The sequence below is a fragment of the Opitutia bacterium ISCC 52 genome (assembly GCA_014529675.2).
In the GTDB taxonomy this organism is placed as follows: Bacteria; Verrucomicrobiota; Verrucomicrobiia; order Opitutales; family UBA2995; genus UBA2995.
Genome location: CP076040.1, coordinates 3,748,644 through 3,863,986, shown reverse-complemented (window position 1 = coordinate 3,863,986; position 115,343 = coordinate 3,748,644). Strand labels below are relative to the sequence as shown.

97 protein-coding genes and 1 tRNA gene (2 of these 98 cut by a window edge) are annotated in these 115,343 nt (G+C 49.5%); 49 read left to right on the top strand and 49 right to left on the bottom strand.

The window, feature by feature from the left end; translation table 11 throughout:
* From GA003_16400 to GA003_16390, 3 genes are all read right to left on the bottom strand, one after another.
* Positions 1 to 381, bottom strand: partial view of a tripartite tricarboxylate transporter permease gene (locus GA003_16400; GenBank protein ID QXD27578.1) — the 5' end (the start) only. 1,104 nt of this gene lie to the left of the window's left edge; only the first 381 of its 1,485 coding nucleotides appear in the window; the start codon lies at positions 379 to 381; its stop codon lies beyond the left edge, outside the window.
* Positions 382 to 543: 162 nt separating this feature from the next.
* On the bottom strand, positions 544 to 1,020 hold the full coding sequence (locus GA003_16395; GenBank protein QXD27577.1) for a tripartite tricarboxylate transporter TctB family protein: 477 nt from the start codon (positions 1,018 to 1,020) through the stop codon (positions 544 to 546).
* Between the two features lie 23 nt (positions 1,021 to 1,043).
* On the bottom strand, positions 1,044 to 2,000 hold the full coding sequence (locus GA003_16390; GenBank protein ID QXD27576.1) for a tripartite tricarboxylate transporter substrate binding protein: 957 nt from the start codon (positions 1,998 to 2,000) through the stop codon (positions 1,044 to 1,046).
* A gap of 182 nt (positions 2,001 to 2,182) precedes the next feature.
* Between GA003_16390 and GA003_16385 the strand changes: the two genes are divergently transcribed.
* Entirely contained in the window at positions 2,183 to 3,094 is a 912-nt protein-coding gene (locus GA003_16385) for a YceI family protein (protein ID QXD27575.1), read from the top strand.
* Between the two features lie 14 nt (positions 3,095 to 3,108).
* Here GA003_16385 and GA003_16380 read toward each other — a convergent pair whose 3' ends face one another.
* Positions 3,109 to 3,267: a hypothetical protein gene (locus GA003_16380; GenBank protein QXD27574.1), complete on the bottom strand. Its 159-nt coding sequence runs from the start codon at positions 3,265 to 3,267 to the stop codon at positions 3,109 to 3,111.
* 36 nt (positions 3,268 to 3,303) lie between these two features.
* Here GA003_16380 and GA003_16375 point away from each other — a divergent pair, with 36 nt between their 5' ends.
* The 8 genes from GA003_16375 to GA003_16340 all read left to right on the top strand — a co-directional run bounded on the left by GA003_16375 (position 3,304) and on the right by GA003_16340 (position 8,886).
* Positions 3,304 to 3,828: a MarR family transcriptional regulator gene (locus tag GA003_16375; protein QXD27573.1), complete on the top strand. Its 525-nt coding sequence runs from the start codon at positions 3,304 to 3,306 to the stop codon at positions 3,826 to 3,828.
* A 37-nt stretch (positions 3,829 to 3,865) separates the two neighbouring features.
* Positions 3,866 to 4,240, top strand: a complete 375-nt coding sequence (locus tag GA003_16370; protein QXD27572.1) for a DUF393 domain-containing protein — start codon at positions 3,866 to 3,868, stop codon at positions 4,238 to 4,240.
* A gap of 2 nt (positions 4,241 to 4,242) precedes the next feature.
* Positions 4,243 to 5,031 carry a DUF2071 domain-containing protein gene (locus GA003_16365; GenBank protein ID QXD27571.1) on the top strand — a complete coding sequence of 263 codons (789 nt, stop codon included), beginning with the start codon at positions 4,243 to 4,245 and terminating at the stop codon, positions 5,029 to 5,031.
* 252 nt (positions 5,032 to 5,283) lie between these two features.
* Positions 5,284 to 5,532: a hypothetical protein gene (locus GA003_16360; GenBank protein ID QXD27570.1), complete on the top strand. Its 249-nt coding sequence runs from the start codon at positions 5,284 to 5,286 to the stop codon at positions 5,530 to 5,532.
* A gap of 186 nt (positions 5,533 to 5,718) precedes the next feature.
* Positions 5,719 to 6,828, top strand: a complete 1,110-nt coding sequence (locus GA003_16355) for a Zn-dependent alcohol dehydrogenase (GenBank protein QXD27569.1) — start codon at positions 5,719 to 5,721, stop codon at positions 6,826 to 6,828.
* Between the two features lie 175 nt (positions 6,829 to 7,003).
* Positions 7,004 to 7,555, top strand: a complete 552-nt coding sequence (locus GA003_16350) for a DJ-1/PfpI family protein (GenBank protein ID QXD27568.1) — start codon at positions 7,004 to 7,006, stop codon at positions 7,553 to 7,555.
* 14 nt (positions 7,556 to 7,569) lie between these two features.
* The gene (locus tag GA003_16345) at positions 7,570 to 8,400 is read left to right on the top strand and encodes an alpha/beta hydrolase (GenBank protein ID QXD27567.1); all 831 of its coding nucleotides are present in this window, start codon (positions 7,570 to 7,572) and stop codon (positions 8,398 to 8,400) included.
* A gap of 18 nt (positions 8,401 to 8,418) precedes the next feature.
* The gene (locus GA003_16340) at positions 8,419 to 8,886 is read left to right on the top strand and encodes a hypothetical protein (GenBank protein QXD27566.1); all 468 of its coding nucleotides are present in this window, start codon (positions 8,419 to 8,421) and stop codon (positions 8,884 to 8,886) included.
* Positions 8,887 to 8,921: 35 nt separating this feature from the next.
* On the opposite strand, the gene GA003_16335 is transcribed toward GA003_16340, so the two are convergent.
* A complete protein-coding gene (locus GA003_16335) occupies positions 8,922 to 10,478 on the bottom strand; it encodes a sulfatase-like hydrolase/transferase (protein QXD27565.1) in 1,557 nt (518 codons plus the stop codon).
* 109 nt (positions 10,479 to 10,587) lie between these two features.
* Positions 10,588 to 11,310, bottom strand: coding sequence for a DUF1080 domain-containing protein (locus tag GA003_16330; GenBank protein ID QXD27564.1), 723 nt, complete (start codon positions 11,308 to 11,310; stop codon positions 10,588 to 10,590).
* Positions 11,311 to 11,799: 489 nt separating this feature from the next.
* Between GA003_16330 and GA003_16325 the strand changes: the two genes are divergently transcribed.
* The 3 genes from GA003_16325 (at position 11,800) to GA003_16315 (ending at position 15,150) form a co-directional block, all read left to right on the top strand.
* A complete protein-coding gene (locus GA003_16325; GenBank protein QXD27563.1) occupies positions 11,800 to 12,693 on the top strand; it encodes a cupin domain-containing protein in 894 nt (297 codons plus the stop codon).
* 188 nt (positions 12,694 to 12,881) lie between these two features.
* On the top strand, positions 12,882 to 14,198 hold the full coding sequence (locus GA003_16320; GenBank protein ID QXD27562.1) for a mandelate racemase/muconate lactonizing enzyme family protein: 1,317 nt from the start codon (positions 12,882 to 12,884) through the stop codon (positions 14,196 to 14,198).
* Between the two features lie 28 nt (positions 14,199 to 14,226).
* On the top strand, positions 14,227 to 15,150 hold the full coding sequence (locus GA003_16315; GenBank protein ID QXD27561.1) for an RraA family protein: 924 nt from the start codon (positions 14,227 to 14,229) through the stop codon (positions 15,148 to 15,150).
* A 145-nt stretch (positions 15,151 to 15,295) separates the two neighbouring features.
* On the opposite strand, the gene GA003_16310 is transcribed toward GA003_16315, so the two are convergent.
* Genes GA003_16310 through GA003_16295 form a run of 4 tightly spaced genes read right to left on the bottom strand, consistent with a single transcriptional unit; the run spans position 15,296 to position 18,789 of the window.
* Positions 15,296 to 15,676: a YdbL family protein gene (locus tag GA003_16310; protein QXD27560.1), complete on the bottom strand. Its 381-nt coding sequence runs from the start codon at positions 15,674 to 15,676 to the stop codon at positions 15,296 to 15,298.
* A 15-nt stretch (positions 15,677 to 15,691) separates the two neighbouring features.
* Entirely contained in the window at positions 15,692 to 15,907 is a 216-nt protein-coding gene (locus tag GA003_16305) for a hypothetical protein (GenBank protein ID QXD27559.1), read from the bottom strand.
* Positions 15,908 to 15,950: 43 nt separating this feature from the next.
* Positions 15,951 to 17,999 (bottom strand): YdbH domain-containing protein, encoded by a 2,049-nt coding sequence (locus tag GA003_16300; GenBank protein ID QXD27558.1) that lies wholly within the window; start codon positions 17,997 to 17,999, stop codon positions 15,951 to 15,953.
* A gap of 28 nt (positions 18,000 to 18,027) precedes the next feature.
* A complete protein-coding gene (locus GA003_16295) occupies positions 18,028 to 18,789 on the bottom strand; it encodes a TIM barrel protein (protein QXD30466.1) in 762 nt (253 codons plus the stop codon).
* Between the two features lie 336 nt (positions 18,790 to 19,125).
* On the opposite strand from GA003_16295, the gene GA003_16290 reads away from it, so the two are divergent.
* Positions 19,126 to 19,692: an SCO family protein gene (locus GA003_16290; GenBank protein QXD27557.1), complete on the top strand. Its 567-nt coding sequence runs from the start codon at positions 19,126 to 19,128 to the stop codon at positions 19,690 to 19,692.
* A 169-nt stretch (positions 19,693 to 19,861) separates the two neighbouring features.
* On the opposite strand, the gene GA003_16285 is transcribed toward GA003_16290, so the two are convergent.
* Positions 19,862 to 20,713: an SCO family protein gene (locus GA003_16285; GenBank protein ID QXD27556.1), complete on the bottom strand. Its 852-nt coding sequence runs from the start codon at positions 20,711 to 20,713 to the stop codon at positions 19,862 to 19,864.
* A gap of 216 nt (positions 20,714 to 20,929) precedes the next feature.
* On the opposite strand from GA003_16285, the gene GA003_16280 reads away from it, so the two are divergent.
* Positions 20,930 to 21,445: a hypothetical protein gene (locus GA003_16280; GenBank protein ID QXD30495.1), complete on the top strand. Its 516-nt coding sequence runs from the start codon at positions 20,930 to 20,932 to the stop codon at positions 21,443 to 21,445.
* Positions 21,399 to 21,593 (top strand): prolyl oligopeptidase family serine peptidase, encoded by a 195-nt coding sequence (locus GA003_16275; protein QXD27555.1) that lies wholly within the window; start codon positions 21,399 to 21,401, stop codon positions 21,591 to 21,593. The genes GA003_16280 and GA003_16275 overlap by 47 nt, the downstream gene beginning before the upstream one ends.
* 142 nt (positions 21,594 to 21,735) lie before the next feature.
* Here GA003_16275 and GA003_16270 read toward each other — a convergent pair whose 3' ends face one another.
* Both GA003_16270 and GA003_16265 read right to left on the bottom strand, forming a co-directional pair.
* Entirely contained in the window at positions 21,736 to 22,611 is an 876-nt protein-coding gene (locus GA003_16270) for a cyanophycinase (GenBank protein ID QXD27554.1), read from the bottom strand.
* A 57-nt stretch (positions 22,612 to 22,668) separates the two neighbouring features.
* Complete coding sequence (locus GA003_16265; protein QXD27553.1) at positions 22,669 to 23,019, bottom strand: protein tyrosine phosphatase; 351 nt, start codon at positions 23,017 to 23,019, stop codon at positions 22,669 to 22,671.
* Positions 23,020 to 23,123: 104 nt separating this feature from the next.
* Here GA003_16265 and GA003_16260 point away from each other — a divergent pair, with 104 nt between their 5' ends.
* The 3 genes from GA003_16260 (at position 23,124) to GA003_16250 (ending at position 25,609) form a co-directional block, all read left to right on the top strand.
* Positions 23,124 to 24,086, top strand: a complete 963-nt coding sequence (locus GA003_16260) for a DUF2235 domain-containing protein (protein QXD27552.1) — start codon at positions 23,124 to 23,126, stop codon at positions 24,084 to 24,086.
* Between the two features lie 176 nt (positions 24,087 to 24,262).
* Positions 24,263 to 24,853 carry a peptidylprolyl isomerase gene (locus GA003_16255; protein QXD27551.1) on the top strand — a complete coding sequence of 197 codons (591 nt, stop codon included), beginning with the start codon at positions 24,263 to 24,265 and terminating at the stop codon, positions 24,851 to 24,853.
* A 36-nt stretch (positions 24,854 to 24,889) separates the two neighbouring features.
* Positions 24,890 to 25,609 (top strand): RNA pseudouridine synthase, encoded by a 720-nt coding sequence (locus GA003_16250; GenBank protein ID QXD27550.1) that lies wholly within the window; start codon positions 24,890 to 24,892, stop codon positions 25,607 to 25,609.
* Positions 25,610 to 25,664: 55 nt separating this feature from the next.
* Here GA003_16250 and GA003_16245 read toward each other — a convergent pair whose 3' ends face one another.
* Positions 25,665 to 26,627 carry an ABC transporter substrate-binding protein gene (locus GA003_16245; GenBank protein ID QXD27549.1) on the bottom strand — a complete coding sequence of 321 codons (963 nt, stop codon included), beginning with the start codon at positions 26,625 to 26,627 and terminating at the stop codon, positions 25,665 to 25,667.
* Positions 26,628 to 26,727: 100 nt separating this feature from the next.
* On the opposite strand from GA003_16245, the gene GA003_16240 reads away from it, so the two are divergent.
* From GA003_16240 to GA003_16230, 3 genes are all read left to right on the top strand, one after another.
* Positions 26,728 to 28,176: a Gfo/Idh/MocA family oxidoreductase gene (locus tag GA003_16240; protein QXD27548.1), complete on the top strand. Its 1,449-nt coding sequence runs from the start codon at positions 26,728 to 26,730 to the stop codon at positions 28,174 to 28,176.
* A gap of 296 nt (positions 28,177 to 28,472) precedes the next feature.
* Positions 28,473 to 29,621, top strand: coding sequence for an MFS transporter (locus tag GA003_16235; GenBank protein ID QXD27547.1), 1,149 nt, complete (start codon positions 28,473 to 28,475; stop codon positions 29,619 to 29,621).
* Between the two features lie 10 nt (positions 29,622 to 29,631).
* Complete coding sequence (locus tag GA003_16230; GenBank protein QXD27546.1) at positions 29,632 to 31,389, top strand: arylsulfatase; 1,758 nt, start codon at positions 29,632 to 29,634, stop codon at positions 31,387 to 31,389.
* A gap of 29 nt (positions 31,390 to 31,418) precedes the next feature.
* On the opposite strand, the gene GA003_16225 is transcribed toward GA003_16230, so the two are convergent.
* The 4 genes from GA003_16225 to GA003_16210 form a co-directional block, all read right to left on the bottom strand.
* Complete coding sequence (locus GA003_16225) at positions 31,419 to 31,889, bottom strand: hypothetical protein (GenBank protein ID QXD27545.1); 471 nt, start codon at positions 31,887 to 31,889, stop codon at positions 31,419 to 31,421.
* An 86-nt stretch (positions 31,890 to 31,975) separates the two neighbouring features.
* Complete coding sequence (locus GA003_16220; protein QXD27544.1) at positions 31,976 to 33,478, bottom strand: sulfatase-like hydrolase/transferase; 1,503 nt, start codon at positions 33,476 to 33,478, stop codon at positions 31,976 to 31,978.
* A 253-nt stretch (positions 33,479 to 33,731) separates the two neighbouring features.
* Positions 33,732 to 35,102, bottom strand: coding sequence for an MFS transporter (locus tag GA003_16215; protein ID QXD27543.1), 1,371 nt, complete (start codon positions 35,100 to 35,102; stop codon positions 33,732 to 33,734).
* A gap of 2 nt (positions 35,103 to 35,104) precedes the next feature.
* A complete protein-coding gene (locus GA003_16210) occupies positions 35,105 to 36,718 on the bottom strand; it encodes a hypothetical protein (protein QXD27542.1) in 1,614 nt (537 codons plus the stop codon).
* A 176-nt stretch (positions 36,719 to 36,894) separates the two neighbouring features.
* Between GA003_16210 and GA003_16205 the strand changes: the two genes are divergently transcribed.
* Both GA003_16205 and GA003_16200 read left to right on the top strand, forming a co-directional pair.
* Entirely contained in the window at positions 36,895 to 38,061 is a 1,167-nt protein-coding gene (locus tag GA003_16205; GenBank protein ID QXD27541.1) for a hypothetical protein, read from the top strand.
* A 180-nt stretch (positions 38,062 to 38,241) separates the two neighbouring features.
* Complete coding sequence (locus GA003_16200; GenBank protein ID QXD27540.1) at positions 38,242 to 38,982, top strand: hypothetical protein; 741 nt, start codon at positions 38,242 to 38,244, stop codon at positions 38,980 to 38,982.
* A 123-nt stretch (positions 38,983 to 39,105) separates the two neighbouring features.
* Here the strand turns inward: GA003_16200 and GA003_16195 are convergent, their stop codons facing one another.
* From GA003_16195 to GA003_16160, 8 genes are all read right to left on the bottom strand, one after another.
* On the bottom strand, positions 39,106 to 40,389 hold the full coding sequence (locus GA003_16195) for a right-handed parallel beta-helix repeat-containing protein (GenBank protein ID QXD27539.1): 1,284 nt from the start codon (positions 40,387 to 40,389) through the stop codon (positions 39,106 to 39,108).
* A gap of 57 nt (positions 40,390 to 40,446) precedes the next feature.
* A complete protein-coding gene (locus GA003_16190) occupies positions 40,447 to 41,898 on the bottom strand; it encodes a DUF1501 domain-containing protein (GenBank protein ID QXD27538.1) in 1,452 nt (483 codons plus the stop codon).
* A gap of 13 nt (positions 41,899 to 41,911) precedes the next feature.
* Positions 41,912 to 44,020, bottom strand: coding sequence for a DUF1549 and DUF1553 domain-containing protein (locus tag GA003_16185; protein QXD27537.1), 2,109 nt, complete (start codon positions 44,018 to 44,020; stop codon positions 41,912 to 41,914).
* A 131-nt stretch (positions 44,021 to 44,151) separates the two neighbouring features.
* The gene (locus GA003_16180) at positions 44,152 to 45,030 is read right to left on the bottom strand and encodes an SMP-30/gluconolactonase/LRE family protein (protein ID QXD27536.1); all 879 of its coding nucleotides are present in this window, start codon (positions 45,028 to 45,030) and stop codon (positions 44,152 to 44,154) included.
* A gap of 155 nt (positions 45,031 to 45,185) precedes the next feature.
* Positions 45,186 to 46,139, bottom strand: a complete 954-nt coding sequence (locus tag GA003_16175; GenBank protein ID QXD27535.1) for a sugar phosphate isomerase/epimerase — start codon at positions 46,137 to 46,139, stop codon at positions 45,186 to 45,188.
* 233 nt (positions 46,140 to 46,372) lie between these two features.
* Positions 46,373 to 47,662, bottom strand: a complete 1,290-nt coding sequence (locus tag GA003_16170) for a Gfo/Idh/MocA family oxidoreductase (protein QXD27534.1) — start codon at positions 47,660 to 47,662, stop codon at positions 46,373 to 46,375.
* Between the two features lie 124 nt (positions 47,663 to 47,786).
* The gene (locus tag GA003_16165; GenBank protein QXD27533.1) at positions 47,787 to 48,860 is read right to left on the bottom strand and encodes a hypothetical protein; all 1,074 of its coding nucleotides are present in this window, start codon (positions 48,858 to 48,860) and stop codon (positions 47,787 to 47,789) included.
* A gap of 46 nt (positions 48,861 to 48,906) precedes the next feature.
* Positions 48,907 to 51,819 (bottom strand): hypothetical protein, encoded by a 2,913-nt coding sequence (locus GA003_16160; protein ID QXD27532.1) that lies wholly within the window; start codon positions 51,817 to 51,819, stop codon positions 48,907 to 48,909.
* A 186-nt stretch (positions 51,820 to 52,005) separates the two neighbouring features.
* Between GA003_16160 and GA003_16155 the strand changes: the two genes are divergently transcribed.
* On the top strand, positions 52,006 to 54,501 hold the full coding sequence (locus GA003_16155) for a DEAD/DEAH box helicase (protein QXD27531.1): 2,496 nt from the start codon (positions 52,006 to 52,008) through the stop codon (positions 54,499 to 54,501).
* Positions 54,502 to 54,503: 2 nt separating this feature from the next.
* Here GA003_16155 and GA003_16150 read toward each other — a convergent pair whose 3' ends face one another.
* The 5 genes from GA003_16150 to GA003_16130 form a co-directional block, all read right to left on the bottom strand.
* Entirely contained in the window at positions 54,504 to 54,785 is a 282-nt protein-coding gene (locus tag GA003_16150; protein QXD27530.1) for a hypothetical protein, read from the bottom strand.
* Positions 54,786 to 54,964: 179 nt separating this feature from the next.
* Positions 54,965 to 55,480: a hypothetical protein gene (locus tag GA003_16145; protein ID QXD27529.1), complete on the bottom strand. Its 516-nt coding sequence runs from the start codon at positions 55,478 to 55,480 to the stop codon at positions 54,965 to 54,967.
* A gap of 56 nt (positions 55,481 to 55,536) precedes the next feature.
* Positions 55,537 to 56,166 carry a hypothetical protein gene (locus GA003_16140; GenBank protein QXD27528.1) on the bottom strand — a complete coding sequence of 210 codons (630 nt, stop codon included), beginning with the start codon at positions 56,164 to 56,166 and terminating at the stop codon, positions 55,537 to 55,539.
* Positions 56,166 to 57,047 carry a hypothetical protein gene (locus GA003_16135; GenBank protein QXD27527.1) on the bottom strand — a complete coding sequence of 294 codons (882 nt, stop codon included), beginning with the start codon at positions 57,045 to 57,047 and terminating at the stop codon, positions 56,166 to 56,168. The genes GA003_16140 and GA003_16135 overlap by 1 nt, the downstream gene beginning before the upstream one ends.
* Positions 57,048 to 57,111: 64 nt before the next feature.
* Positions 57,112 to 57,954, bottom strand: coding sequence for a hypothetical protein (locus GA003_16130; GenBank protein QXD27526.1), 843 nt, complete (start codon positions 57,952 to 57,954; stop codon positions 57,112 to 57,114).
* Between the two features lie 140 nt (positions 57,955 to 58,094).
* Between GA003_16130 and GA003_16125 the strand changes: the two genes are divergently transcribed.
* Complete coding sequence (locus GA003_16125) at positions 58,095 to 59,591, top strand: PLP-dependent transferase (GenBank protein ID QXD27525.1); 1,497 nt, start codon at positions 58,095 to 58,097, stop codon at positions 59,589 to 59,591.
* 14 nt (positions 59,592 to 59,605) lie between these two features.
* Here the strand turns inward: GA003_16125 and GA003_16120 are convergent, their stop codons facing one another.
* Positions 59,606 to 60,361, bottom strand: a complete 756-nt coding sequence (locus GA003_16120; GenBank protein ID QXD27524.1) for an SDR family oxidoreductase — start codon at positions 60,359 to 60,361, stop codon at positions 59,606 to 59,608.
* Positions 60,362 to 60,497: 136 nt separating this feature from the next.
* Here GA003_16120 and GA003_16115 point away from each other — a divergent pair, with 136 nt between their 5' ends.
* From GA003_16115 to GA003_16085, 7 genes are all read left to right on the top strand, one after another.
* Positions 60,498 to 61,844 carry a Gfo/Idh/MocA family oxidoreductase gene (locus GA003_16115; GenBank protein QXD27523.1) on the top strand — a complete coding sequence of 449 codons (1,347 nt, stop codon included), beginning with the start codon at positions 60,498 to 60,500 and terminating at the stop codon, positions 61,842 to 61,844.
* 64 nt (positions 61,845 to 61,908) lie between these two features.
* On the top strand, positions 61,909 to 62,745 hold the full coding sequence (locus GA003_16110) for a pectate lyase (protein QXD27522.1): 837 nt from the start codon (positions 61,909 to 61,911) through the stop codon (positions 62,743 to 62,745).
* The gene (locus GA003_16105; protein ID QXD27521.1) at positions 62,724 to 62,909 is read left to right on the top strand and encodes a hypothetical protein; all 186 of its coding nucleotides are present in this window, start codon (positions 62,724 to 62,726) and stop codon (positions 62,907 to 62,909) included. The genes GA003_16110 and GA003_16105 overlap by 22 nt, the downstream gene beginning before the upstream one ends.
* Positions 62,881 to 63,279, top strand: coding sequence for a hypothetical protein (locus GA003_16100; protein ID QXD27520.1), 399 nt, complete (start codon positions 62,881 to 62,883; stop codon positions 63,277 to 63,279). Before GA003_16105 ends, GA003_16100 begins: the two co-directional genes overlap by 29 nt.
* 180 nt (positions 63,280 to 63,459) lie before the next feature.
* Positions 63,460 to 65,172 (top strand): hypothetical protein, encoded by a 1,713-nt coding sequence (locus GA003_16095; GenBank protein QXD30465.1) that lies wholly within the window; start codon positions 63,460 to 63,462, stop codon positions 65,170 to 65,172.
* Positions 65,173 to 65,276: 104 nt separating this feature from the next.
* Positions 65,277 to 66,845, top strand: a complete 1,569-nt coding sequence (locus GA003_16090; GenBank protein ID QXD27519.1) for an arylsulfatase — start codon at positions 65,277 to 65,279, stop codon at positions 66,843 to 66,845.
* 387 nt (positions 66,846 to 67,232) lie between these two features.
* Positions 67,233 to 68,105 (top strand): hypothetical protein, encoded by an 873-nt coding sequence (locus GA003_16085; protein QXD30464.1) that lies wholly within the window; start codon positions 67,233 to 67,235, stop codon positions 68,103 to 68,105.
* Positions 68,106 to 68,529: 424 nt separating this feature from the next.
* Here the strand turns inward: GA003_16085 and GA003_16080 are convergent, their stop codons facing one another.
* Positions 68,530 to 71,349 carry an insulinase family protein gene (locus GA003_16080; GenBank protein ID QXD27518.1) on the bottom strand — a complete coding sequence of 940 codons (2,820 nt, stop codon included), beginning with the start codon at positions 71,347 to 71,349 and terminating at the stop codon, positions 68,530 to 68,532.
* 139 nt (positions 71,350 to 71,488) lie between these two features.
* Here GA003_16080 and GA003_16075 point away from each other — a divergent pair, with 139 nt between their 5' ends.
* The gene (locus tag GA003_16075; protein QXD27517.1) at positions 71,489 to 74,368 is read left to right on the top strand and encodes a c-type cytochrome; all 2,880 of its coding nucleotides are present in this window, start codon (positions 71,489 to 71,491) and stop codon (positions 74,366 to 74,368) included.
* 383 nt (positions 74,369 to 74,751) lie between these two features.
* Here GA003_16075 and GA003_16070 read toward each other — a convergent pair whose 3' ends face one another.
* Both GA003_16070 and GA003_16065 read right to left on the bottom strand, forming a co-directional pair.
* The gene (locus tag GA003_16070) at positions 74,752 to 75,207 is read right to left on the bottom strand and encodes a DUF5069 domain-containing protein (protein QXD27516.1); all 456 of its coding nucleotides are present in this window, start codon (positions 75,205 to 75,207) and stop codon (positions 74,752 to 74,754) included.
* Between the two features lie 33 nt (positions 75,208 to 75,240).
* A complete protein-coding gene (locus GA003_16065) occupies positions 75,241 to 77,067 on the bottom strand; it encodes a DUF5060 domain-containing protein (protein ID QXD27515.1) in 1,827 nt (608 codons plus the stop codon).
* Positions 77,068 to 77,222: 155 nt separating this feature from the next.
* Here GA003_16065 and GA003_16060 point away from each other — a divergent pair, with 155 nt between their 5' ends.
* The 3 genes from GA003_16060 (at position 77,223) to GA003_16050 (ending at position 85,180) form a co-directional block, all read left to right on the top strand.
* Positions 77,223 to 80,561, top strand: coding sequence for a PD40 domain-containing protein (locus tag GA003_16060; GenBank protein QXD30463.1), 3,339 nt, complete (start codon positions 77,223 to 77,225; stop codon positions 80,559 to 80,561).
* Positions 80,558 to 82,705 (top strand): PQQ-binding-like beta-propeller repeat protein, encoded by a 2,148-nt coding sequence (locus tag GA003_16055; GenBank protein ID QXD27514.1) that lies wholly within the window; start codon positions 80,558 to 80,560, stop codon positions 82,703 to 82,705. The genes GA003_16060 and GA003_16055 overlap by 4 nt, the downstream gene beginning before the upstream one ends.
* 765 nt (positions 82,706 to 83,470) lie before the next feature.
* Entirely contained in the window at positions 83,471 to 85,180 is a 1,710-nt protein-coding gene (locus GA003_16050) for an NAD-binding protein (GenBank protein QXD27513.1), read from the top strand.
* On the opposite strand, the gene GA003_16045 is transcribed toward GA003_16050, so the two are convergent.
* Together GA003_16045 and GA003_16040 are read right to left on the bottom strand one after the other, a co-directional pair.
* On the bottom strand, positions 85,177 to 87,660 hold the full coding sequence (locus GA003_16045) for a TonB-dependent receptor (protein QXD27512.1): 2,484 nt from the start codon (positions 87,658 to 87,660) through the stop codon (positions 85,177 to 85,179). The two genes, GA003_16050 and GA003_16045, sit on opposite strands and share 4 nt — an antisense overlap.
* Before the next feature lie 248 nt (positions 87,661 to 87,908).
* Positions 87,909 to 90,059 (bottom strand): PQQ-binding-like beta-propeller repeat protein, encoded by a 2,151-nt coding sequence (locus GA003_16040; protein ID QXD27511.1) that lies wholly within the window; start codon positions 90,057 to 90,059, stop codon positions 87,909 to 87,911.
* Between the two features lie 114 nt (positions 90,060 to 90,173).
* Here GA003_16040 and GA003_16035 point away from each other — a divergent pair, with 114 nt between their 5' ends.
* The 5 genes from GA003_16035 (at position 90,174) to arsB (ending at position 95,650) form a co-directional block, all read left to right on the top strand.
* Positions 90,174 to 91,049, top strand: coding sequence for an SMP-30/gluconolactonase/LRE family protein (locus GA003_16035; protein ID QXD27510.1), 876 nt, complete (start codon positions 90,174 to 90,176; stop codon positions 91,047 to 91,049).
* Between the two features lie 388 nt (positions 91,050 to 91,437).
* Positions 91,438 to 92,454, top strand: a complete 1,017-nt coding sequence (locus GA003_16030; protein ID QXD27509.1) for a zinc-binding dehydrogenase — start codon at positions 91,438 to 91,440, stop codon at positions 92,452 to 92,454.
* A 262-nt stretch (positions 92,455 to 92,716) separates the two neighbouring features.
* Positions 92,717 to 93,334, top strand: coding sequence for a hypothetical protein (locus GA003_16025; protein ID QXD27508.1), 618 nt, complete (start codon positions 92,717 to 92,719; stop codon positions 93,332 to 93,334).
* A gap of 21 nt (positions 93,335 to 93,355) precedes the next feature.
* Positions 93,356 to 94,315 (top strand): hypothetical protein, encoded by a 960-nt coding sequence (locus GA003_16020; protein QXD30462.1) that lies wholly within the window; start codon positions 93,356 to 93,358, stop codon positions 94,313 to 94,315.
* A 243-nt stretch (positions 94,316 to 94,558) separates the two neighbouring features.
* On the top strand, positions 94,559 to 95,650 hold the full coding sequence (arsB, locus tag GA003_16015; GenBank protein QXD27507.1) for an ACR3 family arsenite efflux transporter: 1,092 nt from the start codon (positions 94,559 to 94,561) through the stop codon (positions 95,648 to 95,650).
* 178 nt (positions 95,651 to 95,828) lie between these two features.
* Here arsB and GA003_16010 read toward each other — a convergent pair whose 3' ends face one another.
* The 3 genes from GA003_16010 to GA003_16000 all read right to left on the bottom strand — a co-directional run bounded on the left by GA003_16010 (position 95,829) and on the right by GA003_16000 (position 99,191).
* Positions 95,829 to 96,221 carry a MerC domain-containing protein gene (locus GA003_16010; protein QXD27506.1) on the bottom strand — a complete coding sequence of 131 codons (393 nt, stop codon included), beginning with the start codon at positions 96,219 to 96,221 and terminating at the stop codon, positions 95,829 to 95,831.
* 180 nt (positions 96,222 to 96,401) lie between these two features.
* Entirely contained in the window at positions 96,402 to 98,666 is a 2,265-nt protein-coding gene (locus tag GA003_16005; protein ID QXD27505.1) for a TonB-dependent receptor, read from the bottom strand.
* A gap of 126 nt (positions 98,667 to 98,792) precedes the next feature.
* Complete coding sequence (locus tag GA003_16000) at positions 98,793 to 99,191, bottom strand: hypothetical protein (GenBank protein ID QXD27504.1); 399 nt, start codon at positions 99,189 to 99,191, stop codon at positions 98,793 to 98,795.
* A gap of 156 nt (positions 99,192 to 99,347) precedes the next feature.
* Between GA003_16000 and GA003_15995 the strand changes: the two genes are divergently transcribed.
* Positions 99,348 to 100,892 (top strand): PQQ-like beta-propeller repeat protein, encoded by a 1,545-nt coding sequence (locus GA003_15995; protein ID QXD27503.1) that lies wholly within the window; start codon positions 99,348 to 99,350, stop codon positions 100,890 to 100,892.
* Between the two features lie 159 nt (positions 100,893 to 101,051).
* On the opposite strand, the gene GA003_15990 is transcribed toward GA003_15995, so the two are convergent.
* The 4 genes from GA003_15990 to GA003_15975 all read right to left on the bottom strand — a co-directional run bounded on the left by GA003_15990 (position 101,052) and on the right by GA003_15975 (position 105,854).
* Positions 101,052 to 102,227 (bottom strand): PQQ-dependent sugar dehydrogenase, encoded by a 1,176-nt coding sequence (locus GA003_15990; GenBank protein ID QXD27502.1) that lies wholly within the window; start codon positions 102,225 to 102,227, stop codon positions 101,052 to 101,054.
* 391 nt (positions 102,228 to 102,618) lie between these two features.
* Positions 102,619 to 104,532 carry a sulfatase-like hydrolase/transferase gene (locus GA003_15985; GenBank protein QXD27501.1) on the bottom strand — a complete coding sequence of 638 codons (1,914 nt, stop codon included), beginning with the start codon at positions 104,530 to 104,532 and terminating at the stop codon, positions 102,619 to 102,621.
* A 35-nt stretch (positions 104,533 to 104,567) separates the two neighbouring features.
* A complete protein-coding gene (cysE, locus tag GA003_15980; protein QXD27500.1) occupies positions 104,568 to 105,362 on the bottom strand; it encodes a serine O-acetyltransferase in 795 nt (264 codons plus the stop codon).
* Positions 105,363 to 105,419: 57 nt separating this feature from the next.
* Entirely contained in the window at positions 105,420 to 105,854 is a 435-nt protein-coding gene (locus tag GA003_15975; GenBank protein ID QXD27499.1) for an arsenate reductase ArsC, read from the bottom strand.
* A 143-nt stretch (positions 105,855 to 105,997) separates the two neighbouring features.
* On the opposite strand from GA003_15975, the gene GA003_15970 reads away from it, so the two are divergent.
* Positions 105,998 to 106,432, top strand: a complete 435-nt coding sequence (locus tag GA003_15970) for a transcriptional repressor (GenBank protein ID QXD27498.1) — start codon at positions 105,998 to 106,000, stop codon at positions 106,430 to 106,432.
* Positions 106,433 to 106,531: 99 nt separating this feature from the next.
* Positions 106,532 to 108,733 (top strand): catalase/peroxidase HPI, encoded by a 2,202-nt coding sequence (katG, locus tag GA003_15965; protein ID QXD27497.1) that lies wholly within the window; start codon positions 106,532 to 106,534, stop codon positions 108,731 to 108,733.
* 66 nt (positions 108,734 to 108,799) lie between these two features.
* Here the strand turns inward: katG and GA003_15960 are convergent, their stop codons facing one another.
* On the bottom strand, positions 108,800 to 109,141 hold the full coding sequence (locus GA003_15960) for a PhzF family phenazine biosynthesis protein (protein QXD27496.1): 342 nt from the start codon (positions 109,139 to 109,141) through the stop codon (positions 108,800 to 108,802).
* A gap of 32 nt (positions 109,142 to 109,173) precedes the next feature.
* On the opposite strand from GA003_15960, the gene GA003_15955 reads away from it, so the two are divergent.
* Both GA003_15955 and GA003_15950 read left to right on the top strand, forming a co-directional pair.
* Entirely contained in the window at positions 109,174 to 109,317 is a 144-nt protein-coding gene (locus GA003_15955; GenBank protein QXD27495.1) for a hypothetical protein, read from the top strand.
* A 120-nt stretch (positions 109,318 to 109,437) separates the two neighbouring features.
* Positions 109,438 to 110,112 (top strand): hypothetical protein, encoded by a 675-nt coding sequence (locus GA003_15950; protein QXD27494.1) that lies wholly within the window; start codon positions 109,438 to 109,440, stop codon positions 110,110 to 110,112.
* Here GA003_15950 and larA read toward each other — a convergent pair.
* Positions 110,109 to 111,380, bottom strand: a complete 1,272-nt coding sequence (gene larA, locus GA003_15945) for a nickel-dependent lactate racemase (GenBank protein QXD27493.1) — start codon at positions 111,378 to 111,380, stop codon at positions 110,109 to 110,111. The genes GA003_15950 and larA overlap by 4 nt on opposite strands.
* A gap of 133 nt (positions 111,381 to 111,513) precedes the next feature.
* Positions 111,514 to 111,590: transfer RNA gene (locus tag GA003_15940), tRNA-Asp, on the bottom strand.
* Between the two features lie 141 nt (positions 111,591 to 111,731).
* On the opposite strand from GA003_15940, the gene GA003_15935 reads away from it, so the two are divergent.
* The gene (locus GA003_15935; GenBank protein ID QXD27492.1) at positions 111,732 to 112,751 is read left to right on the top strand and encodes a hypothetical protein; all 1,020 of its coding nucleotides are present in this window, start codon (positions 111,732 to 111,734) and stop codon (positions 112,749 to 112,751) included.
* Here GA003_15935 and GA003_15930 read toward each other — a convergent pair.
* Positions 112,748 to 113,284, bottom strand: a complete 537-nt coding sequence (locus tag GA003_15930; protein QXD27491.1) for a hypothetical protein — start codon at positions 113,282 to 113,284, stop codon at positions 112,748 to 112,750. The two genes, GA003_15935 and GA003_15930, sit on opposite strands and share 4 nt — an antisense overlap.
* Positions 113,285 to 113,400: 116 nt before the next feature.
* The gene (locus GA003_15925) at positions 113,401 to 113,802 is read right to left on the bottom strand and encodes a hypothetical protein (protein QXD27490.1); all 402 of its coding nucleotides are present in this window, start codon (positions 113,800 to 113,802) and stop codon (positions 113,401 to 113,403) included.
* Positions 113,803 to 114,370: 568 nt separating this feature from the next.
* Here GA003_15925 and GA003_15920 point away from each other — a divergent pair.
* Complete coding sequence (locus GA003_15920; protein ID QXD27489.1) at positions 114,371 to 114,943, top strand: RNA polymerase sigma factor; 573 nt, start codon at positions 114,371 to 114,373, stop codon at positions 114,941 to 114,943.
* Positions 114,927 to 115,343 carry the 5' portion of a hypothetical protein gene (locus tag GA003_15915; protein ID QXD27488.1) on the top strand. It continues 51 nt past the right edge of the window, so 417 of the gene's 468 nt are visible here — the first part of the coding sequence; it begins with the start codon at positions 114,927 to 114,929; its stop codon lies beyond the right edge, outside the window. The genes GA003_15920 and GA003_15915 overlap by 17 nt, the downstream gene beginning before the upstream one ends.

Here is a 115,343-nt window from a genome sequence, read left to right as displayed (position 1 = left end):
CAGGATGATCAGAAAAATCGCTGAGATGAGCCCTCCCAGAAATGAGGCTCCAATCCCTAGGCTCAACGCCAGGCCCGGTTTTCCTTTTTGAGCCATGGGGTAACCATCAAAGGTCGTCATCATGGCCGAGGGTGTCCCCGGCATCTTCAATAGAGTTGCACTGATCAGCCCTCCTGAGACCGATCCTACGTGCATGCCCATGAGGAGCAATACCGCATGGGTGGAATCCATGGAGAATGTCAGAGGTACGGTGAGTACCATAAGCATGCCCCCGCCGAGTCCTGGAATGGCGCCCACAAAGATACCACTAGCCACCCCAATCAAGAGCCACATCATGGGCTCGGGGGTCATTAGGTATTGTAGTGCTTGTAGTAGATCCATGGGTACGGGTCTGGTAAGTTGTTTGCTAGATTAAACGAATTCCTGATGAAAAGCGGCACTGCGAGGACGCAGTAGCCCTACCTTCTTTTGCAAATCCGGGTAGGGCAATCGCGTCCTCGCGATGCCGAAATGTGTTGAAAATTATCATTCGGTAGATGTGATCTAGGGTAGGTCGATGTAGAATATTTCACTAAAGAGGTACGAGCCACCTAGCCCAAATAGGAGCCCCAGTGCCAGGCTGATCATCATTGCAGGTTTATTGCCTTTCGCGAGGAGGGCGCCGGTGATCGTGATATAGAGTATGGTGCCCCAACGGAATCCCAGGAAGCCAGTTCCCATGCCGAGTGTGTAGAGTATTGACAATCCCACTACGCCAATGGCCCGTAAAGGTTCCAACTGATAGCCTTCATCGGCAACCCCAGCTCCCGGCGAGGTTTTATTTTGAAAGAACCTCCGGATCGCAATGCCTGCCGCCAGGGCAATTAAGATATAAGCGACCGCCTTGGGCACGGCGGCTGATCCCAAGGGATCGAAAAAGGGTGGAGGAATGTCGCGAGCTCCCCAAAGCACCAAGCCTGCCAATACAATGGTAAAGGCGCTGATGATGTAATCCTGGACGGAGTGGTAGAGCTGTCGCATGTTAAACCTGTGAAGAAATCGAGTTATGGACCCATGTTACGGGCTTTCCCCACCAAGGGCGCCACTTTTTGGAGCAGGACATCGAGCATGGGTTGAGCGACTTCTTCGCCTCCAAACTTGGGAACGACACCCAGCTTTTTCATTTCACCGGAAATCTCTGGATCCTGCATGACGGTTTGAATGGCGGTGCGAATGGTGTTCAGTATTGGTTCCGGTGTTCCTTTCGGTGCGAGCCAGACACGGATTTCGACTAACTCTACATCTACGCCAATTTCTTTGGCGGTTGGCACGTTGGGGAACAAGGGATCCCTCTCTCCGGAAAAGGTGACCAGGGGTTTTAATCCTGATTCACGAAAGTTTATGAACGCCATGGTGGATAACATGGTCATATCGCTGTGACCTCCGAGCAACGAGGTGAGTCGCGGTGCTCCTCCACCGCTTTGGATGAAGCGAAATTCAACTCCAGCCTCCTCGGCAAATAAGAGTGGGATGAGGTGTACGGGGAGGCCAATATTGGTGGAGACTTTGACGGAACGGGGTTCGGCGCGGGCAACATCCAGTAATCCTTCGATGGACTTGAATTGGGATTTTTCCGTCACTCCAAGTAATAACTCCGTGTAGCCCGACATACAGATCAGCTCAAAGTCGTTGTGATCGAAATCGACAATTCCCATGGCTTTGGAGGTAACGATGCCCGAATGCCAGAGGCCGATAGTATAGCCGTCGGGTTTGGCTTGTTTTATTTTGCGTGTTCCCAGGGTGCCGCCTGCTCCGGGCAAATTTACAATGACCATTTTCTCGGACAACAGTTGCTTTTCGGCGATCCCGCGTTGAAGCAATCGAACCAGCCCGTCCGTTTCGCCTCCCGCATTGGTCGGAAGAATGACCTTGATGGGTTTTTCAGGAAATGCGGCCGTGAGTGAAGTGAGCACCGATAGGCTGAAGGCGGAAAGCAGGGCAAGGCGACTGAGAATACGCATAAATGGACTGGGGAAAACGGGAATCGGTCAATACGGAGGAAGCCGATGAATCTACGAATGAGCTAAAGAAGGGTATTATGCTAGAAGGTCAGCTTTTGGAACAACCCTATTTTCAAGTAACAATTCTGTAACGGTGAACCATTTGTTTTGCCTGATATGTGGAGGATTCAGATGATCGGTTCATGTCATCATCTACTATAAGTCCGGCCCAGTTGAAGGATTTGCTCCAAGGATCTGAGCCGCCGCATCTAATTCACGTATTGTCCGATGAAGCCTTTGCTGAAATGCGGATACCAAGTTCGAAGCATGCCTGTGTCTACGAGATTGCTTTTATCGACGGCGTTGAGGCTCTTGGAGTTCAGAAGAATGATTCGATCGTTGTCTACGGGAAAAATGATTGGTTTGGGGGTGCTGGACTTGCTGCCGATAGACTTGGAAGCGCTGGTTACACCCAAGTCCTGGCTTTAGAAGGTGGATTGGATGCCTGGGTCTCAGCCGGATTCTCAGTAGAAGGTGAGGGTGAAGCTTCCTCGCGCGTTCCGGATGGTCGTTACCAGATCGATCTTGAAAAGAGCGTCTTTCGCTGGACCGGTCGCAATCTGTTTAATCAACACAACGGTCGCATCGCTTTGTCCGAAGGCTTTCTTGAGACGCAGCATGGGCATTTATCGGGCGGGTCTGTCACCTTGGACATGACGAAGATGTCCTGTTCCGACATTAAAGATGAAAAGATGGCGGGTTATCTTATCCATCACCTCGAGTCCGATGATTTTTTCAGTGTAGGTGATCATCCCACCGCCGGTTTTGAATTAAGCGATGTTCAACCCCTGGATGTAATCGGCCCCGGAGATTCGAATCTCATTGTTCTTGGGTCCATGCACCTTCGGGGAAAAAAGAAAGCCCTCGAGTTTAAAGCTCAGGAAGTCTTTCTTGGCGGACAATACGGTCTGCAAGGCCGTTTCAAAATTAACCGCACTCGATTCGGCTCTGTTTATGGCAGTGGGAAGTTTTTCGAAAAACTGGGCCAGCATGTGGTCAACGATAAGGTCACGGTGAGCTTTCAGCTGATCTGTCAGGTAACCGGTAATCAGTAATCGGTGATCAGTAATTAGTGATTGGAAATTGGTAACCGGTTGAGGTTGGTTTCGTTTTCCACTGACCACTGACCACTGACCACTGACCACTGACCACTGACCACTGACCACTGACCACTGACCACTGACCACTGACCACTGGCCATTTTTCCCATTCCCGGCTTGCTATTCATTAATTTCTGTTTATACAGAAATAGAAGAATATAGTAATGGAACTCACTGAGATACAAAAGAAATACGTCCTGCACTGGGGCGAGATGGGTATGAAGTGGGGCATCAATCGCACGGTGGCCCAAATTCATGCACTCATCTATGTATCTCCGAATCCGCTCAATGCGGAGGAAATCACCGAGACTTTGGCTGTGGCGCGCTCCAACGTGAGCAACAGCCTCAAGGAGCTGCAAGGCTGGGGGATTGTCCGGGTCGTTCATGTGTTGGGTGATCGTCGTGACCACTTTGAAACTATTACGGATGTGTGGGAGCTCTTCCGAATCATTGGCAATGAGCGCAAGCGGAGGGAGTATGATCCAACCATAGCATTTCTCAAAGATTGCGTGGCTGAGTCGGAAGCGGATGGGAGTGATGCTTACACGCGAGATCGGCTCAAGGAGCTATACGAGTTTATGAACACCACCACCAAATTGTACGAGCTGTTTCACAACTGGCCGGCTAAAACCATTATCAAGTTTGTGAATATGGGAAACAAAGTGCGTCAGCTCCTCAAATTGAGCTAGTCACTTTTTTTAACGCTTAATTTCTCTATATACAGAAATGACAGAATATAAGAAAAATTGGATATTATACGATGGTGCCTGCCGCGTTTGCTTGCGCATGAAGGGGCTCTTGGCGCCGATGTTTGAAAAGTGCGGATTTCATTGGGAAGCCTTGCAAGCGGAGTGGGTGGGACCTGCGACGGGTCTCAGTCCTGCTGAGCTGATGGAAGAAATGAAAGTACTCACCGATGAAGGAAAGGTGATTGGGGGTGTGGATGCCTGGATCTATCTGGCGCGCTTTGTCTGGTGGATGTATCCCTTCTACTTGTTGGGAAGTCTTCCCGTCTTCAATACGGCGTTTGAGTATTTCTACCGGGCGTTTGCCGCGAACCGTTATTGTGTAGGTGGAACCTGCCGAATCGGAGGTGACTAACGATGACCCTTCTCGAGCGGCCAGGATACGACCATGAGCGAAAACTACGATTTGCTCGATGGCGGTTCCACTCTTATGAAAAGGCTCCGCTCTTCAAAGCCGACTGGACGGACTTGGTCTTTCATCACTTCGAGGTAGATCCAGCCGTACTCGAGCCCTTTGTACCCTTCGAGTTGGATCTCTTTGAAGGGAAGGCCTACGTCACGCTGGTTGGCTTCAGGACGTCACGGATGTATGTGAATCGCTTGGGTGAGTGGACGCGTTGGTTTCACTATCCGATCAGTCATCACAGCTTTCTAAATGTCCGGACCTATGTGAAGCATCGCGGTGAGCCGGGCATCTATTTCATCAAAGAATATGTGAACAGCTTGCCGGCCGTTCCAGCGGGGCGAATGACTTATGGGCTCCCTTACCGCTATGCTCACATTGGATTTGATCACAAAGATCCTGCCGATGGTTTATGGGGTGCAGTAGAAGTAGAACCGTCCCAAAGACTTCGTTACACTTGTGAATCCGTTCCTGACCTAGAGGCTTCCCACTGCGAACTCGATACCGTCGAAGAATTTCTCTGTGAGCGGTATAGTGCCTTCACTGATTGGGGAGGCATCAAGCGCGTCTTTCGCATCCTGCATGATCCTTGGGAGGTAATGCCTCTTGAAACGACCTGGGAGGATACCAGCCTTTTAGAAAACGACTTCACTTGGTCTAAAGAAGCAGTGCATGCTGGAAGCTACTGGACGCGCGGAGCTTATGATGTGGCGATCAGCCGGCCGAGGAGAATTCTAAATTAGCTAGCTTGGTGCTCCTACAGTTTTCATATAATTTTTGCGGTAGTCCCGCGTCTCAAAACACGAATTTCAAAAAAAGATAAAGATTCTTTTCTCTCTGGTGATGAATGAGGCCTAAATGGTGGGCTAGCGGAAATGCCTCAACTTGACATAGACATTGTATTTCGTGCCAAAGAGACCTTGATGGGTGATGCCGTTCAACGTTTGGCGGATGCCGCGGGGAAAGTATTTGATACGCCGCCTGGTAAAACCTGAGTGAAGATCAACCCCAGACCTCAGCATTATTGGGCGGAGAATAAGACGACCCTGGATAGCTACATCGGTCCGGTAATGGTTTCAGTGCTCAAACGCACGCGTCCTGCGCCCGATCTTTTAGAGGCGGAAGCCTTGAAGCTGACAAAGGTGTTTGCAGGGGTCCTCGATCGACCAGAGGAGAATGTGCACATCAAATACGAGTCTGATGCAGTAGGCCGCGTGATGTATGGTTGTAAGATGGTTAATTAAAGTTCTGTAGAGGAACATTCATCAGGAAAGCCTGTTGCTCTTAGCATTTGCGAGGAATGTGAATTTGAGGTCGTCAGTGCGTAAGGGAAATCCCATTACGTGGGATATGGTGGATAAATTGGCCCCTTCCAAGCTTCTGGAGTTGCGTCATGAATAAGATGCTCTACTTTTGGGGAAAAGTATTTTATGAAAACGAAAGCAGCTGTCGTATACCGATTCAATGAGCCCGTCGTCGTCGAAGAAATAGAGCTTCGACCGCCCCAGAAGAGTGAATTGCTCATCAAGATTGCAGCGAGTGGTATTTGTCATAGCGACTATTCTGTAATGACCGGCACGATTCCGCATGATCTTCCAGAAGTGCTGGGGCACGAAGGTGCAGGGACGGTGGTAGAAGTAGGCCCAGAAACAGATGGTTATAAAGTAGGCGACCGAGTGATGCTTCCCTTTGTGTCCTCCTGCGGCGAGTGTCATCGCTGTAAGACAGGTCACCCGACTCTGTGTGAGGTTCACTTCAGTGGGAAGCGGGGCACTCTGATTGATGGCACTCTTCGTTTCCATAAGGGTGATCAGGATATCTACCAGTTTTCCCGTATTGGGACGCTTTCTGAGTATACGGTGGTACATACCAATTCCGTGCTTCCTTTACCTCCTGGATATACCTTTGAGCATGCAGCGCTTCTTGGTTGCGGGGTTACCACCGGTGTTGGAGCGGTAACCAGAACGGCAAAAGTCCCGGCCGGATCCACGGTAGCTGTCATCGGTTGCGGAGGCGTTGGGCTCAATGTCATTCAAGGAGCTAAGCTAGCCGGTGCTTCGAAGATTATCGCGGTCGATCAAGTGTCCTCAAAACTAGATCAGGCCCGCTTCTTCGGTGCGACCGATTGCATAAACTCAAAGGATGTCGATGGGGTTGAAGAAGTGAAGCGACTGACGGACGGAAATGGAGTTAATTTCTCATTCGAAGCCATAGGACTGCCGGCTACTATTGAAATGGCCTATAACATGTTAGGGGTCGGTGGAAACGCCGTGATTATTGGAATCACCAGTCCCAAGCAGACAATTACTATTCCCGCCGTGTTTATACCGGTCTGGGAAAAAAAGATCACGGGGTCCTTTTTTGGCTCCTGTCTGCCCAGTGAAGATATGCCTTACCTGTTGGATCTCTATCGTCAGAAGAAGCTGAAACTCGATGAATTGGTTACCAAATACTATGAGCTCGAGGAGATCAATCAGGCCTTTTCTGATATGGAAACGGGAGAGAACATCCGAGGCATGGTGCTTTTTGAGAAAGAATGAATGAGGCGGCACTCCTTAAATGGGTAATTCCAAAGCAATCGCGGCATAAAGCCGCTCCTACAGTTGAGTCATGATGGTGTTGTTGGAGGCAATTTTAGCGTACCATTCTTTCGGTGGTTGACCCTTGGCCTGAATCGAATTCATCTAAGGTTTTGATAACCCCCTGAGTTTTTTTATGAGTAATAAATTATTGATTGTAACCGGTGACGGAGGTGAAAGCTACGAAGTGCTCTATGCGCTTCATCGATTCCAGGAGGCTAACTGGGAGGTTGATATTGCTGCCCCGAGCGTGCGCACACTGAACTTGGTTCGCCATGACTTTATGCCCGGTTGGGATACTTATTTTGAAGGACCTGGATATGGTGCCGAGTCGACCGTTTCGTTTGCGGATGTAAATGTGGATGATTATAAGGCCGTCCTCCTTATCGGGGGTAGGGCGCCGGAGTATTTGCGTAATGATTCTGTTGTTATTCAGATCGTAAAGGATTTTCATGCGCAAGATAAGTGGATCTATAGTATTTGTCACGGTATCCAGATTCTTGCGACAGCGGGGCTTTGCCAGGATAAGAAAATTACTTGTTACGAGCACTGTAAGTTTGAGGCTGAATCTCAGGGAGGTACCTGGATGAGTGACGAAGCCTATATGGATGGTAAGATGATTTGTGGTCAGACCTGGCTTTCCCATCCTGACTTTTACCGGCTTATTTTTGATAATCTGCCATCTTGAACCAGGGATTTGTTATGAGAAAGCTGGTCGCCTGGAAGGGAGGAACGCCATTACTTGTTGACGACTCGGGCAGTGGGAGCGGACTCATTTGTTTACACGGCATTGGGGGTGGCAGCTACTTCTTTACCGGGCTTTCGCAGTCCTTGATCGAATCACGCCGGATTGTGTCCTTTGATATGCCGGGTACCGGCTTCAATGTGAACACAGTGGATCGGTTTTCGATCGAAGCCGCAGTTGAAGCGACCGTTGAGCTGATTGATCTGGTGTCACCTGAGCCGTCCGTTCTTTTAGGCCATTCCATGGGGACGATTGTTGCCTTAAAGGCCTACGCCGAGCGACCAGATGCGGTCGCCGGGCTTGTTTTTCTGGGTGGATTGCCTGAGCCCGTTTCCTCGATTAAAGAAAAGCTGACTACACGGATTTCCCGCATCGAGCAAGTAGGCATGAATGGGATTGGTGAGGAGGCCATGCCTGGAATATTTGCTGAAGGAACTTTGAGGGAAAGACGGCAATTGGTGGGTATGTTTCAGCGCCTTCTTGAACTAAATGCTGAGGATAGCTATGTGCAATCGATTGAGGCCTTGATCAGTGCTTCTGCTGTTGAGAATGCTCAGAACGTTCAAGTTCCTTGTTTAGCTATCACAGGAACGGAGGACCTTTATGCGGCACCGCCGGACGTCCAATCATTCGCTGACTCAATTCCGGGCGAGGTAGATGTGCAGTTTTTCGAAAACTGTGGCCATATGGTCTTTTACGAAGATCCCGGTCGTTTCAATGAGAGTGTAAATACCTTTCTTCAATCGCTCGATAGCGATTGGGCTTTTACTTATGGAGATGACAGCTAAGTCTTCACCTGAAAAGAAATGGCAGAAGTAACAGATGATTTTGCGGACAGCCTTAGAGCCGTCCGGGGAGAGTTTCAAAATACCAAAGGGGGAAGAATTGGGAATCGTGTCCTGGCTCACGTCTTTTCGACTTTTTTCCCCATACTACTCATGGTTTGTCTGGTTTTGGTATCCGAACTCAGCTGGCCGCTAAAGAGTGACGCGTGGCTGTTTATCGGCTTTGCTATCCTCACCTTGGGCGTTGGGATTATTCTGCAGCGTGCAATCAATTGTCGCTATGTATTCGATGACGAAGGCATCAGTGCGTATCGCTCAAATGGTCAAATCAAAGAGTCGATCCGTTGGACTGAGCTTACGAAGATTAACTACTTTGAAAGTCGAGGCATTCGCAGCTTCGTTCTCATCACCAACGATAGTTCGATGCAGTTGGAATTTTATAAGAGCCTCAGTGAAGCGATTTCCGATATAGAAAAATCAAAGGGCTAGGGCAAGTTATCTGTAACTTGCCTTTCCACTTTTCTCTAATCCGGCATATTCTGATCCTGCCAAGCTTCGCCAAAGGCTTCTTCTGCGCTTTTTGCAACGACTGTCGGGTTATAGACAACGTCTTCCCCGTTAATAATTCGACCGTCCTTAAAATGATAAAGGTTATTTTGGGTCGGCCCAATGCGATGTGGAAAACGCTTTTCTAAATCTTCGGTGCCCTCCAGACGTTCTTTCTCCGTAGCTTCGAAATCGATGGTATCAGATACCACTGCTCTGAGTTTTTCTAGCATGGCTGAAGTTTCTGGATCAGGGTCGCCCTTTGAAAGGTCCGTTTGTTCAAGCGGGTCATTGACGAGATTGAATAAAAACTCTGAGCCGCCACGGAATCCTACGTATTTGAAATCTCCATACCTCACCATGCGATACTCCGATCCTTCACCCCACCTGGGTTTTAAGTTGTCACTGAAAATGGGGATGAGCTCCGGCTCTTCACTCTGCGTTAATGACTGACTCAGGTCGCGTCCTTCTGCTTCGGAAAAATCTGCTCCGGCAAAGGAACACAGAGTGGGGTAGAGGTCGATGAGCGAGACGGGCGTTTCAACCTGAGTGGCTGCCTTGCTTCCCGAACGATGTTCAGGAAGCGAAATGATCATGGGGACACGAGTACTTGCTTCGTGATAGGTGTGCTTCCACCAACTGCCATGTTCGCCAGCCATCTCACCGTGGTCTGAAGCGTAAATGATGATGGTGTTTTCTAAATCGCCGGAGAGCTCAAGTCGGTTGAGCAAATCCCCAATGATTTCATCAAAGTAGCTGACGCAGGCAAAGTATCCAGCCCGCATCTTTTGTTGGTCTTCATAGGAGAGGCCTTCTACGCGGAACCCTTCTCGCATCGTTTGATTTACCGGGTGATCAAAGGTATCTCCGGATGCAGGTGCCTTCGGATCGGTTACCTGGTCGACAGGATATTTATCCGTCCAGCGTTTAGGTGCAGTGAGTGGGAAATGCGGTCTGCTAAAAGAGGCCAGGGCGAACCATGGTTTCTCAGGTTGCTCATGCCGGTGCTCACGGATCCAGGCAACGGTCTCTTGGGCAGTGATCTGTTCTTGAAGGGCACTTTCCGGATACTCGAGCTTGCCCGCTCCATCGAAGCGCCAGGTAAATTTATCACCTTCATACCATGCGGGTGGCTCCTGTCCCTGGTGTCCGGTCCCGCCGGTCAGATCTCCATAGGGGCGGTGTTGAAAGCCTACAAATTGTCGACTACCTCCCAGGTGCATCTTACCGATCAGACTGGTTTCGTAACCTGCCTTGCGCAGGGTGGCGGGCAATGTGACCAGATCTGGCGAAAGGGTAGAGTCGTTATTCCAGGCACCCGCACCACGTGCATGTTTGCCAGACAGCAGGCAAAGACGAGAGGGTGTGCATAAGGCCATCTGGCAGTAAGTATGGTTGAACTTTACCGCTTGATCCTTGAGTGCATCCAGATGGGGAGTTTCAACAGGCTCTCCTCCTTTCTCTTCACTCAGGTGTGAGAAAAATCGAAAGCTGTGCTCATCGCTGAGCAGGAAAAGAATATTGGGTTGGCTCATGTAGGTTGGTCGAAAGAGAGCGATTGGAAGTTAGCTTACGAATGTACTGAAACACTCACAGTGCTGTAAAGTGTTACTAGTAACATCTTCACCAGGAACGGGCTTTTTTCTAAAGTTCTTTGAGCTTCAGGTTTCGAAATGAAATCTGGTCCCCATGATCCTGAAGAATCAGGTGCCCTCGATCGATCTTTCCATATTCTGGCCACTCGGCGTATTTGCTTTTGGAAATAAGCTCCTTCCATTCACTGGATCCAATCGTGAAGGAGACGGCAAGATTGCCATTCATCCATTGTTCGACGTCATTTCCTTTACGAACGATACGCGACTGGTTCCATTCGCCGGCAGGAAGGGTAGTTTCTTTATTCGATTCAATGAGGTCGTAGAGGTCGCCACTGCGATGGGTTTTTATTTGCCCTTCTTCGTGTCCGCCATTGTCGAGCAATTGCATCTCCAATCCCGTGTGCCAGGGCTTGGTGTATTGGGGGTCATCATTGACCATGTAGAAGATGCCACCGTTTCCTCCGGGTGAGATGTTCCATTCGAATGAAAACTCAAAGTCACCGAGAGGTTCCGAAGTGATGATTAAATCAAGCTTACTTTTCGAGCCTTCTGCTCTTGCGGCCAGGCTGAGCACCCCGTCCTCTGCTGTCCAACGATCGGAGTTTGCATCGGGAAAGGCAAAGATGCGGTAGCTACTCAAATCAGAACCATCGAATAAGCGAATCCAATCGCTGCCGCTTGAAGCTTTTGAGCTAGAATCTTGAGCGGATCCACAACCTTGGAACAGGAGTAAAATCGATGCGAGAGCTAGCAGAATAGCAATACTGCGCAAAAGGTTGATCAGGAATGAATTATGAAGTCGGAATTGGTGAGTGTGCATCATTGATCAGGTAGAAGAATAGGTTTATTGGATAGCTTTCATTAAGCACGAGGATCTTCTAACTCATTATTCTGTAACAGTTACAGGGCTCCATCGGATTTGCCAAGGATGGTTTGCCATGTGTCTTAAGGGGCTCCTGCTCTTAACGTAATTTCTAATCTGCTGCTGTCGGCGGCATTAATGGTTCATTGCCAGAGTTTTATGGCATCATATAATCTCCAGGTGTAACGGTTACATAGGGTGTGTTCCTAGTGCCTATATTTTAGAGATGTTTACTGTTAAACTTCAGTTAGCGTTTAAACGAATCTTCTACTTTGATTCGCTACTGATAATACCCTCTTAAATTGCGAAATTCTATTGGACCCGCATTCATTGCTGGGTTTAGGTATTAATTGCTTTGGCCCCATATTTCGAAGCGAACTTCAAATTCTTCAAAATATCATGTATAAATCTACCTCTAAGTTCTTGGCCCTGCTTCTATTGCCAGTGGCCGCGCTCTGCTTGCAGAGCCCTTTATTTGCTCACGAACAGCAGCTGTATCTTTCGCGCTATGTTCCTAATCTGAAATACAGTGAGTCCGATCTGACCAAGGATACGGATACGGCCACCTACAAGGCGATCTTCGGAGAGGGTGACAAGGATGAGCAACATCTGAATGCCATTACGCGTATGGGGGAGCTCACGGTTCAACCAGGCGGAGCCAGTGCGATTGTGAAACGTGCCATGGAAGAATATGTTTTGTATGTAACTTCAGGAAAAGGAACTCTGATCTATGATCGTGAGGAAGCACCTTTGAGAGAAAACGATTTTCTATATGTGCCTGCTGGTGTGCGGCATGGCATAACAAATGACAGCAGTGAGCCGATCAAAGTACTCTTTATGGGATATAAGATTCCGAAAGGAGTGGACTACCAACCCAAGAAGAATCTTGAAATCGCCAATGCGGATGAAGTGGAGCTGCAAGTGCTTGGAAGCCATGGTCCGACGACTCAGTATAAACTCCTGATGGGTGACACAACCAGCACACGTGATCGTCTCGCTTCAGCATCTCAAATGAAGAGCTTATTCATCATGGATTTTGCGCCGCGTGGGACCAACAACCCGCATCGTCACCCCACTCAGGAAGAAGTTTACTTTGTTCTCCAAGGAAGTGGTTACATGGTCGCGGGTCTTGATCAATATGGCAATGTAGAGCGGCATCCAAGCCAGGAAGGAGATGCCTTCTATTGGGCTGCTGGAACGGAAGTTGGATTCTATAGCCTGAATTCTGAAGGTGAGGAGCACTCCATTATCTTGGCCATAAGGTCCGACGATCCTACCAAGACGAAAAAGTAATCTGAAATTTCCACCGGGTGGCTTTTGTAAGTGAACCTCTAGATATGCTATTTATTGATTGGAATTGTAGACGCATAGTGCGGCGGAGCGAGACGCTCTCACACTACCATTTACAGATTACCGAATATGGTAGGGCCATTGCGTCCCCGCAATGCCGGTCTAGTAATTAGCAACCCCCATCTTTCTTTATGAAGAAACCGTTTGATTACTCCACAAATCGTAGAAACTTTCTTAAAAAATCCGTATTGGGTGGAGCCGCTTTAGGAGGCTTGTTTCATCTGCCGATGGATCAAGTAGCTGCCGCTGCTACGTCGGGTCTAAACCGTGCTTCGAGCCCTTCGAATTTGAAGATAACGGACATGCGCTATGTCACCGTGGAGCACATGGGGCGTAAGTGCTCTATTATTCGCCTGGATACGAATCAGGATATCTACGGATACGGAGAAGTCAGAGACGGTGGCGAGGTAAAGCATGCGCTCATGTTGAAGCACCTGCTTCTAGGAAAGAATCCGTGCAATGTGGAAAAACTGTTTCGCATAGTAAAACCGTTTGGAGGACACAACCGTTTGGGAGGTGGAGTGAGTGCCGTCGATATGGCACTGTGGGATTTGACCGGGAAAGCTTATGGCGTACCCGTATGGCAACTACTCGGAGGAAAGTATCGGGATCGTGTCCGATTATACGGTGATACCTTTTCGGATAAAGACCACGAATTGATTCGCTCCAAAGTGCTGGCTCGGGTCGAGCAGGGGTTCACCTGGCTCAAAATGCTTCGAGTGTTTCGACTGCTTGAAGATGTCCCAGGAACACAAAATGAATACAAGGAAGGTATGCTCACGGACAAGGGAATCGCTTTGATTGCGGATTACCTGCAAATGGTTCGTGAAGCGGTCGGTGATGACATGCCGATTTCTGCGGATCACTTTGTGGGACGTAATCTCGATAACATGACCCGCCAAGCCAAAGCGCTTGAGAAAACCAATTTGGCTTGGATTGAGGAACCTATCAATTGGGCTCAGACTCAGGATCTAAAAGCACTTAGGGGTCGGATTGATACTCCGATTGCGACGGGCGAATCGATGTTTGCCCGCGAAAGCTTTAAAATACTGTGCGATAATCAGGCGGTAGATTATGTGCATCCTGACCTGGCGACTGCTGGAGGTATTCTTGAAACCAAACTCATTGGAGACTATGCCGAAGACAATGGTATTAAACTTGTGATGCACTACGCTGGGACTCCCGTGTCCTTTAGAGCCAATGTCCACAGCGCTGCCGCCACAAACAATCACCGTGCGCTTGAATTCCATCCAGATGGAGAAGGGTATTCCAGGTGGGCAAATATGGTTCAAACGACCAGCGATCACTCGTTGACGGATCGCGGGTTTGCGCCGGTGTCCGATGCTCCTGGCCTAGGCATCGAGTTGAACATGGATCATATTATGAACGTGCTACATCCTGATGATATGAGCGTATTTGCTTCCACCGAGAAGTGGAACTCTCTGTAATCATTATCAAAATACCAAACTAGATTTTATGAAACGACTATTCACTCTTCTGCTGTTTCTGGGCCTTTCCCTGGGGATCTTCTTAAATGCCCAAACCATATCTCGCGATGAAATGGTTTTCCTCACCTCCGAGTGGAAAGGGGAGCGCTTTGAAGACGGACGTCCAAGAATACCGGATGCATTGATCGAGCGAGCCGCGAAGATTGGTATCGAGGAAGCCTGGGTGGTGCTCTACAATGCGGGTTACAAAAACCAGTTCGAAGGGAATTGGAAGATGATCCATGAGGATGTGCCAGTGATTGGTCGTGCACTTACGGCACACTATATGCCGAGTCGTCCGGATGTTTTAAAAAATATCATGGAGCGTGGGCATGCTGAGGGACGTTCCGGGAATCACAATTCCTGGCCCATTCAGGAACTGCAAAAAGGGGATGTCTACGTGGCTGATAGTTTTGGAAAAATTGCCCAGGGCACATTGATTGGCGACAGTTTGGGAACGGCCATTTATAACAAAACGGGAACAGGCGTTGTTTTCGATGGGTCCGCTCGAGATCGTTCAGGGATGGCGGAGATTGAAGGCTTCAACGCCTTTGTTCGGGACTTCGATCCCACTTTTCTAGAGGAGGTAGTTCTGATGGGGCTCAACACGCCCATCCGAATTGGGAAGGCGATTGTGCTTCCAGGAGACCTGGTAATTTCAGAACCCACAGGCGTTCTCTTTATCCCTGCCCACATGGCAGAGGAGGTGATCCTGACAGCCGAGTTCATTGGTGTTCGCGATGCCTTCGGTTACGAAATGCTCAAAGCAGGAACCTACGACACCGGCCAAATGGACAACGCATGGACGGATGCGATCAAGGAACACTTTCTCCGTTGGCTAGACGAGAATCCGGATCAGCTGCCCATGAGCCGCAAGGACCTGGACGCGTTTATGTCCAAACGGACATGGTAGTGTTTGGTGTCAGGTGTCGGGTTTCAGTGTTCAGGTACCGTTCTTCTCTTAGTCTTGGTCTTTCTCTTCCTCCAAAATAAAAACTCCAGAACCTAGGGAAATTGTAGGAGGAGCTTTTGCTCAAAGATCGATAAACAGTCCTATGCTACTTCTGTTTGTACCACTTGCCCTTGTCGTCCTGGAGCCAAACTCCGGATGCTGATTTCTTGCGCAACTCTTCGGCACGGCCTTGGCCTACCACTTTGAGGCTCAGCTTCAGGCGCTTGGCCAATATGGAGTAGAGTGCTTTGCGGTCTTTGTTTTCCGCATTCATCAGGGAGGTCTCCTCGCTCGAAAGTGCTCCGCGTTGGGCGAGCAAGCCAACGTTATTTTCGCCGACCTTGCCGGCCAGTTTAATGCTATCGACCGAAGACACGCGTTGCATGATGGCCTGTTTCAATGCGGCCTCGTCTTGTGCGAAGGTGTGAACGCTTGAAAACAAGAAGGTGCTAATTAGAAGGGAAATAAATAGTGTAAGTTTTTTCATCGCGATAGTCGGTTGTTATTCTTCGTCAATGGCTTCAGATGCCGCATCGATGTCCGCAAATACATTGTCTAGCTCCTGTTGCAGCTGAACCTTAAGATTCACATCCAAGGTCATGTAAATCGGCTCAATCGTGCTGTGCGTTTTTACATTGATGCAGCCGGTGAGTGCTGCGATCGCGCCAGCGGCAATACTGGAGAGCAGCAAAGGGGTTGTTTGTTTTGGCAAAGGCATGATGAATGATAAGACTCCAAAAACTGGAATAAGTTACAACTATTTACTGGAGCGAGGGAGTTCCCAAGGAGTGGATCTGAAGAAGAAACTGCAGGAGCTCGTCGGTGGTGCCGTTGATGTTCGTGTTCAGAACCAGGGGTACGACAGTCGCTCCGGTTATTCCTTCGCCGGCCAGATGGATTCTGGCGGGGGTGTTCGGGCTATTCTCAGGCAGCAGATCGATACGTAGCTCATGAATGGTCAGATCACTCAGCGCATCCTCGACTACGTTTTCCGGGGCCAACTTTAGCTTTTCCAGGATTTTATCCCCTATGGATGAGAGGAAGCCTTTTTCCTCCTCCTCTTCTTCTTCTTCTTTCGGAGTAAACATTCCCTCCGTATTGTAATTCAATCGAGCTGGAATCCCTTCGGTTAATTCGAGATAACCAGCGTTCGTTTCAAAGTGGCCATTCTTGAACCGGATCGGCAGATGTCCACTGACGGCGCCTTCCATAGTCCCATCAAAGAGATCCATGCCATCGACAATCGCCTTTAGTGAGAGGTGTTCGAATGCTATGGATGTATCTATCTGCGTCGGGTTTAGTTTAACGGTTGCAGGTGCTAGCTTTAAAGTACCCTCGAAGAGGTCCGTACTTCCATCCGTTAAGGTAAAGGTTTTGGAGTCCAGCAAATCGAAAAGAAACTGGGTATTTTGGAACGACAAGTCACCGAGATGGATTTGATCAATGGTTATCTCAGATGCTCCCTTGCTGCTCTGGAGGTTTTTTAAAGACGCGATATTAAGGGTCGATTCAATGCCCGTGACTTCCAGCTTATTTTTGGGGATGGAGATTGAACTGTCTGATAGGTTCAAGATGGCGGTGGCATCCATTAATGCATCCGAAAACATGTATTCACCATTAGCCGTCACCGATCCGTTGAAAATCATATCCTCAAATCCTGGGATGAAGCGACCTGGCAGGTCAGAGTATTCAAGCACAAGTGGAGAAGCGCTGTATTCGCCATTCAATGACATCTCCTTGTCCAGATCGTGGGAGGTGTGACTGAAGTCTATTTTGGCTTCCGTGCCTTCGAAGAGGAATTGTAGGATTCCCTGCGTCCTCATGTCGCTCATGTTTCCCCGGTTCTCCAGTTGGAGGCTGGTTTGTTCGAGAGTTTGTCCTGCCAATGCCACAGTGCCCGCATTCAGAGACAGTATGGAATTGGATTCCGTCGCCTGTTGCCCCGGGCTGATTCCAAGGGAACCGGATATCCATTGGGCGGAAAGGCTATTGAACACAAATTCATTGAGAGTGCAGTTGGCTTCTCCGTCGGCTTTTGCCAGGAGTGCTGGGATGAGAAGCGAGCTATTTGTGAGGGGAGTTTCTCCCAATTCGAGATCATTGAAATGGATGTCTCCTGAGGAGGATCCCTCGGTTAATTGCCACTCGGGTGCCACAACATTTAGACTGGGGAGTTGCCAGTTTAACGATAGGCTGGTTCCATCCATTGCCAAGTCGATTTGAAGGAGTCCTTCAGGGTTCTCAATGGGTTGTACTTCTAGCGTGGAATTTTCGTCGCTGTTGACCGCCTGGACTTCCAGGCGACTAAGATTCAGTGACAGTATGTTTTTCTCAGTGCGTTTTAAGGAACCACTCCACAGAATTTGGAGTTGGCTCTTTGGAAACTCCACGTTCAATTGGCCGTTGTGTACCCGTGTTTCTCTTACGGGTATAAGTTGGAGCGCATTCAAGGTGAGGGGTTCGTCGCTGGAGGGGAGTTCTTCCGGTTTAACATGAATCAGTAGTGTATCGATGTTCGCCTGATGGGCTTCTTTATTCTGAATGAGTTCGCTTAGCGAGTAGTCCAGTTTGGCTGAAGTCATTTCCACCGACCACCCAGGGCTCTGGATAGTCGCTGCTCGAATCTCAAGCTGGCTGGGGCCTGCTGACTCAAAAGTTATGGTGGAGTCCTCAAAGCCCTGCTTCTTCAACTGCTGGTTAACTAAAAGATTAAGCACATCAGGCAGACGCCACCAAGTGATGAGACAAGCTCCAATGAAGAGGAGGCCCAGGAGGGTTCCGACTTTAAGCAGTCTGTTCTTGCCAGCCATGTGCGACGGCTAGGTGTTTTTCACACTCCTAAGTGTAATAGGAGAGCTGAGCCGCTTGTTGAAGCGTGGCGACCGCATCATCCCAGGTCGGGATAAACTCGTGGGCAATGAATCCCTCGTAGCCGGTTTCAAGGATGGCTTCAAAAATGGGTGGGTAGTGGATTTCTTGAGAACCGTCGATTTCGCCACGTCCTGGATTCCCGGCCGTGTGGTAGTGGCCAATGTAGTCTTTGTATTGATGAATGCGGCGGATGATGTCTCCATTCATTACTGAGACATGGTAAATATCGAAGAGTAACTTAAAATTCTCCGAACCCACTTGTTTGATCAGGTCGATGCAGAAGTCGACGTCGTCACCAAAGTATCCGGGATGTCCCTTCATCGGGTGGGTATCGTCGCGTGAGTTGAGGTGTTCCAGAACCAGCGTGATGCCATTCTTCTCGGCTTTTCCGATCACTTCCTTCCAGGTATCGACACAGCGTTGGGCTGCTTTTTCCTCATCCATGCCGTCGAAGCGCATCCCGGTGAAGGTGATCACATTCTTACAGCCAACTTCCTTGGCCAGATCGATGGCGCCCGAGAGTCCGTCCACAACCAGGTCATGGTATTCTGGATTGCAGGGTCCTTTGGCAAATCCATGGGCTCCGGAAACGAGAGAGATATCCATGCCCAGTTCCTTTACCATGGGGTAATGATCCGAAGAGATGCCTTCCATGGCTACCAGGCCAATTTTTTGGCAGTGTTTGGCCAGTGTCGGGACGTCCATGCGGTCTCTAAAGCACCAGCCCATCACGGACTGACGAATACGACCATCGGCAACCGATTTGTGAGTCGGAACGATTTGACCTTGAGAAACGCTGCTTCCAGCTAGGAGGCCTACGGTTCCAACCGCACCGGTCTTTATCAATTCACGACGAGAAAGCGTTGTGTCGGAAGATTCCGATTCTTGGGGTGTGACTTTCTTTTGCATATGAGAACTCAAACAGAATCGATAACTCAAGAAAACACAAAAGGATCTCTGCCGATTTTGGTAGCTTTTCGGATCAGGATTTCTATGTGTGTTGGGATGAAAGCTATAGTGGTTGGAATAATTGCCATGTTTTTTTTGGTTTTGGGCCTGGTTTTGATGCCCTCCAAAAAGGAGGACGAGCCTTGGGAGCGTGAGAATAAGATCGATACCTATTGGGAAATCGGAGACTTCGAGTTGACCGATCAGTATGGGAACCCGTTTTCCTCTGAGGAGTTGGAAGGCAAAATCTGGCTGGCCAATTTTGTGTTCACCTCCTGCGCGGCCGAATGCCCATTGCTAACCCAGCAAATGACTCTGGTGCGACGCAACTTGGGTGACAGGCCAGACATTGCATTTGTATCCTTCAGTGTAGATCCTCAGACCGACACGCCGCAGCGGCTGCTCGATTACTCCAAGCCCTACGGTGAAGATGAGCGATGGAGTTTGTTAACCGGGGACATTGAAAAAGTGACAGAGTTGGTGACCAAGAAATTCCTGGTGCCTCTGACTCATGATGAGGACCTGGCTCACAGTTCCGAACGTGCCATTTCGCATAGCGACAAGATGCTTGTGATCGATGGTAAGGGCGTGGTGCGCTATTTCTGCGATGGTCTGAATCAGCGGACGGTTGAATCGTTGACCGATGTATTTCAGGTCCTGATCCAGGAATCGGGAGTGTATTGAGAAGGTTGAAGGCTGAGTGGTAGTATTCTTCGCGTTCTTTCTCTCCATCTATCAAAGTAGAACAGGCGTCTCGCCTGTTTATTGTTAAAGGCGTCTACCGAATTCATGTATACTTGAAACATGGGTGAAGATGGGTCTTTTCCGAATACACACAGGCAAGATGCCTGTGCTACTCTTTCGCAGCCTGCTTCATCGCCTCTACCAACTCTTCTGGTTTCCAGCTTTCGTCGGTAAAGATCTTTGCGATGTGTCCTTGAGCATCCATCACGACCGTGCGCAAGTTATGCGTATAGATGGCGGTATCATTCTTGCCAAACATCAGGCCCACGGATTCTCCGAGTGAGCGGATGTCCTTTGTTTCGGGGCTGGTCAACAAACTCCAGTTGTTTGAGCTTTTGCCAAACTGTTCGCCGTAGGCTTTCATGACTTCAGGTGTATCGTAGTCACTGTCGAAGGATACGGTAAGTAGCTTGAAGTTATTCGCTGCAACTGGATCGGCATTCAATAGCTTCTCCACGCTACTGAAGTTTCTCATCATGGCCGGGCAATATTCAGGGACCGGGCAGCGGGTAAAAATAAAAGTCAGGGCTACGACCATCCCACGGTAATCGTTCAGTTGAACTGGGCCCCCATTCTCATCTGACAAACTAAAGTCAGGAAAGAGGTCCCCGACTTTTAGTAGCTTATTGGTTGGGTCGGGTGGGGCGCTTGGAGATTTCAGTTCCCGGGTCTTTCCCGTTGGTTCGACACCTTCGACCCAGGACTCCAATTCAGCTACCTTGTAGGTGAAGCTAATCTCCTCTCCCGGTTGCGCCTTTTCCGATTCACTTAAATCCTTCAATCGAAAGGGCATGGTCATCGCTCCCATGTAGCCCGGGATTTTTTCGTGATCGATGATCAAGGTCCGGCCTTCATCTTCGACGCGCAGGAGGACTCCTTTTACTTCGAAGGATTGAAGGTTCGAGTCAGTTGTCTCACTAGGTTTTGAGCAAGAAACTATACCCAGGAGGGCAAGTCCCACTATCAGCCTGTTTGTCGTCCTATTAAACATTTGGCATGAATGGAGATATGGGAAATATATCTGTCAATCGGTTTCGCAGGTTCCAGATCTAATATTAGATATGGCGCTCGCACCTATGAGATAATTCTCCGGTTTTCAGATAAAAATGAAAAGTGAGAAGGAGTAGGGTTTATGCTCCATGCTTGCCTTTGCGAGCTTGCTGTTTTGCAATTCCTTATGGAAACCAGTACTGTATCTAAACCTCCTCATTATCGCCTCCTCCTGTTTTTCTTTGGCTGCCTGCTTCCGTTTTGCTTAGGTGCTCAGACAGTCTTTGAACAACTTCAAGTAATAAGTCCTAATCCGACTCCCGATCATATTAACAACCTTAAAAATGTGAATGGGAAGTTTATTGGAGCGACCGAAAGGGCTGGGGTGATTATAAGTAGTGATGATGGAATCAATTGGTCTTCACACCTTACCGGCCACTCGGGGTCAACATTCGGTATTGCGTATGGCAATGGTATATACGTGATATTCTCATATGCGAATGGTACTGCGCACTTCAGCTCAGACCTAGAAAATTGGACTGAGATTTCTTCCCACAATTTACCGAGTAATACCGGAAATGTATATTTTCATGATGGCTTGTTTTATTTTATGGGAGCGCAACATGACGACAATCCAGGAATTGTAACAACCGCCGATGGCGTCACATTTAACGAGGTGGCTACTCCAGGTGAAGTCCGATGACATGGTTGAGGCGATTCGTTCCAATGGCACTCCGGTTGAATATGTAGTGTTCCCTGATGAGGGTCATGGATTTCTCAAGAAGGAAAACCAGATCAAAGGCTACGGGCAGATTGTCGAGTTTCTCGATAAATACCTGAAAGGTAGCTGATAAGGTGCAGGAGGGGCTTCACGCCCCGATCTCATTGAGGCTGTAGTTAATCCTTCGGAACAGGCATGCTCCAATGATCTTCATCACACTTGCGAACAATGTAGCAATGGTGGTGACACCATTGAGAGCTCCTTTGGCCAGGTTATCGGCGTGTTGTGATCACCTGCCGCTTTGCCATATCATACCTATCCCCAGGAGCTAGGAAATAAAACGACCGAGATAGGTCGGGCACTTCTTTACCCTCCGTTCCTTCCTTGGACCAAAAGCTGCCATCGTAAATGGTGACATAGCTTTCACCTACCACTTCAAATTGATCCCCTTGAACGAGCATAGCTGTATTTTCATCGATGCCTACACCCAGTAGATCTGGGTATACCTTCAAAATGGTAAACATGTCAAAGTGTCGATTGCGGGCCAGGTGATGCTGATCGATCGCTACATTTCTCAAGTAACCAAATCCTACCTCATGGTCACCGACCATGATCTGATTGTTGCGAGTATCACCGCGCGCCAAGTACGATCCCTGGATCGTTGCTCCCGCAGAGCTCCCTGCAATGACCCCATCCCGTTCCAATACTTCCCACAGCAGTGCTTCTACTTTCGTGCCCGCATAGGCATCGACAAGGTTCCATTGTCGCCCCCCTCCAAACCAGACGCCTTTCGCTTCTTTCAGCGGTGCGACGAAGGCTTCCGAATTTGCCACCGAGCGATCAAGCGTATGCATCACCGTCACGTTCGTTGCTCCCAGTGAGCGTAAACGATCCCCACGCTCCTCCCGCTGCTGAGCCGTCATCGACGGACTCGCCGTAGATATATAAACGAGAGGCGCATCGTTTCCTCCAGCCAATGTAATAAACCGCTCATACATTTCTTTACCTGCACCCCCGCCCACGATCAAAAGGGTGCCATTCTCGGGGCCGACTTGGGTCTTCGTTTGTCCTTGGATCGGGGAAACAGAAAGAAGGAGATAGCTGCCGACCAGCATCGACAAAATTCTTATGGAAAAGGGTGACTTCATTGGAAGCTCATAATTACGTCACGCTGATCAGGGATCAAGGGAGTTATGGTGGAGCTTTTACTCTGGGACTTCAATGTGCGGAGACAGTTTTTGTTTCAGCTCCTCGATCAGTTTCGGATCCAGAGGATCGTAGATATCTTTGATGAACAAAGTCACTGGTCGCTTCCCTACGATCTTGTCAGGAAATTTTTTCTTCAATCGATGGGAGTGGCGCGTTTCCATTGTGAATATAATATCTGCCCATCCGATATCTCCCTCCGTAACTTTAATACGAGACCCATTCTCTGTCCCGCGCGAACGCACCTGATACTGATCCAGTTTTTCATACAGTTTTTCTGCAGTGTAGCTGCGCGACTTATTCCGGCTACAGATGAAGAGGAGCTTCCTCGGAGGATTTTCGGAATTCATCGATTATGGGTTCCCATGCATCACACTGTTTAGATGCCCTTTTGTTGACTCAAGAATTTCTCAAATGTTTAATTGCTGCGAGTCTTAAACCCATCAGGAAATAAATGAAAAACATAGTCATTTGTGCAGACGGAACTTGGAATCGACCAGAGCAATTAGGCAGGGATAACTACCCCACGAACGTTCTGAGATTTGCGCGAGGCATTGCTCCTCGAGGTAGGGGAGGAAAAAAGCAGGTTGTGTTTTACGATTGGGGAATTGGTTCCTACCATGACAAGGTGAGTGGGGGTGCATTTGGCAGCGGCCTGGAAAAAAACGTCATGGATGGATACCGTTTCCTGGTTCACAACTATGAACCGGGTGACCGAATATTCCTTTTCGGTTTTAGTCGGGGTGCTTATACGGTCAGAAGTCTGTGTGGGCTGATAAACAATTGTAGCATTTTAAAAGGGGCTGAGGGAAAGCGAGTCGAGGAGGCGTTTGCTTTATATAAGAGCCGGCGCCGGAAGCCGAGTGGTGAATACTCAATTAAGTGGCGAGAGAAGTACTCGGTGCAACAAGAGACGAACGTTCATTTTATAGGTGTATGGGATACGGTTGGCTCATTGGGGTTACCGTTTACTATATTTGGCCTCATTAAAGACAAACACCTCTTCTATGATCGAAAGATGGGTAGTAATATCAAAACCGCCCGTCATGCGTTGGCGTTAGATGAAATGCGGAACGACTTTGAACCGACGATTTGGGAACCGAAAGAAGGCGTGGACCTGAAGCAGGTGTGGTTTGCTGGGGTGCATTCGGATGTTGGGGGAAGTTACAAGCCCGACAAGGATGGCGGACTGCTGGCAAACATTCCCTTCGCGTGGATTCGGGACGAAGCTGATGAGTGCGGTTTGGTTTTTGAAGATTACATGGAGGATGTAGATATCAACCCATTGGCCAGCCAACACAACGAATACAAAGGAAAGTATAGATTGTTGGGAAAACACTACCGGAAGATTCCTGACTTCAATAAAATCCCCACTCAGGTTCACTCCAGTGTGAAACAGCGGTATACCGGAGGATAAAAAAGCAAAGCGATCGAGTCGTATCTGGTGGAACACGAGGGTACCTGGCCGCCGATCGTGGGCTGATCATTGTCGTTCAAGTTTGTATCTAGGGTCTGTTATTGTATTTTCCAAACACTGGTGAGCAGTGCGTTTTGGCATTTGATATAAAGGGGATTATGCAGCTAATTAGCCGAATGAAATCTGCATTGTTTGGTGTCTATCTTTTGTTGCTCGGTTGGTTTGCCTTCTCTGCGTGTACAAAATCCAATCCGCAAATAGAATTGCTCACTGATCATGGACGAATCCTTCTAGATATCTATGAAGACGACGCACCCATCACCGCCTCCAATTTTCTTCGCTACGTGGATGAAAAGCGTTTCGAAGGAGCGACGTTCTACCGAGTGGTTACGATGCGGAATCAGCCGAACAACGATGTGAAGATCGAGGTGATTCAGGGCGGGCTCAGTTTTAGCGGTGAGCATCCCAATAATCTGCCACCGATCAGGCATGAAACGACGAAGGAGACGGGAATCTTGCACAAGGATGGCGTGTTATCGATGGCCCGGGTCGAACCGGGGACGGCTGCTGGTGAGATCTTTATCTGTTTGGGTAATCAACCTGAATTGGACTTCGGTGGGACGCGGAACCCGGATGGGCAGGGCTTTGCTGCCTTTGGAAAGGTGGTTGAAGGCATGGACGTGGTTCAGGCCATTCAACAACTGCCAGAGGAAAAACAGATGTTGGTGGAGCCTGTTAAAATACTTTCGGTTCAACGGATTCGGTGAGTGACCTTTGATCCTGTGAGCGATTGGATCCTTTGAATGTCCGGAAATAGGAAACCTTTTAAACAACCTCCCAAACGGTATCAACCGCGTGGGGTGCCTGTGCTCTATGAAGATCACGACATCATTGTCGTCGATAAGGCCTGTGGGATACTCACGATCAGTACGGATCGTCCGCGTGACATCACCGCCTACACACTGCTGACTGATTTCGTTCGGAAGGGGGATGCCAAGTCGAAAAAGCGAATCTTTATTGTTCACCGATTGGATAAGGATACCTCGGGCGTGTTGGTGTTTGCCAAGACGGAGTCCGCCAAGCGTTTTTTACAAGATGAGTGGTCTCAGTTTCAAAAGAAGTATCTGGCGGTTGTTCATGGACGACTTGATGAGAAGAAAGGGGTTATCTCTTCCTATCTCGCTGAGAACAAGGCCTACAATATGTACTCGGTGAAGAACCCTTCGCAGGGTAAACTGGCAAAGACCGCATACAAGGTATTAAAGGAATCCAGTCAGTATAGTCTTTTGGAAATTGATTTACTGACCGGGCGGAAAAATCAGATCCGGGTTCATTTCTCGGAGAGGAAAAACCCGGTTGTGGGAGATAAGTTGTACGGACGTAAAGGTATCCGCATGAAACGCCTGGGGCTTCACGCAGCCTCCTTGACGCTACAGCATCCTTTCTTGAAGGAGACGATGACCTTTGAGGCAAGGACGCCTGGATTCTTTAATCAACTGTTCAAAGTGAGTACTAAAAAGTGAACTCTCTTAGGTTGAAGGTCGGCTTCCGCGCTGGGGATCCGCCCAGGTACTGAGCTTAAGGTTGGTATACAAACTCTGACAAGTCAACGGGGCTGGGAAGAAGGTCATACTCGAGTAGAAGTTCCTGCATGGCTTGCCATTTTTCAATGGAAGGCCAAGGCATGATCTTTGAGTTTTCTGGTCGCACCAGTTGCTCGATCTTTTCGAGTGATGCGAGTTGATAGTCTCGATTTATTTCTGGATTCCATTTGCTGAGAATGAGATCGATGGTTGCTTCTTTGTGGTCCAATGCATAAGCCCAGCCCTTTCGGCAGGCTTCGGTGACGGCGACGACAATCTCTGCCTGACTCTCAATCATAGCTTCGGTGGTAAAGAGGACCTGGGAGTAGGCTAGATAACCATTTTGGCCGGCTAGTTCGATGTGACCTGCGTTATCGGTTCGTCGCTGCAACTCGACAAATTCGTCGATGTAGTAGGCCTGCATAAGTTCGATTTGACCTTTAATCAGCACAGCTGGATCATAGCCCACTTCGACAAAGTGAATGTCGTCGAGGCTTAAGTCGTGCTTGGCCAATGCGATGCCAAGAATTTTTAGACCGTCGGCGTGAATCCCGATTCGCTTACCCTTAAAGTCTTTGACCGACTGGATATTACTTTTGGGAAGGTGCATCCAACCCATTGGGCTGGTTTGAAACATGGGTGCCAGTGCAACGATGGGATGGCCTTCGCGTCGTTTTCCTAGCAGAACTGAACTCTCTGAGACGCCGAAGCGTAGATCGTCTGAGTCAGTAAGACTCTCAACGACACCCACACTCTTGGGCGCTTCCAATAGGGTCACTTCGAGATCAAACTCCTTTAAATAGCCTTGCTCGATCGCCTGGTAGAGACCGGCAAACTGGGCATTGTAAATCCAGTCCAGTTGAATGGTAACGAACTTCTTCGAAAAGGCTGTTCCTCCACCAGCAATGAACAGGAGTAGACACAAGAGTATTGGAGGTAATTTTATACAGCGCTTCATAGGTGGAACCATGCAGGTGCTGTGCCACTTCCCGTCCGTGATTTCTATTTGAACCGCAGGGTTTTTCGTGCGATTAGTATGAGATCGAACCCATTACCCCATGAAAACAAATAGAAGAACCTTTATTAAACAATCCGCCCTGGGTGCGTCAGTATTTCTTGCTGGCACCAGCGCCTCTCATACCGTCTTTGGAGCGAACGACCGTTTACGAATTGCGGTGGTTGGATTGCACGGTCGCGGTAAAAGCCACGTGAGCGGTTGGCTCAAACAGCCCAATGTTGAGATTGCCTACCTTGTAGATCCCGATGCCGATGTGTTGGCTGAAAAAATGGAGGACTTGAAAGGGCGGATTCAGGGTAAGTTTACCTGTAAGGGCGTTTCGGATATCCGCACCGTCTTGGACGATCCAAATGTCGATGCCGTTTCGATTGCGACGCCGAATCATTGGCATTCTCTGATGACGATATGGGCGGCTCAGGCGGGCAAACATGTCTATGTCGAAAAGCCCATGAGTCATGACGTGAAGGAAGGCCGTATCGCTGTCGCTGCTCAGGAAAAATACGGAGTGGTGATACAGCATGGCACGCAGCGGCGTAGTGAACCAAGATTCGCCGGCCTTACCGAAATGATTCAGGCAGGTAAATTTGGGCGGTTGAAAATTTCTTATGGTTACTGCTGTAAACCGCGCGACACCATCGGATTCGAGTCGACAACTGCTGCTCCCAAGAATCTAGATTGGGACCTATGGCTTGGACCCGCCAACCTGAAGGATTATCATGCCAACTACGTGCACTACGATTGGCACTGGTTTTGGGCTACTGGCAACGGCGACATGAACAACCAGGGTACGCATCAACTCGATGTTGCGCGCTGGGCTTTGGACCCTGACCAGACTCACCCCACGCGCGTTATGGGAATGGGAGGACGGTTTGCCTGGAATGATCAAGGTGAAACACCCAACACGATGTTTGCCGCGGCCGAGTATCCGAATGGCCAGCAAGTCTTCTTCAATGTGCGCAACGTGAATTACGAAGGCTACCAGCGCCAAGTGATGAATGAGTACTATTTTGAAGATGGCGGATATATCAGTGACTGGAAATACTTCGCTCCCGGCAGCAGCGTGGGTGAGGAGATCGATATCCCAGACGGCAAAGTTACACCGGGTGGAAACTGGGGTAGTTTCGTGGCTGCTTGTCGTGCCGGTAAACCAGAGATGGCGAACGGCAATGTCCTCGATGCCCATTACGGCTGCGTCATGGGGCACCTGATGAACAACTCCTATCGCCTAGGCTCCAAAGTACCTTTCAATAAAAAAGCCGGTCGCTTCGGTGACAATACAGATGCCTACGAGCACTTTTCGAAACTGCACAGCATTATGAAAAAGGGCGTCGGCTTACCAGAGGATGGCACCGAGTATACGGTGGGACCTTGGCTAAACTTCGATGCTAAAAAAGAACGCCACACAGGCGAATTAGCCAAGGACGCGAACAGGTTGCTTCAAGACAAAAACCGGAAGGGCTTCCGAGTCCCAACGGCCAAAAAAGTGTAACGCTCGCTAGGAACGCCAAATCTCAGTTAGAGTAGCCACCGTCGATAGGCGGTGGAGTTGAAGTAGTGGTTAAAACTATGGGAGGTGCTTTGCGTCTTTTTTAGGTCGACAAATGTCAATGGGATCGCGGCGTTACCGACGAACGAAGTGAGGACACATCTACAAGTCTTGCACTCAATAACAAGCCGCTCCCATAGTTAGAAAATATAAGCGGATCTTTCATCCAATCCGGTGGCCGAGGGTTTGTTTGCGAAGACTGCGTTGACTCATTGAGTTGAGCCGTCAGAAATTCCTCTATGAGTATCAAATGGACATTGCGCATCACCTGCTTAATGCAGATTGCCTCCATTGGTATACTCTTTGCCTTTGAGGCCGTTCGGATGAAAGACATGGGCGTCGGTGAAACGGCGATTGGATTCATCTTGGGTGTTGGTAGCGGCATCTTTATTCTCAGTTCTCTTTTTTGGGGGCGTCTTGCTGACCGTCATCACTGGCATCGCAAAATTGCGATCTGGGGGTCGGTTGTTTTCGTCTTCCTGTTGTTCTACTTCTCGATTTGTTCCTCAGTATGGGAATTCGCGCTCTATGCTCTCATCAAAGCCATCATTTCTCCCATGGTGTTTGGTATGATGCCGGCATTGGCCGTAAGCTCATTCGGTCATGGGAGTCAGGGGCGTGACTTTGGTGTCTATCGGGCGTTTGGATCCCTGGGGTTTATAGTGGGTGGCATGGTACTGCCTTTGATCTTCAAGAAGATTGATACCGTAGCTCAGGTCGGTGCGCTCATCATATTTGCCTCCTGTTTTCTTCTATTTCAATTGCGCGAACCGGAAACAAAACAGGCTCCGCCGCAACCCCTAACTATAGGGGCCCTCAAGCCGGCTATTAAACTCTTTCTTATCACTTACTTTTTTATCGCATTTTCGGAACCAGCGATGGGTGGGTTTTACTCCGCTTATGCAAGGGAGTTGGGAGGTAGTACGCAGTTGTTGGGGCTGCTATTCGGATTTGCAGGATTTATGGCCTTGATCTCTCTCCCGCTTATGGGGAAATGGATGGATCATTCGAATCCTGTTTTCGTTATTTCCATTGCTTTTCTGGCTCAGCCTGTGCGGATTTTTTTCTCGGCATTTATTTTAAGCCCCGAACTTCTTTGGATCCCCTTATTACTTCACGGTATTTGTTGGGGTGGGGTTGAAGTAGCGGCAATTGTTTATTTGTCGAGCTTGGCTGGAAAAGGTCAAAAAGCTACTGTGCTTTCATACTATATGGCCATGCGCATGCTTGGAAACTTCATAGGAGCCAGCGTGACGGGTTATCTCGCTGAAAACTTTGGATACGCGATCATGTTTAAAGCCATTTCCATAGTCGCGTTGTTCGGCGCATTATTTTATATTTTTGGGTCTTATAAATTAAACCGAAGTCGTTTAGCTACCTCTACTTGAACCTATACTCATGAAAATCCCTCTCTCAGTTATTCTATTGGTTGTTGTTTCGTATGTAAGCTCTATCACTGCGATTCCTCGTCAACCGAATGTCGTCATCTTTCTAACGGACGACCAGGGATGGGGTGATCTGAGCATCAATGGGAATACAAATCTATCGACCCCGAATATTGATTCTCTGGCTGAGCAGGGAACGACCATGGACAATTTCTATGTTTGTTCGGTGTGTGCTCCGACCCGGGCCGAGTTTCTTACGGGCCGTTACTATCCCCGAACAGGAGTAAGTGGTGTGAGCCGTGGACAAGGTAGGCTCAATGCGGACGAAACGACCATTGCAAATGTGTTTAAAGCAAACGGCTATGTCACCGGGTCATTCGGAAAATGGCACAATGGAACTCAGACTCCGTACCACCCCAATGATCGTGGATTTGATGAGTACTATGGATTTACCTCAGGGCATTGGGGGCACTACTTCAGTCCGCCATTGGATCATAATGGGAAGAAGGTAACAGGGAAGGGGTACGTGGTTGATGATTTCACTGACCATGCGATTGAGTTTATTGAGAGTAATCAGGAGAAGCCCTTCTTTTGCTACATACCTTACAACACTCCGCACTCGCCGATGTACATTTCGGATGAGTATTACAGCAAGTTCGAAGGGAAGGATCCGGCCATGCGCTTTTGGGAGCCGGAAAGAGAAGATGTCATGATGACTCGCGCTGCCCTCGCCATGTGTGAAAACATCGATTGGAATGTCGGGCGGGTTTTAAAGACGCTGGAGGAGCTTCGCCTAGAAGAAGACACCATCGTGGTCTACTTCTCGGACAATGGTCCCAACTCCTATCGTTGGAATGGTGGAATGAAAGGGCGCAAGGGATCGAATGATGAAGGCGGTCTGCGTTCTCCTTTTCTAATCCGATGGCCCGGAACGATTCCCGCTGCTGAGAAACGGACGCAAGTAACTGGAGCGATCGACTTGCTTCCGACCTTGGTTGATCTTGCAGGGATCACCTTAAACATCAATAAGCCCCTCGATGGACAGAGCTTCAAGCCTTTGCTATTTGATGGAGCTTCGCACTGGCCGCCGAGACCTTTGTTTTCCATTAGAGGTAATCAGGTGAGTGTGCGCAGCCCACTTTTTAGAATGGATGCAAATGGTCGGCTGTTTGAAGTCGCGGTTGATCGCGGTCAGCAGCGCGATGTGTCATCCAAATATCCTCATGCTGCGGCCAGCCTTAAAGAGCAGGCCGAGCAGTTTGGCGAAACCATGCAGCTTGAATTTAAGCGATACACTGCCCGACCCTTTACGGTTGGTTTTGGTCCATCAACAACCTTACCTGCCAGAGACGGACAGGAACACGGTACGATTCAGCGGAGTGTTCGATCGCCCAACAACTCATTCTTCACGCATTGGACGCATGTGGATGACTCCATTACCTGGCCGGTTGAGATCGGTAAGAGCGGCGATTATGAAGTCACCGTTCTTTACACCTGTGCCGAAGGAGATGAGGGGGCTGTCGTCGAGTTGAAACTGGATGGAGGAAATTCCGTCCATGCTGAAGTCACTGAGGCATTTGATCCACCCCTCTGGGATAAATCACTCGAGCGTATGGCTGAGTCTCATTACTTCGTAAAAGATTTTAAGCCTCTCAAGTTAGGCACATTAAAACTCTCCCAAGGTACGGGAACCCTTCGACTCGGTTCATTGAAGAAGCCTGGAAAACGTGTGATCGATGTGCTCTCGGTGGAATTGAAACAGGTCAATTAGACTCCGACCATACACTCCGAGCGCTAAATTTATTCCTCCTGAATATACAGTCCTTTGATGAGGGCCTTTTGGGGGTTGGTGGGAGATACCGCCAATATGATAGCGTCTCGCTCTTTCAGCGATCGAGTAAACTTATTTCGATGGATAGCATTGCCCGCGTGGTAGGCTTGGTCTTCATAGATATAGTCAAACTCAATTCTGCCTCGGTCTTTATAACGAACAATCCTGGTGATGATGCCTTCTACCTCAATCGCTGTCCTGAAGTGTAAATAAATGGATTGAATGCGATAATAGAATATGGGAACAAACAGGATAGTTGTGCAGATCGCGATCCACGTAAAGATCGCTGGATCGTTATCGTTTATGCCTTTCCCCAGCAATTTTTGGATAACTGCGATGGTCAGGGAGTCTATAAACAGTAACCACATAACAATCGGGAACAAACCCGAGAGTATAGCCAAATAGTCTCCAGACAAAATCTTTTGAAGTGAAGGTTTCATTATGACGTTACTTTTGGGAACAAAGGTCCACTCATTACAACAACCGCCTTTTATAAGGTAAGAATTCTTTAAGGCGGTATAGACAATCAGCTTTTCGGGTCTTGCTCAGCTGAATACCATTCGATCTGTGGCATATTGGAAGGCGGTGGGGGAGGCCAGTGCGCTCCTCGTTGGCTGGTGAGGCTTCGATTGGGGCCTGGAGAAAAAGGCTTATTCGGTTTTCCCACTAGTTTGCCATCTTCCACCCACTCTTCATCTCCACCATAGAGCTGAGTAATTAGAATGTCATGCAGTCTTTTCAGGGTATCCGCATGCTCTGGAGATTCAGCCAGGTTTGTCTTCTCAGGTGGGTCTGTTTCCAGGTCAAATAGAAAGCTCTTGTTGCCAGTTGCGTAGTAAATGAGTTTGTAGCGATCGTCGCGAATCATGCGGGAGGCTCGTGGTAGTTCGTCGATCTCTCCATAGAACCAATCTCGTTTTTTCTCACTTACCATGGAGATGCCTTCAACCGTATCGGGAATGTCTATACCGGCTAAATCGAGTAGGGTGGGCATGACATCCTGCCATCCCACGAGTCTTTCATCCACACGATGATGGCCGACTCGTTCATCATCTTTTACTCCCATGAGTAGCATGGGGATGTTTGCTGAGTTTTCAAAGAAGACGCGTTTGGCCCACATTCCATGATTCCCCAGCATGTCTCCATGGTCGGAGGTAAAACAAATGATGGTATTATCGAGGTGGCCCTCTTCTCGCAGGGTTCCAATGATGACTCGAAGCTGATGATCAATTTGCGTGCAGAGTGCGTAAAAGGCTAGCCGTGCTCCTCGTATCTGCTCCTCGGTGAATTTATTTCCTCGATCAAAATCAATTTGATTGCTGAAGCAAGGGTCCTCGCCGTCTTCCCAAGTGCCTTTGTACGGCATGTCGATATCCACTCCCATATCGCGATAAAGGTCCATGTAGTGTTGCATGGGTAGAAGCGGAGGATGGGGGTGGCGGAATGAGAGATACCAGAAGGCAGGCCGTTCGGGATCTTTGCGCTTTATGACTCGGCACATTTGGTTGGCCGCCCAATTGGTGGCATGAGTGTCTTCAGGGAAGGCCCAGGTCCGATGGCTATACTCATTGTTGCTCATGCCATGTTCGAAAAATCGCCCGGCATAACCTTGGTCGCCAAGGAATAGCTCGTAGTCATCAACTACGCCATACATCTGGCGTCCCTCTTCATCGAGAATTACGTCATCAAATCCAATCCGATTGCGTTGTGGGTAGACGTGAAGCTTTCCCACGGCATAGGTTTGGTAACCCGCATCTCTAAAGGTGCCTGCCATGGTCGGTAGGTCAGGCATCGGCATTTCCGTTGAGAATACCCGATCTCCGTGGGTCTTAGGAGGGGTGCCTGTCATTAAGGTCCTGCGAGCGGGTATACACACCGGGCATTCCGCGTAGGTATTGGTGAATCGGGTACCGTTGGCAGCTAGCTGGTCCAGGGTGGGTGTTTGAATTGCGGGATGGCCTGCGCAGCCCAACAAGGAGGCTGGCCAGTGATCCGTAGAAATGAGAAGTACGTTGGGTCTTTCTGACATATTAGGTTGTGAGTGGTCTTTATTAAGTCCTCTCATAGGGCATTATGTCAAATACAGGCCCCTTGAATCTTGGGCGTGAGATCTTATCGAGGGGGAAGCTGGGAGTATAATGAGGGGGAAGAGGGATTTTATGGGTAATTCCTATGCGCAGAACTGCCCATTGGATTACGTTTCTCTTTGAGGAGGGCTGTTTTCTCAATCATTCTGTTTTCGCATCCAATGAGCAGGTGCTCCTATATAAGAACTTTCGTGTTTAGCCATCTTCCCCCGCTGGATCGTTGTCCATTTCACGGAACGCCTTGGTCGGCCGAGGGCAGCGCCAGAGGGCTATTAAGACTACCAATACAATCCCCGTAATAAAATACCAGGGAAAGTAGATTAAGGTTGAGGCGAAGAGGGCATCGACATCGGTTGCGAGCTCAGGGTCGCCTTTCTTTATATGGCTTCCGAGGATGGCATAAAGCCAGCCTATGAATGCATAGCCCAAGTTGCCCGCCATACCTTTAAAGCTCAACACGGTTGCTCGCATGCCTTTCTTGCTGATGTGATTCAGGTAATAGGATAGGCAAAACATGGTTATCGAGAATGCGACAAACATGAGTATCGCAAAAATGAGGCCGATGTATGGAACCAGAAAGTTTGCTCCGATAAAGCCAGTCATCGCGATGGTGCAGACAGCAAAGAAATTAAAAGTAGGTGAGTGATGATCGACGAGCCACTTGCTCAAGGAGGCTGTAAATATCCCCAGTGCAGAAATGCCGGCACCAATGAATCCAAAATAAACCGGGGTAAATTCAATGAGCTCATAGTATTGGCTGCTCAAGGTTACAAACATCCGAATGACGCTATCGGCATATGCGCCGGCTATGATGACTACCAGTGCAAAAGGAGTGTGTACGATCCATCTTCCCGCATCCCAGGTTTGTTTAAAGGCTTCACCTAATGCCGGAGATTCGTGCGCTTCCTTCTTTTTTCCTGGTTCAATAAATCTTAGCGAAACGAGAAAAACAATGATGGATGAAATCAGGGTCAGGTAAACCGGCCATCGTAAGACGGTTTCCTTGGTTACCTCTACATCCAGTCCGAGGCCACTGGCTACTTTACCAACAATATTGGGATCGTAAATGACTCCTCCCATGACCATCGCGAACATAAAGGCAAACGACTGGATCCGAGCCATCTTTGCCAGGACCTCTGACCACTTGTCTTTGAGACCCGCTTGGTCGAGTGAGTCAAACACGAGGGCTTCATCCGACCCACTCGCCGATGCTTCTCCCAAGCCACTTAGTATTCGGTTGATGGCCAATATCCAGAAAAGAACCGTTGCATCTGCGCGTGGGGCAAATGCCCAGACCGCCATTTCTGCCACCATCAGACTGGTGGTGAAAACGAGTAGTTTCTTTCGGCCGAATAAATCGGACAACGCTCCTGAAGGTACTTCAGCTAGAATAATGGTTACCGCCCAAATGACATTAAGGAGGGCAAACTGCTCCAGGCTTAATCCAAAATCCAAATAGATGATGGCGAAGATCGGATAGTAGAAACGTGCGTTGAAAAGTGCTCGGAAGGCAATGAAGAGCCTTATGTTTCGTTGGGCGATCGCTTCAAGAGATAAGGAAGACATACTCAAGTTTGTGTCGTAGGAGAATTTTTAAAGATGCGTGGAAGGCTGATTAGGATGATAGCGCCGATGATGAGGCTGATCCATCCAGGGAACCCTAGTCCCGCTGGGATAAATCCCACAATCACGGCAAGCCCGGCGGCCAATAGTGCATAAGGGATTTGGGTTTGCACGTGGTCGAGTGGATCTAGGTCGCAGGCGATTGAGGATACGATCGTGGTGTCACTCAGTGGGGAGCAATGGTCACCAAACACGGCACCACTGAAAACCGCAGCTATGGTGATAGGAACAAGGGAGTCACCGGCATCTGCTCCGCCCATGGCTAAGGCCACGGGAATAGCGAGTGGCATGAGGACGCCCATGGTTCCCCAGGAAGTCCCGGTTGTGAACGAGATCAGGGTACCGGTTACAAAAACCGCAGCCGGGAAAAGCATGGGTGGAAGGTTACCTTTTAATAAAGCCGTGAGAACCGGTGCCGCTTCCAGCTGAGATAAAGTGCTACTCAGTATCCATACGCTGATGAGTATGAGGCAGGGAGTAAACAGGTTCAAAATACCTCCCATAAAAATGTCGGATGCGCTTTCTTCCTTGAACTGAGTCATGTTGGTTAGAAATGCGACCAGGCAGGCAAATGCGCTCACCGTGACAAGTATCTTAGCCGCATCAGCTGCACCAAAGGCCGCAGTTAATTTCGCAAATGAGAAGGGTAGTAGACCTCCTTCGGCGCCGTCCACATACAGTCCGATCATCAGTCCCGCTATCAATACCAGTAAGGGCAGGATCGCTCGCCAGGCACCATCCGTAGGTTGGTCGATGGTTTCGGGATCCGAATCCGATATGGAGTTATGGTCGGCTCTTCGGATCTCAGCTTTCCGCATCGGGCCAATGTTCCAGTTATTGGCAATGACCACAGCTAGAAGGGCCAGAGTGAACCAGCAATAGAAGTTTAAAGGTATGGATTGGAAAAACATTGCAAAGGCATTTACCTCCTCGATCCCAACTTGTTTATACCCTTCGCGTATCATCGAAAGTTGATAGGCAATCCAGGTTGAGATGACGGCAATACAAGCAACTGAAGCACTGGTCGAGTCGACGATATAGGATAGCTTTTCTTTGGAGACTCCTGCCTTCCGAGCTAAAGGAGAGAGCGTCTTGCCAACTAGTAGGCTATTAGCCAGTCCATCGAAAAAGCACACGATTCCTAAAGCGAAGCCCGACCATTGGATACGTTTCTTAATCGACCCTGACGCTCGCACCCAGCGATTAAGCAGTGCTTGTATGCCACCTCCCTGTTCGATCAGGGCGACAAAGCCTCCAAGCAGCAGGGTGAAAATAAGGACGCTGATGTTCCACCCACTCTGGAGGGCTGGGATCAAGTGGTCCGTGAAGATAGCGACAAATGCCTCCACGGGGTTTCCATCGTTGAGAAGAATGGCTCCGGCGGATCCGCCTATAAGCAGTCCTGCTATGACTTTTCGCAAAAGCAGCACTGATAATAACCCTAAAATACTCGGCCACAACGGGATCAGCAAAAGGTCTCTGTTTACCAATGTCCAGGTCGCCAGCCACAGCGTTAAAACAAGAAGTTTTTTGTAAGGAAAGGTGGAATGCTGCGACATAGGAATTATCTTAGTGAATAACTGTGGACGAACATTACAGGATTTTCCACTGATTAAACGTTTCAAATAGCTGTTTTATGGCTATGTTAAAAATTCTTACTTTTTAGAAGACTCTCTGAGTCACCGCTAATCTCTCTTTTCGGCCTCAACCGAAAACTCAAAAAATAGAACACACCATGTTAGAATTACCCACTACCGAGGAAGATCTAAAACCATTCCCGCCATTCAATCTGGCGCGATTATTAAAGACGGTTTTCGATCCGGATGCCGGTGAAAAAGTCTGCATTCTGATCGATCTTGATGACCCTCGCGGCGTTCAAGGCTTTAAGTTTCTGGAGAACCCGGATCTTACGATCCAGCGTCACGCGTATGAAAAATTCTATCGTGGATTTAAAGACGGTATCCTTGATGAGCTAGGACTGACCGGCGGAGAGATGTATGCCTATAAACGCACCGGAGGTTCAAACCTCGACCTGCCCGAAGATTGTTACGATATCGAAGGTAATCATCTCAGTTTAGAAGAGGCTGTTTACAAGCCCTACGACCTGGTTCTTTGTATTTCTTCCGAGTCGGCCACGGCTCCTCTAACTGCTTCTGCGAAACAGATCGGTTTCCGGGGTGCAACTATGCATGGCATGAATGACATCATTCTTCGCTCGGGATTGGCCGTCGATTACAACGAGGTCTCCGCTGAGGCTGAGAAGCTTCGTCTAAGCATGACCCATGCGGATTGGGCCGAAATCGATTTTTCCGTGGGCGAAACAACTTACACCCTGAAACTGATCCTTGATCAGCAGGATGCTCAAAAGAGCCACGGACTTTGCCTGGGTAAGGAACCGGACATCGCTAACCTGCCTGCGGGTGAAGTTTATTTCGTGCCAGCCGGCGCTGAAGGTCAGTTTCCCATGCTCTATGATGATGGATCGATTGGCATCATGAATGTGTCCGGCGGTAGAATTCAGTCTGCTGAGCTGCTTTCAGGTGACCAAACAACGATTGATGCACACAATGCCAAGATGACTAGTGATCCCGTCACGGGAGAGATCGGCGAATTAGGATTCGGAACGCAAACACTGCCCGTTTCGGGCCGTGACATCCAGGATGAGAAGATTCTTGGAACCGTTCATGTGGCTACAGGACGGAGTGACCACCTCGGAGGTCACCTGACTCCAGACCTGTTTGCTGAAGCGCAAAATGCCACACACGACGACATTCTGTTTGCTCCGCATAAAACACCTATGGTCAATGTTCCAAAAGTTCGGGTGCATCGAAACGGTGAGACCCATGTAGTCATCGAAAACTTTCAGCCAGCCGCCTATTTGAAGGCCGCATTGGAAGCTTAGTATTGTCGCAACTTAAATTTCAAAGACCAGCTGGCAACGGCTGGTCTTTTTTTATGCTGAGTGACAATAAATTGGCTCCTACAGCAAAGGTGTTAAGCGGGTAACTCTGGAAGCTCATGTGTAGGAAAGTGCACGTTATTTGCATTGTGAGAATTTGTTTTCCAACAAAGAATCGGTTTTATGATACCCCGTCTGTTTTCTTCTTTGTTCTTATTTCTTTTCATGGCCCTATCGGTTAATGGAGAAGAGCTCTTCGACCTTCAGGGCATCCGTGATGTGGACAGCCTAGAGGTTCGCGTCGTTGAAGATTGGCGCCCTCATCCGAAAATGCCGGATATCCAGCAGAAGTTGGTGGAGATTGTCGTGGCAGAGTGGTGGAAAGGGCAAAAAGTTCGCATTCCGGTTACTCTGAATCTGCCGACGAATTCGGAACAGCTTCCTTGCCAGAATGTAATCGTGGCCAACATGCCTCTGAGGGTGAAGATGGCTACGCCAAATGGACCTGCTGCATTTGAAGGCGCACGGCATGACCATCTGATCGTGGTGGGGGAAGATTTCGAAAATGGAACGATTGAACTTGAGCTAGCAGGTGAGCCCGCCCCCGGAGCTTCCGGTGGAGCCCGTGGCTTTGCCGGTGTAGCGTTTCGGGTTCAGGAGGATATGAAGACCTACGATTGTTTCTATCTTCGCCCAACAAATGGACGGGCTAACGACCAGGAACGTCGCAATCACTCTGCACAATACATTTCGCATCCGAAATATCCTTGGTACAAACTCCGCTCAGAAACACCGAGCAAGTATGAGGCCTACGTAGACCTTCAACCAGCGACTTGGACGAAGGTGAAATCGTTGTCGAAGGCGAAACGGCAAAGCTCTATGTTCATGGTAGTGAGCACCCGACCATCATCGTCAACGACTTGAAGTCGGGGGCAGACGGTCAGGGAGCGGTGGCTCTTTGGTTCGAAGGATCAACGATTGCTCATTATCGTAACGTAACGATATCGCATTAGAACAATAAGTTATAAGTAGGTCTCGTTTTGTAGATCACTTAAACCTTGCAGGGCTGTTCGCCCGCAGCCGGTAGTCCTGGTTTGCTTCGTCAAGGAATAGGGGGTCAATATACAGTGGATTGCTTCCCGGGTTGGATACAACGGCCTTCTCGATTAGTTGAAATATGTTTCTTTCTATCTCATTGTGTGGGGCCAAGTTATGAACCAACAAATCCCCCTGAACTCCGGATATAATATTTCGAACAAAGCGGTTGTTCTTCGGTTCGATGGACTGGATTCCTTTTTCTGTTCCCCAGTCTTTGTCGCGGCCATCTCCAATCCGGATGCCAGCCTCTCCTGGATTAACGACGGTATTCTGAGTGATAAGGCAATCGCTCGGGGCCTGGTAATGTCCGCCCTGTTCTGAGGTCATGCCATAGAGCAGACGTATGCCTGTGGTCCTGCTGTTAATGATCCAGTTGTTTTGTACGGTGTGCCCAGTACCCGATAGTCGGATACCTCCTTTACAGTTGTACATTTTATTGCCTTCGATGAGACAATCCCGGCCTCCCCGCATGACCAGTTCTCCATCGCAATCTTGGAAAGTATTATTGCGATAGATATTACCTGCGCACTTATTACTGATGATTTCACCCTCACCATTGCAGCGAATGAAAGTGTTTTCCTCTACTAGAGTCATGGCACGGACGTGACCATTCTCTGGTTGGTTCTGCCCTATCTTCACGGTCTCCCGTCCATTTTCTCCCTTGGCTGGAATATCCCGGAATAGGTTCTTTCGAATGACGTTATGCATGGGGATTCCCAGAGTCTGGATATCCTCATTGATCGTAAGGTTTATACTCCGCGCTGCCAGGTTGATAAATTCACATTCGGAGATGAGGTTGTTACTAGCACCGGGTTTAATAGCTATTGATGCTCTATCTCCTCCGCTGTTTTGAAAGATACAATGGGACAGAGTATTGTTTTTTGCGGATTTGAATTCGATGAGGTCTGATTGAAAGTCGCAGTCTTCAAACACAAAGCCACTGAGTTTTAAATGGTTACCTGTGACGCGAAAACGATTGGTCCCGGTAAATACGACTGCGTGTTCTTTTTGAGCTTTGATGCTGATGGGAAGGTTCGCCGTTCCTTCACAATCGATTTCAATGGACCAGTTTTGGTACTCTCCGTTGGCTATAATGATCTGATCTCCCGGTTTGGCTATCTCGATAGCCTGGGCAAAGGCTTCGAGAGTTCTGACCGGCTTTGTTGTATTCGCAAAGGTCAGGCTTGTCGAAAAGCTTGTGACCGCTGTCAGGAGAAGTAAGAGGCGAACCATATTTCTTAAACCAGTTAGTATCGATCCTGATTCCGATAAGGTCGAGGTGCTAATCCTTTAGCCGGTAAACAACTTCTCTACGACATTACCCGAGTTGATGGTGGGTCGTTCCAGCCGACCGCCCGATTTGAATTCGAGCTGCATGTGATCAAGACCAATGGCATGTAGGATCGATGCATGTAAGTCGTGCACGTGAGCTTGCTCACTGGTTGCATAGAGGCCGAGATCGTCTGTGGTTCCTATCGTTTGTCCGCCGTGGACGCCTCCGCCTGCCATCCACATGGTAAAACCATAAGGATTGTGGTCTCGTCCATTACCTTTTTCGCTCATCGGAGTGCGTCCAAATTCTCCACCCCATACGACGAGCGTATCTTCGAGTAGTCCACGTCGTTTCAAGTCGGTGAGCAGTCCAGCAATCGGAAGATCCACAGAGCGGCACAGATTCGTACTCCGTTCCTCATGATTGGCATGGGTGTCCCAGGCACTACCGGCACCACTATAAATTTGCACAAAGCGCACACCTCGTTCTGCCAGGCGGCGAGCCATGAGACATTGTCTTCCAAAACCTTCGGTCTCTTTTTGGTCCATACCATAGAGCGCCTTCGTTGCCTCCGACTCGGTCGAGAAATCAACCGCTTCTGGAGCTTCGGCCTGCATGCGGTAGGCCATTTCGTAGGAGTTGATGCGGGCTTCCAGTTCGTCGTCGAATTGATTTAACTCCGCGTGCTTCTGGTTCAGCTGATTAAGAAGATCGAGTTTTTTGCGCTGCCGTGCGCTGGTAATATGCGTAGGCGGATTGAGGTTTTGAATGGGGACGGATCCATTCTCAAACAGGGTTCCCTGGTAGGTAGCGGGCATAAAGCCCGTTCCCCAATTGCGGACACCCCCCAATGGAATCTTTTTGGTGTCCTTCAGAACGACGAACGATGGCAAGTCATTGTTTAGCGTACCCAGTCCATAGACTGCCCATGCACCCAGGGAAGGGCGACCGCCCAAGATCGAGCCCGTGTTCATCTGACAAACGGAACCGACATGATTGAGACCATCGGCCCAACAGGAGCGGATCACTGCCATGTCATCTACATGGTTGGCGATATGCGGAAACCAATCTGATACCCAGGCTCCACTCTCACCATGTTGTTTCCACTTTCTGGGGGAACCGAGCAAGGGAGATCCTTGCTCGCCCATGGCGGTGATAGGTTCTTTAAAGCTCTTTGGCAGTGTTTGACCGTGCAGCTCGTTCAAGAGGGGCTTGGGGTCGAACAAATCAATGTGACTGGGACCACCCTCCATGAATAAGAAAATAACCCGCTTTGCCGTTGCTCGATGATGTCCTGGTTTTGCGAGAAGAGGATCGGTGACTTTGCCAAAGGCTTTATCCAATCCGAGGACACCGGCAAGTCCCAGCCCTGCAATGCCACCTCCTGCCCGCATTAGGAAATCTCTACGCGACACCGTTGCTTCCATGTGGGGAACCAGTTGGTTATGGTGATCGCGGTAGAATTTCATACGAGCTGCAGCGTTAGTTGATGTATATAAATTCGTTGGTGTTGATCAGCACGTGGCAGAGATCGATCCATGCTTCTCGCTCTTCATGAGGATTGCCTTTGGTCAGTTCGAGAAATGCTTGAGCTTCCTTGAGCTCATCTTCCTGAGGTGCGCGACCGAGTGCTCTTTGAAATGCCATTGAGATGCGCTCTTTTTTACTTCCGGCTTCCAGGGTTTCCAAGTGATGGGCAAATTGTTCTGCGCGTTTGATCGTCCAGCTCCCATTGATCAATGCCAATGCTTGTATTGGAGTTGTGGTTACGTCGCGTAAGTGGCAGCTGTTGTGCAAGTCTGGTGTGTCGAAGTGGTTCATCATGGTGCTGTGCTTGTTCCGTTTGTTCACCACATAGATGGATCTTCGAGTGGACGCTTCCTCCTCAACTGCACGGCCTCCCATATTCAGATCCATCTCCCCGGTTACATGAAGCATGGCATCACGTAATTGCTCAGCATCCATTCGGCGTACAGGCATCTTCCAGAGTAGCCGATTCTTCGGATCATGCTCGTTTGCCAGATCAGCGTCCATTCGAATGGATCCTTGCCGGTAGGTAGCGGAGGTCATGATCAGTCGGTGCATTGACTTGAGACTCCAGTTCTCGTTGATAAACTTCTGCGTTAGCCAATCCAGTAATTCGGGATGACTGGGCTTATCGCCCAAGACACCAAAGTCATTGCTCGAATTGACTAATCCACTTCCAAAATGCCATTGCCATAGACGATTCACCATAACCCGGTTGCTCAACGGGTTCTCATTGTCTGTGAGCCAGTTTGCGAGAGTTGTCCTGCGGCCTGTGGAATTGATTTGTTCGTCAAGTGCTGCGATTTCAGCCTCTCCTGAATCGAGGATGGAAAGATAACCGGGTGCAATGTCCTCCTCACCTTTCTCGGTATTGAGCAGGGTATGTGGCGGGGTTCTGCCAACGTCTCTTACAGCTGAGACTGCCTCACGTTCCGCAGGTTTGAATTCGTCAAACTGTGCTAACTGCTTTTTCAGTTCGTGCCAGCGTTGAACGTGTTCTTTTGAAATAGCTTTTTCGTAATCACGATTGGCCAAAAAGTTCATCATCTTATCAGCGAAACGGGCCAGCTGCTCTTCATAGGGAGTACGGTTTTCCTTTTCCATCATTTCCTGGATGTAAGGTGGCAGTTTTTTGTAACCTACCTGCCTCCTTATTTCCCAGGCACCGGCTTTGATCGATTCCATCTCTTGCTGAATGGGAGCTGTCATGGCATACCATTGTGCAAATTGCTTCTGGTAGCTCTGTTCAGCTTTTTCACCGCCCAGATACATTTCCTCCCAGGGTGAGATAGCAGAAAAGAATGCGCGAAAGCGGAAATAGTCCTTTTGGGAAATGGGATCAAATTTGTGATCGTGGCAGCGAGCGCATTTCATGCTCATTCCCAGGAACACGTCACCGGATACATCAGTTATATCATCCAGGGTCGCCTCCCAGTGGCGACCCATATCTGGTTGGTTATCTTCGTAGGGCCAAAGGCGGAGATATCCGGTGGCAATTTTTGCGTCGTCGTTATTTGGATACAGCTCATCTCCGGCGATTTGTTCCTTTACGAATCGTGAGTACGGTTTGTCCTGGTTTAGAGAATTGATCACGTAATCACGGTAGCGCCAGGCATTGGGTCGCAGTACATCGGATTTGAATCCATCCGAGTCAGCATAGCGAACGAGATCGAGCCAATGACGCGCATAACGTTCGCCGTAACGAGGTGATTCCAAAAGGCGGTCGATCAGTTTCTCATAGGCATTGGGCGATGCATCGTTTATGAAACGAGCGGTGGCTTCCGGAGTGGGAGGCAATCCATGAAGATCAAGGGTGGCCCTGCGGATGAGGGTGGTTCGGTCTGCCTCCTGGGTCGGAGTCAGTTGATTGATTTCCAGGGAACGAAGAATAAAGGCATCGATTTCGTTGTGTGCCCATCCTCGGTCTTTTGTTTCAGGTACGCTAGGTTTAGAAATGGGTTGGAAGGCCCAATAGGATTTTTCCTGCTCGGAGTATTCCGCATGTGAGTCAGAGGAAAATAGCGCGAGGAAACTACAAGCAACAACAGCGAGGAGTCGGGGCATAGCGATGCCTCGCGAGGGTAAGCGGTATGTGATCGAGTATGTCATGCCTGCAGCTGTCAAAAGCTGTTCTAGGTCTCAATGTCTCGGAGACACCCTACATTAACTCAGAACTAGGAGGCGCCGTCAAGAGTTCAGGGTTGCCCAAAGCCCTCTGCTAGGCGCCGTCTGAGCAGGTCGTCGCGGTAAGCGGTATACATCCACTGGTTGTCGGGGCTGATTCTGGCGTAATTGCAGCGTGGGCGGCCATCGGGTGATGGGATTATGATAAGTGGCCCAGAAGCAGCAGACGCATGAACGGGAGGTACGATTTGAGTTCCTAGAGCCGTTCCGCTTAGCAGGCGCCCGTCGGTGAGCACAACCATTCCGTCCAGCCGAGTCAGGCTATCGGATGTCATTCCTAGCTTATAGGCTGGAAACCTTACACCTGTGAGACGCGAATGTTCTCCGATGGAGAAGCCATGGACGGTATCGGAGTCAAACTCGGCAACCAGGAGTGTTTTTTGATCAAGAGATAGAGCAATGCCATTGGGCTTCCATGAAAGTGTGGCTGCCAAGTTGCGTTCGAATGATCCAGCGGCTAAACGCCAGACAAGTTTGCTGTTCGGATCGGTGTAGAAAATGGTGCCGTCGTCGAGGATGGCTATATCGTTACTTAGCGTGCCTGTGTTGACGGCGGTCTTTTCCCAGGTCTTTGGATCCCAGGCATTGATCGCTTTGTCACCACTAGAGCAGCCATAGAGTCGACCGTCGGGTCCGAAGGCGATGCCGTTTGCTCGACCAGTTGCTCCATCAATCAAAGTTTTCTCGCCCGTGTCTTTGTCGACTTTAAACAACAGATTACGCGGGACATCGGTGAAGTAAAAGTGACCGTGCTTGTCCCAGGCCATGCCTTCGGCAAATTGATGGCCCTCTGAAATAACCTCCCATTCTGAGCCTTCGGCGAAGACCAGGTCTTGGGCGTTGATCGAGATAGGAAGAAGAAACAATAAGAAAAGGAGAATACGATTCATGGAATGTAATATAGGGGTGAGTGGATTTTGGGGCAATGGATAAGAGTGGATTGGGGTTCGAGTAGAGTAGCACAGGCATCTTGCCTGTGTTGCTTCCTGGTCCTACACAGGCAAGATGCCTGTGCTACTTTTCCATGGGGAATAGATCTTCTCCATTAACCAAGTGCTTTCTCTACTTCAGCTTTCATTTTGCGAAGTCCGGTTTTTGCGACCTTCAGAGCATCTTGTTCCCAATAAGTGGGATTAAATAATTCGAGTGAGAAGACCATATCCGGGTTGATGTTCACCAGGGTAGTCATGATCTGTTTCATGGGCGCGATGCCATCACCTGGAAAAACGCGATCTTTATCGCCGATTTTTGACCAGGGTGGGTCAGCCGGATAATCATTTATATGGAAGGCATGGACCGATGATTTGCTGAGCATTTTCAAACCGGTGAAGTCGGAGCCACCTTTGTAAATGTGGTAAATGTCGGGAAGCACACAGGCTTTCGGATGGCCGCTTTCAATTGCTACAAAAACAGCTTGTCCCAATCGATGTAGGTTCTTCGAGAATCCCCACACTTCTACTTGTGGGACGACACCCATTTCGTCGCCTACTTCCAGAAGAGCTCGATAACGATCGGCGGCAGCAAGTAAGTCGAGTCCGGCTTCTTTGGTGGCGCCTTTGGGAGGAGCAGCCAGCCGCTTGCCGCCAATTTGAGCCAACAGATCCATATCGCTTTTGGCTTCCTCAAGTCCTTTGGCACGTTCTACCGGATCGTCGACGATCCAGGGAGCGAATCCAATGGCGCTCTCAACGGTGAGTCCCAAGTCGTCGATGCGTTTCTTCAGATCCATCATAGAACCTCCTTCTTTCACGTAAGTTCGAATGGTTCGAATCCAGGGTTCAACTCCTGTGTACCCGGCCTCGGCTGCCACTTCTAATTCCTTCACCAGTCCCAGTTCCTGCCCGCGAATGGTACTCATGTTGAGGCAATACTTGAAATTGGCTTTGGGTAATTTGTGATGCATAGCAGATGCGGATTGAGTTGTATTCAGAATTCCGGCACCGACCGCTGCGGTTGTCATAGTGCCGATAAATTGTCTACGGGATGTAAGGTTATTCATGAGGCAGGTAGATTAACTGAAAAGAAGAGTCTCTTAAGGAGACATTCATGTCCAGAATGATTGATGGATGGCTCCAATCAGATCACTCGGGGATTAAAGTAACACAGGCATCTTGCCTGTATCTTGTTAGGGTGATTACACATGCAAGATGCTTGTGCCACTTTATCATAAATCTTTAAAACAAAAAAACGCCGACCCTGGGGCCGGCGTTTTTGAAAGCGTGTAGAAGAGTTCTAGGAGTATTTCCTTCGAACGGCAATGGCGTCTCCTGGCACGGGCACCACGTTTTCCATAGGAATGGATACGTTGCCTTTTTCAAAATCTTCCGGTGAAGAACCAACCGTGAGGTTATAGAACTCAGATTTCGGATTCTGCATCAAGTCCGACCATTGAACCAGTTTGCCGGTATAGGCTGAGTAGCGGCCCATGATGGCGGTTGCGGTTGATTCAGCGATATTCTTGGCCTCGTTCAATGGCTTGTCGTTGTAGATGCCGCGAATTAGGTTAACCATTTCCTGGACCGAACCGTCGTCAGAATCGACGGCGATTTCCGGGATCTTTACGTCTTTGCCTTTCATCTTACCGTTACCGAAGGATTCACCTTCAGTGCCACGGAAAAATTCGCCAACGCGGTTGAAACAACCAGAAAGCTGACGGCATTGACTGTGGATGTGGACGCCATCTCCGTAATCCAGGTCGAGGCTGAAAAAGTCGTATTGATTACCCGATTGGCGGCGTGCGCGTCCTCCGAAACCTACACAGCTTTCGGGGTGTCGACCAAGAAACCAGTTGGCCACATCCAAATTGTGGACGTGTTGTTCTGTGATGTGGTCACCAGACATTTCGCTCCAGTTGAGCCAGTTGCGGGTTAGATACTCGCGATTGTCCCATTTTTGTTCGCGGCCCCAAATCCAGGGAACCGTCCCATTCCAAGAAACGGTTCCACCTAGGATGGTTCCAATCGCTCCGGCATCGATCCTCGCTTTATTGGTCAGCCAGGCAATGTCGTGACGGCGCTGTGTTCCGGCCACGATGGCTAGGCCTTTTTTCTTAGCTTTCTTGCCAATCTCAATGACTTTGCGGCATCCGGGGGCATCGACGGCAATCGGCTTTTCGATCATCGCGTGTTTGCCTGAATTGATAACCGCTTCCAAGTGGGTGGCGCGGAAGTTGGGTGGGGTTGCCATGATGACGAACTCGGCATCGGTTTCCACAACTTGTTGGTAGGCTTTGAACCCAACGAAGCAGTTTTTCTTATCTACGCCGTATTTTTCGGCGGCTGTATCGAGGCGATCCTGAAAGGCATCTGCGAGTCCAACGACCTTGGCTTTTTTGCCAAGAAGCTCACAGGCTTTGATAAAATTGGGCATGTCGCGATTCGAGCGTCCGCCACAACCGATGAGAGCTACCTTTACGGTGCCTCCGGCATGGCTGCTTGCGTTTGCGATGTTGTAGAGGCTGGATGCTGCCGCCGCGGCTACTGTGCCTTTGACGAAGTTTCTTCGTGAGACTGTTTTATTCATAATGGGTTCTCCTGACTTAAGGTAGGGTGTTCTGTGTCTAGGCCTATAAATAATTAATTCTGTGACCTAGTTTCAATGAAATTGATGTCTTAGAAGATACTCCATTAAAGCCATAAATGGTTACTTATTCCCTTCTAATTTTATCGTAGACGAGGAAATGTTCGAGCATTTCATGGGCTTCCGCGGTCAACTCCTCCTTTCGATCAGCCTTCGTCTGGAGAAGCTGATCTTTGATTCGGGGAAGGGTGGCGATTAGACTTTTAGATGAGCCTCGGCTTTCCGCTATGGTGCGAATCGCTTTTGCAAACGCATCGCGCCGTTCGGCATCGGTTGGTAACGCCAGGAAACCCGCTAGAAATTCCGTCATACGAGGATGAAGCACAATGTCTGGATCGCCTATGAAGTTCCAGAACGTGCCGGTGCTGGCTTTTTCAGCATATTGCTCCCAGCCCTCCGTGTTAATGGGCCTCAGTGGATTGATAAAAGTAAGCGGCATATTCTCGGGGTGATTGGCCGACGGTGCCTGCCCCTTGACCGGATGAACCTCAGGATATTTGAGCCAGGGTAGGGCAAGGGCGACGAGCGAGTACTGGTCGCGGTAGGTTTTGGTGCGTACGGGCGGGATGGGATTTGTTTGCTTCAGTTCCAGGCTCCCTGGGAAAGCTGTTAGATCCATGAGCATGTTAATCCGATTTTGACGATCCATCCAATTAAGCGCTTCGGCCCAGGTTTCCTTGTCTCCGACGTCCACCTCATCTGTGTTCCAAAAGCCGAAGCAGAGCTCTAGCCATTCCTTTGAATTCTTGTGGTATTGATCCGCTGATTCTACAAATAACCGGAGGAGTTCTCCAAAGACCTCTTTGCGCTTTGCTTCCTCTTTGTGGGAAAGCGTTGTTGCAAGGAGAGCTTGGGCCAGAGGGCGGTCTTCTTTTTTGTAGGTACTGAAATTAATGGCCCCAATTGGCTGGGTGTCTTGTGCGAAGGCCTCCTTCAATTCTATGATACAAGAATGGCAACTGAGTTTGTAGACGTGCAAGGTGTCTTCAGTTTCAACATCAGCTAACCAGGTGATGGCATTAGCCAGGAGTTCCTCTTTGGAAAAGGAGGTGCGCTCAATGCCTTGGCTGAAGGTGGGAGGCGTAATGAGAAGCAGGGACCAAAAGGCTAACCACCACCATTTAGGGGAATTAAATAACATAGGCTTAATAAATGAGATCGTTTTGGGAAACACAAGTTCCGGTTCATCAATAAACAATCAGATAGCCACGCATTACTTGCCAATGACCGGGGAAGGTACAAAGAAATGGGTAGTGCCCCGGGGATATGGGTGCATTAAAATGAATGGTGGTCGACTCGCCGGGATTGAGTAGCCGTGTAAATTCCAGGATGTCTCGGTCTTCCGGAATGTATTGTTTGGTGATGGCATTCGGATCGTTAACCATTTTATCGGCTTTCTCTCCTACGTTGGTGTAGCCTTCATAGCGCACCATGACCCAATTGTGGGGCATGACATCGGTGTTTTCCAGGGTGAGTGAAATGCGTTCTCCCGGACTGGCTGAGATCCGGGTTTGGTCGTATTTCAAACCCGTCAAAGCTTTGAGGTGGATGGGACGGCCCTGTTCGTCACTTCCCGGTTCAATGCCGGGAATCGGAGGAGGCATTTTAATCGTAAGCTCAATCTCCTGCAGTTTCCCTTGTACAATCGGTTTCGCCTTTGGGAATTGTGTGAATGCTTTTCCCAGGTGCAGGGCTGTCGCAAAAAGATCTGTTTTGAATGGATCGCCTTTTGCAAACGTCAGATGCATGCGCAGATGGATGGTCATGGCAGGGACGATATCCGGGATTTCTACGAATAAAGATTTCCCATCTCCAACTACGTGGGCAGAGGTTATTTCTAATGGATCGTGTCCAAACTGTTCGGGATCACGAATAGAGAATTCCGGAGAACCATAACCCATGGTATAAATGTACTGCCACTGTTGGGCGAAGACCTTCTTTACCGATTCAACCGCTTCCTTTGAGAGGAGATGGTCAAAATCGACGCGGATGCCATTTTGGAAAATCTGGAAACCGAGGGGATAATAAACGGGTTTGCCAGTATAACGAATGCGTTCAAAAGATCCGTCTGTTTGGGAATAAGTTCCCCAACCCTGAGAGCCGACCACGTATACTTGCTCGTCGATCGGATGAATGCGTCCTCGGTGGATTCCTGAAATGAAATCTCCGTCAAGAGGTACGATCGCGCCTTGTGCTTTGGGACCGCTCATGTCCTCCAGCACCAGATAGTGTGAATTGGTGCCAAAGGAAAGGGAGATGACCTGGTCCCTCATGGGTCCCCACTTGTCCGTGGTTATATACAGCTGACCGCCGGTTGAATTGTCGATACCACGTGGAATATAGGCCGTGGCAGGTTCAATTTTCTTTTCCTGCATGTGATACTGAAAGCCATAGTAGTCACCTTGTTTAACATGAAAGATTTGCGAAGCAGGGTTCCATTGCCCTTCCTGTGGGGTTACCCACACGCGCCCATCTGGAGCGACTCCAATCCCATTTGGATTTCTTAAACCATCCGCAAGAATGTCCACTTGTTTGCCATCGGGTGATACGCGATGAACGCCATCATGTTTCGTTGCGAAGTAGAAGTTGCCTTCAGCATCCAGCTGTAAGCCTGTATTGTAGTCATGGCCTCCAGCAGAAGTACGGAAAGTATTGCAGAAGTTTTCGAAGTAGTCGATCTCCTCATCCCCATTGAGATCATGGTAGATGGTAATCTGGTCTTTGCAGATGGCGTGGATCTTGCCGTCTACGATTTCCAAGCCGAGTGGTTGATTGATCCCCTGAGCGATGCGGCGCCACGAGACTTTGTCCAGCTGATCATCAATCCCTTTCACTAACCAGAGATCTCCAAAAAAGGTTGAGACGGCTGCATCTCCATTTTCGAAGAAGGCCAGTCCATTCAAATACATGGGGGAGGGGAATGGATTTTCAATGGGTACCGGAATCGTATCAATGGTGTAGGGCCCGTCCGACTTCCCTAGCTCCCCGCTGACTACAAACTCTTCCGGCCAGTGAGTGGGTCCTCCGCGGATGTATGCGCTGAGATCGATGGTAGAGTGAGTTTCCACTGCATGTTGGATGGTAGATAGTGCTTCCTCAGAATTCCAGGCATAGGTGGTCAAGCTTGTCCCTGCCTCTAGTTCTGAGATTTCCAAATAGAAGTATCCTTCATCCGAGACTTTAATACTAAGGTCGTTCAGGGTATTTGACGATTTGACCGCGACTCCGAACTGTTGGCTGTTTAGCAGGAGTGAACTTAGCAGTAGCTCATCACTCTTGGTAGTTGTAGTCGGATTGTCACCCGACGGAGATTTGAAGAACTTTAAATTCAAATCCTCAGCTCCTTCGGGAAAGTGAATGGTTCTGATGAATAGGGGATCACCTCCTACTCGGATCGCGGCAGGGCTTTCCATCACTTTTGTTTCATGTACCTGATAGCTGAATACGGCTTTATTTCCGAATCGGAAGAACCCGTGGTAATCAATATCATTTGGATCGTAGCTTTGGTTCCAGGTAGGCGTTTTTGACCAGCCAGTGTCCCAGGATTGGAGTCGCGGAGTAGTTGCGGGTTCGACAAGGCCCATCATCCCCCAACGCACTTCAGGGTATTTCAGAAAGTCATCTTCCCAAACCATGCGGTAACTTAAGGTCAGCTGATCGAAGGAGGCGAAGATGTCTTGATTGTCGCCCAAGCGAAGGTTGATGGCCTTTACAATTGGGTCAGGTCCTTGGCGAATGACGGAAGTTACGATGGGACCGTTGTCCATCTGTGCCCATATGTCGCTGAACAAATCAAAATGATTATACCGTCCCCAGTGTCCATTGATGCCCGCTTCCATTCCTGGATAGGCTGGGATGATGTCGGGCACATTTCCATGCTCCATGTAGTAATCGGCTTGTCGCTGATAAAAGTCGTACAGGCGAAATTCATTGATGGGATGATCCTCATAGCGATGTCCCTCCCTGCTGCCTGCCGGATCTGCATAGGGGTAGATCAAAGGATCCGCCACATTGGGAGTCTCCCGTTGCGACATACCTGCTAGAGGGAACAATAAAACAATAGCTAGTTTAAATGAGAAGTCGATGAGTGGCTTTTCCATGAATGGGGTAGGTAGATGTATGGTCTAATATAAAACGGGCTCCTTCACTTTTACACGATCTTAGTTGGAATTGGGTCCTTCGATCCAGCCCTTTCATGTTTCCTTCATTTCTTAACCGAAATCGACCCTTTCTTGTAAAAAGGAGTTGCCCTGACTTGGCCTCAGATATGATGATCAAGGGTTCCTATGTACGCCCGTTACGCCAATCATCTATTCACGAAACAAGCCATCGAAAAGTGGTTTGATCGGATTACAGGCGACTGGGAACGAGAGTTTACCAAGGAGGAATTAAAGGCCGGTCGCTTGCTTTATCGACGCGGAGAGATTCGCGAAGTAGAGATCACTGAGACGGATGCCATTGTCCACTGTAAGATAGAAAAACAAGAGTCCTATGCCATGATCGATTGGAAGAATGGCACCTTCGAAGTTCGGGCATCCACCACGCAGCGACCCTTCGGCCGTGCGATTGCCGTTGCTGGCTTTTATGAAATCGAAGAATTAGTGGTGGAGGAAGCGGCCCCATCGCCGCAGTTTTTTAAACCGAAATCGGAGAAAGAAGAGGAACCGAAGAAACCAAAACCTGAAGTTGCGAAAAAGCCAGAGATTCCTGCTCGGCCATTGGACCTGTGGTTGGAGTTGAGTCAGCAAGGACTGACCTTAACCGCGTCCTGGATCAATAAAGATGGATCGAAAACACCTGCCCTCAAGACACCTCCTAAGAATCAATTTCCCAGTGCAAAAGAGCGAGAGCAAGTCATCCGCTTAGCAGGCCTGGCTCACAGAAGTGAATTTCAGTTTATTAAGAGCCAAGCGGTTTATCGGCTCCACAATCTGGGGCTGGTACCAGCCTTCGTGGGAGATGCATTATCGGGGTGGCGTAAGCACTTTGATATCCGGATGGATAAGGCCATGGAGAAGCGGGCCAAGGCGATCCATGAAGTCGATCTCGAGGTCGTGGCTGGTTCATTGGATGACGAAAATACCAGTTTGGATTGGCGATTCTCGGTTGGAAGAAAGAAGATCGATGGGCATCTTGGTAAGTCGCTTTTCAAGCGTGGCAAAACACTCCACTTTGTTCCGAACATCGGCATCGTCCGAGTCGGAGAACAGCAAGGCAAAGTCATCCGGGATTACAAGGAGGTTCAGTCTTCGTTGCCGGATGGGAAGATCCCTCGGTATCTCCTCTTGTCTCTTTACGGTCGCAAGCGAGTAAAGCTTTCCCTGTCCAAAGAGCTCAAGCAATGGCACAAAGCGCTTGATAGTGATACCAAGCCAGCCGAATTGGAGCTCCCTGAGTTTCTGCGCGATTACCAGCGCTATGGAGTCGAGTGGTTCTCGCACTTAGGTGACGTCGGTTGCCACGGTTTGCTTGCCGATGAGATGGGTTTAGGAAAAACCCTTCAGGTTGCGAGCCTGCTCAAACAGAAGAACATGTTGGATAAACGGCACTTGATTGTTTGCCCAGCGAGTGTGGTGCCTGTCTGGCGAGCAGAATTTGATCGTTGGTTTCCTGGTACCGAGTTGGAGGTGCTGCGTAGTGGAAATCATTTTGGTGAAAAGACCGATTCCAAGATCTGGCTGGCTAGCTATACCCAGCTACGTCGCCACAAGCACCTGTTGAGCGATGCTGAATTTGGGTATGTTGTTCTCGATGAAGCCCAGTCTATCAAGAATCCTGATGCCAAGGTCAGTCAGGCTTGTTACTCCGTAAATGCGGAACGACGGCTTGCCCTTACAGGAACCCCGTTGGAAAATAAACAACAGGATTTGTGGTCCATTTTTCGATTCCTAATGCCTGGGTTACTTGGCGGACGAAAAGTCTTTCAGGAGAATCTCGACAACGAACCTGAGATCTATCTGCCACGGCTCAATAAGCAAATTTCACCCTTCGTATTGAGGCGTACAAAGAAGGAAGTAGCCACAGAACTTCCGGAAAAGGTTGAGACCGATTTACTCTGCCCCATGACCGAGGCTCAGCGACGCGAATATGCCAAGCTGACGTCTGAAGGTATCCAGGATCTCGGCAATGACATCGAGGACATTGTAAAGAAGAAGAATTTCAACCTGCTGTCATTGCTTACTCGCTTGCGCCAGGTGGCCTGCGATCCTCATCTTACTCCCTGGGGAAAACATCCGCACTCCGATAGCGGAAAGATCACCATTCTTATTGATCGTTTGAACGACGTTCTCTCCAGTGGACACAAGGTGGTTATATTCAGTCAATTCGTCACCTTCCTCGATCGCATCAAAGGTGCGGTTAAGAAAAATTTGCCTAAGTATCCCATTCACGAATTGCGTGGTAGCACCACCAATAGGGAAAAGCCCGTGGCCGAATTTCAAGAAACTCCCGGTGCGGGAATCATGTTGGTCAGTCTTAAGGCAGGTGGCACGGGTATTACTTTGCATGCCGCTGATTACGTTTTTCTCATGGATCCCTGGTGGAATCCCGCGGTTGAAGATCAGGCGATCGATCGTGTCCACCGGATCGGTCAGGACAAAACGGTGTTTGTCTACCGCTTGGTTACCCAAGGAACCATCGAAGAACGCATCATGGAGCTCAAGGCCTCGAAGCGGGACCTCTTCGATCAAGTCATCGGGAACCTCACTCAAATGACCGATTTCAAGTCCTACTTCACCAAGTTGAGTGACTTGATTCTGCTCAGTTCGTCGAAGGACGAGTGATACTAAAACGAAGCCGATTTATTCAGCACAAAGAACTTTACGGTTTCTCTTATGACCCCGTCTTGGGCCATCGCTTCAGCTGCTTCAGGTTTTTCAAGAAGCTCGAAAAATGTTTCCAGGTTTTCTGGCTCAAAACAAAGGATGATCTGATTGCTTTCCGGATCCGTTAAATAGCTGATCGGATTAGCAACCGTTTGCGCTGTGAAAAGGTCGCCATGGGTGGCAAATCCTTCTTCCCATTTTTCAATGTCTTCTACTTCTGCAGTGGCGATAACTTTCGGCATGATGTCTTCTTTGTGTTGGATTGATGTCGGAGTACGCAATACATTTGGGTTTCCGGTTCATTGCAACCTTAAGTCATAGCGCTCCATTCTTGGGACGAGGTTGGTGTACATAAAAACTCCCTCGGACATACATCCGAGAGAGTTCTCTTATGACCTGTAAATAGATGTGCTGCTCGCGTTTAATTTCCTTGAAGCGCGTTAATCTCCGATTCGGCTGCTCGCTGGCGTTGTTCGTATGCTTCAATAGCTTGGGCGCGGGCAACTGCTTCCTGTCTTTCTTTACGTATGCGTGCCAATTCTGCCTCCGCAGCTTCGGCACGTTGCTTGGCTGCCAAGACTTCCCGATCTTCCGTTTGAGGGCTGGTTACGGCCATGCGTTGACGTTGTGCTTCCTGTTGAGCACGCACTCGTCGGGCTTGGGCGATTTCTAATTCGGCCTGCTGCTGTTGGACCTGGACATACTGTCGATCCTGTTCGTCTCCGATGGCATGCCCAATGGCTCCACCCACTACGGCTCCGATAGCAGCACCTTCTCCTCCGTCACCGCTCTGGTGACCGACAATGGCTCCTAAAGCCGCTCCTGTTAGGGCTCCCCATGTAGCTCCGTTTTGTGCACTCGGACCGCTTTCGCAGCCGGAAAATGATACCAAAGAAATGCTTCCGCAAATCAGTAAAATGATGTGTTTTGATTTCATTGAGAGGTTTATATTCTCAATGTAAAACCCCGCATCTGGGGACCGGTTTCACTAAGTTACGAAAAAAATAACTTCCAACCCACAACTCCCAGGACGATTACAAGTGCAATGCCCCAGACACGTCCTTTCCCTCTGCGTTTGCCGTCATAGTACATGCCACTACGAGGGCGCGGTTTTGGGCGTACGCGATTGGTATCGGGGTTTAGATGAAAGGTCTCTTCTTCAGTATCCGCTTCTTCCTTGGTCTCTGCACTGGGGCCTGTGGCTTTTCGCTGATACATGCCATCAAGATGGATTTCTTCGGCGGGACCGTAGGTTTTCGGTTTGTCTGGAATGGCTGTTACCCAGCTTTTGAATTTCCAGAGTACCGTTTTAGGATCCAGGCCTTCGGGAAAATCCTTGCCTCGTTCAACCACTACATGGGTTAAACCGCTGAATCTTCCGGTGTAGTCTTTGATCCCGGTCGTTTGCCGGGAAAAGATATGCCATTCGGTTTCCCCGATCTTCTTGATTTCGTGAACTGCGGGGTGATCTTCCTGCTCATTTGGAGGAAAGACGCTGGTCTCCTGTTCGAGTTGACGGATGAGGGATTGCGGTAATTCGGTATGGCCTGCGATCAAGCAGTACCCGCTACGGCCGGGTTGAAGCCCATGAGGGACACTACAAAAGATAAGTTGTTTAGCCATTACTTCTGTCGTTGCGGATTGAATACAGTGGACCAGTTGGTCAACCACCAGAAGACTGGAACCTCCACGCCATGGGGATCCATTTTTTGCGGGACGGGACTAAGCTCACCCGTTTTGATGCGACGGGGTGAATGTCCGAGAGAGGTTGAGGCAAAGTAAACCACTTTTTCGGATAGCGCTTCGGCGCGTGCTACCAGGGCCGGGACGCGTTCCAATAATCCCTCTCGTAGAATGCGTGAATTTTCCTCAACGACCATGGAATTGAAATGACGACCATTCCAAGGATCTTCCAAACGGGTCATCGGATCCCAATCCTGAATGATGTCCTTTTTACCCACCACAAAGGCGAGGGGCGTATTTAGTTTTCCTAGTGGAGAAAGCTGGTGAATTACGCGTATCCGGTTTTCCAATTCAGATAGAATGTGCTCCTGGCTTTCGGTCGGGTAATTCCGACTAAGCTGTGGATCGTTAGCCGCTGTGCGGTTTTCACGGAAGGCGGCGTCTTTGGAGGGATCAAACAAAAAGCACCAGAGGTGTGCATGGGCCAGGTGGTGCGTTACCGGATTGGTCGTTCCATCTGATCCGGGTTGAAAATGTTCTCCGGCGTTATCGTAGAAGGTCAGGCTCTGCGACGTGTCATTGTTGCCTTCCAAAATGTAAGTGAAGGGCTTGGGTAGTAGAGTGGGGCGTCCATTGAGCGTGACCTTGGAATACAAGTGTCCATCAAGGCTGGTCTTCGCCAGTAGGGCCTCCGGTGCGTTACGCGCCGTAAAGAGTCGGTGCCGCATTGCATTGAGCGGCGCGTTGGCCGTGGGATCAGCGTCCTTCCAGTGAACCCCCCAATTCTCAAATGCCTTTTTCTGTAGAATCTCTGTCAGCACGGATAAGTAATAACTTTTTCCTGCACCGGGGGAGCCGAGAATGGAAACAAAGGCTTGAGGAATGTCACTGAGTCCATGCGGTATCTTTAATCGGCATTGGGGACAGGCTTTTTCCAGGCAAGGCGTTCCCGGTAGCGTCTAGTGGCAGCCCGTTGTCATTAAAATTGTCTGCCTCGAACCGTAGCATTTCATCTTCACCGAGCAAGGGATCTCCACGGAGTGATTCGTGAGTAGCAATAGTCAGTTGATCACCCTCCGTGTACGGGCTCCAGCAATGAGGACACTGGGGCTGATGAGAACTTTCTTTATTCTGGCCGGCAGAATAGGGGCGGTGCTCTTTCAATCGCTCTTCAATTATTTCCTTTTGGGGCTTGGCTGCGGGAAGCTCCATTTCTACGACCTGGCTGATGTAGAAACCTTTGGCAGAACCTTTGGGGTAGTAAATCAGTTCATCTGGGTCTTTGAGCTCTGCAATCACCCAGGGTTCGAGCTGGAGTTTGTCCAAGGGGCCATAGATCTCACCCGTAGATGGTTCGAACACCATCCAGGTCTTGAGGTCGATTTGTTTAAGCCAGGCTTTGGGCTTTTCTGTCACGCAGATTAGAAACTGTTCCTCGTGAACTTGCAGCGTATACTCGGTTTCAAAATCTAAAACTTCTTCTGCCCAAGGTTTGCCATCGAGAAGTAAGGTGTCGCCGGGGTTCGTTGGTTCTACTTCGAGGCTCGTTTTGGTCTTCTGGAAGTGGAGTAACTGCGAGGGTGGCTTTGAATTATCCAAACTCCAGCTATTCACTGAGCCGTATCCGAGAGTAAATTTCTTTGATGCAAGTAGGCAGTTACGACCCGTGTTGATGTGAATGATCACGGTCGTCTTTGAAGCAAACCACTGTTTAAACTGTTCGAACATGCCTGTAAGACCAAAGAAGAGAGTTCGTTTAGCTTGGCCCTATCATTCCGTGATACAAGACAAACTCCGATTGAGACGGAGAAAACGATTGAATTCCTCTGCGCGGGTGCTTGGCTTCCATCCTTCTTTAATCATCCGACGTGCACATCCCTTCCAGTCAGATTCCATTCGCCACTCCTATTCCGGAAAAACCGCATGCTGTTTCATGCAGTTTCCCAACCATGGAGGATGTGATTCGTTATGAGGAGCGTGATGCGGAACTGCACAATCGAATCTCTGTGGCTTATCCTCGGTTTGTGTCTCACCACCGGGTTGTTCAGTGGGAGGCGTATTTGCAGAAAAAATACGAGCTTGGGGACTATGTGACTTACTGCGTGTGTTCGAACCAGGCTGCTAAAGAGCTCCAGCGCTACGTAGGCTTTTCCCACGTTAAGGTTTTGGCCGATGAGGCGCATGCAGTCGTTGCTGTTGAGAAGGTTGAAGAGGCCGAACTAAAAGCCCGCAAGTTTCTCCAGCATACCGGCTACCGTATATCCTCACGGGAAGCTGAAGATCTGTTGAAACAGGAAGGGCTTATTGAGGGGGATGGAAATACGGTCCCTGATCCGAAAGCCTACGAACGCTTGCAGGATACGCTGACTGAGAAGATTGGGGCACGGACCAACGAAGATGTTTTTCTGGCCAATTCTGGAATGAGCGCCATCTACGCTGCCTTTCGGGCAGTGCAAGACGTCCAGGCCAAAAAGGACCGAACGGTATGGATCCAGCTAGGTTGGATCTACGTGGATACCTATGAGATCCTTAACAAATTTGCCGGCGATGATGATCAGAAAATCTTTATCCCCGATCCCACGGACCTGGATCAGATCGAAGCCGTACTGAAAGAACGAGGCGAAACAGTAGCTGGTATCATAGCGGAGCTTCCAACCAATCCATTGGTTCAAACTCCAGACGTAAAGCGCTTGCAGCAACTTTCACGTGAGCACGAAGTGGCTTTGATCCTTGATCCTACGGTGAGTTCGATTGTCAACGTCGACACCTTGCCCTTTGCCGATATCCTGGTCACCAGTCTGACCAAGTATATATCCCATGAAGGCGACGTCATGATGGGGGCGGTCGCTCTCCAATCTGATTCGCCTTTTTACGAATCTACGAAGGAGCTCGTTGCGAGTTATGTCGAACCTCCTTACCACCGAGATGTCGCAAGAGTGGCGGAACAGCTGGACCACGTTGAGTCGGTAGCCGAACAGGTGAACGCCAATACACTCAAACTAGCCGCGTTTTTTGAAAATCATCCTGGAGTAGCAAAAGTGTTTTGGGCCTGTGGTGGCGATAATGCTGAACGCTACCAACTGATCGAAAAGGAACCAGGTTCTCCCGGTGCCATGATTACGATTGAAGTGAAGAAACCGGTAGCCGAATTTTACGATGCCTGTCGCATTCCCAAAGGCCCCAGCTTCGGCATGGAACTCACTCTGATGAGTCCTTTCATGTATATGGCTCACTACGACATTGTTTCAGCGGACACTGGACGCGACGAATTGATGGCCTACGGTATCAACGCCGATCTGATTCGTATCTCCGTCGGCACCGAGCCGATCGAGGAAATTATCGCGGCATTCGATGAGGCACTTTGATTCGCGTTGGTAAACTACTGCGCGGTATACCCGCCATCGACAGTCCACATTGCGCCGGTAACAAATGAAGCTTCATCGGATGCCAGGAATGCGGTTACATTGGCGACCTCTTCGGCTTCCCCCATTCGGCCCATAGGATGAAGGCTTTTCAGGGTAGCGTGTATCTCGGGATCTTGTGTGACATTGTCGGTGAGGGCCGTGTAAATGAATCCGGGACAGACCACGTTCACGCGGATTTTTTCAGCGGCCAGCCGGACTCCCAGATCGCGTGTGAATTGTGTCACTGCTCCCTTGCTTACCGGGTATGGGTTGTACCCATCTGAAAAGGGCAGGGAGGTCGGATAACCCACAAGACCCATAATGGAACCCATGTTTACGATAGAGCCTCCTCCTGTTTCTCGCATTGCTTCTACGGCTGCATGGCTCATGAGCATGCCGCCCTTGACGTTCACTTCCATGACGGCGTCCCAGCGTTCTTCATAATCGGCATTGGGTCCAACGTTTCTTGCAGTGATGCCTGCTGAGTTCACCAGGATATCGATTCGGCCAAACTGTGCTACGGTTTCCGCAACTATTCGTTCGGCGTCCTCGCGCTTGCACACATTGCCTTTGGTGGACTTCAATCCTGGAGCCTGAAGAGATTGGAGAGCGTCTTCATTGATGTCCGTCGCCATGACACTGGCTCCTTCTATTAGAAACTTTTCTACACAGGCTTTGCCGATCCCCGAGGCTGCACCTGTCACCAACGCAACTTTTTCTCTCAATCTCATACCTGTATTGAGGCAAGCATCGTTAATCTGCGCGATCACAATTTACCTGCTTGCTTGTCTATTCGAGACGGGCACAATAACTATCCCGTAAAGCAGTCATCTATCGCCCCGAAATCATAATCAACTTTCAGTTTTGATGCATACCCGAAGAACCTTTCTTAAAGATGCCACCATCGCTGGTGCTGCTCTCGCTTCCGCTCCTTACTTGCTCGGACAATCTCGTGGTCAAAAGTACCGCACTGTCCTCGTAGGAACCGGTTGGTGGGGCGGAAATATTCTGGGTGAAGCCATGGCCTCAGGAGAGTGCAAGATCACTGCCCTTTGCGATGTGGATGAACGCTATTTGCTACCCATGCAGGCACGTGTGAAGAAGGAGAGCGGCGATAACCCTAAGCTTTACCGCGACTACCGTGAGTTATTTGCCAAAGAAGAAGTCGATATCGCCATTATTGCTACCCCCGATCATTGGCATCCCCTTCAGACGATTGAGGCCGTGAAAGCCGGAGCCCATGTCTATGTTGAAAAACCCATCGGGCATACGGCCATGGAAGGACGGGCGATGGTTAACGCTGCTCGAGCGGCGAATCGAGTCGTTCAGGTGGGTACTCACCGTCGCATCGCTCCGCACAATGTTTCCGGGTATGAGTTTATAAAGGCAGGTAACCTTGGCAAAGTGGGCATGGTGCGCTCTTTTGTGCATTATGGAGGTGGCCCGGAAAAACCGACTCCCAACACCGAGCCTCCCAAAGAACTCGATTGGGATATGTGGTGCGGTCCAGCGCCGCTTCGCCATTATTGTGAAGCCTTACCCGGAACCGGGGGCCGGCCCATACATCCCAAAGGCTTTCGTCACTACCTCGACTATGCCAACGGCATGTTAGGCGACTGGGGCGTACACTGGCTCGACCAGATCGTGTGGATCCTGGGAGAGAAATACCCCAAGCATGTTTACTCTACGGGTGGTCGACCCATCGCTGGACCGGCCATTTACAACGAGAAGGAACAAACAACCGATGCGCCCGACCATCAGGTGGCAACTTATGAGTTTGAAAACTTCACTGCTAGCTGGGAGCACCGACGCTTTGCCGGCAACCATGCTGAAAAGGGCGAGAATGTAGGGTGTTACTTCTATGGCACCGAAGGAACTTTTCACATGGGGTGGCGTGAAGGCTGGACCTTTTATCCGAATAATAAAAATCAGCCCGTGGTTCACCGGGGGGCTCAACTCAATGAGCCGAATTCCCAAAACATTCGTGAGCTGTGGGCAGATCTACTTCACTGTATCAAATCAGGAGACAAACCCGTCTGCGATATTGAGGAGATTCACTATTCAACCAATCTGAGCCTACTTGGCATGTTGTCCTTCAAACTGGGTCGCGGCATCGAGTGGGACGGTCAGAAAGAACGCATCGTTGGCGACAAGGATGCGAATAAGCTTCTCTATCGCGATTATCGTGGCGAATGGGAGTACCCTAAGGTTTGATACTCACAGAATTTTTTTCTAGCTCTCTGAGCAAATCCTAAACTCATCCAAATCCAAAGGTTTCATGAAACCGCTTATCCTGCTTATCCTATTTCTGTCTACGACTTCGTTTACTGCATTTGCAGACCTCAAGCGCGATGCCACGCGCGCGGTAGAAGACGGCATTCGTTTCTTTCAAACCACCAGCATTGAGGGTGGCTATGTTTGGTATGTGACTCCGGACTTTGACGAGCGTTGGGGGGAAGGCCCCACCGATGATCAGACGATCGAAGTTCAGCCACCCGGCACACCCACCGTTGGGATGACATTTATGCGTGCTTACGATGTGACCAAATACAACACGGCCATGCGTGCAGCTAAAGCGGCTGCCGAGGCACTCATTGGTGGTCAGAATAATCTAGGTGGTTGGGGCCATACTATTCATTTCGATAAGCCGGCACCTTTGTTGGCGAGTTTTGACGACAATCAAACTCAGTCGGCCTTGAGTTTTCTCATGGCTTTTGAGCAAAAGTTTGTCGACGACATTGCCCTTTCAGCCGTTGAAAAAGGGCTTAACTTAATGACCACTTCCCAGCTTGCGAATGGCGGTTGGCCGCACATGTTTCCACGGCAGGGAAATTATCATGACTATGCGACTTTCAATGATCATGGAATTAACGATTGTATCCGGGTGATGATCGAAGCTGATGAATTCTACGCCAACGCGCAGATCCGGGGCAGTCTGCATCGAGCCGCTCAGTTTATAATGCGTTCTCAGCAAGCACCGCCTCAGCCAGGATGGGCGCAACAGTACAACGAATTTATGCAACCTGCTTGGGCCAGAAGTTTTGAGCCCCCTTCTTTGAGCCCTGCAGTGACGGTAAACAACCTCGACACTTTATGGATCTTGCGGTCTACCTGAACAATCGAGACTACCTGGAGCCTATTCACGATGCACTCCGTTGGCTGGACGATACCCAATTAGAGAATGGGTTATGGCCACGCTTTATCGAGATCGGCGCAGGAAAGGCTTTACACTACGACCGCGGGCGAATTCGTGTGGGATACCCCGGAACAGCTCAGTGAAGAACCTCGTACCGGATATGGTTATCAGAATGATTTATCTGATAAGCTGGATCGCGTACGTAAGCGGTTTGCAAGTCTTTGGAACACGGGCCAAGATCTGGATCCGGAAGAGGGATTGGATAGAGAAGCTCAGATAGCTAAACTAGAACCATGGGTGATTGCTATTATCGATGCTCAGGATAAAAAAGGCCGTTGGATCACTCACGATGATAAATACAAAAAACGTGTTCGCGGTCAGCCATGGAACGGTCAATGGGAGGTGCAGGACCGCATCAGCACTAAGGTTTTTATCGATAATATCAATTTGCTTTGTGATTACATTGAATTGCTTGATGGTCGTAGCTTCATGGAATTGAAGGGGCCACGCTGATAATTCGAGGGTGAGCTTGACGCTTGCCGGTGGATTTTCGGAGAATACCAGGAACTCGTTCCTATGTTCCCCATGAAAACTCCCCGTTCATTCGTTGTTTTTGTTTTTGTATTCGTTATTCACTTACTAAGTGGATCTATCTTACTTAAAGGAAACGCTACTATAGAAATTGCCTCGCCGATGGCTCCTCCTGAGTGGGCCTTGTTGCAAAGAGAGTTGCTTCTAGCCAATGCGGTAGCTTGCGAGGAATTCTACGAAAAGTATTTTGATGAGCGTGGTTGGTTGGAGTGCATAGAACGCTGGGGTGGAGATGATGGCCCGGACGACGCTATTGAGAATGTAGCGGATTGGCCAATCCTGCATGCGCTTGGTGGGGATGACAATATTCTCACCCTTTATCGAAAAGCCTGGGAGGGGCATCTTCGTCAATACACCGAAGCAAAGACCGTAGATGTGCCCTTTGCGCGGGATGGCATGTACTACAAAGAGTTTCCTGTGATGATGGACTGGATGCATAATGGGGAAGGTCTCCGGGTGTTTAACCTCCAAGGTTTAAGTGACCCATACAATCTGGACTTTCAAAAGCGAACTCGGCGCTACGCCGGGTTTTATATGAATGAAGATCCCGGGGCGCTCAACTACGACTACGAACACAAGATCATCAAAAGCATGTTCAATGGGAGTCGTGGACCGCTCATGCGGAAGACTACGGGGCTCGATTGGGCAGGTGATCCCATCGAAGTGGAGAACCGATTTCACTTGGGACATGGCGAGCGCAACTACTCTGAGATGGTCGCTCACTTCAAAGACTACAATGACACATTGGGTGACCATCCGCAGAATCTATCAGCAACCACCCTCGGCCTGAATGCTTACATACTGACGGGGGAGGAGAAGTACAAGACTTGGATGCTTGACTATGTGGATGCCTGGCTCGATCGCATGAAGCAAAACGATGGCATCATCCCATCCAGTATAGGTTTGGACGGAACCATCGGAGGCGAAACGGATGGAAAGTGGTGGGGAAGTGTCTACGGCTGGGGGTTTTCGGTAATCGTTCCTCAAACAGGTGAATTGGCTCACCGCACACGCGTTTATCGTGCTGTAGATGGATTTGGGAATGCCTTCCTGTTGACCGGAGAGCGGAAGTACATCGATGCCTGGACCCAGATGATCGACTTGGTCAACTCGAAGGCCAAGCTCGTTGATGGCGTTAAGCTCTATCCTTATATGTATGGGGATGACGGATGGTATGACTTTAAGCCCGAACCTGTTCCTTGGGGGGCCTTGAATTGTTGGTTCTGGACTCAGGATGAAGCGGATGAGAAGCGAGTGAGGCAGGATGCCTGGGTGCGCTACTTGAATGGTGAGGACGCTGATTATCCTACCCGTGAATTAAAAAAGGACTTTGGAACCATTCGATCCAAGGTGGCTGGAATGCGAGCAGATACTACCACTCCTGATACTCGTTTGGCGGATGATCCGATGAAGTTTAACCCGGCTACTATTCAGACACTCAATAAACTGATGATGGCTGGCCTCGATCCTGGACGAGGAGCTGCGCCACTGCATTGTCGTCTACGCTATTTTGATCCCGTCAATCGGCGGGCGGGAATTCCTGAAGACGTGGCAGCCCTAATCGATAGGATGTCTGATGGTTCCGTTGAAGTTACCCTGGTCAACCTCAGTCCTAGCCATAGTCGCGAGCTTATTGTCCAAGCCGGAGCCTACGGTGAACATCGAGTGACGGAGGTTGAATGTGATGGTCAAATGGTGCCTGTTGATGCCTCTACATTTCGAGTTCGTCTGGCTGCTGGAAGTGGTGCACGATTGAAGGTCTCCAACGATCGGTATGTTGAGCAGCCAACGATGACATTCCCTTGGGATCGGTGAAAAACGATTTCGTTTGTGTAGGAGCTGCTTTAGTTGCGATCCTAGCCTCTATCATTCGCAGCTAATGCAGCTCCTACAATTTCCCATAATAATAGATATAAGTTATGAAAAATTCAGTTTGGATTTTTGCTACATTGAGCCTTTGTTTGGCCTCTCTCTTCGCCGGCTGCGCCAAGCCAGAAGAAGCATCGCGACCCAATATAGTCATCATTCTAGCCGATGACTTTGGAGCCGGAGACATCCAATCCCATTTTCCCGGTGGCAAGATCCCGTCCCCTTATCTGGATCAATTTACGGAGCAGTCTATGCGCTTTACGAATGCTCATAGCGGATCAGCTGTATGCACACCCACGAGGTATGGGCTTCTGACGGGGCGTTACGCTTGGCGGACTCGCCTACAGGAGTGGGTGCTGGCAAGTTATGAACCACCCTTGATTGCAGAGGATCGATTAACGCTACCGGGGTTTTTGCAGGACCAGGGATATGCTACGGCCTGTATCGGGAAATGGCATTTGGGTTGGAACTGGCCGGGGCCACAACCGAGTACGATGGAAGAGGATGCTCATCTTCATACCCAGCATACTTGGTATTATGATCAGCCTATCGAGGATGGTCCGATTACCCGTGGATTTGATCACTATTTTGGTGTGCACCTTCCAAACATGCCGCCGTTTACCTTTATCGAAAACGATCGAATTGTGGAGCTGCCCACCGATCGCTTTGAGTATGATCCCGATGATAATCGTTTTATGCCACGGGCATTCGATGATAACCCGATGGCGCCAGGTTGGAGATTTGAGCAGATACTACCTGAAATTACAAAACGGGCGGTACGCTACATCCACGAACAAGCAAAGGAGGATGAACCTTTCTTTTTGTACTTTCCGATGACGAGTCCACATACCCCCATTGTTCCCAGTGAACCCTTTGTCGGGAAAAGTGGCATTTCCAATGTGGCGGACTTTATTATGGAAACCGATTGGTCGGCGGGACAAGTGATTCAGGCTTTGGAGGATGCAGGAGTCGCTGAAAATACCCTGGTACTCTTTACTTCAGACAATGGACATTTACCACAGGGCTGGGACGATTTAGTCAAAGTCGGCCACAAACCGAGTGGCCCCTACCGTGGTCGGAAAGCAGAAATTTGGGAGGGTGGTCATCGCATACCGTTCCTGGTACGTTGGCCCGGAATGATAGAAGCGGGTTCGATAAATGAAAATCTCCTGAGCTTGAATGACATTTTTTCTACTTGTGCTGAAATATTGGGTACGTCCCTAGGGCTCGACGAAGCAGAAGATAGTTTAAGCTTTCTGTCTGTGCTTTTGGGTAAGAGCGAAGAGCCACATCGAGATCATATTGTTGGGCACTCGGTGGGGGGTGAATTTTCCTATGCTGAGAACGGATGGAAACTTATATTCAGGAACGAAGTTCAGAATCGAAATCTATCCCGCGGTAAACCGCGCATTCGGGAGCTTTATCATTTGGCGGAGGATATTGACGAGTCCGAGAATCTGATTGAGCAGCAATCTGATGTAGCCGATGCATTGGAAGAGAAGCTGCGTAAAGTGGTTGCCCGAGGTACCAGTCGTGAAGGGCCAGCCCAGAAGAATGATACGGATGTCGTCATCGATGTGACACAAACTCTTCGTTGGGGAGAACCGCTTTTTGATTAAAGTAGCATAGGCATCTTGCTAGAGTCTTATACACATTTTTACTGAGCGGTTTTCAGTGCTATAGAACGTAACATTTATTTAGTATACCGCTATTATTGGTAGGGCGGCCTCGCCGAGGGCGCCGTGTTTGGTTAGATTCAAGATCAGACGGCTCGTGGGTGATGTCGGCTTCGCCTCGGTCCGGCGATCGGCCATCGCTGTAGCCAGGCTCAGAAGGGCAGGGTATACCAATGCTTTTAATCTTGGTTCCTATAAGCGAGCTGCTGCATTATTGGAATCCTCAGCATGAAACATCTCTTATGCCTCATTGTTTGTTTACCCTTGGTCGCTTGCTCCGCAGTAGAAAAAGAATCAGTCGTCGAAGTAAACCGCTTTGCTGAAAACCCTATTCTCCACGCGGGTCTATCAGGTACGCTCGGTAACAAACTCAATGGGCCGTCCCTGATCCGTGTTCCCGATTGGGTAAAAAATCCGCTCGGAAACTATTACCTTTATTTCGCACACCACAAAGGAAACTTTATTCGCCTGGCCTATGCGGATGACTTGCACGGCCCCTGGCGTATTTACGAACCGGGTACCATTCATTTGGAAGAAGCTCGATCTCTCGAAGATCACATTGCGTCGCCCGATGTACATATCGATGATGAAAACCAAATCATCCGCATGTATTTTCACGGCTCGCATCCAGGGACTAATCAACGAACAGTGTCTGCTATTTCCAAAGACGGTCTTGTATTCGATGTCTTTGATGAGATTCACGGCCTCAGCTATTTTCGCGTGTTCCAATATGAAAGGGCTTACTACGCGATGGATTCCTCGGGATATTTGAACCGATCTGATCACCCTGACCATGGATGGGAAAAGCGGGAGCACGAGCTAATCGCTACGATACCCACCGATGACGAGTTTGGGGCTCGCGACGATGTTCGTATCCGGCACAGCGCGGTCTATCTGCGAAACGATACGTTGTATCTCTTTTACACGCGCAAGAGTGATGCCCCTGAACGCATTTTAATTGCAACGGTTCCCCTGATCGGTGATTGGAAAAGCTGGGAAGCCAGTGAACCCATCGAAGTGCTCCGACCCGAAATGGATTATGAAGGTATTCAGCATCCCAATCAGCCCTCCAAAAAAGGCGGAGGTATCGGACTTCAGCAGCTTCGTGATCCCGGTATCTTTGAAGAGGACGGGCAGTTGTATTTGCTTTACTCCGTGGCCGGCGAGGAAGGGATTGCAATTGCGGAGCTAACTATAGAGTAGGTTTCAGATAGCAGGCTGGGGCTAGACCTCCCTACCACGAGCCGAGTTTTATATCTGGTTGATTGTAGGAGCAAACTTGTTCGCGACCTCAACGCCTTTGCCCCTACGAGTCGCGAACAAGTTTGCTCCTACAGAAGACGAATGGACCTCTTCGTCGATGCTGTTGTCAGGCCTTCTCCATTCTGTCGTGAACCAGCATCGCTACTTTTTGAAATGTAGCATCGGTGGAGACACCGATGAGTTTCGGTTGAGCTTTAAAATGAAAGGTAATGCGAAATCGCCGAGAGCGCCCTTTTAAGTACGGTTCAAGAGGAAGAGGAAGAGTTCCGAAGAGCGAAGCGACGACAAGACCGGGCTGCGCAGCAGAACCGGAACAAGAGGATGATCTAAATAGGGGTAGCATCGGTGGATACACCGATGACCTCTACTGTGTCGCCTCGCTTGCCTCAACTTCCGGCAACAACTTCGAAATGAACCGATTGCTATCATCGAAATACTTGATTGCCGCCTGGCGTATTTTTTCAGCAGTTAATGATTCGGTTCGTGCTACCCGCTGATTGACCGCATCGAAGTCGATACCGTTCTTGGTATAAGTCCCAAGAGCCGACATCCAGAATCGGTTTTCGCGTAAACTGGTTTCGATGCCTCGCATGTGCATTTCCTTTACGGAATCGAGATCCTCTGGATCGGGACCCTCTGTTTGAAATTTTGCAACGACATCCAATGCCGTTTGAAGGAGCTCGTCTACGCGTTCTGGATCGCAGCCAAAGCTGATGCCGGTCGAAAATTCCCCGGTCGGGTAGCGGCTCATGCCTCCACCAACGCTTACGCCGTAGACGCCGCCTTTGTCTTCGCGAAGTGCTTCCCGCATTGGAATTTTCAACACATCAATCATCGCACTCAATAGATACTGATCGTAGTAGCTCCATTCAGTAGAACCATAGAAGCTGACGCGCACCGAACTTTTGGGTTCGATACCTTTGCGAACGATCACCTCGTTTTGCCCGGTGATCTTGTCGTCATCAATATCCTTCCAGCTTTCTTTTCGACCCATAGTGGGCAAGCTGGCAAGGTATTTTTCGACCAGGGGCCGGATGACCTTCAAGTCGAAGGCACCAACGAAAATAAAGGTGAAGTCACCCGCGTCTTTATATCGGTCTTCATAAAACTCTAAAGACTCTTCCAGGTCCTGTGCATTGATGTACGCTTCGTTGAAAGGCTGATGACGTGGATGATTATTGTAGAGTTTCTTTTCAACGGCGTCACCGAACACAGCATTGGGATTATTCAAACGGTTCTTAACCGAGGCCCTCATTTGGGTGAGCATGGCGCTAAAAATCTCTTCGTCAGTCCGAGGTTCGGTGAAACGTAAGTGCGTCAGTTGGAACAACGTTTCCAAATCTTCTGGGGAGGCACTGCCCGACATATTCTCATAGAGTTCTCCAATAGATGGGCGTGCCTGTGCGCGAATTCCAGCCAACTTCTTGCGAAGGTCACGTGACTTGTAATCTCCAATTCCGCTACCTGCTATAACGCTATCCGCACTGGATGCTGAAACGAAATCCTCATCGGAAGCGAGGCTGTGCCCTCCTGGACTAAAGGCTGAGAAGCTGACCTGGTCTTTCTTGAAATCGGTGGGTTTTAAAACCACTCGAATGCCGTTGGAAAGTTGCCAATCGGTTACATCGACCGACTCATGGTAGCTTTCGGAAACGATCGAACCTGGCGTCGGTTCTTGTTTCATCAATGGACTCGAAAGATCCGCTTCTTGGTAGGCTTCAATGGTTGCAGCTTCCGCATCCTTAATCACAGCAAGGATTTCTTCCTGACTTGGGACATAGACCCCTTCTTTCTCAGAAGCGGTGTATAGAATGATTCGATTTTCAGTCGTCATCCAGTTGTCTCCGATGTCTGAGACCTCTGCTAGCGACAGGGTGGGGAGGAACTTCTTGGTCAGCTCAAGTTCATATTCAATGCCTGGAGCGGTTTCCTTTTCAAGGAAGTGCGAGGCCAATTCACTTGAGTGACGACTGGATCGCCGTTGGTCCTTTTCTTTAAATGCCCGTTCCATGCCGCGCATCATGTTGACTTTGGCTCGACCCAGTTCTGCTTGGGTGAATCCATCCACCCGCGCTCGCTTGTTTTCAACCAGCAGGGCTTTAAGGCCTTCGGCAAATTTTCCTTCTTCGACGGCCACTCCTTGCTGAACCATATCCACGGCTCGCACGAAGCTCCCCTTGCCTGTGGATGCTCCAAGATAGGGTGGCTCTTTTTCCTGGGCGCGTTCACGAAGTCGTGCGTTCAGCATGCTGGTGTAGAGTGACTCCCCCAACATTTTCCGATAGTCGCCTTCGGTGATCATGTGGCTCTTATCCGTCTTGTAGGCAATGCTAACAGAGGTGCTGGATAACTCGTGATCCGTTTCGATAGAGAATAGAGTTTCCTGGTGACCCGGGACCTCAAAGCTCGGTCGATCAGGAGCATCTTCCGGGTTCGTCAGATGAGCAAAGTGTTTCTCGATCAGGCCTTTGATGGTTTCTGTTTCAAAATCGCCCACCGCCACAATTGCCATGAGATCAGGACGATAGAAGTCTTTATAAAACTCTACAAAGTCATCCCTGGTCACAGATTCGATGGCTTCAACTGTGCCGATCGGGATCCGCTCTGCATACATGGAATTGTGAAACAAAACCGGGATTTGCTTATCCTGGATACGATTGCGTGCGCCCAGTCGAAGGCGACGTTCCTCCAAGATGACCCCGCGCTCCTTTTCGATCTCTTCTTCGTCAAAGGTGATCTGGTGTGCCCAGTCTTCCAGTATTTGAAATCCTTGAGCCAGGATCTCTTCATCGTCCATGGGTAGCTCCAGTATGTAGACGGTTTCATCGAAGGAAGTGTAAGCGTTGAGATCGGCTCCGAAGCGCATGCCGATGCTCTCAAGGTATTCCACCAGTTCTAGCTTCTCAAAGTTCTCGGTACCATTGAAGGCCATGTGTTCGAGAAAGTGGGCGAGTCCACGGGTACTTTCCTTCTCCAAAATTGATCCAGCGTTCACGACGAGCCGGAAATTGGCCCGGTTTTTCGGTTCAGCGTTCTCCCGAATGTAATAGGTCAGACCATTTTCAAGTTTGCCGTAGGTGATAGCCGGGTCGAGAGGCAACTCCTGGTCGGGTTGGGCAAACAGGCTAGAGGCTATGCAAAGTGCCAGTCCTAGGAGGGATGTGCTTCCGAGTAGACGTTTCATGGGTATAAGTTGATTAAGAAATATTGGAAAATAGTGTCTCAGTTTTGGGATGCAATCTTCATTGGTCTAATAACGGCAGATCTTGACCCGGAGGAGGCCATTGCTAAACATGAACGACTACCCCGATTAGCTTTGCCCTATGAAAAAAATCCTTACAATTCTCGGACTCCTCTACGTGCTTTCAGTTCCCCTGTTTTCGGCCGACCTCTATGTTCCTTACAATACGCAGGCCCCTGGTGAGGAGCCATTGCCTCCTGAAGACGCGGCGGCGGCTATGTCCTTGCCTGAAGGGTTTTCGGCTACTCTGTTTGCCGGTGAACCAGATGTGCGGCAACCCATCGCCATGGAAACGGATGATCGTGGACGGCTTTGGGTGGCTGAGTCTTATTCTTATAAGGAATGGGAGATGAAAGGGGAAGATCGGGTGTTGGTTTTTGAAGATACGGACAGTGATGGCCGATTTGATTCACGAAAGATTTTTTATGACAAAGCCACCCACCTGTCTGGCATGACGGTCGGCTTTGGTGGGGTGTGGATCTGTAACTCGCCCAACTTGGAGTTTATCCCGGATCGAGATGGGGATGACGTTCCGGATGGACCGCCCGAGATCGTGCTCGATGGATTTACTATGCAGGCCAACCACAACTTTTTTAACGGCCTGAGCTGGGGTTTAGATGGTTGGCTCTATGGCCGCCATGGCATCACGGCTTCGTCCTTGGTTGGCAAACCAGGCACGCCAGTGGGTGAGCGAGTCGATGTCAGTTGCGGTATCTGGCGTTTGCATCCCGTCACGCGTGAATTTGAAATCGTCGTCCGTGGTACCACCAATCCTTGGGGACTCGATTGGAACGATATGGGTGAGATGTTCATGACCGGAAACGTAAATGGTCATCTTTGGCATGTGGTCCCTGGGGCTTACTATCCACGCATGCACGGCCAAGGTTCTGCGGCGCATGTCTATGACCGCATACCTCTAACTGCCGATCACCTTCATCATGAAGGTAAATGGACGGACCGAAGAAAGTTTCGTGACAATGCCGAAGGTCTAACCGACCTCATGGGTGGCGGGCATACTCACTGCGGAGCTATGGTATACCTTGGGGACAATTGGCCTGAGAAATACCGCGACACTATTTTTATGAGTAACACCCATGGCCGGCGCATCAATAACGACATCCTGCAGCGGACAGGATCGGGGTATGCGGCCACGCACAGCAATGACTTCATGATCGCCAACCATCCCTGGTATAAAGGAGTCACTCAAATCTATGGACCTGATGGAGCTGTGTATATGTCCGACTGGACCGACATCGGCGAGTGTCATGACAACGATGGCGTCCATCGCACCAGTGGTCGGATTTACAAAGTCGTCTATGGCGATGTGAAAAATCCAGGTTCGATTGACCTGGCCAAACAAACCAGCCTCGAATTGGCGGCGTATCAACTTCACAAGAACGATTGGTATGTGCGCCATGCGCGTCGTCTTTTGCAGGAGCGCTATGTTGCTGGTGATGATATCGGTGATGCCCGCAAGGAGTTGATGCGTATGCTCGATTCGGGTGACTATGAAGCCGATCGGGAGCTTCGGTTTATCTGGGCATTAAATAGTAGCGGTGGAGTCGGGGAAAAACGATTAACCTCACTTCTTGATCACAGAAATGAACACGTCCGCAGCTGGGCCGTTCGATTGATCGGTGAGGGAGGCCTGCCTACTAAGTCTCAGTTTAATAAGATTCGTAAGCTGGCCAGTAATGGTGAGTCGCGGTTGGTGCGTATGTATGTGGCTTCGACCTTTCCACGCTTTTCTGAGAATCAGCAATGGACTCTGGCGGAAGACCTGTTGTCGGATTTTGGATACGCATCCGACCAAAACCTCCCCTACATGATTTGGTATGCACTGCTTCCCCTGGTGGAAGCCGATCCTGTTCGAGCGCTTGGCTTTCTAGCCCATTGCGCCGATCCTCAAGTCTATAAGAATATCGTTCGCCGCATCGCCTCAGACTTTGATTTGAATGCGAATTTAATGCCGCAGTTGGTTGAGGCCATTTCTGCTACCTTAGATCGTGGGAATCAGTTGCAGGCCCGAGCAGGAGTGAAAGGCATATGGGAAGCGCTTCATGGTCTGAAAAAACTCCAAGCCCCCGCGAATTGGAATTTGTTGGCCGATTCAAATGATGCCGGCGTACTGGCTGAAGCGATCGGACTGGAGCCGGTCTTCGATCAGGATGCATCGATGACTGACAGAGACTGGCTGGCCCTGCTCGATAATCAGTCTCGTAGAAATCAGGCCATTCGTGAATTAGCTGCTTTTGACGATCCCAAGATCGCGGGAATCATCTTAAGACCCTACCGTCGTTACTTGACCGACGATCGACAGGCGACCATGGCTACGCTGAGTTCCCGCGCTTCCTTTGCTGGACCACTCCTGCAGGCCATGAAAAATGGCACTGTGTTGCAGAAAGATCTCTCGGCCTTCCATGCGCGACAGATTTACAACTTAGGTGATAAGCGCCTCAACAAACTCCTGAGTGAGGTGTGGGGGCAGCTCCGACAAAGTCCCAAAGAGAAGCAAAGCCAGATTAAGGCGTGGGAGAAAAAGCTTACACCCCAAGTGTTGGCCAAGGCTAACATCGCCAATGGTAAGTCTCTGTTCAAGGCCAGTTGCTCTTCCTGTCATGCTCTCTTCGGTGAAGGTGGTGATTTAGGTCCACACCTGGATGGTAGTGATCGCCAGAATCTCTATTATGTTTTGGAGAATCTGATCGATCCTAGTGCAGTGCTTCCGCAGGACTACCGAATGAACGTGATCACACTGAAGGATGGCCGTGTGTTAAGCGGAAATATTACCGCGCAGTCGAGACACACGATCACGATTGCTGGACTCGATAGTGTCGAAGTGATTCCGGTATCGGAAGTGGTGAAGCAAGAGCAATTCGAACAGTCCACCATGCCAGAAGGTTTGTTGCAGACCATGAGTCAACAGGATGTGGTGGATCTGATCGCTTACTTACAACAATGAGGCCTATGCGCTAGCTATAGTTTTGATCTAAGTTGGTCGAGATTACTGTCTGTTAAGTAACTGAAGGGCACATTTTGCCAGTTCTCCAATTACCCGGAACGAGCATCGACATTGGTTTTTCGGGGATACCAAATTCATTTTGATAAAGCAGCTGTGAAACGAGTCTCACGCATCCAGCTCCCACTTCATCCGGCATCAAGTCAATGCCACTGAATCCTTTGTTGCGGTCATTAAACTAGAGCACAAATTGTCAGAAGGAGAATCCGTAAGAAGATAGTCATGGTAGCTATCAGCGGTGTATGTGGAAAAGTCAGTAAGATGATGGGAGTAAAGCAATTACTTTACCAAATTTGTCTCATTTCGAAAACCAAATCTACAAAAAGCTAATTCTGGTTATCTTGAACGATCTCCTGGTGGAAACCAACCCAGTCGTCCTGATCATTCAAGTCGACTGCCGGCCAGATGGTGTCATCGACGGGCAGACCGGCGCGCTCCAGCATGACGTTGCGCTCAGGTTCCGGTTTGTGGAAGGCTAGAACTTCCTGGTTGAAGGTATGGATTGCTTCCGAGGTCAATTTCTCGGCGGGCGCATTTTGTTTTATCCAGGCTTCAAAATCCAGGTAGGTGGGCGCCGCTTTGGCGAAGAACGCAGCCGTCGCTTCATACTCCAGCCCGAGAGTGTCCAGTAGCCACCCATCGAGGCCTCCGACGCCAGATTTATAGTCGTCGTTCAGCCGGTCCTTGGAGGCGAGGAGCATCTTCTGCCACAGCCTGGGTAAATGGACGATGCCGAGGCGGCCGGTGGAACGGCTGCTGATGAGTGGTACGAATTTATTCATGGAAGTGATTTCAGTTAAAGGATTGGGAAAAAGCTAGGGTAGTTTTTTCACCAGCACCAGCCAGTCTTCGTGAAAATCATAGGGAGGCAAGCCAAGGCTTCTCCAATCGCCGCCCTCCACCGAATTGATGCTCCCAACTCGGCGTCTTGAATAGAGTTCCTTCAGCTTTTCACCGGTATGAGGTCCATCTCCGGTGCGAGGGTTGTACCAGGAAACTGAGTACGTTCCACTTTTCCCTCGAAGATCAATCAGGTTGTTGTCCCACTCGGGAAAGTAGACGGCATATAGGTCGCCTTCTCGTGCGAGCACGTAGTCACGGTCATCGGAGGTTAGAGCGTCTGCGGGTAGCATATCTGTGAAAGGAAGGTGCTTGTGAAACAGGTCCAGCGCGTGACGCGAGTAGGCCCACATGTTTTCCCGGCTCCGCCAATCCTCACAATTCAAGTCGCTGTGAGGCAGCTCGTATCCGAAATACCATTCTACGCCGGCACCACCACCCATCAGGTTCCCCCACAGAGTGTATTTCCGCATCGCAGCCTGATTGTTGGGTATGTGGTTGTCTGGCTCTACGCCTTGCCACGCGATTCCCGGTTCATCGAGAAAGAAGACCCAGGGATGACCGGCTGCTGCGGAGCGTTGGATCCATTTCTGAGTTTGGGTGTTGATGACCCGTAGTTTGTCCCGCGTCTGGAAGGAAAGGACATCGAGGCTCTTGTGCCCAAGCAACGGCCCGTAAACGTGCTCCCACTTCTTGGTATGGGTGTGCAAGGCGGTTGGGTGTTTGTACGGGTCGGTCGCTTTGAAATAGTCGGCGAAGTCCTTCTGCTGCTGGGTGGTGTTGGTGTTTTCTTCACCCAGGTTCCAGATGAGAGCGGGGTGGTGCCCAAACCGTGCAATCAGTTCCCGGTAGTACATTTTGCGTTCCGGGCCCAGTTCACCGCCATCGTGCAACTGATCGTTTTCCGTTTCCTGGGTGATGACGTGTACAACGATCCCCATTTTCGTCATATGGGAAAAAACGATTTCCCATTGGTCGAGTTTACTGCAATCGAATCGAAACCGCTCATCGTAGTCCGTGTAGGGCCACACGTCCTGTCCATCTCCGATAATGTTCTGAGTAAGGAAGTAGATCACGTTCATACGTTGTGAGCTGATGTAGTTCACCGCACCGATAATAGCCTTCCCTTTACCACCTTGCCAAGTGGGATCATCTTCCCGCCAATCTTGTAAGTGCGGTGCCCAGTCTTTTAGGAACTGCTTCTTGGGGTTGTGGGAGTAAGTTCCATCAAAGTCCTTGAAGGCGAGAAATGTCTCCGGGCTGTCTGGTCCACTCTTGAGGTAGTATTGCCCCGTTTCCTGAAATTGAAGGTATCGCTTTCCCACATAGGCCAATTTACCTTGGCCTCGCATGTCTGGAGCTGCCTTGTCGCTTCTTACAATGGTAAAGCTTCCTCGGGTGCCATCAAAAGAGGTTGCTTTGCCGGCCGATGCATCTGCAGAGATAGCTACTTCCTTACCCGTCCTGAATGAGGCTTCGAACTCCCATTTCCCCGCCGTCTCAGGCATGAAGTGCACACGCCATTTGTTTCCGGCGGTTCCACTTGTTTCGGCTGCCTCTCCGTCCGCCGCAAAATACCCAGGAACGGAGAATGTTTGATCCTTATGCGTAAACGTCACCTGCAGACGATAATCCAGGAAGGGGTTGGGCGTCGCATCCTCCGAAGATGCCGGTCCATCAAAGTTCAGCGTTACGCGGTGCCATTGTTTTAATTCACCATCGAGGGAGTAGTCTGCGCGAAGACCGACACAAATAAATACGAGTGATGCCAAGATTAGTAGAGTAGGGTACCTTTGAAACATAAGCATATCGATAGTTTGTAGAGCTTCCTTATTCAAACCTGGAATTGTCAGTTTTGGAATGAACAAGGCTTGTGTCTTTAGAGGGCGTTTCCAATTCTAGATATATCACAACCTTCAATCTCATTAGGTTTATGAAATTCAGTTTTCGCTCAGGTATGTTTGCCGGTCAGGCCTCCTCCTTAATTAATCGGAAAGTAATCGGTCTTTTTTTCGTCTTGTCGGCCATGGTCTCGCTTACGAACGGTCAGGGGGTCGAAGGCTATTACCGCTTCCCGGCCTTGCATGAGGATACCTTGGTGTTCAGTGCGGAAGGAGACTTGTGGACCGTTCCGGTCAAAGGTGGATTGGCCAGGCGGCTGACTTCCCATCCCGGTGAAGAGCGAAATCCCCAAATTTCACCTGACGGCAAGACCTTGGCATTCACGGCAACCTATGAAGGGCCAATGGAAGTTTATACCATGCCGCTTGAAGGTGGCTTACCGATTCGAAGGACCTATCAGGCAGAAAGCTCTGTGGCTACCACTTGGACGCCGGACGGGAAACTGGTCTATACGACTCAACATTTCTCAACGCTTCCGAATCGCCAATTGGTAGCCATCGATACTGAAAGCAATGTGGAAAATCGGATTCCTTTGAGTCAGGCTTCCGAAGGAAACTACGATGACTCCGGAGAAACGCTCTTCTTTGTTCGACCTCCCTTTCATGGCAATGTTACCAAGCGTTACTCCGGTGGGACGGCCCGGCAAATATGGAGCTTTAAGGAAGGTGACGCGGAAGCCGTCAAGCTCACTACGGATCATGTTGGCGAGAGTCACCACCCTATGTGGTGGAAAGGGCGTGTGTATTTTGTAACCGATCGGGACGGCACCATGAACCTCTGGTCGATGAAAGAAAATGGAAGTGATTTGGAACAGCACACAGAGCACCTCGATTTTGATGTTCGGCAACCCTACCTCAATGAGGGGCGCATTGTCTATCACCGGGCAGGCGACCTATGGCTTTATGATGTTCGCTCCAAGCGAGATCAAATCATTCCCATTCGATTGGTAAGTGACCTGGATCAGCTCCGGGAAAACTGGGTCGAGAAACCAACTGACTATATAACCAACGCCGCGCTTCATCCCGAAGGGGAAAAGGTTGCGCTTACCGCTCGAGGAAGGGTCTTTGTGGTTCCGGTAAAAAGTGGCCGGTTGGTCCAAATTTCCAGAAAGCCTGGAGTCCGTTACCGGGATGCTGTCTTCTCAGCCGATGGAGAAAAGATCATCACTTTGTCCGATGAGTCTTCCGAATTTGAGTTTGTTGAATATCCAGCAGATGGTATCGGAGAAGCCAATACGCTGACAGACGATGGTGAGATACTGCGCTTCGAGGGAAAGCCTTCACCCGATGGCAAATGGTTGAGTTATTCTGATCTCAACAATCATCTGTGGTTACTGGAGATGGAAACGGGTGAGCAGAAGATCATCTCCACCAACAACCATGGTATCGATGGCATAAGCTGGTCTCCAGACAGCCAGTGGATTAGCTTTGTGCAATATAGCTATAATACCTTTCGTCAGATTCACTTGTATAGTCTGGCCGATGGTTCGGTTACGGAGCTTACATCCGATCGGGCCAACAGTTTTGATCCAGTCTGGCATCCGGATGGAGAGTGGTTGTATTTTCTTTCCGATCGAAACTTTAAGACCTTGGTGGGAAGTCCTTGGGGGCCTCGGCAGCCGGAGCCCTATTTCGATCGAAAGATGAAGCTCTTTCACCTGTCCTTGCAAAAGGGGCTGCGATCGCCCTTCCGTCCGGACGATGAACTCGTGAAGGTTGAAGAGGAGGATGAGGATGAAGAAGAAACTGAATCTAAGTCGGAGCAGTCAAAAGAGGAAGAGCAAGAGCAAGGCGAAGAGGAAGAACAAGACGAAGAAACCCTGATCGCGATCGATCTGGATGGTATCCAAAGGCGTGTTCAGGAAGTGCCCATTCCTGCGGGAAACTACGGTCAGCTTCATGGAAACGACAAAGCCCTGTTTTTTACGAAGTCGGATACAGGCATCGGTGCCAAGACTCACTTGATGGGTTTGGAGATTACGAACGAGAAGCCGAAACCGGAGCAGATCACTTCGGATATTCGGAATTTCCAGGTTTCCCAGGATGGGGAAAAGCTAGCCTTTCTAAAAGGTAACGATTTTTACGTGATCAATGCCACGCCGAAACCGGCTAGCAAGCTTGACGACTCTAAGTTAAATTTAAGCCAGTGGAGTTTTCCTATCAATGTGCGTGAGGATTGGCGGCAGATTTTTACCGATGCCTGGCGAATGGAACGTGATTATTTTTACGATCCTGGAATGCACGGAGTCGATTGGGATGCAATGCATGAAAAATATCTGCCTTTGGTAGATCGAGTAACTACCCGGGACGAGTTGTCAGACTTGATTGGGCGAATGGTGGGCGAGCTGTCTGCCTTACACACCAGTGTCCGTGGTGGAGATTTGCGTGACGGTCCGGATGATGTGGGAGTTCCAACCTTAGGTGGGCGACTCGTCAGAGATCCTGAGGCAGGGGGGTATCGAATCGACTACATTTACCAGGCTGATCCCGACTATCCCAATGAACGGTCGCCGTTAGATCACCCCGAGTTGGATATCGAAGTGGGAGATGTCATTGTGCAGGTTAATGGTGTGGATACACTCTCGGCCAGAGCGATTGGCGAGTTGTTGAGAAATCAGAACGGCAAACAGGTGAGACTGTCTGTGCGCAAATCTTCCGGTGAGGAACAGGATGCCATTGTTATACCCAAGAACAACGGCTATGGCCTGCGCTACGACGATTGGGAATACACGCGTCGTTTAAAAGTTGAAACATTGGGTGATGATAAAATTGGTTATGTTCACTTGCAGTCGATGGTGGCTAGCGATCTGGAGCAGTGGTACCGCGAATTTTATCCTATCTTTGATCGGCCGGCATTGATCGTGGATGTGCGGCACAATCGGGGAGGAAACATTGAAAGTTTTATTCTGGAAAAACTCATGCGTACCGCCTGGATGTATTGGAAAAATCGTGACACGGCTACTGAATGGAACATGCAGTATGCCTTTCGTGGTCACATCCTCGTTTTATGTAATGAGTTGACCGCTTCCGATGGCGAAGCCTTTGCTGAAGGATTCCAGCGATTGGAATTAGGGAAGGTGCTAGGGACTCGGACTTGGGGTGGCGAAATCTGGCTCCACTCAGGTAATAGACTATCTGACAATGGAATCGCTCGTGCTCCTATGATGGGTGTCTACGGCCCCGAAGGAAAGTGGCTGGTGGAACAAGTCGGTGTGATTCCGGATATCGAGCTTGATAATCTTCCGTATGCGACCTTTAACGGGCAAGATGCCCAGCTCGAGGCAGGGATCGAGTACCTGTTAAAAGAGTTGGAAAAGGATCCGCGTGAAGTGCCGGAAGCACCGGAGTTTCCTGATCTGTCTTTTGAGAATCGACCTGAAGCATTTAGGAAATGAAGCCAAGACGTATAGCAGCTACTTCTGCTCTTGCCATTCTGCATTTTACGAGTGCGGTTTTGGGTAACGAAGACCCTCGCAACAGCCAACGTGAGTGGCAGGTCTACAATGGGGACCTGAAGGGGACCAAATACTCCGAGCTCGATCAGATCAATCGGGGCAATGTGGACCAGCTCGAACTGGTGTGGCGCTACCGGGCGGATGATAAAGGGGAGACCCTGCGTTCCACTATCCAGTGCAATCCGATCGTCGTTGATGGAGTGATGTATCTAACCACACCTGGCCAAAAAGCGGTAGCGATTAACGCACTGATTGGTGAAGAGATCTGGCGATTCGACCCGCATGATGGAGATAAGGTGCTAGGTTACTCGCGTGGATTATTGTATTGGGAAGATGGGCCCGACAAACGGATCTATGTAGGAGCCAGTGACTACTACTATGCGCTCAATGCCGCGACGGGCGAACCGATCAAGAGCTTCGGGGTCGAGGGTCGTCTCGACATGCGAGAGCAGCTCGACACGGACGGTATTTTGCGTTCCTACTCTCCGAGGGCACCGGGTGTGGTCTACAAAGACATTCTCATTATCGGAGGTTCGGTGGGGGAAGGGCCTGCGCAAGCGGCCCCTGGTCACATCCGGGGTTTCGACATCCGCACCGGTGAACGGAAATGGATCTTTCACACCATTCCACATCCGGGTGAATACGGATACGAGACCTGGTCGCCTGATTCCTACAAACGAAACGGTGGAGCCAATGCCTGGTCGGGACTCACGCTCGATTCCGAGCGGGGTATCGTCTTTGCCGCTACCGGAGCGCCCAGCTACGACGGCTACGGCGGTGATCGGGTAGGGGACAACCTCTTTGCTAACTGTGTTCTGGCGCTCTATGCGGAAACGGGTGAACGCATCTGGCATTTTCAAATCACACATCATGATATCTGGGACTACGACTTACCCATGCCTCCGGTGCTTGTAACGGTTGAGAAAGATGGCCGACAGATTGATGCCGTGGCTCAGGCTACCAAGATTGCTTTATTGTTCGTCTTTGATCGGGAGACGGGGGAACCCATTTTCGAGGTGGAGGAGCGCCCTGTACCTCAATCGGAGATATGGGGCGAGGAAACCTCCCGCACGCAACCGTTTCCTACAAAGCCATTACCCTATGGGCGAATCGGTTTTGATTTGGAGGATGTCACAGATCTAACGCCGGAGTCACGCGCTTTTGTCTTAGACTTGCTCAAAGACTTTAAATATGGACCGCTCTACAAACCACCGGGTTTTGAGAAGACGATCCTCATGCCGCAATTTAACGGAGGTTCCGAGTGGCCAGGTCCTGGTTTTGATCCGGAAACTAATATTCTTTATATCAATGTGTCCAATGAAGCCGAATACACTTCCATGAAGAAGGCCACGGAGAAAGAAGAGATGCCGCTATGGGAGTTGGGAGAGGATATCTACCAGGGGATTTGTTCGAACTGTCATGGCTTGGATGACGCGGGGAAGATTCCTGGGATGGAGCTGCCCGCGTTACGGACCGTGAAGGAGCGTTTGTCCCGGGAAGAAGTTTACCAAGTGATCCAGGAAGGACGTGGCTCAATGCCTTCCTTTGCTCCCTTTCATGAGATAGAAAAACAAAGTATCCTGGCCTTCCTGTTTCGTGATCGCGATGAGGAGAAAATCAAAACCAGTGAGGTTGCTCTTACCTGGCGAAATAACATCCCTTACGTGATGAACGGACATAAGGATCTGCACGATCAAGAGGGCTATCCCATCAACAAGCGACCTTGGGGGCAGCTCCACGCCATTGACCTGAATACAGGTGATTTTGTCTGGTCCAAAACCCTGGGTACCTATCCCGCGCTCGAAGCCAAAGGGGTTGAAGATACCGGCACCTTTAACATTGGGGGTCCCATGGTGACTGCCGGAGGGCTGGTATTCATCGGCGCCACCAAGGACGAACGTTTCCGTGCGTTTGATAAAGCGACCGGAGAGATCTTGTGGACCTATCAACTGGATGCGGCCGGATATGCAACTCCTGCGACCTTCGAAATGGATGGACGGCAGTACGTAGTCATTGCCGGTGGGGGAGGAAGCAAGCTGCAGACGAAGCCTGGGGACAGCTACTACTGTTTCGCATTGCCTTGATTCTGGTGCCTGGACCGGATGGTTTTAAATGTGAGTTTAATTCTTTTGTTTGAGGGATGTTAGTTGAGTGAGTTGATGTCGCTGGTGATTGTTTTAGAACCATCCTTTGGCCAACATGCCGGATGTTCCTCTCTTATGGCTCAGTCACGCACCAACGTGCGCTCTATCGCCACTCGTTCGTCAATGCCGACATCTTGACTCAATCCCGACGCCAGAATCCAAGTCGTAGCTCGCGGACGGCTTATTAAGTAGGGACCAATTTCTATTCGGTCCGTATTAGAAGGATTGGGGGCAGGTCTTTCTTGAAAACTCTAGGGTCTCTGCACAGTTTATTCATGTGGTGCCTTTATTCTTATCCTTCATTTTCAGTGCCTTTAGTGTTTCTGTTCTACAGGGGAAGGACAATGACTCATTCAATACCGTGGCAGGCAGGTTTATTCTGCGCTGAATATGTGTAGGAGTGAATTACTTAAGTAGTGGCGTATAATAGTTTTAAAAATTAACCACGAATGGCCACAAATAGACACGAATTAGAATACAGAATTCGGGTATTTTTTGTCTTTGGTAATATTCGTGTCCATTCGTGGTTACCTTCTTCCTCAATTTCTAAAGAAAGGAGGATCATTTCCCAGGCGTTGACATTCATCGTGCGTCGGATGGAATGAGAGCTCTTAATGGAGTCACCGATTCGATTGTATTGTGTACCGAAAAACTATTTCAACTCTTCCCCATATCTGCTTTAAGTAGTCGCTCTTACTTGTTCGCATGAAATTCTCACCGGCTGTATTTGGTTACTTGCTCAATACTCGGACTCAGCGTCGCAACCTGATGATACTGGTTCGGCTCTTGATTGTTCTTCTACTACTTATTTCCACCTACAGCGTATTGTTTCATATGTTGATGGCCAGGGAGGGACAGGAGTATTCCTGGGCAACTGGCTTTTACTGGACCTTGACTGTGATGTCTACTTTGGGCTTCGGAGACATCACGTTTCATACCGACCTTGGACGGATTTTCTCTATGGTGGTTTTAGGGACCGGGATGGTGTTCCTATTGGTGCTGTTGCCTTTTACTTTTATCGAATTCTTTTACGCACCCTGGATGCAGGCCCAACAGGAGGCTGCAACGCCGAGAAAGCTTCCTGAGGATACGAAGGGGCATGTAGTACTTACTCAGTGGGATAGTGTTTCGGCCAATTTGATTAAGAAACTGCCTACCTATGGCTACGAATACGTGGTCATGATTCCTACCTTGGAAGAAGCTCGGGAGTTAACCGAGTTGGGAATCCGGGTAGTGCTGGGAGATTTGGACGATCCTGCTACCTATGAGGCGGTTCGTTTGAAGAATGCTGCAGTGCTTGCGGCAACCGGGTCCGATACCTCCAATACCAATGCAACTTTCACGGCTAGAGAAATTGCTCCTGAAGTGCGGATCATTTCGACCGTTTCACGAGAGTCAGCCAAAGAAGTCCTTCAGCTCTCCGGCGTGGATCAAGTGATTCATCTGCCCGAGATGATGGGCCAATCCTTAGCCCGTCGGTGTAGTTCTGGGGATCATGTGGCCAATTTGTTAGGTCAATTTGATGAACTGGCTGTGGCAGAAGCGCCAATCAATCGAACAGAACTGGTGGGGCAGACCTTGGCTGAGAGTCAATTGCGTGCTCTGACTGGAGTCGGTGCTATTGGTGTTTGGGAACGGGGGAGTTTTCAGCCTGCTTTAGCTCACACACGGATGACGGAAAACACCGTACTTGTGTTAGCTGGAACACCCCAACACATCTCTGCCTTCAATCAGCTCTTTTCACGGCCGGTCAGCTCAGCTCCGATTGTGATCATTGGTGGTGGTAGAGTGGGTCGATCAGCGGGTCGGTCTCTTGCTGCTCGTGGTGTGGACTATCGTATCATTGAGCGCTTGCCTGAGCGAATCCGGGATCCGGAGAACTATGTCAGTGGCGATGCCTTTAAGCGCAAGACGCTGGAGGAAGCAGGCATCCTGAAAGCTCCGGCTGTGATCCTTACGACTCACGATGACGATACCAATGTTTACTTGGCCATTTTTATTCGTCGGATTCGGCCGGATATCCAGATGATCGCTCGGGCGAATCTGGAGCGGAATATTTCAAACCTTCATCGTGCAGGAGCCGATTTCGTTATGTCCTACGCTGGCATGGGTGCAGGTGCCGTGCTCAATGTATTGCGTGATGATCGACTACTCACAGTGGCGGAAGGGTTAGGCCTGTTTAAGGTGCACCTGCCAGATGAATTTGTTGGTAAATCGTTGCTCGATTGCAATGTGCGTCAGGAGACTGGATGCAGCGTCGTAGGCGTGAGGCGTCAGGATGTCACCGTTGTGAATCCGCAGCCCGAATCCGTATTTCAGGAAGGGGATGAGCTGGTCGTGATTGGTACGGTCGATTCCGAAAACAAATTTCTCGAACGATACCCACCGCGGGTGAATGGGAAGAAGCAAACCTAAAGCTCTACTCTTACCCCTGACGACATGGTCCACGGTAAGTGACGAAATCCTGCTGGTCGACTGCTATCACCTTCGTAGCGATCGTAGTAGGGTTCGTTGGTCAAATTTTGAACATCGGCAAATAGTCGCACATTCTTTCTCAGCTGATAGGTTAAGCTGAGGTCGATTTGTCCATTCTCCAAGTAATAAAGATCTTCGTCGGGATTGCCCGCAATTCGGCTGGGAACGAGGTCTTCGTAAGCGTAACGCACTTGGGCAAAGAATTTCTCGTTTTGGTAGGAGAGTGTCAGCTTGAGCTCATTGTCCGGCATGCGGGTGAGAGGCAGTGTTTCACCGGGGCGTGCTGGGTACTCGATCTCCGATTTCTGTTTCGTGTAGTTGGCATTCAATGACAATCCCTCAGGTAGATGGAATGTGTCGAGAGGTTGACGCCAGGTGAATGTTGCTCCCTGAATATCGGCAGAGGCACTGTTCTCATAGCTTTCGAGTTCAAACCCCTGATAGATCCCACTACTCAGGATTTGTTTCTGGCTAAAGACAAAGTCCTCTACAGAACGGTTAAACAACTCCACTGAAAGAAGTGCGTGGCTCGGTAACTCAACGTCCACTGACAAGTCGTAGTTCGTATAAACGGTCGGTTTGAGATCGGGATTGCCTTCCTCGATTTCCATCTCTTCCAGATTCACACGACGGTAGGGAACGATGTAGGTGTAAGCCGGGCGATCGATCGTTTGTGTGTATGAGCCAATCAAGGTGATGGTATCACTCCAATTATATCGGAAGTGAGCGTTAGGAAACAGGTTATCATAGTTGGACGTTCCAGGAATGGAGTTGGTACCCACGTAAACGGTTTCACCCAGATCGTTTTGGTCCAGAAGCACTTCGTTGCCTACGAAATCGATGCTCGTTTCTTCACTCCTAACTCCAAGAATGGCACGCCAGTTTCCTAGCTCCATATTGATCATGCCGTAGATTCCGTCTACGGTCTCGTTCACCGTGTAATTGTTCGGATCACTGTTTTCGCGAGTGCGGCGTTCGTTGAGGGTAAAGCTATCGATGTTGTCCTCAAAGAAAGCTTGGGCATCTTCGCCGTCAGCTATGTTTTCTAAAACATAACGACCATCGAGCAAATCGGGAAATCTCAGATCGGAAGGCACATCCGCTATCGTAAATGAACCGTCGTAGTCATCGTAAATATCATACTGCGTGATACGACTATAGTCCCTCACTCTGGATTTATAGCCGAGCTTGATAAACGCATTACGTTTCTCGAACAGATCGTCCCACTTGATATTGATAGCGCTGATGGTGTCAGATTCATCTCCGAGATAGTAGCGATCTACCAAATCTTCGAATTCATATCTCGACAGGTCATTCAGGTCGCTATCGTTGGTCACCGTGGTGGTCGGGAACTTGGGGTCGAATAGGTCGTAGCGCAAATCAACGTCATCTTGGACGAAGTCTGCGGTAAAGTAATTGAGGTATTCGATCTCGTCATCCTTGTAGGTGAGTTTAAAATCTACTATCAAGTTGTTTTTCTCGTAGGTTCCACCCAGGGTGGATTCGACTTCGTCGCTTCTTGTGTCGTAACGCCAGATTGAATTTCGAACATCAGCCGATTCTGCATTGGCTCCTAGCTCGTCGACCTGAAGGTAATCGCCCCGAAAGAAACGAAACTTGTTTACATTGTAAGCCGTGTGATAGTCCGTGGACTCGGCTGTGTTTCGAAGGTAGAGGTCTATGGAATCGCTCAATTTATAATCCAATGCTACACTGTATTCGAATTCTTTGGTTGTTCGCTGAAAGGTTCCGATGCCGGTATCTCGGAGGACAAATTCCTTCTCTCCTTCAACCTCCTTCGACTGCCAGTCCTGGTAGAGGGTATTATTAAAGTAGGGAGAATCTCGGTATGTTACCGATGCACGTGCGCCTAATGTGCGGGCTTTATTTATAGGCCCACTAAAAGAGAGTTTTCCTCGATATCCTTTGGCGGAATCCAAAGAGTCATAATACAAAGATCCTTCTACTGAAGTTGCTCGGCGTGATTGCGCGTAAGAGGGGCGGGTCTTCAAGCTGATGGATCCACCGCGTGAGTCTGCGTCGATATCGGGAGTGACGGCCTTCATCACTTCAACCGATTCCACATCTTCTGCCTCTAGGCTGGAAAGGGATACCCCGGAACTTTCACCATCGATGGTGACGTTCGCAAAATTGAGATCCGGGCGGCGTTTTACAGCCTCCGCTACCGAGGAGTCGTCTACCAGCTTTACCTCATCTTTTTGACTGACGATATTGTCGTCGGTGTGGGTTTCTGACTCGGTCGTTTCCTCTTCGTCGTTTTTCGCTGCTTCTTTGGCCGCATAGGAAGCCGAAGCGAGGAGGAATAGGCCCAGGCAAAACGACACCATGGCAAAGCGCAGGCGAGCAATTATTCGAGTGCCTGATTTGGTAATACAGGGGAATTCCGCAAGGTTAGTCATTTAAGACTTAGAGGATAAGTTTGATAGGACGGACACCAACTACAAGCTAAACCCTTTTGCGGGCAAACTTATTATTTACCAGATTGTCTTCCTGTAAACCCTTCGGGCCATTTTCTTAGCAAGAATTTGATGGACCTTGCCAAGACCTTAACGCCTTGGGAACGCTATTCCCCAGCTTGGCAAAAGGAGCTGAAATATGTTATTTGTAGCCACGGTCGTGAGTCCGTGGATGAGAAGGTCCCTTAAACCTAATGCGGTAACGCAAACGCGACAAACTGGTCCCCAGTCGGAGAGCCTCGACCACCGCCGCAGGCGATGAGGACGTATTGTTTCCCATCGATCATGTAGGTGGATGGTGTGGCGTAGCCGCCGAAGGGTAACTTCGTGCGCCACAGCTCATCACCTGTCTTCATATCATAAGCGCGCATATGATTATCGAGGCTGGCCGCGATAAACATGACGCCACTGGCCGTGACAATGGGACCTCCATAGCTCACTCGTCCAGTGGCTGGAATTCCTTTCTCAATGAGTTCAGGATATTCACCAAACGGTATTTGCCAGAGGTATTCGCCGGTGTTGAGGTCCAGCGCATTTAAATTTCCCCAAGGTGGTTTGATAGCCGGGTAGCCGTTGGTTTCCGTCCAGATGTTATTACCGGTGTGAATGTATTTCACGTTATTCGGCTGTGGTGTGTCGTTTGCATCCTCAGCGTGTTGACCTGTCTGCCCGGGTGAAGCAATAAACGAGATCACATCGAAAACATCCTTTCCTGAAAAATGGCGAAAGCCCGGCATGGTCGTTCCACCGAATTGGATGACTTGGGCGATGGCTCCTCGATCCATGCGATCTTCGATGCCGATCAAGGTAGGCACTACCTGTCCAAACGCCGTTCCTCCGCTCAAATCTTCTCCGTGACAAACTATACAATTTTGTTTGTAGAGGGCCTCACCAGGTGAGCCGCTGGATGTGGCATCGATCATCGTCAGGATGGCTGAGCTCTCGTTGGAGTTGAAATAAAGAATGCCATTCTCATCAGCCGCCGCACCTCCCCATTCAGCGCCTCCGATCATTCCGGGATGAACGATGGTATCCTTATGTAGGCTTCCTGGTGTCCAGGGCACATGAGGATCCATCGTGGAATACTTGGCCAAAATCTCTGCCTTTGTTTCAGGGGTGACATCGTTTAATTGATCTGGGGAAAGGACCTCGCGAACGAATGGGGCGGGCTTGGTGGGTCGTGGTTGAGTCTTCGAAGCGATCTCACCAGGCATGGTTGAGGCTGGAACGGGAATCTCCTCGATTTCAAATAGAGGTTCGCCCGTGACTCGATTGAAGAGAAACACGTAGCCTTGCTTGGTCAGTTGAGCAACGGCCGGGATCTCTTTGCCGTTTTGATTTACGGTTAAAAGGTTGGGAGGAATTGGTAGGTCGTAATCAAACAGATCGTGATGAACGGTTTGATAATGCCAAACGCGTTCCCCGGTCTTGGCATTGAGACAGATCAGAGAATTGGCGAAGAGGTTGTCACCCAATCGATCGCCTCCGTAGTAATCAAAGGTGGCCGAACCGGTCGGGCAATAAACTAAGCCGCGCTTCTCGTCGACGGCCATACCCGCCCATGTATTGGCTCCACCAAATTCTTTATAAGCCTCCTTGGGCCAGGTTTCGTAACCATACTCCCCAGGTTGGGGTATGGTGTTGAAACGCCAAACTTGTTCGCCGGTTTTAACGTTGAACGCGCGGATGTGTCCAGGTGCTGCCGGCAGCGATTCCGAAACCGAAGAGCCCATGATGATCAGGTCCTGGTAAATAATTCCGGGTGATCGTGTAATGTAGCGTAGCTGGTCGATATTACGACCGAGTCCTTTTTTAAGATCGATATGACCTTGGTTGCCAAATCCCTCAATGAAAGTTCCATCATCTGGATTGATGGCCAGAAGGTAGTTGGCGATTCCAAGAAGAATGCGATCACCTTCCGGGCCAGACCAGTAAGCCATGCCTCGAGTGCCCCCTGTGGATTCGATGGGTGAAGGGAGGGATTTACTGATCTCCTCAAATGGATTGATCTTCCAAATGGGTTCCCCCGTTTTGCCGTCTAATGCATAGAGATTAAAGGTCGCACTGGTCAGGTATACGGTTCCGTTGATGACCAACGGATTACATTGCATGTTGGTGAATCCATCTGGTTCGACCCCTTGTGCATCGAAGGTCCAGGCGATCTCCAGTTGATCTACATTTTTAGGCGTGATTTGATTTACCTCAGAAGATTGACTGGAAGCGCTGTCTCCCAGGTAGACCGGCCAGTCGGCATTCTTTTCCTCTTTGGTACAGGCAGTGGTTATCAGAACTATTGTCAGTCCTAGAATGGCAGACGGTATTAAAAAGGATTTTTGAAGCATGGAGCTGAAACTTATTCATGTAGATGCTCGTAGATGGTGTTTCCATGAAGGACATTGACTCTACTTCCGGCAAGAATGAACCTCGAAGTCATGAGCTCTTTCTGTTTTCCCCGAATGTCTGTAGTCACCATAAGCCTGTTCGCTTGTCTTTTGACTGCCTGCTCTAAGCAATCACTTAGTGATCTCATAGCTCCTGGAGCAGCAGTGGAAATCGTGGCTGAAGGCTTCGTCTTTACCGAGGGTCCGGTTTGGGATGGCAGCGGTCTGTTGTTTTCGGATGTGCGTGTAAACAAGATCATGCGCTATACCGAGGATGGGGACGTTTCCCTATACATCGATGACATCGGCACCAACGGACTCTACTTTGATAACGGAGGCTTGTTGATTGTCTGTGGGAACCTGCTGGATCGACAGCTGTATCGTATCTCTGAGAACGGCGCACGAACCGTCCTGGTTGATAAAGTGGATGGAAAGCGGCTGAACGCTCCCAACGATTGTTGGGTGGATCCGGCTGGTGGTATTTATTTTACCGATCCGCGCTATCGCACCCGTGAGGTGATGGAGTTAGATGTGGAGATCCTCTACTACCTAGGAGCTGATGGAGAACTCAGTGTGGCCGATCCTGACTACGAGCGGCCGAATGGGCTGATCGGTACCACCGATGGCAAGACGCTCTATGTCGCAGATTACGCCGGTGAATTTATCAATCGCTACGACATTGAGAGTCCCGGTGTGCTCACCAACAAAACCCGCTTTGCAGATGGCAGGTGTGATGGGATGACCTTGGACGTGCAGGGAAACCTTTACCTTACCCGAGATAAGGTGGTGGTTCATCGACCTGATGGATCTTTGCTTGGTGAGATCGATTTACCGGGCGAAGGAGGATCGACCAACGTCACCTTCGGCGGCCAAGGCCGCAAGACGCTCTACATCACCGGTGGTACTCGGTTGATGAAGCTCGACATGCAGGTGGCGGGTATTGCGCGGTAGAGCAACTGTAGGAGCGGGTTGACCCCGCGATCTTCTCAACGACTTTCTCTCGAATTTGGATATTCAACTCACAGTAAATTCTGTTGTTTATTGAACGAATCTGAATCTTCAGTGCGATCGCGGCGTAAAGCCGCTCCTACAATTTAAATCAGTAATCGATAGATTCAAAGAGGTAGGGCGCTATCGCCGAGAGCGCCGATGCTCGTACTCATACTGTACGGCTCGTGTTGGTGTCGTCACTATGCTTCTCGAAACGGTGATCGAGCTTTACAGAAAGTCGTGGAGTGGGGGCTCTGTTTGCCTTCCAAACTATGGCTGAAGTCAAGGCAGGGGGCTCTTGTTATTATGGGCGTTGACTATCTGTCTATGACTTTGAAACTTCGATCTAATGAAAGCCGGACAAATTGTTGCTCAACGTAAAATAGAAATTGTCGACGTGCCGATGCCCGAAATGGAGGACGAGCAAGTGCGCTTTAAAGTTGAGCACGCCTGTCTTTGTGGTTCCGACTCGCCGATGTTTAACTACGACTTCAATGAACGGAGAGCTGCCAAATATTTGACGAACGATATCTATATCGATTACGAGAAAGAATCTTTGTACCCTTTGCCCCCGGGACTTTCTCTACACGAGTGTGTGGGTACCGTTACTGAGAGTACGTCTGAGAAATATAAGGTAGGGGATTTTGTGCTCGGTGTTCCGATCATGCAATACGGGTTCTTCGAATACCTCACCTTGCCGGAGGATCGGATTTATCCGATGCCACGCGGTCCTGTATCCAATCAGGAAATACTCATGAGTCAGCCACTGGGAACGATTCTATTTGGATTTCGCAAGTTGCCTGAGATTCGTGACAAGAACGTAGTGGTCATTGGCCAGGGGCCCATGGGCGTTTTGATGAACGCTGCTTTAAAATTGAGAGGGGCTGCGCAAATCATTGGTATCGATAAATACGATTATCGCTTGAGAGTGGGGGAGCAAATGGGTTCGACCGGAGATATCAATAATTCAGAACGGGACCCAAAATCCATCGTCGAAACGCTTACCGATGGTGAGGGTGCCGATATCGTTATTGAAGTGGCTGGGCATCATGAGTTGGCGATCGAGCTGGCGATTGACCTGGTGCGACATGATGGGCACGTGATGCAGTTTGGTGTGACCGATATCGATCACGTGGATCAATTTCCGCTCGGCAAGTTCTTCTACAAAAACGTCACGCTTCACAATTCAGTCGGTGCTTTTTACGAGAAAGATTTTGTGGAAGCCTCACGATTGATTGCTGAAGGGATCATTGATGTGAAGGCCCTGCTTACGCACACGTTCAAACTGGATCAGGCGCAAGAAGCTTTTGAGACCTTTGTAGATCGAGCTGACGGTGCGATCAAGGTGTTGTTGGATTTTTCGTAGAGGCTGAAATCGGCACCAAGGTGCTCTCCTACAGAAGCATTTCGAAGCGCAGCGGAAGGAGAGGAGCTGTTATTCTGCGATTCGCTTGTTGAGGTGTCTTCACTTCGTTCATCGGTAGCTCCCGATTTGTGTGGGCTTTTGGCGAAATTCTTTTGGGCTTGAATTACGGTCAAGTGATCGCGGAATTGGTTCCAGTCCATTTGCCTGCTAAAGCTTTTAGCCATACTTCTAAAAATCTCCTGTTACCCAGTTCTCAAAAACTATGACCACTGAGCAAATCATCGATTTGACCGTCGTTGCTGCCTACCTGATTGCCGTAACGATTTTGGGCCTCTATGTTGGCCGCAAGAAGTCGGGCTCCACGGAAGACTATTTTTTAGGTGGTCGAAAATTTACTTGGTTGCTGATTGGTTTCTCACTGTTTGCGACCAATATCCACATGGGTTTCTTTGTGGGTTGGACGGGCAAGGCGGTCCGATCCGGCTTCGCTGCCTTCAATCCGGAACTGTTGGGCGGCATCATGCTGACCATTTCGGCGTTGATCTTTATCCCGCTGTATCTGCGGAGTAAGATCTATACGGTTCCTCAGTTTTTGGAGCTGCGTTTCAATAAAGCCTCCAAAGTCATCTTCGGGGGAATCTATGTTATTCAGTCGGTACTCTACAGCCCGATAGCCATCTACACAGCTGCCTTGGGGGTGCTTAGTTTATTTGGCTGGGAGGTGAATGCACAGAACGTGATCATCTGTGGTATCGTCATACTGTGCACGGTCGGACTCTACGCCGTTCTTGGTGGGCTGACCTCGGTAGTAGTGACCGACATGGTCCAAGTGGTTATCATGATTGGTGGAGGGACGCTGGTGGCTTTCATCGGGTTGTAGAAGGTCGGTGGATTTGGACCAATCCTGGAAGCACTGCCCAATAACTTTGAGCTGCTTCGACCGCATAGTGACAAGGAGTTTCCCTGGAGCGCTGTATTGACGGGACAACTACTGCACTCAGCTTTTTACGCCTTTACGTCGATTCAAATTCTGCAACGCGTCTTGGCTGCCAAGGATCTACACAATGCCCAATGCGGCATGCTGCTAGGGGCTTACTTGAAATTGTTTGGCGTTTTTTTATTTTTGATCCCCGGTCTGGTGGCAGCCGTGCTTTATTCCGGTGTTGAAAATACCGACACCCTTTATACGACGATGGTGAAAGACTTCCTCCCGGTGGGATCGTCGGGGCTTGTGCTTGCCGGGATGATCGCGGCCATGATGTCCAGCCAGGATTCCGGTATCAACGCTCAGGCAAGTGTGGTGGCCCTAGATATCTATCCACTGGTTCGTCCGAATGCTACTCAGACAGAAGCAGTAACCGTCGGTAAAACCTTTGCCGCCTGTAATATGATCTGGGGAGTGATCGCTGCTCCGATCTTTATGAACCTGGAGACCGGCCTCTTCGACTTGGCTATGACCGTGGTGAGTTTCATGGTCATCCCATCGGGCACGGTGTTTCTCTTTGGCCGATTCAATCGACGTCTGAAGGGGAAGGGTGCAGTCGTGACCCTCTTCCTCGGTATGCTCATCGGTACCTATTATGTAGCATGCAAGAATTTCCCGGTCCTGCACGACTTCATGTTACCTGCATTCCGCGGCATGCATTTCTATCACGTCTTCCCTATCGTCTTTGTCTTCCTGATTATCGTGCTCTTTGCAGTCAGCTACGTCACTGAGCCTCCTCCTGCAGAAAAACTCCAGTGCATCGCGCCGATTGAGCCTCAGCTGGAAGAAGGACCCCCACGCCCCTGGTACAAAACCTTTAAGTTCTGGTGGGGCCTCTATATCGTGATCTTCATTGGGTTTTATCTGATCTTTTAAGCCTGATTATAAAACTATATCCAATGGCACTTCTATCTAGATAGTTCTCTCGGAATATTTTGTGCTTTTAATGCCAGGAAAAATCTAAGCTCTTGGCCTGCAAAAAAAGCAAATCACTCTTGTTTCTGCTGTAAGTCAGTCCGTTGTTTATTTCAATTGCGTTCTGCTGATAATTCGGCATCCATCCTATTCCGGATGTGCTAATAAAATCTTTGTGCTAAATCGAACTATCCAACAAATCCTATGCAAAACAATGAAACATCTATTCCCAGGCATCCCTGTAAGAAAAAGCTGGGGTTCCTGGATCGTTTCCTAACGGCCTGGATCTTTTTGGCTATGGCCCTGGGGGTAGCCATCGGTGCCCTGTGGGATGGTGCAGAGGCATTTCTCAATCAATTCCAGGTAGGAACGACCAATATTCCCATTGCTATGGGGCTGATATTGATGATGTACCCACCCCTGGCAAAGGTTCGGTATGAAGAGATGCACCGTGTTTTCCGGAACCTGAAAGTGCTTGGATTATCTCTCATTCAAAATTGGGTTATAGGCCCTGCTTTGATGTTCGGATTGGCCGTTTTGTTTCTCAAAGGTCATCCTGAATACATGACGGGGGTCATTCTAATTGGTCTCGCGCGCTGTATCGCCATGGTTATTGTCTGGAACGAGCTGGCGGAGGGTGATAATGAATATGCTGCCGGGTTGGTCGCTTTCAACAGCCTATTCCAGATCGTTTTCTTCAGTATCTATGCCTGGTTTTTTATTACTTACCTGCCGGGAGTATTCGGCCTGGAAGGCAGTGTGGTTGCTATTACGATGGCTGAGGTTGCCCAGAGTGTATTCATTTATTTGGGGATACCATTCTTTGGTGGAATGCTCACTCGATTCCTGGGAGTAAAGGCAAAAGGTCGGGAGTGGTATGAAACAGAATTTATACCCAGGATTAGTCCCATTACCCTTATTGCATTGCTCTTTACGATTGTCCTCATGTTCAGTTTTAAGGGTGATAAAATTGTCGAACTGCCTCTGGACGTACTTCTGATCGCAGTGCCGCTCACCATCTATTTTGCGGTCATGTTCGTAGTAAGTTTTTACATGGGAAAGTGGGTCGGTGCAGATTACAAGCAAAGCGTTACTCTCAGCTTCACTGCAGCCAGCAATAATTTTGAGCTGGCCATCGCAGTTGCCGTGGCGGTCTTCGGAATCGGAAGCGGTGCAGCATTTGCTGCTGTCATCGGACCCCTTGTGGAGGTTCCAGTTATGATAGCACTCGTGAGCCTGGCATTTTGGTTCAGACGACGACTTTTCATGAATGAAGCTACGATTCAGTCGTCCTAACACCCCAGCGGTTGTGACCTCAGCAGCCAAATGCCTCGAGCATGCAAGGGCCTTAACGGCAACTCCCGCTCTGGGAGCAACGCTAGCCATGATTGGCTTTCGCTGCTCCCGAGAAGGTGGTCGCTGTGGCGGCCTATCAGAAGAACACGCGAGCTCCTAGTTAAGGTTCACCCGTTTGCTAATCACAGTTGTCTCGGCGACAGAGTGAGAAATTTCTCCAATGGGCAGAGGCGAACACGACTGCTGCAGCCAAAGTCGCCAGCTTTTCTCCTGCCTCGCCCAAAAGGTCATGACCGAACAAAGCGTTTAGTACAAGTGTCGTTAAACCAAGTCCGGCACCGAACAATACGCCTCGGTCTTTATGGCGACGGCAACCAAGAAAGACCGCCACGATACTGAATGGAATTACAATCCAGATCATCAATTCGTGGAACACATGATCTTCGAAAGGAAGCACGACGAGGGTAGGGAAAATTGCCAGTAGAATTGGCAGCACTGCGCAATGAAGTGCACAAAGAACTGAAACTCCAATGGAAACGCGATCGAGGACCGATTGAGATGCTATTCTCATTTTTATTACGGTGTTAGATTTGAAGGGTATTTGATTGACCGACCCGGAATCGAAGTTTGCCGAAACTATTAATGAGGTAATGAATAATACAGGGACAGGCTTGCTGCACCCCTGCTGGGTGCAGGACTAGCCGTGATCGGCTGTCGCTGCACCCACGAGGAGGGCTGTTTTGGCAGCCTCTCAGAAGAACAGGCGAGCTCCTAGTTCGATACTGCGACCTGGGAGTGGTACCAGTTCCTTCACAAACGATGTGTGAGGCCTTGCTTCTTCGTCTGAGAGGTTTCGTCCGATAGCGAAGAACTCCATGGCGCTTTCACCTATATCAATATGGTAATTGATATCGGCGAAGACCAGGGTGTAGCTATCGGTCGGTGTTTCTTCCGGAGCTAAGTGACTGGCTTTGGTATGATGGCGGGCACCCAAGCCAAACGACCAGGGACCTTCTTCGTAACCTAGTCGCCCGCCGACACGACGTGTCGGAATGCGAGGCAGGTTACTGTCTTCGGTTTGGTTGGTGGCCCGAGTTTGATCGATAGTCAGATCAAAGTGAAAGCGTTGTTCCCGTGTATCTATAATATGGATGCGAAGATCCAACTCGAACCCGTAAAACTCGGCGTCCGCAGCTTCAGCTGTCAGGATTTCCAATCCGTCGTCATCCTCGTCCGGGTAAAGTGCTTCGAATACTTCGTGGTCCATATGCTCCAGGAACACGTAATCCTCGAAATCGGAGTAGAAGAGGGCGAACTCACCGGTAAGGTAACCGACCGATTTTCTCCAGGAAGCATCAAGGCTTATCGATTTCTCTAGGTCGAGGTCGATGTTACCAATTTCGAATGAACCCGTACCAACGTGGGGGCCGAAGGCATAAAGTTCCGCTGCATTGGGGGCACGTTGATTAAAGGACAGATTTGCCGCAAACGTGCTATTGTCTTCTAGGCGACGCAACATGCCTGCTGACAGGTTGAGTGTGGTTTCGTCTTTATCCCTAAGACTCGAATCGTTGGGGCTCAGGCTTTGGTTTTCTATGCGGCCTCCCAATTCGATTGCACCCCAGGATGTTTCTTGTCGTTCGACGAGAAAGAGTGCGTAGTTTCGTTTGTCGATGGTAGGAATGAAGGCTTCTTCGCCGATGGCCTCGAATGACTCATTCTTGAAGTCCAAGCCTACGGCGCCAGACCAGTCTCCGATTGGACGGTGAATACCGGATAGGCGGATGTCGAATCCGTCGCGTTCGAATACGGTGCCTATCTCGTCTCCTTCCAATTCAGTGTGTTTGTAGTCACCAAAGCTGGCATCTAGTTCCGCGGACTCAAAGACGCCACCCAGGTCGAGCCACTCCATGCGAAATGCGGTGCGACGATTCTCCATATCAATGGCTACGGCTTCTTCCCCGTGTTCATCCTCGTGGTGCTCATCTTCATCATGTTCACCCTCTTCGTGCTCTTCATCTTCGTGTTCGCCTTCTTCCTCGCCTTCGTGCTCCTCATCATGTTCGTCATGCTCGTCTTCGTGACCATGTGAATGTCCGGGGACACCATAGAAGGAATCATACTGGCTGTAAGAAATGCTGTATGCAGTGGATTCGCTGAACCAGCCTGCACCTACGGAGAACATTTCAGACTCAGCGAAGCTGTTCTCGAGCACGCCGAAGACCTCTTCTTCATGTTCATCGTCATGGTCGTCTTCGTGCTCGTCCTCATGGTCCTCTTCGCCTTCGTGTTCCTCGTCTTCGTGCTCATCCTCATGCTCGTCGTGGTCGTGCTCCTCTGATTCGCGTTGGAATAAGGATTCCGCATAGCCCGGTATGTCATAGTCCTCGGCTTCACGCTTATGGTAGTTGAGGCTCCAGGCAAAACCATCCTGACCACCCTGAACGGATAGTCCTCCGGCTTTTTCATCGGCGACGGATCCATATCTGAACTCTGCTTCGCCGGTAATGCCATCAATCGCTTCCCGTGGCATCGATTTGTCGATTACGTTAACAACACCGCCAATGGCTCGGTTGCCGTAGAGTAGCGAGGCGGGCCCTCGAACGATCTCAACTTTTTGGATCATCAACGGTTCAATTGCCACACCATGGTCTGCACTGGTAGAAGATACATCGAAAATCTCCGTACCGTTTTGCAGGATGCTGACCCGGTCTCCATCGAATCCACGAATTATGGGACGACCTGCGCCGGGTGCGTAACTGGAACTGTGAATGCCCGGCTGACCATCCAGGGTCGATCCGAGTGTTGATAGTCGGCTACGTCGAAGCTCTGTCGAAAGAACGGAGCTGGTAGCGACGACCACGTCTTCTTGCCGCAAAGCAAAGGGACTGGCCGTGATATTAATTTGCTTGAGATCAATGATCTCCTCTTCTTCGTGCCCGTCGTGTTGGGCGAAAATATGGCTCGTAAGAACTAGGCTAGAAAAAATGAAAATGTATCTTAGGTATGTTTGCATGGATGTACTGCAGGTATCTATGCCTGCTAGCTAAAAGGTTTTTAAGACATGCCCCGCAGAAAGCGTTTCTGAATTAATGTAGGAGGTGTGACCTCCCAAAGGGCCGTTCGTTAAACGTATGTAACCTTATAGCTGTGGAGGACTCCGTGCAGAGTGCCTGGCAATGGCCGATTCACTCGGACAAATGTACGAGTAGCAGGCCTGGGCCTCAAATATCTTTACTTTGCTGATCTCACAGGTTTCCGCTTCCTGGTAAAGGCTATCGGAAATGAGTGTGATTGTACATGCATGACCTTCATTAGATTGAGAATCACTGTTGTTTTCGGAGTGGTTCTCTGTGTGGTGTTCACAATCCTCAACACCGTGCATCCAATTATGCAGGCTTGGACTTGCGATAGCCAACTGGGCCAGAAACAGTTCAGCGATCAAGAGTAGGGCGATAGATTTTCCTCGGTGACCAGCGGCAAAGCTGGCGATATACAGGAAAAATTTCTTATGTCCACTCATCGATCTTTTCGAAGTCATGCAAATCACCGAGATCTAGTCAATGCATTGAGTAGCAAGTCGATGTTATATTTTTAAGGTAAGGCAAGCATGAACTGGTGGCTTCGTTAAAAAGCGTTTACTCTGTCAGGTTGCTTGCCGACTATACGACTGATCTCCTGAAACTAGATCGTAACCATGAGTTTATCGAAAACAACTTCTCCACGCTGGTGGCCACTGATCGTTATCTGGGCATTGGTCCTGGGTGGCTGGATTTATTTTATTCTGACGGGTGAGAGAAATCGCCAGATGGCTATTATGGCGATACTGGGAACGGGATTTACAGGCGTGGCACTCTCTGTCATGTGGTTGTTGGCACTCTCTCGAATGCCATGGAAGATCCGACTGAAAGGCTTTGGGGCGTTTGTACTTTTGATGCTACTGATGGTGGCGCTCTTCCGTATGGAAGGTGTTACCGGAGACTTGATGCCCATTGTAAAGTTTCGCTGGTCCGGTGCAGGTGAAAAGGTAGCCACAGGCTTGGCCGATGGATCAGAGCTTGTTCAGGGAAGCTATCCTCAGTTTTTGGGCCCCAACCGTGATACCACTATGCCAAACATCCCGTTAGATCGGGACTGGGAAACGAATCCTCCTCAGCTAATTTGGAAACAACCGATTGGGGAAGCTTGGTCTGCATTCGCGATCGTGGGCAATCGAGCGGTGACTCAGGAGCAGGATGGGGACGATGAGTTGGTCGTGTGTTACGAACTCTTAACCGGAAATAAACTTTGGGAACATCGATACCCGGCTCGCTATGATAATCCTTTGGGAGGTATCGGTCCACGAGCGACTCCGACAATTGAAGAGAATCGCGTGTATGCGCTGGGGGCAATGGGAGACTTTATGCTGCTTGATCTGGAAACAGGCGAAAAGCAATGGGGATTCAACCTGTTGGAAAAGCATCAGGCAAAACTGCCCGATTGGGCCATGGCGAGTTCACCGCTGATTGAGGGTGATTTAGTGATCGTAAGTGCGGGGGGCAGAAATGGAGATTCCCTGGTCGCCTACAATAAAATGACCGGGGATCTAGTATGGAGTGGTGGCAGTGACCGCGCTCATTGGAGCTCTCCCGTTGCTTACGATATCGCCGGTAAACGCCAAGTGCTAATCTTCAACCACTCAGCACTGTTTGCTCATGATGTGACCGATGGTTCTATACTCTGGGAATACGAGTGGAATACAGATGGCATGCCTCACGTGGCTATTCCTGTTCCGGTGGGAGAGGATCGTATTGTGCTGAGTAGCGGATACGGCAAAGGGGCTGAGATGTTACAGATCTCTAATAGCGAGGGCGGCACTCAGAGCGCTGAGCGATTGTGGCGCACGCTTCACTTAAAAGCCAAGTTTAATAACTACGTATTCAAAGACGGATACATCTACGGATTGGATGATGGCATGTTTACCTGCATCGATGTAGAGAAGGGACGGCGAGCCTGGAAAAAAGGTCGCTACGGGCACGGCCAAAATATCTTAGTCGGAGACCTGATGCTGCTAACCACCGAGCGGGGGGAAGTGCTCCTGACCGAACCCGTTCCGGAAGAGCCTCGCATTCTGGGTAGCTTCCAAGCCCTTGATGGCAAGAGCTGGAATCCGCCAGCACTGGTGGGTGAATACCTGCTGGTTCGCAATCACTTGGAAGCAGCGTTGTATCGGTTACCGTTGGTGAAGGGCCCCAATAGCTAAGGAGTTGGCTTCGCCAAAAATCTAGGTGTCAGTGTTCAGGTGTCTGTTCACTTTTGCTTCTGACACCTGGCACCCGAAACCTCTATAGACGGCTCCTCGTCGACATCGAAGTGTAGCGACGCTCGTGAGACCGTCGAATTAAAGTAGAAGAAAGAACGCTTATCTTCCCACCCAGGCTAAGCGGTAGACTTTATTTTCAGTGTCGTCGCTAAAGAGGATAGAGCCATCGGGGGCTTGGATGCAGTCGACCGGACGGCCAAGAACTTCGTCCCCATCTTTAAGAAAGCTGACGACTTTTTGTTCTCCATAAGGATGTCCATCCTCAAACAAGACACGGGAAATAGAGTAGCCAACTTTTTCCGTTGCGTTCCAACCTCCCTTTTTTGCAATGAACGCGTCTCCATGAGCTCCGCGGATTTTGTTTCCACGATAGAAGGTCAATGAGTTGGCCGAACTGTGAGCGGACATGGTCCACTCAGGATTGGTGGACATGCTGGCGTATTTTAGAAGATCGGGATTATCGAGGAAGAGCAGGTTGGGCTGCATCTTGCCAACGATCCAGGGGTGACCATAGAATTTACCTTCCTGATAATGGTTAAGTTCGGCCGGTGGGTTGTGATCGGTGAACGGTTGTAGACCGTCTTTGTTCCCTTCTTCAAATTTAAGGCCTATGCGATCTACGTCGTGATCAACACCCCAAATTTCATCCGTGCCTGGTCGAATTACGAGCTTCTCAGAATTACGAATTCCGGAAGCAAATTCCTTTTTGTCTGTGCCATTCAAACTAAACGACCAGATTTTCTTTCGCTCGGAAGCGTCGATGGGTTCGTCGGTCGCATTGGTCTGGTCGCCTACGTGGGTGTAGATACGCCCTTTGTATATCAAGAGGGCGCGCCAGCGGTGGCCTCCGCCTTCTCCTGTGGGAAGATCATCAGCCCCAAGTACTTCTTCTTCGATATCGGCCTTGCCATCCCCATCGGTGTCTTTGGCTCTTGAAATAGAATTGAGCTGAGCAAAGTAAAGCCAACCATTGTGAAATTGCATGCCTTGAAGCCGAGTCTTCGCTTCTTTGCCTTCGATAAAGTTGGTGGTGCTTTCGTAAGTACTATCTCCGTCTTCATCGCGACAGGCCACGATTCGGCCATCAGCAATTACACTCACGAAGAGCGTGCCATCCGGTCCATTTGCGAGAAACCGGGGTTTCTTTATGGTATCTTCGACAACGGTCAGTTTAAAGCCATCCCGAACCCAGACTCCATCGGGAACACCGGCAGTCATGAAAATGGAAAATGAGAAGAGGCTGAGAAGCGAGAGTAGAGCAATGCGTTTGTTCATAGGGTAGTGAGTTCTAAATGAAGTGAAGCGTTAAGGTTGGGGAATCAATGCGGAACTGGCAATGCCTTTAAAGTAGCAAAGGCATCTTGCCTGTGAATTTTTCGTGCGCTTACACAGGCAAGATGCCTATGGTCGTGAACCGGCGTCGCTACATATGTTACATCGAAATTTTGAGATAGGGCTCTCACGGTGACGAGATGTTGTATTTGACGACCGATTGTCAAGGGAGCGCACGTTGGTGCGTGACCGAAGGCATGAGTGAGGAACAATCAGCATGTCGGCATTGAGGATGGTCGCAATCTGAAGTTTCTAGATGTATTTGGCGCGATTGGGCTTCGTGGATGTTTTATATCCCCTAAACCAATTGCTACCATCCGCTGAGAGGCCTAGATCAATGCTTCTCCAGCGTCATCTGCAGTAGCCTCTGCGTGAACTGCCATCCGAGCAGATCCTGATTGGGTTCCTTCGCAACGAATGTTCGAATAGCAGGCAAAACCGGCTTGGCAGTATCGCCGAGGTGATCAAGTGCGTTCGCAGCGGGAAGGGCTATCAATGGTTGTGGATGATTGAGTGCTTCTATCAGGAATTTCAGCCCCGTTTTGGTTTCACCGAGTGCACAGAGCGCATGGGCTGCTTCGATGCGGTTGATATGCACATCGTCTTTTAAGATTAGGCGGAGTTTTGGCATGGCAGGTCGACCGAAAATACCTTGTGCAATGATACCTTGTAAGGCCCAGTAGCGAATGACGGGATTCTCATGATCGAGGTATGCCGATTGTTCGGGGAGTGCTGCCTCACCCTGATCGAGCAGGTTGGCTACGTGCATGATTTCGGAGAGGGGATACAATTCCGGCTGTTCTCGAACGAGGCTGTGTCGGTCGAGTTTGTCGCCATCCATGTCAAAACGTGTCCACCATTGTGATTCTGGAAAAAAGCCAAGGTCAAGAATCTCATGTTGCCAACGGCTTAATGCTTCACGCATGCGGAGGAGATTCGTCCGATGTTCTGAGGCCGTTGCTAGATTGTTCAATTCATAGGGGTCGGCCTCAGTATCGAAAAGTTGTTCCCTTGGTCGGGACATAGCCATGAATTGAGCCTGAGCTTCATTCAGTTTTCCATTGGCGTAATATTGGTGCAGATCCTGGTAGCTCCCTTGTTGGTGGGGGTAATTGCGCGTTTGGTGGTGAAACCAAGGAAGGTTGGATCGGAAGTTGCGAATGTATTTATACTTACCGTCCCAAACGGCGCGAATGAGGTCAATGCGCTCGTCCATACGATCACGATACGCGTAGGCTAATCGACGAGGCTCAGCTTCTTGTTCACCGAGAAAGGCCTTTCCCTGCATGTGTTCCGGAATGTCGATCCCGCAGAGGCTGAGTAGAGTCGGCGCAAAATCTACAAAGCTTACTATGCGATTTGACTGAGTTCCTGGAGCACTGGGAGCGAGGTGCTTATATTTTTCAGGGACCCGTAAGATAAAGGGAACGCGCAAGGATGTTTGAAAGAGCCATCCCTTGCTGCGTGGCATGCCTCGACCGTGGTCCGAATAAAAGAAAACGATGGTGTCATCGGCCAGTCCATCGGCCTCGAGTTTGGCCAGGATATCACCTACCAGTTTATCGGCGTAGGTGATATTGTCGTGGTAGCGTGCCAGGTCTTTCCTGACATTCGGGGTGTCGGGATAGTAGGGAGGAACTGGCGCTTTGTCTGGATCGTGAATCTCTTCCTCAGTTAACCTCTCCAGCCGCTTTTGGTATCGTTCCTCACCTCGGTAGTAAAGCTGCGAGCTGTGAGTGTCGGTAATGTTAACGACGGTGAAAAATGGCTGACCCGGTTTTCTTAGGTCCCAGCCTTTGTTCTGCCAGTCGGAATCAATGACATCCCAGGTCTCTTCGTGCGGCACCCAGTTGTAATCAAGCTTTACGTGGTTGGAACAAAAGTATCCGGCGTTGCGCATGTATTCCGGATAACCTCGGATGTGGTCCGGCAGCGTCACCTCTGAGCGCATGTTCATCGCTCCCGTCGAAGGAGGATACATACCTGTGATGAGTGTCGCTCTTGCCGGTGCGCACATACCTGCATTGGACCACGCATGGGTATAGAGAACTCCATCCTTAGCCAGTTGATCAACATGGGGGGTGATCGAGTATTCATTTCCGTAACAGCCTAAGTCGCGGCTGATGTCCTCCCAGGTAATCCAGAGCACATTAGGTTGATCTTCCGCATTCCCTGAGCTTAGAAATAATAGAGTATAAGTTAGCGTCAGGAGAAAACGGATACAATTCGTTTTCTGTCGGATTGCCATGTTGAATGGGGTAGAATGCTCTGGGTGGACTCGTTCTAGATCACCGGATCGTGTTCCAACTGGTGATCCATGCTCAAGGCCGGCTGATCGACCTCGCACTTGCCAACGATCTTGGCGGGGACTCCCGCTGCTGAACAATGATTCGGGACGTCTGTGAGCACGACACTGCCGGCTCCGATTTTTGCACCGATGCCAATCTTTACGTTTCCCAGGATCTTGGCTCCGGCTCCGATGAGTACTCCAGCGGCAACTTTAGGGTGGCGGTCACCCTTGTCTTTACCCGTTCCGCCCAAGGTTACATCGTGCAGAATGGACACGTTGTTTCCAACCACAGCGGTTTCTCCGATGACCAAGCAGGTGGCATGATCGATGAGGATACCTTTACCGATACGAGCGGCTGGGTGGATATCGACTCCAAACTGCTCTGAAATTAAACTCTGCAGAAACAGTGCCAGGCAGGTGCGTTCCGATTGCCAGAGGTGGTGTCCAAAACGATAAGCCGTCAAAGAATGGAATCCTTTGAAATAAAGAAACGGAGCCAGGATTCCATTGGAAGCAGGATCCCTGTCGGAGATGGCCTTGAGGTCTGTTCTTATGGCGTCCTGAAAGCGTTTGTCTTCCCGGGCAATATTCAGGAACAAGTCAAACAGCGTGATGGCAGGAATATTTTGGCAATCCAATTTCTGTGCCAGGTGAAAACTGATCGCCCGTTCGAGCGACGTCTGACTTAGAATAACTTCTTCCAAAAAGCTAGATAGCAGCTTTTCACTGGCTGCGGTCTTCTCAGCTTCCAGGCGAAGTTGGTTCCATATTGGATCTTCGTTTGACATGATGGTGCCGATAAAAGGCCCAAAACCTGAAAAAGCAAGCTCTCGGATTAATGCGTTTTACGACTGAGCCTGCCGATATCCAGAAACATAGGCTTCGAAAACGAGCTTAATTTGGTCACGAATGCTGCGGAATGCTTCAAGGATTTCCTCCTCGGTTCCCGTTGCGTGTGCCGGGTCTTCAAATCCCCAGTGATAGCGATTTACCATACCTGGAAATACCGGGCAGGCTTCGTTCGCATTTCCACAAACAGTGACTACTGTGTGGATACCAGCATCCAGGTATTGCTCTAGTGACTTTGAGCTGTGGGCCGAAAGATCAATCCCAATTTCCGACATTACTTCGATCGCCTTCGGATGGACGTAGCCGGCTGGTTTGGATCCGGCGCTGTAGACTTCGAACAAGTCATCAGCGGCGGCTCGCAGGATGCCTTCGGCCATATGGCTACGGCATGAATTTCCAGTGCAGAGAATGAGGGTCTTGGGCTTTTGCATAGGACTAGAAGATGAAATAATCTGCTTCTGTAAAGCTTGTGTTCGTGAATGAAACAAAAGCTGAATGAGTTGTCCCCATATTTTTGTTATTTTGACAGAAGCAATTACTTGACAGAGTATAAAAGAATGAAAATCTGAAGGTTATGTCAGACCCGACTGATCTTCTTCGGCAACACCATGTTCCTGTGACGGCGCAACGTCTCGCTGTGCTCAGAGCGGTCTCCAAAAGACCTCATAGTACAGCCGACATTATTGCCGGAGATGTACGGGCAGAGATCGGGACCATTTCTCGTCAGGCTGTTTATAATGTTCTCGGAGTGCTGACTGAAAAAGGACTCATTCGTCGGATTCAACCTGCTGGCTCTTCCGCCCTTTATGAAGATCGAGTCGGCGATAATCACCACCATCTTATCTGTCGCAGTTGCGGAACGACGGTCGACGTTGATTGTGCAGTCGGTGATACCCCGTGTCTGACGGCCGCCAATAATTCTGGTTTCGTGATCGATGAGGCAGAAGTCGTTTATTGGGGTACCTGTCCCGAATGCCAGAAGAGTGCTTCGAAATCAAAAAGAAGCTGAAATTAAATCGCCAAATTCAAAGGAACTGCGAACTATCAAATCACCCTTTTAAAAACTCATATTAATTAACCATCAAAACTATAGAATAGTAGAATTAGCATGTCAGAAGATATCAGTAAATGCCCCGTTATGGGAGGAGTGAATCCCAAAGCCTCAGTGGGAGGTGATTCGAACCAGCATTGGTGGCCGAACCAATTGAATTTAAAGATCCTTCATCAGAACTCGTCATTGTCAGACCCGATGGATGAAGGGTTTAATTATGGCGAGGAATTTAAAACCGTCGACCTGGATGAGCTCAAAAAAGACATCGAGGAAGTGATGACCACCTCTCAGGACTGGTGGCCTGCTGATTATGGTCACTATGGTCCCTTGTTCATTCGTATGGCGTGGCACAGTGCTGGCACTTACCGTACGCTCGATGGACGTGGTGGCGCTTCTTCAGGTACGATGCGTTTCGCGCCGCTCAACAGTTGGCCCGACAATGTGAACTTGGACAAAGCACGTCGATTGTTGTGGCCGATCAAACAAAAATATGGGCGCAAATTGTCTTGGGCAGACTTGATGGTTTTCACAGGAAATTGTGCTTTGGACTCCATGGGCCTTGAAACCTTCGGCTTTGCTGGAGGACGTGAAGATGTCTGGGAGCCAGAAGAAGATATTTACTGGGGACCTGAGACCGAGTGGTTGGGTGATGAGCGTTACAAGGGTGATCGTGAACTCGATGATCCTCTCGGTGCCGTTCAGATGGGATTGATCTATGTGAACCCGGAAGGTCCCAATGGAAACCCAAGTGCCCTGGCTGCAGCGAAGGATATTCGAGAAACCTTTGCTCGCATGGCGATGAACGACGAAGAAACGGTCGCACTCATTGCGGGTGGTCACACATTTGGTAAAGCGCATGGTGCGGCTGATCCGGACAAGCATGTCGGGCGTGAACCCGAAGCAGCATCCTTGGAAGAACAAGGCCTTGGTTGGAAAAATTCTTATGGCAGTGGTAATGCCAGCGATACGATTGGTAGTGGACTCGAGGGAGCATGGACACCGACGCCTACAGAGTGGGACAACAGCTACTTTGATACGCTGTTTGGCTACGATTGGGATCTAGTTAAAAGTCCTGCCGGAGCTCAGCAATGGATACCTACTGATCCAGAAGCAGCGAAGGCAGTTCCGGATGCCCATGATCCTGATAAGACGCACGCGCCCATCATGTTTACGACTGACCTCGCTCTCAGAATCGATCCTATCTACGGACCCATCTCAAAGCGCTTCCATCAAAACCCGGATCAGTTTGCTGATGCCTTTGCGAAGGCGTGGTACAAGCTGACGCACCGCGATATGGGACCGATTTCTCGTTGTCTCGGATCTCAAGTTCCATCTGAACCACAACTGTGGCAAGATCCAGTACCTGATGTTGATCATGATTTGATTGATGAAGGTGACATCGCCGCATTGAAAGAACAGATCCTTGGGTCTGGCTTAACCATCTCTCAGCTCGTATCGACTGCGTGGGCTTCTGCCGCGTCTTATCGTGGTACTGACCGTCGTGGTGGTGCGAACGGCGCACGCATTCGTCTGGCACCACAAAAGGATTGGGACGCTAACCAGCCGGAAGAGCTGGCCAAGGTTTTACCTGTTTTGGAAAAAGTGCAGGCCGACTTCAATGCTGCTCAGTCAGGTGGTAAGAAAGTCTCGTTGGCGGATATCATCGTATTGGGTGGTTCTGCTGCTGTTGAAGCGGCTGCCAAAAACGGTGGACATGATGTTCAAGTACCTTTCTCCGCTGGACGGACAGATGCATCTCAGGAACAAACCGATGTGGAATCCTTTGCTGTCCTGGAACCTCGTGGTGATGGATTCCGTAACTACTTGAACAATGATTTCGCAGATGCTGCTGAAAAGCTCTTGGTGGATCGTGCTCACTTACTCACCTTATCGGCTCCGGAGATGACCGTGCTCGTTGGTGGTTTACGGATGATTGGTGGTAATGTAAATGGATCTGAGCTCGGAGTGTTCACTGACAAAAAGGAAACACTCAGTAACGATTTCTTTGTGAATCTAACTGACCTGAACATCACTTGGGCGAAGTCCAAACGGTGTGAATATTTCTACGAAGGTACCGACTCAAATTCTGGAGAAATGAAGTGGACCGGCAGCGCTATCGATCTGGTCTTCGGTTCGAACTCCCAGCTTCGGGCGATTACCGAAGTCTATGCTTGTGATGATGCCAATGAGTCCTTTGTGAACGACTTTGTAGCTGCATGGGTCAAGGTCATGAATCTGGATCGCTTCGATCTTCAATGATCTGAGTTAAATATCTTTCTTTAAACCATTTACGGAGCCTGGCTGATATTCGGTCAGGCTCCTTTTTTATAAATGGATGGTGCCTGAGAGAAACCGCTTTGCGTGTCCTGTAATCAACACACGGTCACCTTTTACTTCGCAGATCAGATGACCTTCGCGTTTGGATCTTTGGATGGCCGTTAACTTATCCTTCTTAAGACGCTTCGCCCAATACGGTGTTGTAGCACAGTGTGCAGAACCGGTTACCGGATCTTCGTCAATTCCGGACTGTGGTGCGAAAAAACGGGATACAAAATCGCTCTGATCACCGGGGGCTGTGACGGTGATTCCTCGGCAAGGCAGAGTAGCCATTTGGCGAAAGTCTGGCTGCAAATTGATTAAAGTGTCCTCGCTATCTAGCACCGCCATGTAATCTTCGCCTTTGAAGCACTCGACAGGATGTGCACCCAGGCATTCCTCCCAGCGACGATCGAGAGCCTACCATTGTGGCCACTCTGGAGCCAGGCAGCTATACCGCAGTGGTTGGTGGAGCAGAGAATTCTTCTGGTTATGGACTCTTAGAAATTTACGACTATCCTGAATAGTACCCTGATGACCCAAAACAAAAGGGCGTTCCGGCTTGGTGGAACGCCCTTTTTGTATCCAAACAATGGATCCATGCTGCGTGCTTGTAGTCTCAGAGAATAATTGTTCTTGTTGCCTTTATGTTATCACTGTCAGCCAAATTTTTCTGGGGAGGGATTTCCGTAGCTGGAATCGCAGTCGGGGGAATCCTGGGAGTGGCATTTCTTAAAACGGGCCTGACCATTCAGGCGTTACTGACGGAGAATAAGGAGCTCAAGCAGGCGATTGAGAATCTTACGGATGAAGATCAGATTGGTTATGCCAAGGTTGTGCATCAAAGTGATGAATCCGGAAAACTTCTCACTACCCTTAAATTTGTGGAGACATCCAGAGATGATCCACTCGAGATCGTATTCAACAGCGAGTTTACGATAGAGGGAAATGTAGTGCATTTCGACGCCCTTATAGTGAAGTTTAGTGACGAGTTTGTCAGTGATGGAAAAGCGAGGTCGCTTTATTTATGGAGGAGAATCTATGGCGAACACATGGCACCCAATGATGGCTTTCCCATTGAAGTGCATGGTCGTGAACCAGAAAGGTACCGTGGCTTATTAGCTCGATTACCCATTGATCAACGGGAGTTGTTTTGGTCGGAGATCTGGGATTTAGCCCATGAGAAACACCGTTTAAAAGAATACGGTATTGAAGCGGTATTCGGAACAGCCGTCTACAGCGAGCTTCGGCCAGGCCTTGTCTATATATTTAAGGTCAGTGCGACGGGACAGGTATATCCAGAAATCATTCCTGATCTCTAGGTATTCAGATATGGAATGGTCAGTGGCCCTTCCGGAAGAACTGCAATGCGTGCCGTTCCCCCAAGTCGATGGATCTCCGAGTCGATTGTTGATCTGATGTCAGCTACCGGTTCGAGGTGGGCTTTACAGACGTCCTTATCCGACAATTCGCTGTAGAGACCCACGCGTGTTTTTATAAGGATGATCGCTAATAGCTGCACCTGCCATTGATCCATGAGCTCAAAACCAGGTGAGCAAATTTTGTCTAACATAGCTTGTGTGGATGCGTTCTCGAAAAGGAAGCGCTTAAAGTTTCCGTGATCAGGGAAGCCGTCATTGCAACGCGAGGCTGAAATAATTAACCCATCCTTCTTAACGATTTGAGAGGCAGCTGACATGCCTTTAACGGTTTGGTAAAGGTTCTGATCGAGCGGGTAACCACTGTTTGAAGTTACAACGATATCAAACGCATCCTCACAAGGAATCATCGCGGTGTCCTTGCAGAACTTACAGCCTACATTGTGTGCATCGATGGGATGCCCTAAGAAAAAGCCGGTTATCTCTCGCTTATTGTTGAGGGTTATATTTACGAGGAAATCAACTGGGATTAAGGAACCTCCTGCTCTGACATTGTCCTGTGTAGGATTATTGTCGAGATTGCCCCAAGTGCTGCCTGGGTGCCCAATGTTCTCGGCGCTATGGTACTTCATGATGGTGTCCACGCCGGTGACTCCAGGGAAGACTGCTTTGTAGCCGCCGGAGAAACCCGCCATAAAGTGTGGCTCTATGAACCCCATGATGATACGTCGATCTGCTGCTGCGTATTCGCGATTAAAATACACATCGTAGCCAAAAGACGAAGTCCCTGCCGGAGTGAGGCTCGCTTCATCAAATCCATTATGGTTTATACAACGATACTCTTGGTAAATCGTTTCACCAACCATGTAGACCCATTCCTGAGGAGTGTTCTCCCTATGTGTCCCCGTTCCTGAAATGATCGTGAAATTTTCTCGCGGTACATGGGCCAGCTCCTGGAACACCCAGTTGAGTAATCGTTCGTTGGGAAGCGCCCGCGTAATATCCGGAATCACGATAGCCACCGTCTCATCCGCACCTACGATGGCTTTTAGTGGATCGCTAGCAATTGGGTTATTTGCTGAATGATGAAAGGCTTTTCCTTCATCGGGAAGGCCCGGTAAGAATTTGGGGGAAAGAAGAGTTGGGTTCAACCCCTCTAAGTCGACTGAGAGCCCTGTCTCTCCATAATCCAACCTGGTATTAGCGCTCATGTGTTCCATTGCGTGTCCTTTAACACCTATGTGGACTTTATTGGCTGATATGGGAACCTAAAAAGGCCGCGGTTCGAGTGTGCGACGACTCGTACAACAAAAAAGGCCTGCGAAATTGCAGACCTTCAAAAAGTGGCGGGATAGACGAGACTCGAACTCGCGGCCTCCGGCGTGACAGGCCGGCGCTCTAACCAACTGAGCTACTACCCCTTGGAAATAGAAGATTGAAACGTATGATGAGGAAATAATTCCTAGTCAAGTGGGATTATCGACAAAGTTTCACTTTTTTCGATATTAGGGAAATTTCACTCTGCCGTTGAATTTTTCTGAGCTCCACCAGGATAGGGAAAAATGCAATTTCGCCAGGGAAAATCGCTTCAAGAATATGAAAAGCGGACCACTCCGAAATTTAAGTTTGGGCCGCTCATTTGGGCTTTAATTATTCAAGTGGGTATCTTGCTCGCGGCGGTATTCGTAGTGGTCGTTATTCCTAGCATTAAAAAGGATCCCGAATTTGTTGCGAAAAAAACGATCTATCTGCCTCAGCGCGAACTGGAGCACTCTGTGGCTCTTTCTGAGTTTCAGCAAGTAGCCAGCAAACCTGCCTTGATGGAGCTTTTGACCACCGAGGCTCTAATCAGTGCTGATATGCCATCTCTTCCGAGTCTCCCCAGTCAGGAGTTTAATCCATTTGATAATGCGGCCAACTCACTTGATGACACGGCTGCCTTGTTGGGAGCCTCCGGGTTGATGGGATCTCTCCAAGGTCTCGTCTCCGAGAGTTCTAAGGTCAGTTTCTTTGGTATTGAGGATCAGGCATCACGGGTGGTTGTGGCTTTCGATATTTCACAGTCGGTTGTGACAAAGGCGAAAAAGAGCGGTGTTTCAATTCGCCAATTGCAGGCCGAGGCGGCAGAGCTTGTTCAGGGGATCAATGCGAATACTCTGTTTGGTTTGATTCAATTCAGTCGTAGTTACGATATCTTTGAGGACTACCTGGTCACAGGCACCAAGTCTAACAAGGCAGCTGGAGTGGAGTGGCTCCAAAACGAATTCCGTACCGATGGGAAATCTGGGAGAAATTGGATTCGGCAGGATATCAATGGCGTTCAGTCTGTACTCGAAGCTGCTTTCGCATGGCAGCCCGATGTCATTTTTATTATTTCAGATGGAGATTTTCAAAGGACGAAGTCAACGGGGGGCAGTCAAAACGTTCCTTGGGAAGAGTTGTCACGCGATATCCATCGTCTGCAGGAAGTATCAGAAAAGGATGCACGCCTTCATTTCGTTGGATTCCAAGTAAAGCCTCAGCACAAGGCAGAGCTCCTTAATTTGGTGGGGCGATACCAAGGTCAATATCGCGAGCTTTAAGCCAGATTGGCGGCTTCGATCGCTTCGACAACCTCTAGCCAGGTTTCCAGCTCACGCTCTATTCCGTATTGCTCTAATCCGGCTTCAATATCGGTGCGTGTCGGTTCCTCTATTCCTTGCTTTTCGTCTCCAGGTAGCAACGGCCTTTGCAAGCAGGCCAGGTAACAGCAGGCCCATGCTCTCCATTTGCGCTGTTCATGGCGGTCTCCGCGAACGCGCGTTGCAAGGTGCTGAAAGTGCACCCGTGGATTTCCGACGAAGGCCGCATCATCATAGTGAGCAAGCATCCAGGCCATGGCACGGTAGGGGAGTGGCCAATCCTGAATCTCAGGTTCCTTTCCCGTGAGGGAAGTCAATAAGGCTCGATCAATGGCCAGAAGAGCCCTTGCAGGTAGGTTCTTCAGCCAAAGCACCTGCCCATAGCCAAGGGCGGTCCTATAGAACTGTGCGTTCGAGACAGACTTGCTTTCCTGCATGGAGCGCCAGTCCATGGATGGATCTGCATCAGGTAGGTATGGACAAGGTTCGATCATGAGATTCGTAGTTCAGCATGTTGAGGCGATGTAAAACGCGTCAACGCAGGAATAAGAAAAGCCCCGGACGAATCCGGGGCTTCTCATTTCAGTTTCTTTTTCTCACATGTGCTCAATTAGAAGCTGGGCGCAATGCCAACAGTGGTGCCGGGTTTTACAGCGACATTCTCTCCTTGAGGCCAAGTGGTGTCATTGATCAGGAATTTGACTTCGAAGTCCGACTTCGCGGTGGACGTGGTCCATTGCCAAGTTTCGGCGTCGACGTTTTCCATGATCGTTCCGTGGTCCCAGCTCAGTCCTGGAGCATCTCCTCGTAAGAGAAGTGTATTTCCATAACCGACGTCGAATTTGGCCACAATAGTGGTGACTGTCTTCTTCGCTGCTGGTGTTTTTGCGGCTTTCTTGGCTGGAGCTTTCTTAGCGACTGCCTTTTTGGCAGGTGCTTTTTTAGCTTTCGGAGCCTTTTCGGCCGCGGTTTTTTTGGTTGTGGTTTTTTTGGTTACCTTCTTAGCTGGCATAGCTTTGCATTGGTTGCTTGTTAGTTTCCTTCTGGAAAGTGTGCGCCAAGTGGGTTAATTCTCTTAAATCCGGTAAAAAAGGGAGCAAAAATCATTCCAAAATCTTCAGAAATCAAGCCTTTTGTAAGGCTAATTTAAGGTTTTAAGAACAACCGTGGGAGAAGTTGCCAGTTTTTCTCCTAATCGTGTAACCCTTTGAAAAAATGACACGTTATTGCTGCAGAGACAAAATTCAGGGTTTTTAGAGGATTAATTCGCTAATAATCAGAAAGATATCGGAAATGAATCCATTGTTAAAAACCCGCAGCATGCTATGAAGAAACTGTCCTACATTGGAAAGGCTCACCAAGCTCCTTGGAGGCTATCCATTTCAATGGTCCTCAACGAGGATTCATTTCAATCATTTAACCGAATTCAACAGGTCAGGCGCAAGCAGACTGCTCATGGTGTCAAAACCTAATAACCTGTTCTTTAACATACAGGGCCTGAGTTTATCTCAGGGTAAAAAAAGCCAGAAGTGTTTCATTGTTATCCCAGTTCAATTACTCTAGCAGTTTCTGAAGCAAAAATGGATTCAGAGGCTGAAACAGACAAACAATTGGTAGAGCGCGCCCGTGATGGCGACTTGGCAGCCTTTGATACGCTCGTTGTGAAACACCAAGGGATGATCTCCCGATGTTTGTTTCGGTTCTGTCCTCATCAGTCCGATTTGGAAGATCTGGTGCAGGATACCTTCATAAAGGCCTATCGCAAACTGCACTTGTGGAAACCCACAGCACCTTTTGAAAACTGGCTACGTCGTATCGCCTACAATACGGGTCATGACTATTTTCGCCGGTCCAAGCGTACTCCGGTGTCTCTCGCCTCACCTGGGCAAGAGTCCAACGAGCTGGAATTGTTGCGACTGGAAGATCGCACGGATATTCAACAAGAATATCAAATCACCGAGCAAGTTCAACAACTGCTCTCTGAGTTACCGGCCGACGATCGACTCCTGTTAACCATGCATTACCTGGAAGAGCGCCCCCTAGCAGAGGTAGCTGAAGCAACTAGGTGGAGCTTATCAAAAACCAAAGTTAAAAGCTTTCGAGCAAAGAAAAAATTACGTAAATTACTAAATCGTTATGACATCTCCGAATAACAACCCTAACCAAAGCTGGACCGAAATGGTCGCCGCAAGCAGGAACGAATCTCCTGTTCATGTGGACGTCCGTTCTTCGGTGCGTGCTGAGTTGGAGAGTCTGTCAAGTAGTAGCAAACAACAAAGCTGGGCCGAAATGGTCGCCGCAAGCAGGAAAGAATCTCCTGCTCCAGTCGACGTCCGTTATGCGGTGCGTGCTATGTTGGAAAGTCTGTTGCGCAGTGGCACTGTCCGCGAAGACGTTGAAGCCGATTGGACCAGCGATATCATTCGTTTGTTCACTCCTGGATTCGTCAAGCTGGGAGTGGGAACTGCGTTTGTAGCTTTGCTAGTGCTTGCCGGTACGACCTCTATGCTAGACTCCGAATATGATTCCGAGTACGCGGATCCACTCGTGACC

Excerpts from the sequence above, each read along its gene's own strand:
- GA003_16395 (QXD27577.1), bottom strand. The coding sequence starts at position 1,020 with ATGCGACAGCTCTACCACTCCGTCCAGGATTACATCATCAGCGCCTTT.
- GA003_16390 (QXD27576.1), bottom strand. The coding sequence starts at position 2,000 with ATGCGTATTCTCAGTCGCCTTGCCCTGCTTTCCGCCTTCAGCCTATCG.
- GA003_16385 (QXD27575.1), top strand. The coding sequence starts at position 2,183 with ATGTCATCATCTACTATAAGTCCGGCCCAGTTGAAGGATTTGCTCCAA.
- GA003_16380 (QXD27574.1), bottom strand. The coding sequence starts at position 3,267 with ATGAATAGCAAGCCGGGAATGGGAAAAATGGCCAGTGGTCAGTGGTCA.
- GA003_16375 (QXD27573.1), top strand. The coding sequence starts at position 3,304 with ATGGAACTCACTGAGATACAAAAGAAATACGTCCTGCACTGGGGCGAG.
- GA003_16370 (QXD27572.1), top strand. The coding sequence starts at position 3,866 with ATGACAGAATATAAGAAAAATTGGATATTATACGATGGTGCCTGCCGC.
- GA003_16365 (QXD27571.1), top strand. The coding sequence starts at position 4,243 with ATGACCCTTCTCGAGCGGCCAGGATACGACCATGAGCGAAAACTACGA.
- GA003_16355 (QXD27569.1), top strand. The coding sequence starts at position 5,719 with ATGAAAACGAAAGCAGCTGTCGTATACCGATTCAATGAGCCCGTCGTC.
- GA003_16350 (QXD27568.1), top strand. The coding sequence starts at position 7,004 with ATGAGTAATAAATTATTGATTGTAACCGGTGACGGAGGTGAAAGCTAC.
- GA003_16345 (QXD27567.1), top strand. The coding sequence starts at position 7,570 with ATGAGAAAGCTGGTCGCCTGGAAGGGAGGAACGCCATTACTTGTTGAC.
- GA003_16340 (QXD27566.1), top strand. The coding sequence starts at position 8,419 with ATGGCAGAAGTAACAGATGATTTTGCGGACAGCCTTAGAGCCGTCCGG.
- GA003_16335 (QXD27565.1), bottom strand. The coding sequence starts at position 10,478 with ATGAGCCAACCCAATATTCTTTTCCTGCTCAGCGATGAGCACAGCTTT.
- GA003_16325 (QXD27563.1), top strand. The coding sequence starts at position 11,800 with ATGTATAAATCTACCTCTAAGTTCTTGGCCCTGCTTCTATTGCCAGTG.
- GA003_16320 (QXD27562.1), top strand. The coding sequence starts at position 12,882 with ATGAAGAAACCGTTTGATTACTCCACAAATCGTAGAAACTTTCTTAAA.
- GA003_16315 (QXD27561.1), top strand. The coding sequence starts at position 14,227 with ATGAAACGACTATTCACTCTTCTGCTGTTTCTGGGCCTTTCCCTGGGG.
- GA003_16310 (QXD27560.1), bottom strand. The coding sequence starts at position 15,676 with ATGAAAAAACTTACACTATTTATTTCCCTTCTAATTAGCACCTTCTTG.
- GA003_16305 (QXD27559.1), bottom strand. The coding sequence starts at position 15,907 with ATGCCTTTGCCAAAACAAACAACCCCTTTGCTGCTCTCCAGTATTGCC.
- GA003_16300 (QXD27558.1), bottom strand. The coding sequence starts at position 17,999 with ATGGCTGGCAAGAACAGACTGCTTAAAGTCGGAACCCTCCTGGGCCTC.
- GA003_16295 (QXD30466.1), bottom strand. The coding sequence starts at position 18,789 with ATGGGCTGGTGCTTTAGAGACCGCATGGACGTCCCGACACTGGCCAAA.
- GA003_16290 (QXD27557.1), top strand. The coding sequence starts at position 19,126 with ATGCCCTCCAAAAAGGAGGACGAGCCTTGGGAGCGTGAGAATAAGATC.
- GA003_16280 (QXD30495.1), top strand. The coding sequence starts at position 20,930 with ATGGAAACCAGTACTGTATCTAAACCTCCTCATTATCGCCTCCTCCTG.
- GA003_16275 (QXD27555.1), top strand. The coding sequence starts at position 21,399 with ATGGCGTCACATTTAACGAGGTGGCTACTCCAGGTGAAGTCCGATGAC.
- GA003_16270 (QXD27554.1), bottom strand. The coding sequence starts at position 22,611 with ATGAAGTCACCCTTTTCCATAAGAATTTTGTCGATGCTGGTCGGCAGC.
- GA003_16265 (QXD27553.1), bottom strand. The coding sequence starts at position 23,019 with ATGAATTCCGAAAATCCTCCGAGGAAGCTCCTCTTCATCTGTAGCCGG.
- GA003_16260 (QXD27552.1), top strand. The coding sequence starts at position 23,124 with ATGAAAAACATAGTCATTTGTGCAGACGGAACTTGGAATCGACCAGAG.
- GA003_16255 (QXD27551.1), top strand. The coding sequence starts at position 24,263 with ATGAAATCTGCATTGTTTGGTGTCTATCTTTTGTTGCTCGGTTGGTTT.
- GA003_16250 (QXD27550.1), top strand. The coding sequence starts at position 24,890 with ATGTCCGGAAATAGGAAACCTTTTAAACAACCTCCCAAACGGTATCAA.
- GA003_16245 (QXD27549.1), bottom strand. The coding sequence starts at position 26,627 with ATGAAGCGCTGTATAAAATTACCTCCAATACTCTTGTGTCTACTCCTG.
- GA003_16240 (QXD27548.1), top strand. The coding sequence starts at position 26,728 with ATGAAAACAAATAGAAGAACCTTTATTAAACAATCCGCCCTGGGTGCG.
- GA003_16235 (QXD27547.1), top strand. The coding sequence starts at position 28,473 with ATGAGTATCAAATGGACATTGCGCATCACCTGCTTAATGCAGATTGCC.
- GA003_16230 (QXD27546.1), top strand. The coding sequence starts at position 29,632 with ATGAAAATCCCTCTCTCAGTTATTCTATTGGTTGTTGTTTCGTATGTA.
- GA003_16225 (QXD27545.1), bottom strand. The coding sequence starts at position 31,889 with ATGAAACCTTCACTTCAAAAGATTTTGTCTGGAGACTATTTGGCTATA.
- GA003_16220 (QXD27544.1), bottom strand. The coding sequence starts at position 33,478 with ATGTCAGAAAGACCCAACGTACTTCTCATTTCTACGGATCACTGGCCA.
- GA003_16215 (QXD27543.1), bottom strand. The coding sequence starts at position 35,102 with ATGTCTTCCTTATCTCTTGAAGCGATCGCCCAACGAAACATAAGGCTC.
- GA003_16210 (QXD27542.1), bottom strand. The coding sequence starts at position 36,718 with ATGTCGCAGCATTCCACCTTTCCTTACAAAAAACTTCTTGTTTTAACG.
- GA003_16205 (QXD27541.1), top strand. The coding sequence starts at position 36,895 with ATGTTAGAATTACCCACTACCGAGGAAGATCTAAAACCATTCCCGCCA.
- GA003_16200 (QXD27540.1), top strand. The coding sequence starts at position 38,242 with ATGATACCCCGTCTGTTTTCTTCTTTGTTCTTATTTCTTTTCATGGCC.
- GA003_16195 (QXD27539.1), bottom strand. The coding sequence starts at position 40,389 with ATGGTTCGCCTCTTACTTCTCCTGACAGCGGTCACAAGCTTTTCGACA.
- GA003_16190 (QXD27538.1), bottom strand. The coding sequence starts at position 41,898 with ATGAAATTCTACCGCGATCACCATAACCAACTGGTTCCCCACATGGAA.
- GA003_16185 (QXD27537.1), bottom strand. The coding sequence starts at position 44,020 with ATGCCCCGACTCCTCGCTGTTGTTGCTTGTAGTTTCCTCGCGCTATTT.
- GA003_16180 (QXD27536.1), bottom strand. The coding sequence starts at position 45,030 with ATGAATCGTATTCTCCTTTTCTTATTGTTTCTTCTTCCTATCTCGATC.
- GA003_16175 (QXD27535.1), bottom strand. The coding sequence starts at position 46,139 with ATGAATAACCTTACATCCCGTAGACAATTTATCGGCACTATGACAACC.
- GA003_16170 (QXD27534.1), bottom strand. The coding sequence starts at position 47,662 with ATGAATAAAACAGTCTCACGAAGAAACTTCGTCAAAGGCACAGTAGCC.
- GA003_16165 (QXD27533.1), bottom strand. The coding sequence starts at position 48,860 with ATGTTATTTAATTCCCCTAAATGGTGGTGGTTAGCCTTTTGGTCCCTG.
- GA003_16160 (QXD27532.1), bottom strand. The coding sequence starts at position 51,819 with ATGGAAAAGCCACTCATCGACTTCTCATTTAAACTAGCTATTGTTTTA.
- GA003_16155 (QXD27531.1), top strand. The coding sequence starts at position 52,006 with ATGTACGCCCGTTACGCCAATCATCTATTCACGAAACAAGCCATCGAA.
- GA003_16150 (QXD27530.1), bottom strand. The coding sequence starts at position 54,785 with ATGCCGAAAGTTATCGCCACTGCAGAAGTAGAAGACATTGAAAAATGG.
- GA003_16145 (QXD27529.1), bottom strand. The coding sequence starts at position 55,480 with ATGAAATCAAAACACATCATTTTACTGATTTGCGGAAGCATTTCTTTG.
- GA003_16140 (QXD27528.1), bottom strand. The coding sequence starts at position 56,166 with ATGGCTAAACAACTTATCTTTTGTAGTGTCCCTCATGGGCTTCAACCC.
- GA003_16130 (QXD27526.1), bottom strand. The coding sequence starts at position 57,954 with ATGTTCGAACAGTTTAAACAGTGGTTTGCTTCAAAGACGACCGTGATC.
- GA003_16120 (QXD27524.1), bottom strand. The coding sequence starts at position 60,361 with ATGAGATTGAGAGAAAAAGTTGCGTTGGTGACAGGTGCAGCCTCGGGG.
- GA003_16115 (QXD27523.1), top strand. The coding sequence starts at position 60,498 with ATGCATACCCGAAGAACCTTTCTTAAAGATGCCACCATCGCTGGTGCT.
- GA003_16110 (QXD27522.1), top strand. The coding sequence starts at position 61,909 with ATGAAACCGCTTATCCTGCTTATCCTATTTCTGTCTACGACTTCGTTT.
- GA003_16105 (QXD27521.1), top strand. The coding sequence starts at position 62,724 with ATGGATCTTGCGGTCTACCTGAACAATCGAGACTACCTGGAGCCTATT.
- GA003_16095 (QXD30465.1), top strand. The coding sequence starts at position 63,460 with ATGGCTCCTCCTGAGTGGGCCTTGTTGCAAAGAGAGTTGCTTCTAGCC.
- GA003_16090 (QXD27519.1), top strand. The coding sequence starts at position 65,277 with ATGAAAAATTCAGTTTGGATTTTTGCTACATTGAGCCTTTGTTTGGCC.
- GA003_16080 (QXD27518.1), bottom strand. The coding sequence starts at position 71,349 with ATGAAACGTCTACTCGGAAGCACATCCCTCCTAGGACTGGCACTTTGC.
- GA003_16075 (QXD27517.1), top strand. The coding sequence starts at position 71,489 with ATGAAAAAAATCCTTACAATTCTCGGACTCCTCTACGTGCTTTCAGTT.
- GA003_16070 (QXD27516.1), bottom strand. The coding sequence starts at position 75,207 with ATGAATAAATTCGTACCACTCATCAGCAGCCGTTCCACCGGCCGCCTC.
- GA003_16065 (QXD27515.1), bottom strand. The coding sequence starts at position 77,067 with ATGTTTCAAAGGTACCCTACTCTACTAATCTTGGCATCACTCGTATTT.
- GA003_16060 (QXD30463.1), top strand. The coding sequence starts at position 77,223 with ATGTTTGCCGGTCAGGCCTCCTCCTTAATTAATCGGAAAGTAATCGGT.
- GA003_16055 (QXD27514.1), top strand. The coding sequence starts at position 80,558 with ATGAAGCCAAGACGTATAGCAGCTACTTCTGCTCTTGCCATTCTGCAT.
- GA003_16050 (QXD27513.1), top strand. The coding sequence starts at position 83,471 with ATGAAATTCTCACCGGCTGTATTTGGTTACTTGCTCAATACTCGGACT.
- GA003_16045 (QXD27512.1), bottom strand. The coding sequence starts at position 87,660 with ATGACTAACCTTGCGGAATTCCCCTGTATTACCAAATCAGGCACTCGA.
- GA003_16040 (QXD27511.1), bottom strand. The coding sequence starts at position 90,059 with ATGCTTCAAAAATCCTTTTTAATACCGTCTGCCATTCTAGGACTGACA.
- GA003_16035 (QXD27510.1), top strand. The coding sequence starts at position 90,174 with ATGTCTGTAGTCACCATAAGCCTGTTCGCTTGTCTTTTGACTGCCTGC.
- GA003_16030 (QXD27509.1), top strand. The coding sequence starts at position 91,438 with ATGAAAGCCGGACAAATTGTTGCTCAACGTAAAATAGAAATTGTCGAC.
- GA003_16025 (QXD27508.1), top strand. The coding sequence starts at position 92,717 with ATGACCACTGAGCAAATCATCGATTTGACCGTCGTTGCTGCCTACCTG.
- arsB (QXD27507.1), top strand. The coding sequence starts at position 94,559 with ATGCAAAACAATGAAACATCTATTCCCAGGCATCCCTGTAAGAAAAAG.
- GA003_16010 (QXD27506.1), bottom strand. The coding sequence starts at position 96,221 with ATGAGAATAGCATCTCAATCGGTCCTCGATCGCGTTTCCATTGGAGTT.
- GA003_16005 (QXD27505.1), bottom strand. The coding sequence starts at position 98,666 with ATGCAAACATACCTAAGATACATTTTCATTTTTTCTAGCCTAGTTCTT.
- GA003_16000 (QXD27504.1), bottom strand. The coding sequence starts at position 99,191 with ATGACTTCGAAAAGATCGATGAGTGGACATAAGAAATTTTTCCTGTAT.
- GA003_15995 (QXD27503.1), top strand. The coding sequence starts at position 99,348 with ATGAGTTTATCGAAAACAACTTCTCCACGCTGGTGGCCACTGATCGTT.
- GA003_15990 (QXD27502.1), bottom strand. The coding sequence starts at position 102,227 with ATGAACAAACGCATTGCTCTACTCTCGCTTCTCAGCCTCTTCTCATTT.
- GA003_15985 (QXD27501.1), bottom strand. The coding sequence starts at position 104,532 with ATGGCAATCCGACAGAAAACGAATTGTATCCGTTTTCTCCTGACGCTA.
- cysE (QXD27500.1), bottom strand. The coding sequence starts at position 105,362 with ATGTCAAACGAAGATCCAATATGGAACCAACTTCGCCTGGAAGCTGAG.
- GA003_15975 (QXD27499.1), bottom strand. The coding sequence starts at position 105,854 with ATGCAAAAGCCCAAGACCCTCATTCTCTGCACTGGAAATTCATGCCGT.
- GA003_15970 (QXD27498.1), top strand. The coding sequence starts at position 105,998 with ATGTCAGACCCGACTGATCTTCTTCGGCAACACCATGTTCCTGTGACG.
- katG (QXD27497.1), top strand. The coding sequence starts at position 106,532 with ATGTCAGAAGATATCAGTAAATGCCCCGTTATGGGAGGAGTGAATCCC.
- GA003_15960 (QXD27496.1), bottom strand. The coding sequence starts at position 109,141 with ATGGCGGTGCTAGATAGCGAGGACACTTTAATCAATTTGCAGCCAGAC.
- GA003_15950 (QXD27494.1), top strand. The coding sequence starts at position 109,438 with ATGTTATCACTGTCAGCCAAATTTTTCTGGGGAGGGATTTCCGTAGCT.
- larA (QXD27493.1), bottom strand. The coding sequence starts at position 111,380 with ATGAGCGCTAATACCAGGTTGGATTATGGAGAGACAGGGCTCTCAGTC.
- GA003_15935 (QXD27492.1), top strand. The coding sequence starts at position 111,732 with ATGCAATTTCGCCAGGGAAAATCGCTTCAAGAATATGAAAAGCGGACC.
- GA003_15930 (QXD27491.1), bottom strand. The coding sequence starts at position 113,284 with ATGATCGAACCTTGTCCATACCTACCTGATGCAGATCCATCCATGGAC.
- GA003_15925 (QXD27490.1), bottom strand. The coding sequence starts at position 113,802 with ATGCCAGCTAAGAAGGTAACCAAAAAAACCACAACCAAAAAAACCGCG.
- GA003_15920 (QXD27489.1), top strand. The coding sequence starts at position 114,371 with ATGGATTCAGAGGCTGAAACAGACAAACAATTGGTAGAGCGCGCCCGT.